This is a genomic window from Streptomyces marinisediminis, from assembly GCF_026262575.1.
Lineage (GTDB): Bacteria > Actinomycetota > Actinomycetes > Streptomycetales > Streptomycetaceae > Streptomyces > Streptomyces marinisediminis.
Genome location: NZ_JAPKFL010000001.1, coordinates 56644 through 171370, shown reverse-complemented (window position 1 = coordinate 171370; position 114727 = coordinate 56644). Strand labels below are relative to the sequence as shown.

General features: G+C 74.1%; 95 protein-coding genes, 1 pseudogene and 1 riboswitch (1 of these 97 cut by a window edge). Of the genes and pseudogenes, 45 read left to right on the top strand and 51 right to left on the bottom strand.

Annotation, left to right across the window (positions count from 1 at the left end; all coding sequences use genetic code 11):
* Positions 1 to 292 carry the 5' end (the start) of a thioesterase family protein gene (locus tag OSB71_RS00745; protein ID WP_265942976.1) on the bottom strand. The gene continues 572 nt to the left of window position 1, outside the view, so 292 of the gene's 864 nt are visible here — the first part of the coding sequence; the start codon lies at positions 290 to 292; its stop codon lies off the left edge, out of view.
* A gap of 61 nt (positions 293 to 353) precedes the next feature.
* Between OSB71_RS00745 and OSB71_RS00740 the strand changes: the two genes are divergently transcribed.
* On the top strand, positions 354 to 977 hold the full coding sequence (locus tag OSB71_RS00740; RefSeq protein WP_265942974.1) for a trimeric intracellular cation channel family protein: 624 nt from the start codon (positions 354 to 356) through the stop codon (positions 975 to 977).
* Positions 978 to 999: 22 nt separating this feature from the next.
* Here OSB71_RS00740 and OSB71_RS00735 read toward each other — a convergent pair whose 3' ends face one another.
* The 7 genes from OSB71_RS00735 to OSB71_RS00705 form a co-directional block, all read right to left on the bottom strand.
* Positions 1000 to 2040, bottom strand: coding sequence for an ABC transporter ATP-binding protein (locus OSB71_RS00735; protein WP_265942971.1), 1041 nt, complete (start codon positions 2038 to 2040; stop codon positions 1000 to 1002).
* Complete coding sequence (locus tag OSB71_RS00730; protein ID WP_265942969.1) at positions 2037 to 3050, bottom strand: ABC transporter ATP-binding protein; 1014 nt, start codon at positions 3048 to 3050, stop codon at positions 2037 to 2039. The genes OSB71_RS00735 and OSB71_RS00730 overlap by 4 nt, the downstream gene beginning before the upstream one ends.
* A gap of 4 nt (positions 3051 to 3054) precedes the next feature.
* Positions 3055 to 4008 (bottom strand): ABC transporter permease, encoded by a 954-nt coding sequence (locus tag OSB71_RS00725; RefSeq protein WP_265942967.1) that lies wholly within the window; start codon positions 4006 to 4008, stop codon positions 3055 to 3057.
* Positions 4008 to 5012, bottom strand: coding sequence for an ABC transporter permease (locus OSB71_RS00720; RefSeq protein WP_265942965.1), 1005 nt, complete (start codon positions 5010 to 5012; stop codon positions 4008 to 4010). The genes OSB71_RS00725 and OSB71_RS00720 overlap by 1 nt, the downstream gene beginning before the upstream one ends.
* 102 nt (positions 5013 to 5114) lie before the next feature.
* A complete protein-coding gene (locus OSB71_RS00715) occupies positions 5115 to 6776 on the bottom strand; it encodes an ABC transporter substrate-binding protein (RefSeq protein WP_265942963.1) in 1662 nt (553 codons plus the stop codon).
* 536 nt (positions 6777 to 7312) lie between these two features.
* The gene (locus OSB71_RS00710; RefSeq protein ID WP_265942961.1) at positions 7313 to 8101 is read right to left on the bottom strand and encodes an enhanced serine sensitivity protein SseB C-terminal domain-containing protein; all 789 of its coding nucleotides are present in this window, start codon (positions 8099 to 8101) and stop codon (positions 7313 to 7315) included.
* 150 nt (positions 8102 to 8251) lie between these two features.
* Positions 8252 to 9040: an enhanced serine sensitivity protein SseB gene (locus OSB71_RS00705; RefSeq protein WP_265942959.1), complete on the bottom strand. Its 789-nt coding sequence runs from the start codon at positions 9038 to 9040 to the stop codon at positions 8252 to 8254.
* A 162-nt stretch (positions 9041 to 9202) separates the two neighbouring features.
* On the opposite strand from OSB71_RS00705, the gene OSB71_RS00700 reads away from it, so the two are divergent.
* Positions 9203 to 10072: a hypothetical protein gene (locus tag OSB71_RS00700; RefSeq protein ID WP_265942957.1), complete on the top strand. Its 870-nt coding sequence runs from the start codon at positions 9203 to 9205 to the stop codon at positions 10070 to 10072.
* Between the two features lie 6 nt (positions 10073 to 10078).
* Here the strand turns inward: OSB71_RS00700 and OSB71_RS00695 are convergent, their stop codons facing one another.
* Positions 10079 to 10735, bottom strand: a complete 657-nt coding sequence (locus OSB71_RS00695; RefSeq protein WP_265942954.1) for an AAA family ATPase — start codon at positions 10733 to 10735, stop codon at positions 10079 to 10081.
* 639 nt (positions 10736 to 11374) lie between these two features.
* A riboswitch (glycine riboswitch) is annotated at positions 11375 to 11482 on the top strand.
* A gap of 143 nt (positions 11483 to 11625) precedes the next feature.
* Between OSB71_RS00695 and gcvT the strand changes: the two genes are divergently transcribed.
* The 5 genes from gcvT (at position 11626) to OSB71_RS00670 (ending at position 16559) form a co-directional block, all read left to right on the top strand.
* Positions 11626 to 12789, top strand: coding sequence for a glycine cleavage system aminomethyltransferase GcvT (gene gcvT, locus OSB71_RS00690; RefSeq protein ID WP_265942952.1), 1164 nt, complete (start codon positions 11626 to 11628; stop codon positions 12787 to 12789).
* 64 nt (positions 12790 to 12853) lie between these two features.
* A complete protein-coding gene (gene gcvH, locus OSB71_RS00685) occupies positions 12854 to 13231 on the top strand; it encodes a glycine cleavage system protein GcvH (protein WP_265942949.1) in 378 nt (125 codons plus the stop codon).
* Between the two features lie 44 nt (positions 13232 to 13275).
* Positions 13276 to 14550 (top strand): serine hydroxymethyltransferase, encoded by a 1275-nt coding sequence (glyA, locus tag OSB71_RS00680; RefSeq protein WP_265942947.1) that lies wholly within the window; start codon positions 13276 to 13278, stop codon positions 14548 to 14550.
* A 118-nt stretch (positions 14551 to 14668) separates the two neighbouring features.
* On the top strand, positions 14669 to 16051 hold the full coding sequence (locus OSB71_RS00675; protein WP_265942946.1) for an L-serine ammonia-lyase: 1383 nt from the start codon (positions 14669 to 14671) through the stop codon (positions 16049 to 16051).
* A 121-nt stretch (positions 16052 to 16172) separates the two neighbouring features.
* Complete coding sequence (locus tag OSB71_RS00670; protein WP_265942944.1) at positions 16173 to 16559, top strand: hypothetical protein; 387 nt, start codon at positions 16173 to 16175, stop codon at positions 16557 to 16559.
* Positions 16560 to 16667: 108 nt separating this feature from the next.
* Here OSB71_RS00670 and OSB71_RS00665 read toward each other — a convergent pair whose 3' ends face one another.
* From OSB71_RS00665 to OSB71_RS00650, 4 genes are all read right to left on the bottom strand, one after another.
* Entirely contained in the window at positions 16668 to 17063 is a 396-nt protein-coding gene (locus OSB71_RS00665; RefSeq protein WP_265942942.1) for an Imm50 family immunity protein, read from the bottom strand.
* A gap of 10 nt (positions 17064 to 17073) precedes the next feature.
* A complete protein-coding gene (locus tag OSB71_RS00660; protein WP_265942940.1) occupies positions 17074 to 21732 on the bottom strand; it encodes an HNH/endonuclease VII fold putative polymorphic toxin in 4659 nt (1552 codons plus the stop codon).
* A gap of 346 nt (positions 21733 to 22078) precedes the next feature.
* Positions 22079 to 23605 carry a glycerol-3-phosphate dehydrogenase/oxidase gene (locus OSB71_RS00655; RefSeq protein WP_265942938.1) on the bottom strand — a complete coding sequence of 509 codons (1527 nt, stop codon included), beginning with the start codon at positions 23603 to 23605 and terminating at the stop codon, positions 22079 to 22081.
* Positions 23602 to 24249 (bottom strand): TetR/AcrR family transcriptional regulator, encoded by a 648-nt coding sequence (locus OSB71_RS00650; RefSeq protein ID WP_265942936.1) that lies wholly within the window; start codon positions 24247 to 24249, stop codon positions 23602 to 23604. Before OSB71_RS00650 ends, OSB71_RS00655 begins: the two co-directional genes overlap by 4 nt.
* 17 nt (positions 24250 to 24266) lie before the next feature.
* Here OSB71_RS00650 and OSB71_RS00645 point away from each other — a divergent pair, with 17 nt between their 5' ends.
* The 5 genes from OSB71_RS00645 to OSB71_RS00625 are packed head-to-tail and all read left to right on the top strand — an operon-like array spanning position 24267 to position 28697.
* The gene (locus tag OSB71_RS00645) at positions 24267 to 25880 is read left to right on the top strand and encodes an FAD-binding oxidoreductase (RefSeq protein WP_416237167.1); all 1614 of its coding nucleotides are present in this window, start codon (positions 24267 to 24269) and stop codon (positions 25878 to 25880) included.
* Positions 25877 to 26824 carry a diacylglycerol kinase gene (locus tag OSB71_RS00640; RefSeq protein WP_265942934.1) on the top strand — a complete coding sequence of 316 codons (948 nt, stop codon included), beginning with the start codon at positions 25877 to 25879 and terminating at the stop codon, positions 26822 to 26824. The genes OSB71_RS00645 and OSB71_RS00640 overlap by 4 nt, the downstream gene beginning before the upstream one ends.
* A gap of 10 nt (positions 26825 to 26834) precedes the next feature.
* The gene (locus OSB71_RS00635; RefSeq protein ID WP_265942932.1) at positions 26835 to 27146 is read left to right on the top strand and encodes a hypothetical protein; all 312 of its coding nucleotides are present in this window, start codon (positions 26835 to 26837) and stop codon (positions 27144 to 27146) included.
* A 13-nt stretch (positions 27147 to 27159) separates the two neighbouring features.
* Positions 27160 to 27399 carry a hypothetical protein gene (locus tag OSB71_RS00630; RefSeq protein WP_265942930.1) on the top strand — a complete coding sequence of 80 codons (240 nt, stop codon included), beginning with the start codon at positions 27160 to 27162 and terminating at the stop codon, positions 27397 to 27399.
* Positions 27396 to 28697: an MFS transporter gene (locus tag OSB71_RS00625; RefSeq protein WP_265942928.1), complete on the top strand. Its 1302-nt coding sequence runs from the start codon at positions 27396 to 27398 to the stop codon at positions 28695 to 28697. The genes OSB71_RS00630 and OSB71_RS00625 overlap by 4 nt, the downstream gene beginning before the upstream one ends.
* A 359-nt stretch (positions 28698 to 29056) precedes the next feature.
* Here OSB71_RS00625 and OSB71_RS00620 read toward each other — a convergent pair whose 3' ends face one another.
* The 6 genes from OSB71_RS00620 to OSB71_RS00595 form a co-directional block, all read right to left on the bottom strand.
* Positions 29057 to 29968, bottom strand: coding sequence for a glutaminase (locus OSB71_RS00620; protein ID WP_416237166.1), 912 nt, complete (start codon positions 29966 to 29968; stop codon positions 29057 to 29059).
* A 182-nt stretch (positions 29969 to 30150) separates the two neighbouring features.
* Positions 30151 to 30636 (bottom strand): ATP-binding protein, encoded by a 486-nt coding sequence (locus OSB71_RS00615; protein WP_416237165.1) that lies wholly within the window; start codon positions 30634 to 30636, stop codon positions 30151 to 30153.
* Between the two features lie 68 nt (positions 30637 to 30704).
* A complete protein-coding gene (locus OSB71_RS00610; protein ID WP_265942925.1) occupies positions 30705 to 31370 on the bottom strand; it encodes an HhH-GDP family DNA glycosylase in 666 nt (221 codons plus the stop codon).
* A gap of 16 nt (positions 31371 to 31386) precedes the next feature.
* A complete protein-coding gene (locus OSB71_RS00605) occupies positions 31387 to 31743 on the bottom strand; it encodes a DUF3140 domain-containing protein (RefSeq protein ID WP_265942923.1) in 357 nt (118 codons plus the stop codon).
* 140 nt (positions 31744 to 31883) lie between these two features.
* Positions 31884 to 32510 carry an NADPH-dependent F420 reductase gene (locus OSB71_RS00600; RefSeq protein WP_265942921.1) on the bottom strand — a complete coding sequence of 209 codons (627 nt, stop codon included), beginning with the start codon at positions 32508 to 32510 and terminating at the stop codon, positions 31884 to 31886.
* 203 nt (positions 32511 to 32713) lie between these two features.
* Complete coding sequence (locus tag OSB71_RS00595; protein ID WP_265942919.1) at positions 32714 to 33481, bottom strand: enoyl-CoA hydratase/isomerase family protein; 768 nt, start codon at positions 33479 to 33481, stop codon at positions 32714 to 32716.
* A gap of 411 nt (positions 33482 to 33892) precedes the next feature.
* Between OSB71_RS00595 and glgX the strand changes: the two genes are divergently transcribed.
* The 3 genes from glgX (at position 33893) to OSB71_RS00580 (ending at position 39981) form a co-directional block, all read left to right on the top strand.
* Positions 33893 to 36067, top strand: coding sequence for a glycogen debranching protein GlgX (gene glgX, locus OSB71_RS00590; protein ID WP_265943337.1), 2175 nt, complete (start codon positions 33893 to 33895; stop codon positions 36065 to 36067).
* Between the two features lie 213 nt (positions 36068 to 36280).
* The gene (locus tag OSB71_RS00585) at positions 36281 to 38119 is read left to right on the top strand and encodes an ABC transporter ATP-binding protein (RefSeq protein ID WP_265942917.1); all 1839 of its coding nucleotides are present in this window, start codon (positions 36281 to 36283) and stop codon (positions 38117 to 38119) included.
* Positions 38116 to 39981, top strand: coding sequence for an ABC transporter ATP-binding protein (locus tag OSB71_RS00580; RefSeq protein WP_416237164.1), 1866 nt, complete (start codon positions 38116 to 38118; stop codon positions 39979 to 39981). The genes OSB71_RS00585 and OSB71_RS00580 overlap by 4 nt, the downstream gene beginning before the upstream one ends.
* Positions 39982 to 39997: 16 nt before the next feature.
* On the opposite strand, the gene glgP is transcribed toward OSB71_RS00580, so the two are convergent.
* Positions 39998 to 42550 (bottom strand): alpha-glucan family phosphorylase, encoded by a 2553-nt coding sequence (gene glgP, locus OSB71_RS00575; RefSeq protein ID WP_265942915.1) that lies wholly within the window; start codon positions 42548 to 42550, stop codon positions 39998 to 40000.
* 591 nt (positions 42551 to 43141) lie between these two features.
* Here glgP and OSB71_RS00570 point away from each other — a divergent pair.
* From OSB71_RS00570 to OSB71_RS00550, 5 genes and pseudogenes are all read left to right on the top strand, one after another.
* On the top strand, positions 43142 to 45187 hold the full coding sequence (locus OSB71_RS00570; protein WP_265942913.1) for an alpha-1,4-glucan--maltose-1-phosphate maltosyltransferase: 2046 nt from the start codon (positions 43142 to 43144) through the stop codon (positions 45185 to 45187).
* Positions 45174 to 46886: pseudogene (treS, locus tag OSB71_RS00565) on the top strand (maltose alpha-D-glucosyltransferase); the annotation flags it as partial. The gene OSB71_RS00570 and the pseudogene treS, both read left to right, overlap by 14 nt.
* 407 nt (positions 46887 to 47293) lie before the next feature.
* Positions 47294 to 48745 carry a maltokinase N-terminal cap-like domain-containing protein gene (locus OSB71_RS00560; protein ID WP_265942911.1) on the top strand — a complete coding sequence of 484 codons (1452 nt, stop codon included), beginning with the start codon at positions 47294 to 47296 and terminating at the stop codon, positions 48743 to 48745.
* Positions 48670 to 51114 (top strand): 1,4-alpha-glucan branching enzyme, encoded by a 2445-nt coding sequence (gene glgB / locus OSB71_RS00555; protein ID WP_416237174.1) that lies wholly within the window; start codon positions 48670 to 48672, stop codon positions 51112 to 51114. The genes OSB71_RS00560 and glgB overlap by 76 nt, the downstream gene beginning before the upstream one ends.
* A gap of 68 nt (positions 51115 to 51182) precedes the next feature.
* Complete coding sequence (locus OSB71_RS00550; RefSeq protein ID WP_265942907.1) at positions 51183 to 51401, top strand: dodecin; 219 nt, start codon at positions 51183 to 51185, stop codon at positions 51399 to 51401.
* A gap of 64 nt (positions 51402 to 51465) precedes the next feature.
* Here the strand turns inward: OSB71_RS00550 and OSB71_RS00545 are convergent, their stop codons facing one another.
* The 3 genes from OSB71_RS00545 to OSB71_RS00535 are packed head-to-tail and all read right to left on the bottom strand — an operon-like array spanning position 51466 to position 54375.
* Positions 51466 to 53148, bottom strand: coding sequence for an MDR family MFS transporter (locus OSB71_RS00545; protein WP_265943333.1), 1683 nt, complete (start codon positions 53146 to 53148; stop codon positions 51466 to 51468).
* 38 nt (positions 53149 to 53186) lie between these two features.
* Complete coding sequence (locus tag OSB71_RS00540; RefSeq protein WP_265943331.1) at positions 53187 to 53906, bottom strand: TetR/AcrR family transcriptional regulator; 720 nt, start codon at positions 53904 to 53906, stop codon at positions 53187 to 53189.
* A gap of 28 nt (positions 53907 to 53934) precedes the next feature.
* The gene (locus tag OSB71_RS00535; RefSeq protein WP_265942905.1) at positions 53935 to 54375 is read right to left on the bottom strand and encodes a hypothetical protein; all 441 of its coding nucleotides are present in this window, start codon (positions 54373 to 54375) and stop codon (positions 53935 to 53937) included.
* A gap of 120 nt (positions 54376 to 54495) precedes the next feature.
* Here OSB71_RS00535 and OSB71_RS00530 point away from each other — a divergent pair, with 120 nt between their 5' ends.
* The 4 genes from OSB71_RS00530 to OSB71_RS24450 all read left to right on the top strand — a co-directional run bounded on the left by OSB71_RS00530 (position 54496) and on the right by OSB71_RS24450 (position 57353).
* Complete coding sequence (locus OSB71_RS00530) at positions 54496 to 55335, top strand: helix-turn-helix domain-containing protein (protein WP_265942903.1); 840 nt, start codon at positions 54496 to 54498, stop codon at positions 55333 to 55335.
* Positions 55332 to 55535: a DUF397 domain-containing protein gene (locus OSB71_RS00525; protein WP_265942901.1), complete on the top strand. Its 204-nt coding sequence runs from the start codon at positions 55332 to 55334 to the stop codon at positions 55533 to 55535. Before OSB71_RS00530 ends, OSB71_RS00525 begins: the two co-directional genes overlap by 4 nt.
* Before the next feature lie 505 nt (positions 55536 to 56040).
* Positions 56041 to 56424, top strand: a complete 384-nt coding sequence (locus OSB71_RS00520; RefSeq protein WP_265942899.1) for an ArsR/SmtB family transcription factor — start codon at positions 56041 to 56043, stop codon at positions 56422 to 56424.
* Positions 56421 to 57353, top strand: a complete 933-nt coding sequence (locus OSB71_RS24450) for an SRPBCC domain-containing protein (protein WP_323055240.1) — start codon at positions 56421 to 56423, stop codon at positions 57351 to 57353. The genes OSB71_RS00520 and OSB71_RS24450 overlap by 4 nt, the downstream gene beginning before the upstream one ends.
* Here OSB71_RS24450 and OSB71_RS00505 read toward each other — a convergent pair.
* From OSB71_RS00505 to OSB71_RS00490, 4 genes are read right to left on the bottom strand one after another with little or no spacing between them, the layout of a single operon-like run.
* Positions 57299 to 58861 carry a glycosyltransferase family 39 protein gene (locus tag OSB71_RS00505; RefSeq protein WP_265942897.1) on the bottom strand — a complete coding sequence of 521 codons (1563 nt, stop codon included), beginning with the start codon at positions 58859 to 58861 and terminating at the stop codon, positions 57299 to 57301. The two genes, OSB71_RS24450 and OSB71_RS00505, sit on opposite strands and share 55 nt — an antisense overlap.
* Positions 58858 to 59907, bottom strand: a complete 1050-nt coding sequence (locus OSB71_RS00500; RefSeq protein WP_265942895.1) for a hypothetical protein — start codon at positions 59905 to 59907, stop codon at positions 58858 to 58860. The genes OSB71_RS00505 and OSB71_RS00500 overlap by 4 nt, the downstream gene beginning before the upstream one ends.
* Before the next feature lie 9 nt (positions 59908 to 59916).
* Positions 59917 to 62148, bottom strand: coding sequence for a hypothetical protein (locus tag OSB71_RS00495; RefSeq protein WP_265942893.1), 2232 nt, complete (start codon positions 62146 to 62148; stop codon positions 59917 to 59919).
* Between the two features lie 9 nt (positions 62149 to 62157).
* Complete coding sequence (locus tag OSB71_RS00490) at positions 62158 to 62676, bottom strand: hypothetical protein (RefSeq protein ID WP_265942891.1); 519 nt, start codon at positions 62674 to 62676, stop codon at positions 62158 to 62160.
* A gap of 392 nt (positions 62677 to 63068) precedes the next feature.
* Between OSB71_RS00490 and OSB71_RS00485 the strand changes: the two genes are divergently transcribed.
* Positions 63069 to 63770, top strand: a complete 702-nt coding sequence (locus OSB71_RS00485; protein WP_265942890.1) for a helix-turn-helix domain-containing protein — start codon at positions 63069 to 63071, stop codon at positions 63768 to 63770.
* Positions 63771 to 63967: 197 nt separating this feature from the next.
* On the opposite strand, the gene OSB71_RS00480 is transcribed toward OSB71_RS00485, so the two are convergent.
* A complete protein-coding gene (locus OSB71_RS00480; RefSeq protein WP_265942888.1) occupies positions 63968 to 64993 on the bottom strand; it encodes an ATP-dependent 6-phosphofructokinase in 1026 nt (341 codons plus the stop codon).
* A gap of 320 nt (positions 64994 to 65313) precedes the next feature.
* Here OSB71_RS00480 and pta point away from each other — a divergent pair, with 320 nt between their 5' ends.
* The 3 genes from pta to pyk are packed head-to-tail and all read left to right on the top strand — an operon-like array spanning position 65314 to position 70301.
* On the top strand, positions 65314 to 67518 hold the full coding sequence (gene pta, locus OSB71_RS00475; protein WP_265942886.1) for a phosphate acetyltransferase: 2205 nt from the start codon (positions 65314 to 65316) through the stop codon (positions 67516 to 67518).
* The gene (locus OSB71_RS00470) at positions 67518 to 68822 is read left to right on the top strand and encodes an acetate kinase (RefSeq protein ID WP_265942884.1); all 1305 of its coding nucleotides are present in this window, start codon (positions 67518 to 67520) and stop codon (positions 68820 to 68822) included. The genes pta and OSB71_RS00470 overlap by 1 nt, the downstream gene beginning before the upstream one ends.
* Positions 68823 to 68876: 54 nt before the next feature.
* On the top strand, positions 68877 to 70301 hold the full coding sequence (pyk, locus tag OSB71_RS00465) for a pyruvate kinase (protein WP_265942882.1): 1425 nt from the start codon (positions 68877 to 68879) through the stop codon (positions 70299 to 70301).
* Between the two features lie 592 nt (positions 70302 to 70893).
* On the opposite strand, the gene OSB71_RS00455 is transcribed toward pyk, so the two are convergent.
* Both OSB71_RS00455 and OSB71_RS00450 read right to left on the bottom strand, forming a co-directional pair.
* Positions 70894 to 71460 carry a GNAT family N-acetyltransferase gene (locus OSB71_RS00455; protein WP_265942880.1) on the bottom strand — a complete coding sequence of 189 codons (567 nt, stop codon included), beginning with the start codon at positions 71458 to 71460 and terminating at the stop codon, positions 70894 to 70896.
* On the bottom strand, positions 71457 to 72725 hold the full coding sequence (locus OSB71_RS00450; protein WP_265942878.1) for an NsdA family TPR-like regulatory protein: 1269 nt from the start codon (positions 72723 to 72725) through the stop codon (positions 71457 to 71459). The genes OSB71_RS00455 and OSB71_RS00450 overlap by 4 nt, the downstream gene beginning before the upstream one ends.
* 232 nt (positions 72726 to 72957) lie before the next feature.
* Between OSB71_RS00450 and OSB71_RS00445 the strand changes: the two genes are divergently transcribed.
* From OSB71_RS00445 to OSB71_RS00430, 4 genes are all read left to right on the top strand, one after another.
* Complete coding sequence (locus OSB71_RS00445) at positions 72958 to 73377, top strand: ATP-binding protein (RefSeq protein WP_265942876.1); 420 nt, start codon at positions 72958 to 72960, stop codon at positions 73375 to 73377.
* A gap of 55 nt (positions 73378 to 73432) precedes the next feature.
* Entirely contained in the window at positions 73433 to 74554 is a 1122-nt protein-coding gene (locus OSB71_RS00440; protein ID WP_265942874.1) for a radical SAM protein, read from the top strand.
* Positions 74551 to 74682, top strand: coding sequence for a hypothetical protein (locus OSB71_RS00435; RefSeq protein ID WP_265942872.1), 132 nt, complete (start codon positions 74551 to 74553; stop codon positions 74680 to 74682). The genes OSB71_RS00440 and OSB71_RS00435 overlap by 4 nt, the downstream gene beginning before the upstream one ends.
* Positions 74683 to 74766: 84 nt before the next feature.
* The gene (locus OSB71_RS00430) at positions 74767 to 75564 is read left to right on the top strand and encodes an aminoglycoside phosphotransferase (RefSeq protein WP_265942870.1); all 798 of its coding nucleotides are present in this window, start codon (positions 74767 to 74769) and stop codon (positions 75562 to 75564) included.
* 160 nt (positions 75565 to 75724) lie between these two features.
* Here the strand turns inward: OSB71_RS00430 and OSB71_RS00425 are convergent, their stop codons facing one another.
* The 4 genes from OSB71_RS00425 to OSB71_RS00410 all read right to left on the bottom strand — a co-directional run bounded on the left by OSB71_RS00425 (position 75725) and on the right by OSB71_RS00410 (position 80123).
* The gene (locus tag OSB71_RS00425) at positions 75725 to 77098 is read right to left on the bottom strand and encodes a hypothetical protein (protein WP_265942868.1); all 1374 of its coding nucleotides are present in this window, start codon (positions 77096 to 77098) and stop codon (positions 75725 to 75727) included.
* 70 nt (positions 77099 to 77168) lie between these two features.
* A complete protein-coding gene (locus tag OSB71_RS00420) occupies positions 77169 to 77762 on the bottom strand; it encodes a DUF6114 domain-containing protein (RefSeq protein ID WP_265942866.1) in 594 nt (197 codons plus the stop codon).
* A 95-nt stretch (positions 77763 to 77857) separates the two neighbouring features.
* The gene (locus OSB71_RS00415) at positions 77858 to 78499 is read right to left on the bottom strand and encodes a DUF6230 family protein (protein ID WP_265942864.1); all 642 of its coding nucleotides are present in this window, start codon (positions 78497 to 78499) and stop codon (positions 77858 to 77860) included.
* Positions 78500 to 79142: 643 nt separating this feature from the next.
* The gene (locus tag OSB71_RS00410) at positions 79143 to 80123 is read right to left on the bottom strand and encodes a tetratricopeptide repeat protein (RefSeq protein WP_265942863.1); all 981 of its coding nucleotides are present in this window, start codon (positions 80121 to 80123) and stop codon (positions 79143 to 79145) included.
* Positions 80124 to 80259: 136 nt separating this feature from the next.
* On the opposite strand from OSB71_RS00410, the gene OSB71_RS00405 reads away from it, so the two are divergent.
* The 3 genes from OSB71_RS00405 to OSB71_RS00395 all read left to right on the top strand — a co-directional run bounded on the left by OSB71_RS00405 (position 80260) and on the right by OSB71_RS00395 (position 83752).
* Positions 80260 to 80853, top strand: a complete 594-nt coding sequence (locus tag OSB71_RS00405; protein WP_265942860.1) for a TetR/AcrR family transcriptional regulator — start codon at positions 80260 to 80262, stop codon at positions 80851 to 80853.
* A 662-nt stretch (positions 80854 to 81515) separates the two neighbouring features.
* The gene (locus tag OSB71_RS00400; RefSeq protein ID WP_265942858.1) at positions 81516 to 82715 is read left to right on the top strand and encodes a S1 family peptidase; all 1200 of its coding nucleotides are present in this window, start codon (positions 81516 to 81518) and stop codon (positions 82713 to 82715) included.
* A gap of 95 nt (positions 82716 to 82810) precedes the next feature.
* Positions 82811 to 83752 carry an XRE family transcriptional regulator gene (locus OSB71_RS00395; protein WP_265942856.1) on the top strand — a complete coding sequence of 314 codons (942 nt, stop codon included), beginning with the start codon at positions 82811 to 82813 and terminating at the stop codon, positions 83750 to 83752.
* Positions 83753 to 83857: 105 nt separating this feature from the next.
* Here OSB71_RS00395 and icmA read toward each other — a convergent pair whose 3' ends face one another.
* The 7 genes from icmA to OSB71_RS00360 form a co-directional block, all read right to left on the bottom strand.
* Positions 83858 to 85558, bottom strand: coding sequence for a coenzyme B12-dependent isobutyryl-CoA mutase large subunit (gene icmA, locus OSB71_RS00390; protein ID WP_265942854.1), 1701 nt, complete (start codon positions 85556 to 85558; stop codon positions 83858 to 83860).
* A 148-nt stretch (positions 85559 to 85706) separates the two neighbouring features.
* Entirely contained in the window at positions 85707 to 86045 is a 339-nt protein-coding gene (locus OSB71_RS00385) for a DUF3817 domain-containing protein (RefSeq protein WP_265942852.1), read from the bottom strand.
* 150 nt (positions 86046 to 86195) lie between these two features.
* The gene (locus OSB71_RS00380) at positions 86196 to 86702 is read right to left on the bottom strand and encodes a MarR family winged helix-turn-helix transcriptional regulator (protein WP_265942850.1); all 507 of its coding nucleotides are present in this window, start codon (positions 86700 to 86702) and stop codon (positions 86196 to 86198) included.
* Between the two features lie 253 nt (positions 86703 to 86955).
* Positions 86956 to 88890 (bottom strand): radical copper oxidase GlxA, encoded by a 1935-nt coding sequence (gene glxA / locus OSB71_RS00375; protein WP_265942847.1) that lies wholly within the window; start codon positions 88888 to 88890, stop codon positions 86956 to 86958.
* Positions 88891 to 88892: 2 nt separating this feature from the next.
* Positions 88893 to 90635, bottom strand: coding sequence for a glycosyltransferase family 2 protein (locus OSB71_RS00370; protein WP_265942845.1), 1743 nt, complete (start codon positions 90633 to 90635; stop codon positions 88893 to 88895).
* A 163-nt stretch (positions 90636 to 90798) separates the two neighbouring features.
* A complete protein-coding gene (locus OSB71_RS00365) occupies positions 90799 to 91089 on the bottom strand; it encodes an MTH1187 family thiamine-binding protein (RefSeq protein WP_265942843.1) in 291 nt (96 codons plus the stop codon).
* Complete coding sequence (locus OSB71_RS00360; protein WP_265942841.1) at positions 91086 to 91436, bottom strand: DUF3817 domain-containing protein; 351 nt, start codon at positions 91434 to 91436, stop codon at positions 91086 to 91088. The genes OSB71_RS00365 and OSB71_RS00360 overlap by 4 nt, the downstream gene beginning before the upstream one ends.
* A 306-nt stretch (positions 91437 to 91742) precedes the next feature.
* On the opposite strand from OSB71_RS00360, the gene OSB71_RS00355 reads away from it, so the two are divergent.
* A complete protein-coding gene (locus tag OSB71_RS00355) occupies positions 91743 to 92219 on the top strand; it encodes a MarR family winged helix-turn-helix transcriptional regulator (RefSeq protein ID WP_265942839.1) in 477 nt (158 codons plus the stop codon).
* A gap of 36 nt (positions 92220 to 92255) precedes the next feature.
* On the opposite strand, the gene OSB71_RS00350 is transcribed toward OSB71_RS00355, so the two are convergent.
* Positions 92256 to 93812 carry a sensor histidine kinase gene (locus tag OSB71_RS00350; RefSeq protein ID WP_265943327.1) on the bottom strand — a complete coding sequence of 519 codons (1557 nt, stop codon included), beginning with the start codon at positions 93810 to 93812 and terminating at the stop codon, positions 92256 to 92258.
* A 28-nt stretch (positions 93813 to 93840) separates the two neighbouring features.
* Complete coding sequence (locus OSB71_RS00345) at positions 93841 to 94506, bottom strand: response regulator transcription factor (RefSeq protein ID WP_265942837.1); 666 nt, start codon at positions 94504 to 94506, stop codon at positions 93841 to 93843.
* 137 nt (positions 94507 to 94643) lie between these two features.
* On the opposite strand from OSB71_RS00345, the gene OSB71_RS00340 reads away from it, so the two are divergent.
* A complete protein-coding gene (locus OSB71_RS00340) occupies positions 94644 to 95396 on the top strand; it encodes a PepSY domain-containing protein (protein WP_265942835.1) in 753 nt (250 codons plus the stop codon).
* A gap of 325 nt (positions 95397 to 95721) precedes the next feature.
* On the opposite strand, the gene meaB is transcribed toward OSB71_RS00340, so the two are convergent.
* Together meaB and OSB71_RS00330 are read right to left on the bottom strand one after the other, a co-directional pair.
* Positions 95722 to 96684 carry a methylmalonyl Co-A mutase-associated GTPase MeaB gene (meaB, locus tag OSB71_RS00335; RefSeq protein ID WP_265942833.1) on the bottom strand — a complete coding sequence of 321 codons (963 nt, stop codon included), beginning with the start codon at positions 96682 to 96684 and terminating at the stop codon, positions 95722 to 95724.
* A gap of 48 nt (positions 96685 to 96732) precedes the next feature.
* On the bottom strand, positions 96733 to 97935 hold the full coding sequence (locus OSB71_RS00330) for an acetyl-CoA C-acetyltransferase (RefSeq protein ID WP_265942831.1): 1203 nt from the start codon (positions 97933 to 97935) through the stop codon (positions 96733 to 96735).
* A 136-nt stretch (positions 97936 to 98071) separates the two neighbouring features.
* On the opposite strand from OSB71_RS00330, the gene mce reads away from it, so the two are divergent.
* The 5 genes from mce to OSB71_RS00305 all read left to right on the top strand — a co-directional run bounded on the left by mce (position 98072) and on the right by OSB71_RS00305 (position 105162).
* Positions 98072 to 98500 (top strand): methylmalonyl-CoA epimerase, encoded by a 429-nt coding sequence (gene mce, locus OSB71_RS00325; protein WP_265942829.1) that lies wholly within the window; start codon positions 98072 to 98074, stop codon positions 98498 to 98500.
* Between the two features lie 251 nt (positions 98501 to 98751).
* Positions 98752 to 102222, top strand: coding sequence for a polarized growth protein Scy (gene scy / locus OSB71_RS00320; protein ID WP_265942827.1), 3471 nt, complete (start codon positions 98752 to 98754; stop codon positions 102220 to 102222).
* Between the two features lie 163 nt (positions 102223 to 102385).
* Positions 102386 to 103330: a coiled-coil domain-containing protein gene (locus OSB71_RS00315; protein WP_265942825.1), complete on the top strand. Its 945-nt coding sequence runs from the start codon at positions 102386 to 102388 to the stop codon at positions 103328 to 103330.
* A gap of 111 nt (positions 103331 to 103441) precedes the next feature.
* Positions 103442 to 104395 carry an ABC transporter ATP-binding protein gene (locus OSB71_RS00310; protein WP_265942824.1) on the top strand — a complete coding sequence of 318 codons (954 nt, stop codon included), beginning with the start codon at positions 103442 to 103444 and terminating at the stop codon, positions 104393 to 104395.
* A gap of 2 nt (positions 104396 to 104397) precedes the next feature.
* A complete protein-coding gene (locus tag OSB71_RS00305) occupies positions 104398 to 105162 on the top strand; it encodes an ABC-2 transporter permease family protein (protein WP_265942822.1) in 765 nt (254 codons plus the stop codon).
* Between the two features lie 143 nt (positions 105163 to 105305).
* On the opposite strand, the gene OSB71_RS24710 is transcribed toward OSB71_RS00305, so the two are convergent.
* Positions 105306 to 105632: an Rv1322 family protein gene (locus tag OSB71_RS24710; RefSeq protein ID WP_265943325.1), complete on the bottom strand. Its 327-nt coding sequence runs from the start codon at positions 105630 to 105632 to the stop codon at positions 105306 to 105308.
* A gap of 182 nt (positions 105633 to 105814) precedes the next feature.
* Between OSB71_RS24710 and OSB71_RS00295 the strand changes: the two genes are divergently transcribed.
* Positions 105815 to 106858, top strand: a complete 1044-nt coding sequence (locus OSB71_RS00295) for an LLM class flavin-dependent oxidoreductase (protein WP_265942820.1) — start codon at positions 105815 to 105817, stop codon at positions 106856 to 106858.
* Positions 106859 to 106877: 19 nt separating this feature from the next.
* Here the strand turns inward: OSB71_RS00295 and OSB71_RS00290 are convergent, their stop codons facing one another.
* Entirely contained in the window at positions 106878 to 107270 is a 393-nt protein-coding gene (locus OSB71_RS00290) for an SCO5389 family protein (protein ID WP_265942818.1), read from the bottom strand.
* Between the two features lie 218 nt (positions 107271 to 107488).
* Here OSB71_RS00290 and nucS point away from each other — a divergent pair, with 218 nt between their 5' ends.
* Positions 107489 to 108250 (top strand): endonuclease NucS, encoded by a 762-nt coding sequence (nucS, locus tag OSB71_RS00285; protein WP_265942816.1) that lies wholly within the window; start codon positions 107489 to 107491, stop codon positions 108248 to 108250.
* Between the two features lie 116 nt (positions 108251 to 108366).
* Here the strand turns inward: nucS and OSB71_RS00280 are convergent, their stop codons facing one another.
* The 3 genes from OSB71_RS00280 to OSB71_RS00270 form a co-directional block, all read right to left on the bottom strand.
* Positions 108367 to 111000 carry a proline dehydrogenase family protein gene (locus OSB71_RS00280; RefSeq protein WP_265942814.1) on the bottom strand — a complete coding sequence of 878 codons (2634 nt, stop codon included), beginning with the start codon at positions 110998 to 111000 and terminating at the stop codon, positions 108367 to 108369.
* 120 nt (positions 111001 to 111120) lie between these two features.
* A complete protein-coding gene (locus tag OSB71_RS00275; protein ID WP_265942812.1) occupies positions 111121 to 111432 on the bottom strand; it encodes an STAS domain-containing protein in 312 nt (103 codons plus the stop codon).
* 449 nt (positions 111433 to 111881) lie between these two features.
* Positions 111882 to 112736: a 3-hydroxyacyl-CoA dehydrogenase family protein gene (locus OSB71_RS00270; protein ID WP_265942810.1), complete on the bottom strand. Its 855-nt coding sequence runs from the start codon at positions 112734 to 112736 to the stop codon at positions 111882 to 111884.
* Between the two features lie 223 nt (positions 112737 to 112959).
* On the opposite strand from OSB71_RS00270, the gene OSB71_RS00265 reads away from it, so the two are divergent.
* Positions 112960 to 113532 (top strand): cob(I)yrinic acid a,c-diamide adenosyltransferase, encoded by a 573-nt coding sequence (locus tag OSB71_RS00265; protein ID WP_265942808.1) that lies wholly within the window; start codon positions 112960 to 112962, stop codon positions 113530 to 113532.
* Positions 113533 to 113604: 72 nt separating this feature from the next.
* On the opposite strand, the gene OSB71_RS00260 is transcribed toward OSB71_RS00265, so the two are convergent.
* Positions 113605 to 114645 (bottom strand): COG1470 family protein, encoded by a 1041-nt coding sequence (locus tag OSB71_RS00260; protein WP_265942806.1) that lies wholly within the window; start codon positions 114643 to 114645, stop codon positions 113605 to 113607.
* Between the last annotated feature and the right edge of the window lie 82 nt (positions 114646 to 114727).

Here is a 114727-nt window from a genome sequence, read left to right as displayed (position 1 = left end):
TCCGGCCGGGCGCGGCGGCCCGGGTGCGGATGACGGCGGGCCCGGGGCGGGTCGCGGTGAGGTAGTGCGCGGTGATGCTGAACGGGTCGGGGTGGGCGAGGGCGTCGCGCAGCGCGCGGGCGAGGACGGCGAGGAGGTAGCCGCCGTTGAGCGCGTCGCCGACGGCCGCCCACCCGGGGGGCAGCTCGGCGGTGTAGACACCGTCCGCCACGCGGTGGACCCCGGTGTCGCGGTCGAACTCGCTGTCTCCGATGCGCGCGCCGGCGTCCGCCCCGGGCTGTGCCTGAACCATGGCGGTACCGTACAGCTTTCTATTACCCACGGGTAGGTTCTGGTGGTGGGATCATCGGGTCATGCTCCACGTGCTCTACCTGGTGGGCGTCGCCGCCTTCGCCGCGAGCGGCGTGCTGGCCGCGCACCGCGCCAACATGGACCCCTTCGGCGGTCTCGTGCTGGCCTTCGCCGCGGGGGTGTCCGGCGGCACCCTGCGCGACCTCATCCTGGACCGCAACCCGCTGTACTGGACGCAGGACTGGGTGCTGCTGACCCTCATCGCCACCGTGGGCGTGGTCACCATGGTCTACCTGCGCTTCTGGAAGCTGCCGCACCGCGCGCTGCTGCTCGTCGACGCCGTCGGGCTCTCCGTCGTCACGGTCATCGGGGCCCGCGCGGCCATCGAGTCCGGCGTGACGCCGCTGGCCGTGCTGATCCTGGCCGTGCTGACCGGCGTCACCGGCGAGGTGGTGCGCGACGTGCTCTGCGGCGAGCTGCCGCCCCTGCTGCTGCGCGAGGAGGTGTACGCCACGGCCGCGTTCGCCGGCGCCCTGTGCTACCTGGCGCTGCACTGGCTGGACGTCGGCCCGGGCCCCGCGGCGGTGTCCTCGGCCGCGGTGGTCTTCGCCCTGCGCCTGGCCGCGATGTACTGGGGCGTGTCGCTGCCCCGCTCCCGCTCGCACGAGGCGCAGGAGGTTGGATAGGCCCCCCGCGCCTCGCGCGGACTCAGCCGGAGAGCTGGGCCGGTGCCTTCTCCCGCGCGGTCAGGGTGATGGTGCCGTCGGCGATCTCCTCGGCCCAGTGGCAGGCGACGCGGTGCCCGTCGGCCAGTTCCCGCAGCGCGGGGCGCTCGGTGGCGCACCGGGTCTCCTGCTTCCACGGGCACCGGGTGTGGAAGCGGCACCCGGGGGGCGGCGCCGCCGGGGAGGGCAGGTCGCCGGTGAGCAGGATGCGCTCGCGGGCGTCCTCCACCGCCGGGTCGGGCACCGGCACCGCGGACATCAGCGCCCGGGTGTAGGGGTGCCGGGGCTCGGCGTACAGCAGGTCGCTGGGCGCCTCCTCCACCAGCGAGCCGAGGTACATCACCCCGATGACGTCCGAGATGTGCCGCACGACGGCGAGGTCGTGGGCGATGACCAGGTAGGTCAGGCCCATCGACTCCTGGAGTTCCTCCAGCAGGTTGAGCACCTGGGCCTGGATGGAGACGTCCAGCGCGGAGACCGGCTCGTCGCAGATGACGAGGTCGGGCTCCAGCACCAGCGCCCGCGCGATGCCGATGCGCTGCCGCTGGCCGCCGGAGAACTCGTGCGGGTAGCGCGAGAGCGCGTTGGCCGGCAGGCCGACCCGGGCCAGGATCTGTGTGATCCGGGCGCGCCGCTCACCGGCGTCGGCGCCGATGCCGTGCGCGGCCATGCCTTCGGCGAGGATGGACTCGATGTTCTGCCGCGGGTTGAGGCTGCCCAGCGGGTCCTGGAAGACCATCTGGAGCCGCTGCCGGTGGCGGCGCATCTCCTCGTCGGGCAGCTTCGCCAGGTCGGTGCCGTCGAAGACCACCGCGCCCTCGGTGATGTCCACCAGGCGCAGGATGGCCCGCCCGAGCGTCGTCTTGCCGCAGCCGGACTCGCCGACCAGGCCGTAGGTCTGGCCCGCCCGCACCGACAGCGACACCCCGTCCACGGCGTAGACGTGGCCGACCGTGCGGTCGAAGACCAGGCCCTTCTTGACCGGGAAGTGGACCTTCACGTCGTCCAGTTCGAGCAGGCTCATCCGGTGGCCTCCGTCCTCTGCGGGCTGGTGGCGCCCTCGGGCAGCACCGGGTTGACGCACCGGGCCTGGTGCCCCGGGGTGTGCGGTTCGGTCAGGGCGGGGGTGCCGGTCAGGCACTCCATGGTGTAGCGGTCGCAGCGCGGGGCGAAGGCGCAGCCGTCGGCCCAGTCGATGCGGTCGTTGATGGAGCCGCGGATGGGCCGCAGCGCCTCGCCGCGCGGGGCGTCCAGGCGTGGGATGGAGCCCAGCAGGCCGTGCGCGTAGGGGTGGGTGGGCGCGTCGAACAGCGCGCGACGCCCGGCGGACTCGACCACCTTGCCCGCGTAGAGGACGTTGACCTGCTCGCACAGCCCGGCCACCACACCCAGGTCGTGGGTGATCATCAGCAGGGCGGTGCCCTCCTGGTCGACCAGTTCCTTGAGCAGCTCCAGGATCTGGGCCTGGATGGTGACGTCCAGCGCGGTGGTCGGCTCGTCGGCGATGAGCAGGCGCGGGGCGCAGGCCACCGCCATGGCGATCAGCGCGCGCTGGCGCATGCCGCCCGAGAGCTGGTGCGGGTACTCCTTCAGGCGCCGCGTGGGGTCGGGGATGCCGACCCGGTCCAGCAGGTGCGCGGCCTCCTTGCGGGCGGCCTCGCCCCGCATGCCCCGGTGCCGGGCCAGGATCTCGGTGACCTGGACGCCGATGGGGACGACCGGGTTCAACGAGGACAGCGGGTCCTGGAAGATCATCGCGAGCTGGGTGCCGCGCAGGTCGCGCATGCGGGCCGCGGGGAGCGTCAGCAGGTCGGTGCCGTCGAACTCGGCGCGGCCGCCCAGGCGCACCCCGCGGCCGGGCAGCAGGCCCATCAGGGCCAGCGAGGTGACGGACTTGCCGCAGCCCGACTCGCCGACCAGGCCCACCACCTGGCCCTGGTCGACGTCGAAGGACACCCCGTCCACGGCCCGCGCGTCGCGCTGGCCGCGCCCGGCGAAGGTGATGGTCAGTTCGTCCACGGAAAGCAACGGCATGTCATCAGCTCCGCAGTTTCGGGTCGAGGGCTTCGCGCATCGCCTCGCCCAGCAGGGTGAAGCCGAGGGCGGTGATGATGATGCCCAGCGCGGGGTAGACCGCGAGCATCGGCGCGGCGTCGAAGTACTTCTGCGCCTGCGCCAGCATGACGCCCCACTCGGGCTCGGCCGCGTCCGGGTTGCCCAGGCCCAGGTAGGACAGGGCGGCGGCCTCGATGATGGCGGTGGCCAGGCTCAGCGTCGCCTGCACGATCACCGGGCTCAGCGAGTTCGGCAGCACGTGGCCGAGCGCGACGCGCCGCTTGCGCACGCCGAGCGCCTGGGCGGCGACGACGTAGTCCTTGCCGCCCTGGGCGAGCATCGCGCCGCGCAGCAGCCGCGCGAAGATCGGGATCTGCACCACGCCCACGGCGACCATGACGGTCGTCAGCGACTGCCCCATGACGGCGGCGATGGTGACCGCCAGCAGCAGCGACGGCAGCGCGAGCATCATGTCGATCACGCGCATGACGACGGTGTCGTAGCGCTGCCCGAGCTTGCCGCCGAGGGTGAGCGCGGCGCCCGCCGAGCCGCCGACGAGCGCGCCGATCGTGAAGCCGAGCAGGGTGGCGACGATGCCGACGAGCAGCGTCTGCCGCGCGCCGACCAGCAGTCGCGAGAACTCGTCGCGGGCCAGGTGGTCCAGGCCGAACCAGTTCTCCGCGCGGGGGCCGACGAAGATGTTGCGGTTGGTGAAGACCTCGCCGCGCCAGAGCTGGGCCGTCGGGTCGTAGGGCGCGACCCACGGGCCGATGACCGCCAGGATCACGAAGGCGCCGATGACGACGGCGCCGATGATCGCCATCTTGCTCTGCTTCAGCCGCCGCCACGCCTCGACCCACAGGCTGCCGCCGGTGGCGGTCTCGGTGCTCGCCGTCAGCTCCGCGAGGCGGTCGATCTTGTCTGTCTTGGTGCTCATCAGTGCACCCGCACTCTCGGATCGATGAGGCCGTACGCCAGGTCGACCAGCAGGTTGATGACGACGTAGGCCAGCGCGATGAACATGATGAAGCCGACGAGCACCGGGTAGTCGCGGGCGTCGATGGCCTCCTTGATGAAGGAGCCGATGCCGCCGAAGGCGAAGACGGACTCGGTGAGCACCGCGCCGGACAGCAGCCCGCCGGTGAGCAGGCCGATCGCGGTGACCACCGGCAGCAGCGCGTTGCGCAGCACGTGCCGGCCGCGCACGGTGCTCTTGCGCAGCCCCTTGGACTCCGCGGTGCGCACGTAGTCCTCGCCGAGCACCTCCAGCACGCTCGCGCGCGTCATGCGCACGATGATGGCCAGCGGGATGGACGCCAGCGCCAGGGCGGGCAGCACCAGGTGGGTGACCGCGTCCCAGGCGGCGTCGAACTCGCCGGTGAGCAGGCCGTCGAGCACGTAGAACCCGGTGATCTCGGTGGCGTCGATGCCGGTGGTCTGGCGCCCGAAGCTGGGGAACCAGCCGAGCTGCACGGCGAAGAGGGCCTTGAGGATGAAGGCCAGGAAGAACACCGGGATGCAGATGCCCAGCAGGGAGCCGGAGACGGCGGTGACGTCCAGCCAGCCGCCGCGGCGCCGGGCGGCGAAGTAGCCCAGCGGGACGCCGACGACGACGGCGATGACCATGGCGCTGACGCCCAGTTCGACGGTGGCCGGGAAGGCCCGGGTGAACTCCTCCCACACCGGCTGGCCGGTCATGGTGGAGGTGCCCAGGTCCAGTCGTCCCAGGCGCTGGAGGAACCGCAGGTACTGCACCCACACGGGCTGGTCGAGCCCGAGTGCCTCCTCGATGGCGGCGACGTCGGCCGGGGTGGCCTTCTCGCCCAGGATGGCCGCGGCCGGCCCGCCGGGCAGCCGGTTGAGCCACGCGAAGAGCAGTACCGACAGGCCGAGCAGGGTGGGTATGAGCTGGAGCAGTCTGCGGACGACGAGTCGCAACACCCCGCGACGCCCCCTTTCTTGGGGTCTTACCGGGCTGGCTGATACAGGTCCGCCCGGCCACCAGGGTGTCGTGGCCGGGCGGACCTCACGCGCAGCGCGCGGTTACTTGAAGGTGACCTCGGCGAAGTTCTCCTGCGTCAGCGGGGAGACCTCGGGCGGGTTCACGTCGGCGGAGAACGCGATGGACGGGGGCGAGGAGGAGATCGGCACGCCCGGGACGTAGTCCATGATCAGCTCGTTCGCCTTCTGGTACAGGGCGGTGCGCTGGGCGACGTCCGGCTCGGACTCCGCCGCCTTCATGGCGTCGAAGATCTCGTCGTTGCGGAAGCCCCACTGCTCGTCGTAGCCGCTGAACCAGGTGCCGATGAAGTTGTAGCCGTCGTTGAAGTCACCGGTCCAGCCCAGCAGGTGCAGGTCGCAGGAGCCGCTCTCGGTGGCGTCCAGGTAGTCCGGCGCCCACTTCATCGGCTTGGGGGTGACCGTGACCCCGGCCCGCTCCAGGTCGGCCTTCATCAGCTCGAACATGTCGGCCGGGGCCGGCATGTAGGGGCGGGTGACCTCGGTCGGGTAGCAGAAGTCGACGGCGAGGTTCTCCTCACCGGCGTCGGCCAGCAGCGACGTGGCCTTGTCGGTGTCGTACGCGTAGGTGGCCACGTCCTTGGAGTAGCCGTCCACGGTGTCCGGCATGAACTGCGTGGCCGCGACCCCGCCCTCGGGGAGCTGGGTGTCGACGATGTTCTGCCGGTCGATGGCGTGGGTGAGGGCCTGGCGGACCTCCTTCTTCTCCAGGGCGGCGTTCGCCTCCTGCGAGAAGCCCAGGTAGAAGATGTTGAACACGCCGCGGACGGGGACCTGGAAGTTCTTGTCCTCCAGCGTCTTCACGTCGGAGGGCGCGACCAGGTCGTAGCCGTGGATGTCCCCGCCCTCCAGCGCCTGGCGCCGGGCGTTCTCCTCGGAGATCGTGCGGAAGACCAGCGTCTCCACGCCCGCCTTCTCACCCCAGTAGTCGTCGAAGCGCTTGAGGGTGACCTCGTCGTTGCCCTTGTCCCACTCGGTGATCTCGAACGGGCCCGTGCCGGCGACCGTCCCGGCCTCCTGGCTGTACTTCGGGTAGTTGATCGCGTCGCCCTCGCCGGTGGCCTCCTCCTGCTGGTAGGCCTCCAGGGACTTCGGCGAGTGGATGGCCAGCGCCTGGAGCGAGAAGCCGCCCGGCAGGTTGGCGGACGCCTCGTGGACCTCGATGACGGGGGTCAGCTCGTCCTTGGCGGTGCAGCCCTTGTAGTTGGGCTCCGCCGTGTTCTCGCTCTCGTTCTCCGCGAAACCGCCGAAGATGGTCTGCCAGTAGTAGGAGACCGCCTTCTGCTGGTAGGTGCCCTTCCAGTTGAACCAGTGGTCGTAGTTGGCGCAGACGGCCTCCGCGGTCAGCTTCTCGCCGTCGTGGAACGTGACCCCGTCGCGGAGGTGGAACGTCCACTGGGTGCCGTCCTCGCTGCTCTCCCACGACTCCGCGAGGCCGCCGACGAGTTCGGTGCCGCCCGGTTCGTGCTCGATGAGGGCCTCGAAGGCCTGCCGGGTGACGCGGAACGTCTCGCCGTCGCTGGCCAGGGCCGGGTCCAGGGAGCCCGGGTCGGCCGCGGCGCCGAAGATGAAGGTGTCGCCTCCGCCCGCCTCGCCGTCGCGCTCGCTGGCACAGCCGGCGGTGATGAGTCCGACCGCAAGGGTGGCCGATATCGCCTGGACGACCCTGGATCTGGTTCTACGCATGGTCCACCTCAGGGGTCATGGTGGTGCAACAGATTCTGGTCGCCCGCACATTACTGTGCATCCATAGAGGTGTGAACCGTCCGCATGCCGGTGATACCGAGCTGAGACCAGCCTTGATCGGCGCCCCGGACGGCGTACCGGGCGATAAGGCGCAACCGGACCGCGGCACGTCCGGCGTCCACCGCCTCCACCTTGGTGACGTGCGCCTTTTCCCCCGCGAGCGCGCGCCCCGGCCCGCCGCGGCCTCCGGGGCGGGCCGGGGCGGGCGGCGCCCGCCGGGCCGCTTCCGCCTCCCCGGCCCCCGGCGGCGACGGCACGCGAGCGGCACGGCGCGGGGAAGCGGCACGGCGCACGGAAGCCGCGCGACGCGGGGAAGCGCCACCGCGCGCGGAAGCGGCACCGCGCGGAAGCGGCACCGCGCGGAAGCGGCGCGACGCGCGGGCGGCGTCCGACCGCCGTGCCACGCGGTGTGCCGCCCCGGTGAGCGGCGCGGGAGGCGTGCCGCACGCGCGCGGGCGCGGCGGTGGGCGCCGGCGTCAGTACGCCCGGGGGTAGCCGTAGCCGTGCCGGGGCCCCGGGGCGGGGGCGGCGACGTGCGCGGTGGGCTGGACGTCGCGGTCGAAGAACGGGCGGCCGTGGGCGCGCAGCCACATCGCCACCGGGTCGTGCGGGTCGCCCAGGGGGACCACGGCCACCGGCAGCCCGTCGGGCACGGCGCTCGCGGCCTGCCGCACCATCGTGGTCGCGGCGTGCAGCGCGGGCCCGCCGGGCTCGTACAGGTCCACGCCCACGGCCAGGAACGCGGTGCCGTGCGCGGGCTGCACCCAGGCGCGGCGCAGGCTGCGCACCGCCGGGGTGTGCTGCGCCTGGTGGGTGAGCTGGGCGTAGAACTGCGGCGCCTGCACGACGGGGTCGCTCAGCCGCAGCGGCCCGGCCGGCAGGCGGTCCAGGCCCGCGAAGACCCGGCGCAGGTCCGGCCACGGCACACCCAGGCCCCCGCCCGGGCCGTGTGGGTTGAGCCACAGCCCGTGGTGGGCCGGGAAGAGGCCGCCGGCGGCCTCCCGCCCCTGGACCACCTCGTGCCCGCGCGTCCAGCCGGAGACGGCCAGCTCCCGGGCCGACGTCACGCACGGGACGTAGCCGTGCCCGGCCACCCCCAGGCCCGCGTACCGGGCCCGCGGGTCGCCGGGGTGGCCCTGCCACAGCAGGAGCCACAGCGGCGCGTCGGTGAGCGCCCGCAGCAGCGCCTCGTACGCGGCGAACCGGTCGCTCCGGCCCGGGGCCACCTGGCGCAGCAGCTCCTCGACGCTTCCACCCGCGCTCACGTCCGCCGCCCTTCTCCGCTTCGGTCCCGCTCCGGGCACGCCACGTGCTCCCCCGACATCCAACCAGCTTACGAACCCGCCCCGGCCGGAGTACCGCCGCGGCTGCTCAGCCACCGCCGTCACGGTACTCAGGCCAACCGGCCACTGTACTCAGTCCGGGCGCGTGTAGAAGGGGCGGACGCACTCCCGCAGCCAGCCCACCACCGGGTCCTGCGGCGCGGCGTCCATGAACACCAGTTGCACCGGCCAGCGCACCGAGCGGCCGGCCAGCGCCCGCGCGAGCGCGTCGTGGGCGGCCTGCCGGGCGTCCGGCTCCAGCAGGTCCAGCTCGACGCCGACGAAGAGCGCGGGCGGGTCGCCCTCGGCGCTGGCCAGGCCGCGCCGCGCCGTCCGCACCGGGGCCAGCCCGGCGAACTCCCCGGCGGCCGCGGTGAGGAAGTCCACCGGGTCCTCCTGCCAGTCCGGCTCGAACAGCCGCACCCGCGCGCCGCGCGGCACGCCGGGCCCGCCCTCCGGCTCCCGGGCCAGCTCCGCCACGGCCTGCGGGGGCAGCGGCACGGTGACGACGCCCTCCAGGTTCACCACGACGCCGACGTGCGGCGGCAGTCCGCGCGCGAACTCGCGCGCCGGGACGGCGGCGAACGGCATCGCCATCCGCACGCACCGCCGCAACTGCTCCGGCGAGCTGTAGACGGGCACGTATGCGGCGCCCTCCAGCTCCACCGTCGGCAGGTCGAGGTCCCGGCTGTCGGGGCCGCCGCCCTCCGGCAGCGGCACGTAGACGCTGCTGCGGCCCAGCGCCTCCATGATCCGCCCGCCCGCGCCGGGCACGTCCACCGACGCGGCCAGGGTCTGCTCCAGCTCGTTGCCGGGCCAGCCGTCGCCGCCGGGCGGGGGCTGCGGGTGCGGGGGGTGCGGGTGCTGCCGGGGCGCTGTCATGCCGGGCACGATAACGCCGGGCCCCGGGTGCGGACCGCGCGGGCGGCCCGGGCCCGTCCGCTCACCCGGATGAACACCTGTGGTGAGCGTACGGTTGCGTGCGGTAAGGGGCGGACGGAGGGTGGAGAGGTCGCATCGGACCGTCCGTCAGGAGCCGTAACCATGCTCAGCGCTCGCAAGGCCGCCTTCGGTGCGGCCTCCGCCGCACTCGCCGGAACCGTGACCCTCACCCTCGTCGGCGTCGCCGGTGCCGGCCCCGCCGACCGTCCCGCGGCCGCGCCCCTGCCCGGCACCGAGGCGCTGGCCGACCGGGCCCGGCAGCTCGACCACCTGGGCGAGCTGATGTCCTCCGTCTCCGAACTCGTCGACGACGTGCTGGAGGCGCCCCGCGGCCGGCTCTCCGCCGCCGAGATGACCGAGAACCGCCGCGACGTCGGCCGCGACCTGCGCCGGCTGCGGCGCACCCTGGACGCGGCCCCGGCGCGCGGCGACCGGGCCGAGGACGCGCCGGACGCGCGGGAGCGGCCGGAGCGGCAGAGCGTGGAGGTCGGCGGGCGGGAGGGCGTGCGGGTCGAGTGGGACGACGCCCGGGACCAGTGGCGGGTGGACTTCGACGAGTGGTCGGTGGGCTCGACCGAGCCCACCGGCCGCCCCTCGGCCGCCGCCCCCTTCCCGAGCTGCCTGCCCGTGCAGCTCCCGGACGTCGGCATCACCTACCCGACGCTGCCGTTCCCCCCGTGCGACCCGCCCACCACGCCCACCGGCACGCCGACGGCCGTCCCGACCGGCGTGCCCACCGGCCTGCCCACCGGCGCTCCGGTGACCGCGCAGGAGCCGGAGCGGCAGGCCCCCGCGGCCCCCACGTCGGCGCACGCCGCCCTGGACGAGCTGCGGGAGGCCGTCGACGCGCTGCTGGACGCGTCGGCCGCGCGCGAGGCGGAGCGGACCGGGCGGGCGGCCGACACCGTCCTGCGGCGCCTGGACGCGGTCATGACCGCCCTGGCCGACGGGGGCGCGCGGTCGGGCCGCTGACGCCGGTCACCGGGGCACGGGCGGCGGGGTCGGCCCGGTGGACGCGGTCGGCTCAGCGGGCCCGGTCGGCGCCGGCCGGGTGAGCAGGGTGGCCGTGTCGCAGTCCGCGGGCAGGCGCCCGGCCGCGAGGTCGCCCAGCAGCCGGGCCATGGCGCGCCGGTGCGCGGCGAACGCGGGGGCCGAGACGGCGCGCCCGCGCTCGGCCTGCCCGGCGAGCGCCACGGCGGCCGGGACGTCCAGCACCACCAGGTGCAGCATGCGGCCCCGGCGCCGGGCGTCACGGGCCAGCCAGCGCCTGACCCACGGCAGGTTCCCGCAGTCGTGGACGACGACGCTGGAGCCGGTGCGCAGCGCGCGCAGCAGGCGCCGGTAGTGGTCCACGCGCACCACGGGGCGGTAGACGCCGTACGGGAGCCAGCGCGGCAGCCGTCGCTCCCAGCGCTCGCGCACCTCCTGCGAGTCCGCCCGCAGCGCCTCGGCCGCCGTCTGGGCGGTGAGCGCGCGGATCAGCGTGGACTTGCCGCTGCCGGGCAGGCCGGAGACCACCACCCGGTCGCCCGGCGGGAAGGTGAGGGCCGGGGGGCCGGGCTCACCGCGCAGGTCGCGGATGCGCCCGCGGTCCGGGCCCGGCCGGTCGGCGGCCCCGCCGCGCGGCTCCGGCACCCCCGGCCGCGCCCCGGCGGCCGCCGGCGCGGCGGTCCGGGCACCGGGGAGCCCCGCCCGCCCACCGGGCACGGACCCGGCGGCACCCGGCGCGCACGGCACCTGCGCGCCCCGCGCCCCGGCGGGCGAGGGCTCGCCCGCCGCGGGCGAAGCCGCGTCCACGCCGGACGGGCCGGGCACGGGCGGAGTCGGCGCGGGCGTCCCCGGCTGCGCGGACGCGCCGCCGGGCAGCGCGGACCCGGTGCCGGGAGGCACGGACGCGGCGCCGGGAGGCGGGGCGTCTGACGGCGCCGGCGCCCCCGGCAGCGCAGGCGTGGCGGCGGGCGGCGGCGGGCCGGGCGGTGCGGCGGGCGGCGGGCCGGGCGGTGCGGACGCGGCCCCGGGCGGTGGGGGCGTGTCGGGCGCCGTGAGCGTGTCGGGGGCTGGCGGGACCTGGGTTCCGTGCCGCGTCATGCCGTGTCTCCCTCCCCGGGGCCGTCCACCGTACTGTGCGCGGCCACTCCTATGATGTCCGTTCGATACGCTCCGGTTCCCTCCCACTACCCTCCGGCCCCGGCGCGGCGAACCCCACGCGGTCCGGGGTGCCCCGGTGGCCGGTTCCCGTGCAATGATGAGCGCGCGAACTTCATACCGGCCGTTCGAGCCCGCACGGGAGAGTCCCAGCACCCCTGGTCGTCCAGGGCGCGGGGGCGCCGAAGGAGCAAGTCCTCCCTTGAATCTCTCAGGCCCCGATACCGTGCGCGCGAGGCAGATCTGAAAAGCGGACGGCCCCCGGCCGGGGGTCCGCCCCACCCAAGGTGCAAGCCGTGGCCCGTACGGGCCTGTGGCGAACCTCTCAGGTTCCGATGACAGATGGGGAGGACGTGTCCGCCCTGCCTGGGAGCCCCTGAATGTCTGACGCCCTGTCCGAGAACGCCCCGCCCCGCCGCACCGCGCTGGACGCCGTCCACCGCGCCCTCGGCGCGACGATGACCGACTTCGCCGGCTGGGACATGCCGCTGCGCTACGCCAGCGAGCGCGACGAGCACCAGGCCGTGCGCACCCGCGCCGGCCTCTTCGACCTCTCCCACATGGGCGAGATCGCCGTCACCGGCCCGCAGGCCGGCGAACTGCTGGACTACGCGCTGGTGGGCAACCTGGGCGCGCTCAAGCCCGGCCGCGCCCGCTACACCATGATCTGCGACGCCTCCGGCGGCATCCTGGACGACCTGATCGTCTACCGGCTCGCCGACCGGGAGCACGAGGGGCACCGGGAGTACATGGTCGTCGCCAACGCCTCCAACGCCCAGGTGGTGCTGGACGCGCTGACCGAGCGGAGCGCCGGGTTCGACGCCGCCGTGCGCGACGACCGCGACGCGTACGCGCTGCTGGCCGTGCAGGGCCCCGAGGCCGCCGGCATCCTTTCGGGCCTGACCGACGCGGACCTCGGCGGGCTGAAGTACTACGCCGGGCTGCCCGGCACCGTCGCCGGCGCGAAAGCGCTGATCGCCCGCACCGGCTACACCGGCGAGGACGGCTTCGAGCTGTTCGTCGACCCGTCCGACGCCGAGCGGCTCTGGCGGGCGCTGCTCGCCGCGGGCGCGGACGCCGGGCTGGTGCCGTGCGGCCTGTCCTGCCGCGACACCCTGCGCCTGGAGGCCGGGATGCCGCTGTACGGGCACGAGCTGACCCGGAACACGACGCCGTTCGACGCCGGGCTCGGCCGGGTGGTGAAGTTCGAGAAGACCGCGAACGAGGGCCGCTTCGTGGGCCGCGAGGCGCTGGCGGCCGCCGCCGAGCGCACCCGCGAGCAGGCGCCGCGCACGCGGGTGGGCCTGGTCGCCGAGGGCCGCCGGGTGCCGCGCGCCGGGTTCCCGGTGGTCGACGGCGAGGGCCGGACGATCGGTGAGGTGACCTCCGGTGCCCCCTCCCCCACCCTCGGCAAGCCGATCGCGATGGCCTACGTGGACGCCGCGCACGCCGCCCCCGGCACGCCGGGCGTGTCCGTCGACATCCGGGGCAAGCACGAGCCGTACGAGGTCGTGGCGCTGCCCTTCTACCGGCGCGAGAACTGAGCCGCACGCCCATCGGGCACCCCGTTCCCCACGTCACCACCCCTCATCCGGGAGAATCCGCACCATGAGCAACCCCCAGAACCTGCGTTACAGCAAGGAGCACGAGTGGCTGTCGGTCGCCGAGGACGGCGTCTCGACCATCGGCATCACCGAGCACGCCGCCAACGCGCTCGGTGACGTCGTCTACGTGGACCTGCCCGAAGTGGGCGCCACCGTGACCGCGGGCGAGACCTGCGGCGAGCTGGAGTCCACGAAGTCGGTCAGCGACCTGTACTCGCCCGTGAGCGGTGAGGTCACCGAGGCCAACCAGGACGTCGTGGACGACCCGGGCCTGGTCAACAGCGCCCCGTTCGAGGGCGGCTGGCTGTTCAAGGTGCGCGTCACCGAGGAGCCGGACGACCTGCTCGACGCGGCGGGCTACACCGAGTTCACCGGCGCCTGAGCCACCGCCTTCCGGATTCCCCGCGGACTCTCACCGAGGACACCATGTCGCTTCTGAACAGTTCCCTCCACGAGGTGGACCCGGACGTCGCCGCCGCCGTCGACGCCGAGCTCCACCGCCAGCAGTCCACCCTGGAGATGATCGCCTCCGAGAACTTCGCGCCGGTCGCGGCGCTGGAGGCCCAGGGGTCGGTGCTGACCAACAAGTACGCCGAGGGCTACCCCGGCCGCCGCTACTACGGCGGCTGCGAGCACGTCGACGTGATCGAGGACATCGCGCGCGAGCGGATCAAGGCGCTCTTCGGCGCCGAGGCCGCCAACGTGCAGCCGCACTCCGGCGCCTCCGCGAACGCCGCCGCGATGTTCGCGCTGCTCAAGCCGGGCGACACCATCATGGGTCTGGACCTGGCCCACGGCGGTCACCTCACCCACGGCATGCGGATCAACTTCTCCGGCAAGCTCTACAACGTCGTCGCCTACCACGTGGACGCCGAGACCGGGCTCGTCGACATGGCCGAGGTCGAGCGGCTGGCGCGCGAGCACCGGCCGAAGCTGATCATCGCGGGCTGGTCGGCCTACCCGCGTCAGCTCGACTTCGCCGCCTTCCGCCGCGTCGCGGACGCCGTGGACGCGCTGCTGATGGTGGACATGGCGCACTTCGCCGGCCTCGTCGCCGCCGGGCTGCACCCCAACCCGGTGCCGTACGCCGACGTCGTCACCACCACCACGCACAAGACGCTCGGTGGGCCGCGCGGCGGCGTCATCCTCTCCAGGGCCGAGCACGCCAAGAAGATCAACTCGGCGGTCTTCCCCGGCCAGCAGGGCGGGCCGCTGGAGCACGTCATCGCGGCGAAGGCGGTCTCGTTCAAGATCGCCGCCTCCGAGGAGTTCGCGGAGCGCCAGCAGCGCACCCTGACCGGGGCGCGGCTGCTCGCCGAACGGCTCACCCAGCCGGACGCGCGCGCCGCGGGCGTCTCGGTGCTCTCCGGGGGCACCGACGTCCACCTGGTCCTCGTCGACCTGCGCGAGAGCGCGCTGGACGGCCAGCAGGCCGAGGACCGGCTCCACGAGATCGGCATCACCGTCAACCGCAACGCGGTGCCGAACGACCCGCGTCCGCCGATGGTCACCTCCGGCCTGCGCGTCGGCACCCCGGCGCTGGCCACCCGCGGCTTCGGCGAGGACGACTTCCGCGAGGTCGCCGACATCATCGCCGAGGCACTGCTCCCCGGCTTCGACGAGGCCAGGGCCAAGGCGCTCGCCGGGCGGGTCACCGCGCTCGCCGAGAAGCACCCGCTCTACCCGGGCCTGACGAAGTAGTCCGACGGTGGCCGGGCCGCCCGCGCCCACCCCGCGCGAGCGGCCCGGCCCCCCACCACACACCCCCCGCACCGACCACCGACCGGCTCCACACCCGAGCTGACAGGGAGTCCGCACCGTGGCCATCTCCGTCTTCGACCTCTTCTCCATCGGCATCGGCCCGTCCAGTTCGCACACCGTCGGCCCCATGCGCGCCGCGCGCATGTTCGCCGTCCGCCTGAAGAACGACGGCGTCCTGGCCCAGACGGCCTCCGTGCGCGCCGAACTGTTCGGCTCCCTCGGCGCCACCGGGCACGGCCACGGCACGCCCAAGGCCGTCCTGCTGGGCCTTGAGGGCCACTCCCCGCGCAGCGTCGACGTCGCGCGGGCCGACGGCTGGGTCGAGCGCATCCGCACCGAGCGGCGCCTGAAGCTGCTCGCCACCGAGATCGGCGACGCCCACGAGATCGCCTTCGACGCCGACACCGACCTCATCCTGCACCGGCGCCGCTCCCTGCCCTACCACGCCAACGGCATGACCCTGTTCGCCTACGACGCGGACGGCCGCCCGCTGCTGGAGAAGACGTACTACTCCGTCGGCGGCGGCTTCGTCGTGGACGAGGACGCCGTCGGCGAGGACCGCATCAAGCTCGACGACACCCCGCTGCGCTACCCCTTCCGCACCGGCGACGAGCTGCTGCGGCTGACCCGGGAGACCGGGCTGTCGGTCTCCGCGCTGATGCTGGAGAACGAGAAGGCCTGGCGCACCGAGGAGGAGATCCGCGCCGGACTGCTGGAGATCTGGCAGGTCATGCAGGAGTGCGTGGCCCGCGGCAGCAGCCAGGAGGGCATCCTGCCCGGCGGGCTGAAAGTGCGCCGACGGGCGGCGAAGACCGCGCGCATGCTGCGCACCGAGGGCAACCCCGAGGCCCACGCGATGGAGTGGGTCACGCTCTACGCGATGGCCGTCAACGAGGAGAACGCCGCCGGCGGGCGCGTCGTCACCGCTCCCACCAACGGCGCCGCCGGCATCATCCCGGCCGTGCTGCACTACTACACGCGCTTCGTCCCCGGCGCCGACGAGGACGGGGTCGTCCGCTTCCTGCTGGCCGCCGGAGCCATCGGCATGCTGTTCAAGGAGAACGCCTCCATCTCCGGCGCCGAGGTCGGCTGCCAGGGCGAGGTCGGCTCCGCCTGCTCCATGGCCGCCGGCGCGCTGGCCGAGGTGCTGGGCGGCAGCGCCGAGCAGATGGAGAACGCCGCGGAGATCGGCATCGAACACAACCTGGGCCTGACCTGCGACCCGGTCGGCGGCCTCGTCCAGATCCCGTGCATCGAGCGCAACGGCATGGCGGCGGTCAAGGCGGTGACGGCGGCCAAGATGTCCCTGCGCGGCGACGGCCGCCACCACGTGTCGCTGGACAAGGCGATCAAGACGATGAAGGACACCGGCGCCGACATGAGCGTCAAGTACAAGGAAACCGCCCGCGGCGGCCTCGCGGTCAACATCATCGAGTGCTGACCCGACCCACCCGCACGCGAGGGTGCCGACGTGCCGGTGGGGTGGGGCCTGGGGGCGATCATCGTGGCGGTCCGTCCGCGCCGGCCCCCACCGGGCGCGGACGGACCGAGGGGAGGGTGGCATGAGCGACGTGGTCCGCTTGGTCACGTACACGGATCTGGACGGCGCTGCCTCTGACGCTCGCCAGATGTCGGTGTCGGCACGGCTTGAGGCCGTACTCGCGGACGGCCGCGGCCTGGTCGTGCTCGACGACCGTGGCTGGACCTCCTCGGGCCCGGTGGACCTCCGGGCGTCGACCACGGCGGAGGACGTCGAGGCGACGGCCCGGACGGTGGTCGGGCCGGACGAGCCGGGAGACGGCGAGACGCACGAGCAGGCGGCGGTCGGCCACTGGAACGCCCTGGCCGCCGTCATCAGGCGCCAGGGTGGACGGGTGGACGCGCAGGAGCTCCCGCGGCTGCCGCATGACGTCGTCCTCAGCGAACGCCTCCGGGCCTGGATCGCCTGAGAGGCGGCCGCCCGCCGCGGGCAAGGCACTCCCTCAGCGAATCCCCACCGCGGAACCAACCGCACCAGCCGAACGATCACCGCCGTACACGCCGAACCTGGTGCCGCATCAGGCGCAACCCATCGCATACGCAGAAACGCGCAGGATCGTCGCCGTCTCCGCCGTGCCCTGGAACTTCACCGAGTCGGATTCGCTGGAAAAGCTGACCAGTCCATCCTTCTGGATTTTCAGATCACAGACCGACTCCACGGAGAACTCATCAACCGAGATCGCACGCAGGCCCCCGAAGGCGAGCTCGACCTGTACTACGTCCAGACGGTCGCGCCGCCACTTCACAGGAGGATTGGCCGGGAATTCCGCGAGATCGAAGCGAAGGCGCAGCGTAGGACCATTCACGCTTAGGCAGAGTTCCTCGATGCGCACCTCGTCCAGGGTCGGCACCGTGTCCCCATAGACAGCCAGTACCGGCTGCGGATTACTGAGAGACGCGATCCAGTCCAACATCGGAACTCCTTTAGTACTCGTAATGCTGGGCCGTACCAGGAACCTTACCGGTCCTCGGGTTCTCGAATGGGCGAACATTCAGGTGAGGGCCTTGATCGCCCACGCCGCCTTCGCCATAGTAGTGGCCGGCCGAGTGGTCCTGGATGATCACTCGATCGCCCTCTTCACGCGTGAACACGTACTCTCTGGTCAACACGGGAGTTCCGTCTGGATTCATAATCTGCCGCCCCGATCTGTCGGTCATCGACGTCATCATCAACTCATCAGGTTGCCGACCGTTCGGGATTCCAAGGTCCCTCTTCGCCGACCTGAAGGCCGCATTCCGGCTCGGCAGCACCCGGGAGGCCGGCACCCGGTCGCCTCCGCACTCGGGTGCCAGGCCCAGGGGGTCGATCCACGTGTGGGGGTTGTGGACGTACGTGGCGGGGTTCGGGGCTGGGGTGAGGCCGAGGGGGTCGGGGGTGGTGTAGCGGGCGGTGTCGGGATCGTAATGGCGGAAGTGGTTGTAGTGAAGGCCGGTCTCGGGGTCGGCGTACTGGCCGGGGAAGCGGAGCGGGGTGTAAGCGGTGGCGTCCCGGTTCCAGGTGGTGGTGCCCCACAGGGTGGCGCGGGTGTGCCAGTGGACGTGGCCGCTTTCGTCGACAAGCTCGGTGGGGGCGCCGACGAGGTCGGTGACGATGGCGAAGAAGCGGGCGTCGATCTCTTCTCGGGTCGCCTGTTCGAGACGACGCTCGATCTGGGTGAGCGGTCGATGGCCCTCGTGCTCCCAGGTGAGCGCGGTGTTGGTGGTGGTGTCGAGTTGCTCAGCCAGGCGGGAGCCGTCCCAGGTGAACAGGACCTCTTCGGTGATGTCACCGCTGGGGGCGAGGCGTTGTTTGCCAGTGCGGCGACCGAGGGGGTCGTAGGTGTAGCGCCAGGTGGCGCCTTCGGGAGTGGTGCACGTGGTGAGGCGGTCTTCGGCGTCCCAGGTGTAGTGCCAGGTGGCGGGTTTGCGGGACGGCCGGGGCTTCTGGCGGAGGGTGGTGCGTCCGGCGGCGTCGTGTTCGTAGCGCACGGCTCCGGCGGTGGTGATGCGGGTGCCGACGTAGGTCCGTTCGCCGCGGGCTTCGCGGTGGGGGGCCTGGTCGGGCCAGTGCGCGTGCGTCTGGTTGCCGGCCTGGTCGTAGGCGTAGGTCTCGGACCAGTCGTCGGCGGTGACGCTCAGGGGGCGGCCGACGGGGTCGAGGGTGTAGTGCTCGGTGGTACCGGCCAGGTGGTCGGTGGTGGAGACGAGGTGGTGATCGGCGCGGTAGTCGTATCCGCGGGAGCGGACGACGCGGGCTGGGGAGGAAAGGGTGTGTTCGACGGGGCGACCGAGGAGGTCGAAGGCGGTGGTGAGGGTGACGGGTTGGTCGGTGGGGCCGAAGGTGCGGGCGAGTTCGCGGCCCCGGGGGTCGTGCTGGAAGGTGAGGAGGTGCCCGTGCACGTCGAGGCGGGTGCGATGGCCTGCCGGGCCGTGGTCGTAGCGCGTGGTGGCGCCGGTGGGGGTGGTGCGGGACGTACGGCGGCCGAGGAGGTCGTAGGTGTAGCGGATGGTGCGTCCGTCCACGCTCTCGGCCAGCAACCGACCCCGTACGTCGTGTTCGCGTAGCAGTGCGGAGGTGGGGGTCGTGGCACGGATGAGCCGGCCGGCGGTGTCGTAGGCGTACTCGGTGACGACACCGTCGACGTTCCGGGCGAGCAGACGGCCGAGACGGTCGTGGGTGTAGGTGTAACGCTGGCCCAGGGGCGTGACGAGGGTGGCCGGGCGTCCCGCGGGGTCACAGGTGTAGGTGTGGGTGCGGGAGTCGAAGTCGGTCTCCGAGGTGAGCCGACCGGTAGCGTCGTAGGCGTAGTCCCACGTCAGCCCGTTCGGGTTGACGACCTGGGTGAGACGCAGCTCGGTGTCGTACTGGAACTCGTAGCGGGCGCCGTCGGGGCCGGTGCGGGCGCGCAGCTTGTCGAAGTGCCCGTACTCCATGGAGGTCGTTCCGCCGGCGGGGTCGGTGTGGGAGGTGCAGTTGCCCTCGCCGTCCCAGGACCAGGTCTCGGTGGTGCCGTCGGGAGCGATGCGGCGGGCGGGCCTGCCCTCCACGGTCCACTCCGTGCGTGTGGCGGCGCCCAGGGGGTCGGTCACGGTCGCGGGGCGGCCGAAGGCGTCGCGGGTGATGGTGGTGGTGTGGCCGGCGGCGTCCGTGAGCGTCAGCGGCAGGCCCGCGGCGTTGTTCACCGCGTGCTGGGTGTGGCCTAGGGCGTCGGTGACGGTGGTCGGGGCGCCGGTGGGGTCGTGGGTGAAGTGGGTGGTGGCGCCGTCAGGGGCGGTGACGGAGGTGCGGTTGCGGTGCGCGTCGTAGGTGTGGCGCCACACCGTGCCGTCGGGGGCGGTGATCTCGACGGGGAGGTTGTCCGCGTTGTAGGCGGCGGTGGAGGTGGTGCCGTCGGCCCGCAGCACCGTCGTCAGGTTGCCCGCGTCGTCGTAGGTGAAGGTGGTGGTGTGGCCGAGGGGGTCGGTGCGGGACAGCAGGCGGTCGTAGCGGTCCCACTCCTGGTGGGTGGTGTGCCCTGCGGGATCGGTCTCGGTGGTGACCTGGCCGAGTCGGTTGAGGTGGTAGGTCGTGGTGTGCCCGAGTGAGTCGGTGTACGCGGTGGTGCGGGCCTCGGTGTCGTAGGTGAGGGTGGCCGAGAGGGAGCCGTCGGGGCCGACGGTCTCCACGACCCGGCCGGAGGCGTCGTAGACGTAGCGGAACGTGGAGTCGTTGCGGTCGGTCCAGGAGGTGACGCGGGAGTCGGCGTCGTAGGTGAAACGCAGCGGAAGACCGCTGGAGTTGGTCACTGTGGTGAGGTCGCCGTGGTCGTCGTAGCCGTAGGCCGTGACCGGGGTGGCGCCCTCGGGGGTGCGCAGGGCGATGCCGGTCACGCGCAGGGGGCCGTCGCCGTGGAGGGGCGCGGTGCCGATCTCGACGTGGTAGCCGCCGGAGTGCACGACCGCCGTGGGCGCTAGCCGGTCGTCGCGCACGATCTCGACCTCGTTGCCGTGGGCGTCGGTGAGGGAGAGCAGCCAGCACAGGGCCGGGGCGTCGAAGAGCGATTGCGGGAGGGGTGCGGCGGGCTCGGCGAAGGACCGGGTGATGCCGGTACGGGGATCGGTGACGGCGAAGGCGACGCCGGGGACGCCGGTGACGCGGCGCAGCGGCAGCCGGTGGCCCTCGACCGGCAGGAGGGGGTCGTCGCCTTCCTGCGGGGTGCGCGGGTAGAGGAGTGAGGAGGCGTCCTCCCGGGCCCAGACGACGGAGCCGTCGGGGTCGATGTGCAGGCGCTCGTCCAGGGTGGAGGCCCAGGAGCGGCCGAAGTGCCGCCCGTAGCGGTAGGTGCCGATGTGGGTGCGGTGCAGGGCGAGGGTGAGCACGCCGGGCAGCGTGATGTCGGTTTGCGTCAGCGTCATCGCACCGGTGGCGATGTCGATCGGATCGCCGCACTGGGCGGAGTCCTCCCGTGCCACGCCGTTGGTCCGCGCGTCCGTCTTGACCGTCCGCAGCGAGTCGGGACGGGTGGGTACCGGACGGTCGGCGCGCGGGGCGGGGCGAGGACCGGCGGGGTCGGTGCCTCGGCGGGTCCCGTCACCGTCGCGGCCCTCGTCGATCCGGAAGGCGTCGAAGCGGCGCTTGGTGTCACGCTCGTTGTTTCCGTGCAGGGTGTTGATGCTGCGCACACCGCGGGGCAGGGCGCCGCCGAAGTGGTCGCCGACGGTCTTGGTCGCCTTCTCCAGAGAGCTCATCCCTCGGTCGACGAACTCGTTGACGGCGTCGGCGAGTTCGTCCTTGCCTCGGGTCTTGCCCTGCTTGGTGCGGGCGTTGGTCAACTTTCCGGTGGTGCGCCCGTTGACGGAGGTGCTGACCCCGGTGAGGCTGGTGGCGGCCGTGTCGTGCTCGCCGTCATCGATCTTCAGCTTGCCGATGGCGCGGCCGAGGCTGGGTGGGGCACCGTCGGCGGAGGCCAGGTTCAGCGACTGGGCGCCCTCCTGGAAGCCGTCCCGCCCGGCCTGGGCGACCTCCCCGACGTCGATCTCGTCCTGCAGGCCCAGCCCCGTCGCGGCGATCTCCACCACCAGCTCGGTGGCCATACTCTCCAGGGCCTGCACCGCGGGTTCGGACAGCGCCGTGACCAGTTCCGCCACGGCCAGCTCCATGGCCTCCCGCAGCAGCCGCCGAACCACTTCCCGCGTCGCCGCGATCGCTCCGGCGCTGAACAGGGTCGACAGACCGGCGGTGAACGGGGCGGCGGCCAGACCGATCCCGATCGAGGCCGCCAGAGCGACCAGCTCCCCCACGGCCGCCGCCTTCCGCCCGGCGATGACGTCGGCCGCCCCGTCCAGGGCGGTGGCGAAGAGGCGGGCGGCCGAGGCGAGATCGGCCATGTGCCGGGTGTCGAGCTTGTCCCAGTACCCCTGCAACGCGGTGAGCGCCTCGGAGTCGCCGGAGGAGACCAGCCGTGTGATCGTCAAACGCGCCGCGTGCGCGTCGTCCTCCACGTCTTCGGCGAAGTCCCGCAGGTCGTTCGCCATGTCCCGGTAGTCGTCCTCGTCGACGTTCGGCCAGCCGACGCCGATGAGGTCCAGCATCGCGTCCGCGCCATCAGGTAAGACGTACCCCACGGCTCGACTCCTCTCCCCCAGGCGCGGCGCCTTCGGCGCCGGTCGGCACCGGTCGGCAGTTGTTTGTCTACACGGTGGCGCGGGGCTTCCGGGTTCCCGAACACGCGGACGGGCTGACGGGGCGGGGCGGGGCGGCGCGGCGTCTCGTGGGCGTGTGGCGCGCGGTCCACGGGGGGGGGCGCGTCGGCCTTCGCCTGCCTCCGCCGGTGCGCTGGGTGCCGGGGGTCGCGCTGCTCGTGGTGGCGCGCGGGGGGCGGCGGCTCGGTTCCGTCCGCACGGCCGGTTCCTCGCCTTCCCGTCCCGCGGCGCCCGCGCCCGCGCCGCGGCCCCCGGGGGTGTTCCGGCGTCAGCCCAGCAGGGCGGTGCGGGCGGCGGTGCGGAGGGTGGCGGCGTCCGCGGGGACGAGGCCGACGCGGGTGCGGCGGTGGAGGAGGTCGTCGTCGTCCAGGGCGCCCTCGTGCCGGACCGCCCAGCGCAGTTCGGCGCCGGTGACGCCGGTGACCAGCGGCGCGAGCAGGTCGGGGCGGCCGTCGGCTTCGGCGAGGACGGCCGGGGCCTCGGTGCCGTAGCGGGCGACCAGGCGGGCGGGGGCCGCGACGCGGGCCAGCTCGGCGCGGGGGGCGGCGCCCAGCAGCGGCAGGCGCTTGGTGCGGCAGGGGCCGACGCGCAGGCCGGCGCCCGCGGCGGCGGCGTCCACGGCGTCCTCGGCCATGCGCCGGTAGGTCGTCAGCTTGCCGCCCACAACGGTGAGGACGCCGTCGGGCGAGGTGAGCACGGCGTGGCGGCGCGAGAGGTCGGCGCTGCGCCCGCCGGGGGCGCCCGCGTCGAGCAGGGGGCGCAGGCCCGCGAAGGCGCCGACGACGTCCTCGCGGCGCGGCGGGACGGCGAGGACGCGGCCGACGACGTCCAGGAGGTGGGCGATGTCGCTCTCCGGGGCGGTGGGCACGTCGGGCGCGGGGCCGTCGAGCGGCTCGTCGGTGAGGCCGGCGTACACCCGGCCGTCGGGCTGGGGCAGGAGGAGGGCGAAGCGGGTGCGGTCGCCGGGCACCGGGATGGTCAGCGCGCTGCGCAGGCCGCCGAACAGGTGGCCGGGGAGCACCAGGTGGGTGCCCCGGCTGGGGCGCAGCCGCACGTCGGGCACGAGTCGGTCGGCCCAGACGCCGGTGGCGTTGACGACGGCCCGCGCGCGTATGGGGAGCCGTTCGCCGGTGAGTTCGTCGCGCAGCACGGCGCCGTCGCCGCGCAGTTCGGTGGCGCCGAGCCGGGTGAGAACCGTGGCGCCGTGGGCGGCGGCGGTGCGCGCGAGGGCGATCACCAGGCGGGCGTCGTCGACGAGTTGGCCGTCGTAGGCGAGCTGTCCGCCGCGCAGTCCGGTGGGGCGCAGCCCGGGGGCGAGGGCGAGCGCGCGGTGCCGGGAGACGCCGCGCGCGGCGGGCAGCAGGGTGCCGCGCGTCCCGGCGGACAGCCGCAGCGCGTCGCCGAGGAGGAAACCGGTCCGGGTGAGCGCGGCCTGGGCGTGGCTCACGTCGTCGTGCAGCGGCAGCAGCATCGGCAGGGGGCGGATCAGGTGCGGGGCGGTGCGGGCGAGCAGGATGTGCCGTTCGCGCGCGCTCTCGTGGGCGATGCCGAGCTGCCCGGTGGCCAGGTAGCGCAGGCCGCCGTGGACGAGTTTGGAGCTCCAGCGGCTGGTGCCGAAGGCGAGGTCGTGCTTCTCGGCCAGGACGACGGACAGCCCGCGGGTGGCGGCGTCCAGCGCGATGCCGGTGCCGGTGACGCCGCCGCCGACGACGAGCAGGTCCACGTCGGGCCGGTCGCCCAGGCGGGCCAGGTCGCGGGCGCGGCGGGCGGCGTTGAGTGAGGCGGCGGGGTTCACGGGGCCTCCTGTCCGGGCGTGGGGCGCAGGTAGGCGTCGAGCATGTGGCGCAGCTCGGCGGTGAGCCGGGGCAGCGGCAGCACGTCGTCGACCAGGCGCCAGGACTGGGCGGCCGTCTGGACCAGCAGCAGCACCATGCGGGCCAGCTCGGCGGGTTCGCCGGGGCGGACGGAGCCGTCGGCCTGCCCGGCGCGGATCTGCTCCTCGGTGAAGGCCAGGGCGTGGCGCTGGCTGGAGCCGAGCCGCTGGAAGGTGTAGGTGACCAGCGTCTCCGGCTCGGTGTCCAGGATGCGCGCCATGAGCGGGTGGGCGCGCAGGTCCGTCAGGACGCGGGCGGCCCCGGCGACGAGCCGGGTGCGGCCGTCGTGGCCTTCGGCGGCGGCCCGGGGCGCGGCCGCGAGCAGGACGGTGCGCAGTTCCCGGGTGAGCAGGTCGCCCAGGAGCGTGTCGATGTCGCGCCAGCGCCGGTAGATCGTCGGGCGGCTCACCCCGGCCCGGCGGGCGACGTCGGTGAGGGTGAGGCGGCGCAGGCCGAAGGTGGCGATGCACGCGTGGGCCGCGTCGAGGAGGTTCTGCGCGATCGGGTCGGTGGCGGACTCCTCCGGCGGAGTTCGGTCCTCACCCTCGTTACTGATTGACACCATATGCAAGACTGTAACGCATGACAGCTCCGCGCCGCCGCGCCGCCGACATGCCCTGGGACGCCTGGGGCGACGCCGCGCACGCCACCGCCCTGCCCGACTCCGTCCGCGACCTGCTCGCGCAGGTGCTCGGCGCGCCCCTGGCCGACGCGCCGCGCACGGCCGAGGAGGACCTGCGGCTGCCGCCCCCCGCGCTGCCGGACACCGCCCGGGCGGCGCTCGTCGACGCGGTGGGGCCGGGGCACGTGGTGGAGGAGGCCGCCGCGCGCCTGCGGCACACCGGCGGCAAGTCCACCCCGGACCTGCTGCGCCGCCGCGCCGGGGACGTGGCCGCCGCCCCGGACGCCGTGGTGCTGCCCGGCGGCCACGAGGAGGTGGCCGCCGTGCTGGCCGCCTGCGCGCGGCACCGGGTGGCCGTCGTCCCGTTCGGCGGCGGCACGAGTGTCGTCGGCGGGGTGGAGCCGCTGCGCGGGCCCTTCGCCGCCGTCGTCGCGCTCGACCTGCGGCGGCTGGACCGGCTCGTCTCCGTCGACGCCGTCGCCCGCACCGCGACGCTCCAGGCGGGCCTGCGCACCCCGCGGGCCGAGGAGCTGCTGGCCGCGCACGGGCTGACGCTCGGCCACCAGCCGCAGAGCTACGAGTACGCCACGATCGGCGGCTACGCGGCCACCCGTTCGGCCGGCCAGTCCTCCACCGGGCACGGGCGGTTCGACGGCATGGTGCTCGCCCTGCGCGTGGCCACCCCGCGCGGCACGCTGGAGCTGGGCCGCGCCCCGGGGTCGGCCGCCGGGCCCGACCTGCGCCAGCTCCTGCTCGGCTCGGAGGGCACGCTCGGCGTCATCACCGAGGTCACGCTGCGGGTGCGTCCGCTGCCCGCGGCCGACCGGGACGAGGCCTGGTCCTTCCCCGACTTCGCCACGGGTACGGCCGCGCTGCGGGCGCTCGCGCAGAGCGACGCGCGCCCCACCCTAGTGCGGTTGTCCGACGAGACGGAGACGTTCGTGAACGCCGCGCTCTCCGGCCGGGAGGCCACCCCCGGCTGCCTGGCCGTCGTCGCCCACGAGGGCACGGCCGCGCACGTGGCGGCCGTGCGGGAGCTGTCGGCACGCACGCTGCGGGAGGCGGGCGGCACCGAGCTGGGACCGGAGCCCGTCGCGCGGTGGCGGCACAGCAGGTACTCCGGGCCGTACCTGCGCGACGCCCTGCTGGACGCGGGCGTGCTGGCCGAGACCCTGGAGACGGCCACCACCTGGTCGGCGCTGCCCGCGCTGCGGCAGGCCGTGACCGACGCGCTCACCGGCGCCCTGGGCGGCGCCGGGGGCGGGCCGCCGGTGGTGCTGTGCCACGTCTCGCACGTCTACCCCGAGGGGGCGTCGCTGTACTTCACCGTCGTCGCCGCCGCCGGCGCGGACCCGCTGGCCCGCTGGCTGGCGGCCAAGCAGGCCGCGGGCGACGCCATCGCCGCCCGCGGGGGCACCATCACCCACCACCACGCCGTGGGCACCGACCACCGGCCGTGGATGGCCGCCGAGGTCGGCCCGCTGGGCGTGGAGGTGCTCCGCGCCGTCAAGGACGTGCTCGACCCGGTGGGCGTCCTCAACCCCGGCAAGCTCATCCCCGGGGACGGGGCGTGAGCGCACCGGGCGGCGCCGCGCCGCGCACGGTCGCGCTGCTGGTGAACCCCGCGGCGGGCGGCCGCCGCGGCGCGGAGGTCGCCGCCCGCGCCGCGCGGCGGCTGCTGGCGGCGGGCGCCCGGGTGGACGTGGTGGCCGGGCGCGACGCCGGCGAGGCGCGGGAGGGGGCGCGCGCCTGCGTGGCCGCGGGCACGGACGTGCTCGCGGTCGCGGGCGGCGACGGCATGGTGCACCTCGCGCTCCAGGAGGTCGCCGGGACGGACACGGCGCTGGCCGTGCTGCCCACCGGCACCGGCAACGACTTCGCCCGCGTCCTGGGCGTGCCCACCCGGGACCCGGCCGCCGCGGCCGACGTCGTGCTGGGCGGCGTCCGCCGCACCCTGGACCTCGGGCGCGCCACGTCCCTGGCCGCGGGCGGCCGCGGCCACTGGTTCGGCACCGTGCTCACCAGCGGCCTGGACTCGCTGGTCACCGACCGCGCCAACCGGATGCGGTGGCCGCGCGGCCGCGCGCGCTACAACCTGGCGACGCTGCTGGAGCTGGCCGTGCTGCGCCCGCTGCCGTTCACCCTGGAGGTCGACGGCGGCGCGCCCGAGGAGTTCGAGGCCGTCCTCGTCGCCGTCGGCAACACCACCACCTACGGCGGCGGCATGCGCGTCTGCCCGCACGCCGCGCCGGACGACGGGCGGCTGTCGGTCACCGTCGTCGGCCCGGCCGGGCGCGGGCGCCTCGTGCGCGCCTTCCCTCGCCTGTACCGGGGCACCCACGCCACCCACCCCCTGGTACGGACCTTCCACGCGCGCAGCGTGCTCGTGCACACCCCGCGCATGCGGGCCTACGCCGACGGCGAGCCGCTGGGCGCGCTCCCCGTGCGCGCCGAGGCGGTGCCGGGCGCCGTGCGGGTGCTGGTGCCCGCGCCGGGCGCTGTCGGCGGCGGAGGCTAGCCTTCGGGGCATGAGCTACGCAGAGGTCCGTGAGCTGCAGAACGCCCTGAGCACGGCGTCCGACATCGCCTTCGGCTTCGAGAGCGCCCCGCCGGCGGACCAGCTCGCCGAGGTGGCCGACGCGCTCCAGCGCGCCCTGGGCGCGGTGCGCTTCCTGGAGGCGGCGCACGGCGGCACCACCGGCTGCCGCGAGCACCCGATGGGCGCGGTGGACCCGCTCCACGGCGACAAGGAGGACCCCCTGCCGCCCGGCTGGGGCAAGTGCCTGCTGTGCAACGACCGCCGCCGCCGCGCCACCACCCGCCGCGGCGCCGCCCGCTGACACCGTGCTCGCCGTGGGCGGGCCGGGGGCGGCGGAGGCGCGGTGGCGCGCTGCCCACGCGGCGGTCGCCGAGCCGGACGGCGAGGTCCCGCACGCGATGACCGCCGTCGCCGAGGAGGTGCGGCGGGCGCTGGAGCACCGGTCGGCGCGGCAGCGGGCCCTCCACCACCTGGTCGGGCTGGTCGGGCAGGCCGGGCCCGTCGGGCTCGTCGGGCTCGTCGGGCTCGTCGGGCTCGTCGGGCCACCGCGATGAGGGCGCAGGTCCGTGTCCGGTTCCTCGACGCCCGCCCGCTGCGTGGCAGTCGGTCGTTCCGGGACCTGTGGATCGGTACCTCGGTCTCTCAGTTCGGCGGGCAGATGGCCAACGTGGCGGTGCTGGCCCAGGTCTGGGACCTCACCGGCAGTCCGGTGGGCACCGGCGCCATCGGGCTCGCCACCGGCCTGCCGATGATCCTGTTCGGGCTGCTCGGCGGCACGTTGGCCGATGCCGTCGACCGCCGTGCGGTGGTGCGGGCCACCACCGCGGGCCACCTGCTGGCCGCCGCGGGGCTGTGCGCCCAGGCCCTGGCGGGCAACCGCAACGTGCTGTTGCTGCTCGCCCTGGTGGCCGTGGGGACGAGCTGCGGCGCTCTGGGAGCTCCGGCCCGGCGGACCTTCCCGGTCCGGCTGCTGCCGGGCGACCAGGTCGCGGCCGGTCTCGCGCTGACCAACGTCTCCTTCCAGGCGGCCATGCTGGCCGGTCCCGCGGTGGCCGGGCTGGTCATCGCCCACTGGGGCTTTTCCGCCGCGTACGCGACCCAGGCCGTGGCCACGGCGGTCGCGCTGCTCGCGGTGGTCCGCCTGCCTGCCATGCGCCCCGAAGGCACCGGCGCGGCCGGCGGCAGGCGCCGGCTCAAGCGCGGCGGCTGGGGGATCGTCCTGCGCCGCCCGACGCTGTGGGGCTCGATGGCCACCGACCTGTCCGCGACGCTGCTCGCCATGCCCATCGCCCTCTTCCCGCTGGTCAACGAGGCCCGCTTCGGGGGGAGCCCGCAGACCCTCGGCCTGTTCCTCTCGGCCGTCGCGGTCGGGGGGATCACGGCCGGTCTGCTCTCCGGCACGGTGACGCGCCGGCGCCGTGCCGGCCTGGTACAGCTCTCCGCGGCCGGTGTCTGGGGCCTGGCGCTGGCCTGCTTCGGCCTGGCGGGGCCGCTGTGGCTGGCGCTCGCCTGCCTGGCCGTGGCGGGCGCCGCCGACACCGTGTCCGTCGTCACCCGCGGTGCCCTGGTCCAACGGGAGACCCCGGACGCCTACCGGGGGCGGGTCTCCTCGGTGGAACACGTCATCGGTGTCGCGGGCCCCGAGCTCGGGAACCTCCGTGGTGGCCTGCTGGCGTCGGCCACCTCCGCCTCCTTCTCCCTGGTCTTCGGCGGGCTGTCCGCCGTCCTGGCGATCGCCGCCGTGTCCGCGGTCAACGCCCCCCTCCGCGCCTACCGCACCCCGCCCGCTTCCGCGAAGCCGCCCGCCCCCGCGGTCGCCGACGCGGCGGCGGCCACTGGTCCGGGCGGCTGACCGGAGTCGCGGCGGCGGCCCCCGTGCGGCGCCCCCGCCGCGAGCACCCGCCGCGTTGCGTGCCGGTGTCCCCGTGCCCGCGAGACGCGTCGGCCGGGCGCCCGCGGAGCGCCGTGCGAGGGGCCACGGCACACCCCGTCCGCGCCTTCGAGGAGCGCGCCGGAATGTGCTGGGCTCCGGCCGGGGGCGGTGCACGACCACCGGCTCGCGTCGCTACGGGGCCCCCTCCCCTTGGCCGACGTCTGCGCCGTTCGGGGTCGTCGGCGCCGGGCGTGCGGTGGCATGGGGCCGGTCCGGGCGGGCGACGGCCCCGGCTCCCGTGGGCGGCGGCGCGACAGGGCCCGCGCACGCGGGCCGGGTCAGAACACCGACCAGTCGGAGCGTTCGGTGAAGTCCTCCAGGGCGGCCATCGCGCCGACCGAGTTGCCGGTCGCGTCCAGGCCGGGGCTCCACGCGCACACCGCCCCGCGGCCGGGGACGATGGCCAGGATGCCGCCGCCCACCCCGCTCTTGCCCGGCAGCCCGACGCGGTAGGCGAACTCCCCGGCGGCGTCGTAGGTGCCGCAGGTCAGCAGGACGGCGTTGACGCGCTTGGCGTCGCTGCGGCTGAGCAGCCGGGTGCCGTCCGCCCGCAGGCCGTGCCGGGCCAGGAAGCCGCCCGCGAGCGCCAGGTCACGGCAGTCGGCGGTCACCGAGCAGTGCGCGAAGTAGTGTTCGAGCACCTCGTCGACCGGGTTGCGCAGGTTGCCGAAGGACGCCATGAAGTGCGCGAGCGCGGCGTTGCGGTGGCCGTGTCCGGCCTCCGAGGCCGCCACGGCCGGGTCGATGGCGATACCCGGGTTGCCGGACTCGTCGCGCAGGAAGTCCACCACCGCCCCGCGCGCGTCCCCGGTGAGGCTGAGCAGGGCGTCGGTGACGACCAGTGCGCCGGCGTTGATGAACGGGTTGCGGGGGATGCCCTGCTCGGACTCCAGTTGGATCAGCGAGTTGAACGGGTTGCCCGACGGCTCCCGGCCCACCCGCCGCCACAGCGCCGTCCCGCCGTGCGCGAGCGCCAGGGCGAGGGCGAAGAGCTTGGACACGCTCTGTACGGAGAACGGCTTGCGCCACTCCCCCACACCGTGCACCTCCCCGTCCACGGTGGCCAGCGCCATGCCGAAGTCCCGTGGGTCGGCGCAGGCCAGCGCGGGGATGTAGTCGGCCGGTGCCGCGCGGTCGAGCACGGGTCGGGCCGCCGCCATGGCGTGCCCCAGCAACGCTTCGTAGTCCACCCGCCCATTGTGTACGCGCCTCCCCCTGCCCGGGCGACCGGCTCACGCCCCGCCCGTGGCGGCACGACGACGCCGGGGACGCGCCCCGCGCGGGGCCGGGCCGGGCCTCCGGACGCGGCAGGCGGCGCGCACCGGGGCGATGGCTCGACGGCGGCCGTGGCGGCGGGACGCGGCGGGCGGCGTCAGCGGTCGGTGAGGCGGAACTCGAACCAGGTGGTCTTCCCGCGCGGCAGCAGGTCCACGCCCCAGCGGTCGGCGAGCTCGTCCACGTGCCGCAGGCCGCGCCCGGTGGTGTCGAGACCCCGGGTCGGCATGAGGCACGGCAGCCCGCGCGAGGGGTCGCGCACCTCGATCCGGACCCAGCTTCCCCGCCGGAACATGCGCAGACCGAAGTGGGTGGCACCGGTGTGCCGGACGGCGTTGCCGACGAGTTCGGAGACGAGCAGCACGCCGTCGTCGACGACGGTGCCCGGCAGCCGCCAGCTCCCGCGCAGCACGTCGGCGGTCAGCCGCCTGGCCAGGCCGGCGGACTCCGGCCGGTTGCGGAACCGGACCTCGGCCTGCGAGGGATCACCGAGGAGTTCGAGTGCGCCGCCCTCGGCCATGTCCTCGCCGGACGGCACCCGCGGGAGCGCCGTCTCCTCCAGTCCCGCCATGGCCCCCATCATGGCGGGAATTCGCGCTTCGCGTGGGCCAAGTCGGGGAATTGCCGGGCTGACGGGCACTCAGAATCTGATCAGCCGTCGGCTCCGGCCCGGGCGCGCACGTCCTCGGCCACGGAAGCGTCCAGCGCGGCGCGCACGAGGGCGGCGGCGAGCCGCGCGGCGTCCTCCCGGGGCGCCAGCGCGGCCAGCGCTCCGGCGTCGTCGGGCAGGCCGAGCCGACGCGCGCCGTCGAGCGCCTTCGCGTCCAGGTACGGCCGCAGGTGCGGCCAGACGGCCTGGACTTCGCGCAGGAAGATGTCCGCGCCCGCGGGGCCGATGCCGGGCAGCCGCCGCACCGCCGCGCGCAGCGCCTCCACGTCGTCGCCCGCGGCGTCGCGCATGCGGCGCGGGTCGCCGCCGTACTCGTCGCGCAGCAGCGCGGCGGACTCGCCCAACTGGGTGGCGGTGCGCTCGTCGTAGCGCCGGTAGCCCCCTTCGCCGAGCGCGTCGACCCGCTGCTGCCAGGTGGCCTCGGCCATGCGGCGCGCGTCGCGCAAACCCGCGTCGAACAGCGCGCGGGCGGCGGCGACCGCGACGGGGGCCTGGATGCGCGCGCTGAGCAGGTCCGTCAGCACCAGGAGCTGGTACAGCGGCTGCGGGGTGTCCTTCAGCCGGATGCCGGCCTCCTCGGCGTACGTCCGCCCGTGCGCGTCCAGCAGGGCCCGCACCGTGTCGCGGGCCGCGTCGTCCTTGCTCATGGCGGGCTCCCGTCTCTCACGGGGCCGGCGGCTTGAGCGGGTCGTGGCCCAGGCGCATCAGGCGGAAGCGCCAGTGGTCCTCGCCCGCGACGGGCTCCAGGTCCTCGCGGCGCTCGGCCTCGACCGTGTCCACGACCTTGCGCATGACCCGCAGGTCGTCGCCGGTCAGGTCCACCTGGCGCTTGCGCAGGATGGCCAGCACGTGCTGGCCCTTGACCGTGCCCGCCTGGTCGGGCAGCTCCTCGCCCTCCTCCCGCGCGGAGTCGGTGCGCAGCCAGTCGCTGAGCTCCTGCGACGTCATGTTGACCACGCGGTGGAACTCGCCCCACAGCGCTTCCCGCTCGATCGGGTCGATGTCCGAGGCGTCCGTCACCGTTGTGCCTCCTGGTTTTCGTGGGCGTTGTCGTGGGCGTTCTCGTGGGTCTGGTTGTTGGGTGATCCCGTGGGCGTTCTCGTGTGCGATCCCGGGGGCGTCGTCGGGGACGGGTCCCGGGGGTGGCCGGCGGGCGGGTCTCAGTGGGCCCGCAGCAGCGCGCTCGTCTCGTCGGCCGGCAGCAGGGCGCCGTAGACGCTGGTGCCCGGCTGGTGCCGGCGCCCGCCGCCGCCGAGGTCCCCGGCGATCACGGGGGCGAAGCCGATCTCGTTGATCACCCCGGAGACGACGGCCTTCGCCTGGGAGTCGCTGCCGGACAGCGGGATCGCCACCCGCTCCGGATCGCCGGGGGGACGGGCGCGGTCGCGCAGGGCCTCCCAGTGGATGGCGTTGAACGCCTTCACCAGATTGCTGCCCGTGTACGCCTGGATCTTCTCGCTGGACGTCGTGCGGTCCGCGTCCAGGTCGGGGTCGTGGCCGTCGCGCTCGGGGTAGTAGTTGCAGGTGTCGATGACGACCTTGTCCCGCAGCTCCTCGGCGGGCAGTTCGCGGTACGCGCCGTAGGGGACGGCGACGACGACCGGCTCGCCGAACTCCGCCGCCTCCCGCGCCGTCACCGCGCGGACGGAGCCGCCCAGTTCCGCGACGAGGCCGGAGAGCGTCTCCGGGCCCCGGGAGTTGCTGATGACCACCTCGTGCCCGATGCGGTCGAGGTGTCCGGCCAACGTGGAGCCGATGCGCCCGGCTCCGATGATCCCGATACGCATGCGCCCCGGGTGCCCCACCCCTCCCCCGGCGAAACGCCCGCCCCCGCCCCGGCGGGGCACCCGTGCCACCGACGCGCGCTGGCCCCGCCCCGGCGCGCGGGGCACGCCGGACCCCGGCGCCGGTGAGCCGCGCGCCGACGGCCCCGGCGCGCACGGCGCCCCGGCCGCCCGGGCCCCGGGTGCGGGCCTGCCGGGGCGCGGGGTCAGCGGAAGACGGCCTTGCCCGGACCGTCCTCCATGAAGCTGCGCATGCCGGTCTCGCGGTCCTCGGTGGCGAAGAGCCCGGCGAACCAGTTGCGCTCGATGGCGAGCCCGGTGTCGAGGTCGGCCTCCAGGCCGAGGTCGACGGCCTCCTTGGCCGCGCGCAGCGCGATCGCCGGGCCCCGGGCGAGCCGGGCGGCCCACGCGTGCGCGGCCTGGTAGACCTCGGCGGCCGGGACGACCCGGTCGACGAGCCCGATGGCCAGCGCCTCCTCGGCCTTCACCTGCCGTCCGGTGAAGATGAGGTCCTTCGCCCGGGACGGGCCCACCAGGCGGGACAGCCGCTGGGTGCCGCCCGCGCCGGGGATGAGGCCGAGCAGGATCTCGGGCTGCCCGAGCTTGGCGTCCCCGGCGGCGATGCGCACGTCGGCGCAGAGGGCCAGCTCGCAGCCGCCGCCGAGGGCGTAGCCGGTGACGGCGGCGACCACGGGCTTGGGGATGCGGGCGACGGCGGTGAACGCCGCCTGGAGATCGCCCGCGCGGGCGACCATCGCGGCGTGGTCCATGTCCCGCATCTCCTTGATGTCCGCGCCCGCCGCGAACACCTTCTCGCCGCCGTAGACGACCACGGCCCGCACGTCGTCCCGCCGCGTCACCTCCGCGGCCAGCTCGCGCAGCCGGTCCTGGGTGGCGATGTCGAGGGCGTTCATCGGCGGGCGGTCCAGCCGGAGGGTGCCGACGCCGTCGGCCACTTCGAGGTTCACAGTCATGGCGGCAGGGTAACGCCCGTTAACGCGGGTGGGCCCACCGGTTGGCGGAATCGAACGGGCCCCGGGGTGAACGGAGCGCTCCGGCCGGGAAGACTTCCGGCAGGAGGCGGGAGCGCGAGCGCGCGGCACGGGACGCCGGGCGCACCGGTGGCCACTGCGCCCGCGGCACCGTGGCCCGCGCGCGGTCCCGCCCGCGTGAGCCGCAGGAGGCCGCCCGTGCGCCGCCCGCCCGCCGCCCTCGACGAGCGCGACCCCGACCGGGACCACCAGGCCGCCACCTCCCCGACGACCACCTCACCGGCGTCCACCACACCGGCGTCCACCCCGCCGACCGCCGCTCCGGCACCCGCCGCACCCACCGCCGCCGCCCCGGCGGACGGCCACCGCGCCCGGCCGGGCCCCGGGCACGCGGTGTGGCCGGGCAGCCCCCAGCCGCTGGGCGCCCGCTACCACCGCGGCCCGGGCGGCACGCCGGGCACCAACTTCGCCCTGTGGGCGGGCGGCGCCGAGCGCGTGGAGGTGTGCCTCTTCGACGACGCGGGGCGCGAGACGCGGTGCGCGCTCACCGAGCTGACGCATGAGGTGTGGCACGGCTTCGTGCCGGGCGTCCACCCCGGCCAGCGGTACGGCTACCGGGTGCACGGGCGCTGGGACCCGTGGTCCGGCGCCCGCTGGAACCCGGCCAAGCTGCTGCTGGACCCCTACGCCCGCGCGGTGGACGGCGACTTCGCGCTGCCCCCGGAGGTCTACGGCCACGTGCGCGACTGGCCGCAGCAGCACCTGGCCGACACCGTGCGCGACGAGCGCGACTCGGCGCCGTTCGTCCCCAAGGGCGTCGTCGTGCACGACGGGGCCCCCGCCGGCCCGCCCGGGGGCCCGCCGGACGACGACTGGCGCGACGACCGCCGCCCGAAGACGCCGTGGGCCGACACCGTGCTGTACGAGCTGCACGTGCGCGGGTTCACCATGCGCCACCCGGGCGTGCCCGAGCGGCTGCGCGGCACGTACGCGGGGCTGGCGCACCCCGCCGCCGTCGAGCACCTCACCCGGCTGGGGGTGACGGCCGTCGAGCTGCTGCCCGTGCACCAGTTCGCGCACGAGGACCACCTGCTGCGCCGGGGCCTGCGCAACTACTGGGGGTACAACTCGATCGGCTACTTCGCCCCGCACGCCGCGTACGCCGCCTCCGGCACGCGCGGGCAGCAGGTGGGCGAGTTCAAGCGCATGGTGCGGGCGCTGCACGCGGCGGGCATCGAGGTGATCCTCGACGTCGTCTACAACCACACCGCCGAGGCGGGTGAGCTGGGCCCCACGCTGAGCCTGCGCGGCATCGACAACCGCGGCTACTACCGGCTGGCCGCCGACCCGCGCCGCTACGCCGACTACACCGGCTGCGGCAACACCCTGCACGTCGTCCAGCCGCAGGTGCTGCGGCTGATCACCGACTCGCTGCGGTACTGGGTCCAGGAGATGGGCGTGGACGGTTTCCGCTTCGACCTGGCGGCCGCGCTCGCCCGCTCGCTGCACGACGTCGACATGCTCTCGCCCTTCCTCGCGGTCATCGCCCAGGACCCGGTGCTGCGCCGCGTCAAGCTCATCGCCGAGCCCTGGGACGTGGGCGCGGGCGGCTACCAGGTCGGGGCGTTCCCACCGCTGTGGACGGAGTGGAACGACCGCTACCGGGACGCCGTGCGCGACTTCTGGCGCGGCGCGCTGCCCGACGTCCGCGACCTGGGCTACCGCCTGTCCGGCTCCAGCGACCTGTACGCCTGGGGCGGCCGCCGCCCGTACGCGTCCGTCAACTACGTCACCGCCCACGACGGCTTCACCCTGCGCGACCTGGTGAGCTACCACCACAAGCGCAACGGCGCCAACGGCGAGGACGACCGGGACGGCACGGACGACAACCGCTCCTGGAACTGCGGCGCCGAGGGGGAGACGGAGGACGCGCGGGTCACCGCCCTGCGCCGCCGCCAACTGCGCAACCTGCTGACGACGCTGCTGCTGTCCGCCGGGGTGCCGATGCTCGTCGCCGGGGACGAGTTCGGCCGCACCCAGCGGGGCAACAACAACGCCTACTGCCAGGACAACGAGACCGGCTGGGTCGACTGGAGCCTGCTGGACGACCCGGCCTGGCGCTCCCTGTGCGCGCTCACCGCCCGCCTGGTGCACCTGCGCCGCGAGCACCCGGTGCTGCGCCGCCGCGCCTTCTTCACCGGCCGCCCGCACGGCCCCGACGGGCTGCGCGACCTCGCGTGGTTCTCCGCCCGCGGCACCGAGATGAGCGAGGCCGACTGGTACGCCCCGGGGCAGACCCTCGCCCTCTACCTCTCCGGTGACGACCTCCCCGGCCGCGACGGGACCGGGGAGCCGGTCACCGACGACAGCTTCCTCGCCGTCCTGCACGCGGCGCCCGACCCGGTGGCGTTCCGCCTCCCCGGTCCGCCGTGGGCCGGGGCGTACGAGCTGCTGGTGGACACCGCCGCCGAGGACCCCGGCGCGCCGGGCGTGCGCCACCCGGCGGGCGGCCGCGTGCCGGTCCCGGCCCGCTCCGTCCGCCTCTACCGCGCCCTGCGCGAGCCGTGACCCTCCCGGCCGCACCCCCGCGCACCACGGGGGCCGCGCGGAGGCCGCACCGCCGGGGCGCCGCGCGGAGGCCGCGCCGCCGACGCCGCGCGGAGGGCCGCGCCCCAGGCCCTACGCCGGAGGGGGGCCGCGCGGCCTACGTCCGGGGTCCGAGGCGCCCGGGGTCGGAAATACCGATGCGGCTGTCAGCAGTCATCTCTACTCTCGGTCCTGATGAGTCTCCTGGATGAAACCGCTCCCGCCCCGGCGCGGGAGGCACCGCGGTCGGCGGTGCGGTCGTTGCTGAGGTTGTGGCCGTACCTGCGGCCGGTGCGCGCGCGGTGGGGAACCGCCGCCGTGGTGGGGACGGTCGCCTCCGTGGTGGGCCTGGCCATCCCGCTGGTGCTCAAGTGGATCATCGACGGCCCGGTGGCCGCCGGTGACACCACGGGGGTGTGGTGGGGCGGCGTCCTGCTGCTGGCCGTGGGCGTGGCCGAGGCGGCGCTGTTCGGGCTGCGCCGGTGGCTCGTGGCGCGCCCGCTGGCCGGGGTGGAGGCCGCCATGCGGGCGGACCTGTACGGGCACCTCCAGCGGTTGCCGGTGGCCTTCCACGACCGCTGGGCCAGCGGCCAGCTCCTGTCGCGCGGCACCACCGACCTGCAACTGCTGCGCATGTTCCTGGTCTTCCCGCTGACGTTCCTGCTGGTCAACGGCGTCACCATCGTCGTCGGCTGCATCGTGCTGCTCGCCCAGGAGTGGACGCTGGGGCTGGTGCTGCTCGCGCCGGTGCTGCCGCTGGTGGTGCTGTGCTCGATGTTCGAGGCGCGCTACTCGGTGGCCGCCCGCAGGGCGCAGGACCAGGTCGGTGACCTCGCGACCGTCGTCGAGGAGGCCGTGCTGGGCATCCGGATCATCAAGGGGTTCGGGCGGCACCGCAGCCAGGCCCGCGCCTTCCGGGCGCTGAACGAGCGGCTGAAGGGCACCGAGCTGCACAAGGCGCGGCTGCTGGCGACGATCTGGGGGCTCATCCTCACCCTGCCCGAGCTGGCGCTCGGCGCGGCGCTGGTGCTGGGCACGATGCGGGTGGCCGACGGGGACATGTCGGCGGGCACGCTGGTGGCGTTCCTGTCCACGGCGCTGGCGCTGCGCTGGCCGGTGGAGTCGCTCGGCTTCCTGCTGGCGATGAGCAACGAGGCCGCCACGGCCGCCGACCGCTACTTCGAGGTCGTCGACACCCCGCTCCCGAAGGACCCGGCCGAGCCGGGGACCTCCGCGGGCGCAACCTCCGCGGGCGCGACCTCCGCGGGCGCCGCTCCAGCGGGCGACGGCTCCGGCCTGCGCCTGTCGGGCGTGACGTTCCGCTTCCCCGACGCCGACCCCGGCGCGCCGCCCGTCCTGGACGGCGTCGACCTGCACGTGCGCTCCGGCGAGACGGTCGCCCTGGTGGGCACGACCGGCTCCGGCAAGACCACCCTCACCGCGCTCGTGCCCCGGCTGCACGAGCTGACCGGCGGCCGCATCACCCTGGACGGCGTCGACATCCAGCGGGTGCCGCGCCACCGGCTGCGCGGCATGGTCGCCGTCGCCTTCGAGGAGCCGACGCTGTTCTCCGCGAGCGTCGCGGAGAACGTGCGCATGGGCGCCCCGGACGCGGACGACGAGGAGCTGTGGCGGGCGCTGGAGGTGGCGCAGGCGGCCGGGTTCGTGCGGGCGCTGCCGCAGGGGGAGCGCACGCAGGTCGGCGAGCAGGGCCTGAGCCTGTCGGGCGGCCAGCGCCAGCGCCTGGCCCTGGCCCGCGCCGTCATCGGCCGCCCGCCCTTCCTGGTGCTGGACGACCCGCTCTCGGCGCTGGACGTGCACACCGAGGCGAAGGTGGAGGCCGCGCTGCGCGAGGTGCTGGCGTCCACGACGGCGCTGGTCGTCGCGCACCGCCCGTCCACCGTGCTGCTGGCCGACCGCGCTGCGCTGCTGTCCGGCGGGCGGATCACCGCCGTCGGCACGCACCAGGAGCTGCTGCGCGACAGCGCCGAGTACCGCCACCTGATGTCCGGCGACCGCGAGGGAGAACGGTGACCACGATCTCGACGGCGACACCGGCCACGCCCGGACCGCCGGAACCCGGCGCGCACACCGCCCAGGCCCCCGTCGACCCGTTCGACCGGGACGTGCTGCCCGCCCCGCCCGACGCCGCCCGCCGCCTGCTGGGCTCGCTGCTGCGCCCGCACCGGCTGCGGGTGTCCGTCGCCGTCCTGCTCCTGCTCGGCCAGCAGGCGGCCGTGCAGGGCGGCCCGCTGCTGGTGGCGTTCGCCATCGACCACGTGGTGCCCGCGCTGCGCGAGGGCCGGTACCCGCCGCTGTTCTGGCTCGCCGTCGGCTACGCGGTGTGCGCGGGCGCCTCGGGCGGGCTGCAGTACGCCTTCACCCGGGCCGCCGCGCGCGTCAACCAGAGCGTGCTGGTGGAGCTGCGCGGGCGCATCTACCGGCACGCGCAGGCGCTGAGCGTCGACTTCCACGACCGCTACACCTCCGGGCGGCTCATCTCCCGCTCCACCACGGACGTCGAGTCGCTGCGCGAGCTGCTGGACGAGGGCCTCCAGGAGCTGCTGGGCGTCGTCGTCTCGGTCGCCTACATCGCCGCGCTGCTGCTCTACCTGGACCTCGGCCTGGGCGGCGCGGCGCTGGCCTCGTTCGTGCCGCTGGGGCTGCTGGTGCGCGACTTCCAGCGGCGCTCGATGCGGGTGTACCGCAAGCGGTCGACGGCGATCGCCTCGGTGATCGTGAAGTTCGCCGAGACGCTGAACGGCATCCGCCCGGTGCAGTCCTTCCGGCAGGAGCGGGCGAACGACGAGCGGTTCCGGGCGCTGAACGCCGACCACTGGAAGGTCAACGGCGACTCCATCCTGGAGATGGCCCGCTACGTCGTCGCCTCCCGGCTGACGGCCAACGTCGCCGTCGCCGCGATCGTGCTGTGGGGCGCCTACCGCGTCGCCGACGGCACGCTGGCGCTGGGCGCCCTGGCGGCGGCCGCGCTGTACGTGCGGCGCCTGTACGACCCGATCGACCGGCTGGGGATGTTCCTCAACTCCTACCAGTCGGCCGCCGCCTCGCTGGAGAAGATCGCCGGGCTGCTGGCCCAGGTGCCCGGCGTCCCCGAGCCGCGGCGGCCGCGCGAGCTGCCGCCCGTGCGGGACGGCCGCCCGGGCCGCGCGGTGCGGTTCGAGGGCGTCAGCTTCGGCTACCGCACCGGCGGCGAGGTGCTGCCGCGCTTCGACCTGGCCATTCCCGCCGGGCAGACGGTGGCGGTGGTCGGCGCGACGGGCGCGGGCAAGTCGACCCTGGCCAAGCTGCTGGCCCGCTTCTACGACGCCTCGCACGGCCGCGTGCTGCTCGACGGCGTCGACCTGCGGGAGCTGTCGACGCCGGAGCTGCGGCGCGGTGTGGTGATGGTGACGCAGGAGGCGTTCCTGTTCTCCGGCACGGTGGCCGAGAACATCGCCATCGGCCGGCCGGACGCCACCCGGGCGGAGGTGGAGGAGGCGGCCAGGGCCATCGGGGCGCACGACTTCATCACCGCCCTGCCCGACGGCTACGACACCGACGTGCGCAAGCGCGGTGGCCGCATCTCCGCCGGTCAGCGGCAGCTCGTGGCCTTCGCCCGGGCCCTGCTGGCCGACCCGGCCGTGCTGATCCTGGACGAAGCGACGTCCTCGCTGGACGTGCCCGGCGAGCAGGCGGTGCAACGGGCCATGCACACCGTGCTCGGCGACCGCACGGCGGTCGTCATCGCGCACCGCCTGTCCACGGTGGAGATCGCCGACCGCGTGCTGGTCATGGCCGACGGCCGTCTCGTCGAGGACGGCCCGCCCGGCGAACTCCTCGCCGGGACGGGCCGCTTCGCCCAGCTCCACCGGGCCTGGCAGGACAGCCTGACCTAACGCGCCGCCGCGGGCGTCACCGCAGGAGGACGCCCGCGGGCTCGCCGCCGACCGCGCCCTCCCCGGGCACCGCGAGCAGGCCCAGCTCGGCCGGGTCGGCCAGCAGCGGGTGCGCGGGCAGGACGCGGATGGTGTACCCGAACGGGCCCGTGCGGTCGAGTGCGAGCTCGCCCTCGTACAGCCGGCGGCCCGTCAGGTCCGGGCGTCCGGCCGGTTTGAGCACCACCGTCTCCGGGTCGACGAGGGTGTCGGTGCGGTCCACCCGGCCCGCGACGGCCTGCACCTCCACCTCGCCGGGCTCCAGCGCGCCCAGCGTCACCCGCACCCGCAGGCGCAGCGAGCCGCCCAGCTCCAGGGTCTCGGAGGCCGGGCCCGCGGCCTCCACGTGGTCGACGGCGACGTGCGGCCACTGTGCGCGCACCCGGGCCTTCCAGGCGGCCAGTTCGCCCGCCGCGCGGTGCCCGTCGGCGCCGTCCAGCGCGCGGTGGGCGAGCGCGGCGGGCGCGTACAGGCGCCGCACGTAGTCGCGGACCATGCGGTCGGCCGGCACCTTGGGGCCGAGCCGGGTCAGCGTCTGGCGGACCATCTCCAGCCAGCGCTCGGGGCGGTCGTAGAAGCAGGGGGCGACCTGGTCCTCCAGCACCGCGTACAGCGCCGCGGCCTCGATCGCGTCCCGCCGCTCGGGGTCGGCGCCGGGGCCGTCGGCGGTGGGGATGGCCCAGCCGAAGTCGGGCTCGTACCACTCGTCCCACCAGCCGTCGAGCACCGAGAGGTTGAGCCCGCCGTTGAGCGCCGACTTCATGCCGCTGGTGCCGCACGCCTCCAGCGGGCGCAGCGGGTTGTTCAGCCACACGTCGCAGCCGGGGTAGAGCCTCTGCGCCATGCCCATGCCGTAGTCGGGCAGGAAGACGATGCGGTGGCGCACCCGCGGGTCGTCGGCGAAGCGCACCAGCTCCTGCACCAGCCGCTTGCCCCCGTCGTCGGCCGGGTGCGCCTTGCCCGCGACGACGAGCTGCACCGGCCGCTCGGGGTGGAGCAGCAGCGCGCGCAGCCGGTCCCGGTCGTGCAGCATGAGCGTGAGCCGCTTGTAGGACGGCACGCGGCGGGCGAAGCCGACGGTCAGCACGTCCGGGTCGAGCACGTGGTCGATCCAGCCCAGTTCCGCGTGGGCCGCGCCGCGCTCGCGCCAGGCGTCGTACAGCCGCTGCCGCACCTCCTGCACGAGCCGCTCGCGCAGGGCGCGGCGCAGCTCCCACAGCTCCTGGTCGGGCAGCCGGGGGGCGCGCTCGGTGATCTCGGGCGCGACCCACGTCGGCGCGTGGACGCCGTTGGTGACGGAGGCGATCGGCACCTCGTCGGCGTCGAACCCGGGCCACAGGTCGCGGAACATCTCCCGGCTCACGTCCCCGTGGAGTGTGGAGACGCCGTTGGCCCGCTGGGCCAGCCGCAGGCCCATCACCGCCATGTTGAACAGCCCCGGCTCGCCGTCGCGCGGCGTCTCCATCCCGAGCGCGAGGACCCGCTCGGCGTCGACGCCGGGCAGCTCGCCGTCGTCGCCGAAGTAGCGGGCGACCAGCTCCCGGTCGAAGCGGTCGATCCCGGCCGGGACCGGGGTGTGGGTGGTGAACACCGTGCCGGCCCGCACGGCCTCCAGCGCCGCGTCGAACTGAGCGCCCCGGGCGCTCAGTTCGCGGATGCGCTCCAGGCCGAGGAAGCCGGCGTGCCCCTCGTTGGTGTGGAACACCTCCGGCTCGGGGTGGCCGGTGAGCGCGCAGTACGCGCGCACCGCGCGCACGCCGCCGATGCCCAGCAGCATCTCCTGGAGCAGCCGCTGCTCGCGTCCGCCGCCGTAGAGCCGGTCGGTGACGTCGCGCTCGCGGGGCGCGTTCTCCTCCACGTCGGAGTCGAGCAGCAGCAGCGGCACCCGGCCGACGCGGGCCCGCCACACGTAGGCGTGCAGCGTGCGTCCGCCCGGCAGCGCCAGTGAGACGGTGACGGGCGCGCCCTCGCCGCCGCGCAGCAGCTCCAGGGGCAGCTCGTCCGGGTCGAGCACCGGGTAGCTCTCCTGCTGCCAGCCGTCCCGGGACAGCGACTGGCGGAAGTAGCCGTGCCGGTAGAGCAGGCCGACGCCGATCAGGGGCACGCCCAGGTCGCTGGCGGCCTTCAGGTGGTCGCCGGCGAGGATGCCCAGGCCGCCGGAGTACTGCGGCAGCGCGGCGGTGATGCCGAACTCCGGGGAGAAGTAGGCGATCGCGGCGGGCAGGTCGTCGGCGGCGTGCTGGTACCAGCGCGGCTCGGTCAGGTAGTCGTTCAGGTCGCCTGCGCCCAGTTTCAGCCGTCGCTGGAAGCGCCGGTCCTGCGCCAGCTCCGCCAGCCGGGCCGCCGGGACGGCCCCCAGGAGCCGCAGCGGGTCCCCGCCGGTGGCCCGCCACCCCTCCGGGTCGGCGTACCGGAAGAGCTCGCGGGTGTCGGTGTGCCAGGACCAGCGCAGGTTGCGCGCCAGGTCGCCGAGCGGTCGAAGGGAGTCGGGAAGGACGGGACGTACGGAGAAACGACGGATGGCCTTCACGGTGCGACCGTAGCGGCGGCGCCCCGCCGCCCGCCGTGGTTTGCGGTGCTTTCGGGTGCGGATTACACCCCTGCGGGTTGCGCCCGGCGCGTCCCGCCCACGCCCCGCCCCCGCCCCGTCCCGGCGCGCCCCACGCGCCGCCCGGGGCCGCCGTGCGGCCCGGACGCGCCCGGGGCCGGTGACGCGGCGGCCGGGCGCGCCGCACCCCCGCGCGCACGCCCCCTGCCGGTACGGACCCCCGCCCACGCCCCCGGAGGCACGCCCCGCGCCGGGGCCCGCAGGCGCACGCCCGGCGCGCGAACGGGGCGGCGGCGCCGGGCGGGTCCGCCCGGCGGCACCCACGCCGCACACCTGGCCGAAACCCGACGGTCCGCCGCGCCCGCGCCGGGTACACGCGGTGAGCGACTACCTACCGGTAGTTCACTTCACCGGCGCATCGCGCGGCGGGCCCGTGGGCAGAAAGATCCCCTGCGCGGTGAGGCCCCCAGCCGAGTGAACGCGGACGGGAGCGGTCATGCCCGCACGGCCTCCCGCCCTCGTGAAGCGGATACAAAGTACGAAACACCCATTATCGACCCCAGGTGGAACCCCATGATCGGTCGCATCCCCGTCCTGGACGTCCAGCCGCTCGTCGACTGCGGGCGCCGGCCCGCCAAGGCGGTGGTGGGCGAGTCGTTCCAGGTGTCCGCCACCGTGTTCCGCGAGGGGCACGACGCGGTGGCCGCCAACGTCGTCCTGCGCGACCCGGCCGGGCACGCGGGGCCCTGGACGCCGATGCGCGAGGCCGCCCCCGGCACCGACCGGTGGGAGGCGCTGGTGACACCGGACGCGGCGGGGCGCTGGACGTTCGTCGTCGAGGCGTGGAGCGACCCGGTGTCCACCTGGCGGCACCACGCCGCGCTGAAGGTCCCCGCGGGCGTGGACGTGGAGCTGACGTTCGCCGAGGGGGCGCAGCTCCTGGAGCGGGCCGCGGCCGAGGTGCCCAAGGACGCGGGCCGGGCCGTCGTGCTGGAGGCGGTGGACGCGCTGCGCAACACCGCGCTGGACGAACGGGACCGGCTCGCCGCCGCGCTCGGGGCCGAGCTGACGGAGGCCCTGACGCGGCATCCGCTGCGCGAGCTGGTCACCCCCTCCCGGTCCCTGCCGGTGCAGGTGGAGCGCCGGCGCGCGCTGTTCGGCTCCTGGTACGAGCTGTTCCCGCGCAGCGAGGGCGCCGTCGTCCCGGCGGACGGCGGGGCGCCGGTGCCGGGCACGCTGCGCACCGCGGCCGAGCGCCTGCCCGCCGTCGCCGCGGCCGGGTTCGACGTCGTCTACCTGCCGCCGATCCACCCCATCGGCACCGCCTTCCGCAAGGGCCGCGACAACGCCCTGGAGGCGGGCCCGCACGACGTCGGCGTCCCGTGGGCCATCGGTTCGGCCGACGGCGGGCACGACGCCATCCACCCGGACCTGGGCACCTTCGCGGACTTCGCGCACTTCGTGGACACCGCCCGCGACCTGCGCATGGAGGTCGCCCTGGACTTCGCGCTCCAGTGCTCCCCGGACCACCCCTGGGTCACCGAGCACCCCGAGTGGTTCCGCAGGCGGGCCGACGGGTCGATCGCGTTCGCGGAGAACCCGCCGAAGAAGTACCAGGACATCTACCCCCTCCACTTCGACAACGGCCTCACGGCGTACCGGGGGCTGGTGGGCGAGACGCTGCGGGTGCTGCGCTTCTGGATGGAGCAGGGCGTGCGCATCTTCCGGGTGGACAACCCGCACACCAAGCCCGTCCGCTTCTGGGAGAAGGTGATCACCGAGATCAACCGCACGGACCCGGACGTGATCTTCCTGGCCGAAGCGTTCACCCGCCCGGCGATGATGCGCGCGCTCGCGCAGGTGGGCTTCCAGCAGTCCTACACCTACTTCACCTGGCGCAACGGCAAGCAGGAGCTGACGGAGTACCTGACCGAGCTGTCGGGGGAGGCGGCCGCGTACATGCGGCCCAACTTCTTCGTCAACACCCCCGACATCCTGCACGCCTACCTCCAGCACGGCGGGCGCCCGGCGTTCGAGATCCGCGCGGTGCTGGCCGCCACGCTCTCCCCCACCTGGGGGATGTACGCGGGCTTCGAGCTGTGCGAGGGCACGGCGGTGCGCGAGGGCAGCGAGGAGTACCTGCACTCGGAGAAGTACGAGCTGCGACCACGGGACTGGGCGGCCGCCGAGCGCGAGGGCCGCACGATCACCCCGCTGATCACCACGCTGAACCGGCTGCGGCGCCGCCACCCGGCGCTCCAGACGCTGCGCTCCCTGCACTTCCACCACACGGACAACGACCAGATCATCGCCTACTCCAAGCGCAGCAGCGAGCCCTACGCCGACTCAGTGCTGGTGGTGGTGAACCTCGATCCGTACCACACCCAGGAAGCGACCGTGTCGTTGGACAGGGAGAAGCTCGGCCTGACACCGGCTCAGGAAAGCGGTGCCGAGCTCTTCCCGGTGCGCGACGAGCTCACCGGCGAGACCTACCACTGGGGCAGGGACAACTATGTGCGACTGGAGCCGGGGCGACCCGGTTCGCCGGCCCCGGCGCACATCCTGACCCTGCGACCGTCCTCACCGACCGGAGGGTCACCCAACGATGAGCGTCAATGAGCCAGTCCCCGACACGTTCGAGGACACACCCGCCAAGGACCGCGATCCGCAGTGGTTCAAGCGTGCCGTCTTCTACGAGGTCCTGGTGCGCTCGTTCCAGGACAGCAACGGCGACGGCGTCGGCGACCTGAAGGGCCTGACCGCCAAGCTCGACTACCTGCAATGGCTGGGCGTCGACTGCCTGTGGCTGCCGCCCTTCTTCAAGTCGCCCCTGCGGGACGGCGGATACGACGTCTCGGACTACACCTCCGTCCTTCCCGAGTTCGGCGATCTCGCCGACTTCGTGGAGTTCGTCGACGCCGCCCACCAGCGCGGCATCCGCGTCATCATCGACATGGTGATGAACCACACCAGCGACCAGCACGAGTGGTTCCAGCAGTCCCGCAAGGACCCCGACGGCCCCTACGGCGACTACTACGTCTGGGCCGACGACGACAGCGGGTACGCCGACGCCCGCATCATCTTCGTCGACACCGAGCAGTCCAACTGGACGTTCGACCCGGTGCGCAAGCAGTACTACTTCCACCGGTTCTTCTCCCACCAGCCGGACCTCAACTACGAGAACCCGATGGTGCAGGAGGAGATGATCTCCGCCCTGCGGTTCTGGCTGGACCTGGGCATCGACGGCTTCCGCCTGGACGCCGTGCCCTACCTGTACGCCCAGGAGGGCACCAACTGCGAGAACCTGCCGGCCTCGCACGCCTTCCTCAAACGGGTGCGGGCGGAGATCGACGCGCACTACCCGGACACGGTGCTGCTGGCCGAGGCCAACCAGTGGCCGGAGGACGTCGTCGACTACTTCGGCGACTACGCCAAGGGCGGGGACGAGTGCCACATGGCGTTCCACTTCCCCGTCATGCCGCGCATCTTCATGGCCGTGCGGCGCGAGTCGCGCTACCCGGTCTCGGAGGTCCTCGCCAAGACCCCGGCGATCCCCTCCGGCTGCCAGTGGGGCGTCTTCCTGCGCAACCACGACGAGCTGACCCTCGAAATGGTGACGGACGAAGAGCGCGACTACATGTACGCCGAGTACGCCAAGGACCCGCGCATGCGGGCCAACATCGGCATCCGGCGCCGCCTGGCGCCCCTGCTGGACAACGACCGCAACCAGATCGAGCTGTTCACCGCGCTGCTGCTGTCGCTGCCCGGCTCGCCCATCCTGTACTACGGCGACGAGATCGGGATGGGCGACAACATCTGGCTCGGCGACCGCGACGCGGTGCGCACCCCGATGCAGTGGACGCCGGACCGCAACGCCGGGTTCTCCTCCTGCGACCCGGGGCGGCTCTTCCTCCCGGCGATCATGGACCCGGTCTACGGCTACCAGGTGACCAACGTCGAGGCGTCCATGAGCTCGCCCTCGTCGCTGCTGCACTGGACCCGGCGCATGGTGGAGATCCGCAAGCAGAACCCGGCGTTCGGACTGGGCGCGTACACCGAGCTGTCGTCCAGCAACCCGGCGGTGCTGGCGTTCCTGCGCGAAGTGCGGCTGCCCAGCGGCGAGGACGACCTCGTCATGTGCGTCAACAACTTCTCCCGGTTCCCGCAGCCGACGGAGCTGGAGCTGGGCACGTGGAAGGGGCTGCACCCGGTCGAGCTGATCGGCGGCGTCCGCTTCCCGGCCATCGGTGACCTGCCCTACCTGCTGACGCTGGCCGGGCACGGGTTCTACTGGTTCCGCCTGCGCAAGCAGCCCGCGGCGGCCACCCAGGCGGTGCCCGCCGCGCAGGGCCCGCTCTCGCCCGCCGCGCCCGTGCCGCCGGGCGAACCGGTCTCCCCCGAACCGCCGATCCGCCCGACACCCCCCGGGCCGTAGCGGACGCGCGGCCGGGGCCCGGAGGCCACCGCCTCCGGGCCCCGGCCGCCTCCGGACCCCGCGCGCGTCCGGCCGCCGGGCGCGTCCGGCGGGTGCACGCCTCGGGTGGGGCGGTCGGTTAGGACGCGCGGAGCGAGGGCACACGTAGTAACCGGAGAACCACCCGTGTGGCCCAGTGCGCAAGCCGCCGCACGGTCGATTACCCCGAAACACGTCCCGCACAGCCGGACAGCCAATGCCGCATTCCGGGACACTTCGCGTACATCTCGTGTGCCCGGGGGAAGGACGCCATGACCGCCAAGCCGGACAGCTCCTCGCCCCGTCTCGCCCCGCACGCCTCCGGCGGCCCGGCCGCCGCCGAGCTGCTGCGGTCGCTGCGGCCGATGCTGACCCAGTGGCTGCCCAGACAGCGGTGGTTCGCCGGGAAGGGCCGCGCGCTGGACGGCCTGACCCTCTCCGCCGCCACCGAGCTGCTGCCCCGCCCGGGCACCGGAGCCGCACCGGGCCTGCCGGGGCTGCTGCACCTGCTGCTGGGAGCGCACCAGGGCGACCACGCCGACTGCTACCAACTGCTGCTCGGCGTCCGTCCCGTGCTGCCGCCCGCGCTCGCGCCCGCGCTCATCGGGCGGCCCGCGTGGGGCCCGCTGAAGGGGCTCGCCGTCTACGACGCCGTCCCCGACCAGCGGCTCACCGGCGTCCTGCTGGAGCGGCTGCGCACCCCCGGCCGCGTCGGCGCGCTGCGGTTCGCCCGGGAGGCGGGCGCTCACCTGCCGCCGGGGCTGCCGGCCCGGCCGCTGCGGGCGGAGCAGTCCAACTCCTCGATCGTCTACGGGGACACGTACATCCTGAAGCTGTTCCGCCGGGTGAGCCGGGGCGTCAACCCGGACCTGGAGCTGCCGCTCGCGCTGGCCCGCACCGGGTGTGCGCGGGTCCCCGCCCCGGTCGCCTGGTTCGAGGCGGACGCCGCGGACCCGGTCACCCTCGGCGTGCTCCAGCCATACCTGCCCGGCTCCAGCGACGGCTGGCGGCTCGCCCTGCACGCCCTGCACCGCGAGGCGGACTTCACCGGTGCGGCCCGCTCGCTGGGCCGGGCCACCGCCGAGGTGCACACGGCGCTGGCCGCGGCGCTGCCCACCGCCGTGCTGCGCGGCCCGTCGCTGGCCGCCGTGGCCGAGGAGATGACCGCGCGGCTGAAGGCCGCCTGCGACGCCGTGCCCCAGTTGCGCCCCTACCGCGTCGGACTGCGCGAGGCGTTCGCGGCCGTGCGCGAGCTGGCGGAGGCCGGGCAGGGCTGCCTGGTCCAGCGCGTCCACGGCGACCTGCATCTGGGCCAGGTGCTGCGCACGGCCGCCCGCGACGGCGCGGACGGCGGCTGGTCGGTCATCGACTTCGAGGGCGAGCCGGCCAAGGAGCTGGCCGAGCGGCGGCGCCCGCGGCCGGTGCTCCAGGACGTCGCCGGAATGCTGCGCTCGTTCGACTACGCGGCCTGCCAGCGCGGCGCGTCGGAGTTCTCCCGCCGCTGGGCCGAGGCCACCCGCGACGCCTACTGCGCGGGCTACGCCGAGGCGGGCGGCACCGACCCGCGCGAGCACGCCGCGCTGCTGCGCGCCTACGAGACGGACAAGGCCGTCTACGAGGTGCTCTACGAAGCCCACCACCGCCCCGACTGGCTGCCCATCCCGCTTGCCGCGATCCGCCGTCTCGCGCAGGCCCCGCCATCCCCCAGGAGGACTTCCCCGTGACTCCCCGCCCCGAGGTGCCCGAAACCTTCCGCGCGGCTCCCCCGGCCGCGACGCCCGCCCCGCGCCGCCCGGCCGCGCACCCCGCCGCGGCGGACCCCGCCCCGCCGTCCCCGCAGGCCCCGTCCGCCGAAGCGCCGTCCGGCGAACCCCCGTCCGCCGACGTGCCGACGGCCGCGCCCGCCCCGCCGCTGGACGCCGCCGAGCGGGAGCGGCTGCTGGCCGGGGCGCACCACGACCCGCACGCCGTGCTGGGCGCGCACCCGCGCGAGGGCGGCGTCCTCGTCCGCGCGCTGCGCCCGTTCGCCCGCTCGGTGAGCGTGCTGACGCCGCGCGGGCGGGTGGCGCTGCACAGCGAGGGCGGCGGCCTCTTCGCCGGCGTCCTGCCCGGGCCCGCCGAGGTGCCGGACTACCGGCTGCGCGTCGCCTACGACGGCGACACGGTGATCGAGACCGCCGACCCCTACCGCTTCCTGCCCACCCTGGGCGAGCTCGACCTGCACCTGATCGCCGAGGGCCGGCACGAGGAGCTGTGGACGGCGCTCGGCGCCCACCCCATGACCGTCGACGGCGTGGCGGGCACGCGCTTCACCGTGTGGGCGCCCAACGCGCGGGGCGTGCGGGTGGCGACCGACGCCACCTACTGGGACGGCACCGCCCAGCCGATGCGCTCGCTGGGCTCCAGCGGCGTGTGGGAGCTGTTCCTGCCCGGCGTCGGCGAGGGCACCCGCTACAAGTTCGACGTCTGCCGCCCCGACGGCTCCCACGGGCTGCGCGCGGACCCGATGGCGCGCCGCACCGAGTGCCCGCCGGACACCGCGTCCGTCGTGACGGCGTCCGCCTACCGCTGGGGCGACGCCCAGTGGCTGGCGCGGCGCGCGGAGCGGCCGGTGCACCAGGCGCCGTTCTCCGTCTACGAGGTGCACCTGCCCTCCTGGCGCCCGGGGTCGGGCTACCGCGAGCTGGCCGAGCACCTCCCGGCGTACGTGAAGGACCTCGGCTTCACGCACGTGGAGCTGATGCCGGTGTGCGAGCACCCGTTCGGCGGCTCGTGGGGCTACCAGGTCACCGGCTACTACGCGCCGACGGCCCGGCTGGGCACCCCGGACGACTTCCGGCACCTGGTGGACGCGCTGCACCAGGCGGGCATCGGCGTGCTGATGGACTGGGTGCCCGCCCACTTCCCCAAGGACGACTGGGCGCTGGCGCGCTTCGACGGCACCGCGCTCTACGAGCACCCCGACCCCCAGCGCGCCGAGCACCCGGACTGGGGCACGCTGGAGTTCGACTACGGCCGCGCCGAGGTGCGCAACTTCCTCGTCGCCAACGCCGTGTACTGGTGCGAGGAGTTCCACATCGACGGGCTGCGGGTGGACGCCGTGGCCTCGATGCTCTACCTGGACTACTCGCGCGAGTACGGCCAGTGGTCGCCCAACGAGTTCGGCGGCCGGGAGAACCTGGACGCGGTGCGCTTCCTCCAGGAGATGAACGCCACCGTCTACCGGCGCTGCCCGGGCGTGGTGACGGTCGCGGAGGAGTCCACCGCCTGGGACGGCGTCACCCGGCCCACCCACCAGGCGGGGCCGCAGGGCCGGGGCGGGCTCGGCTTCGGTCTGAAGTGGAACATGGGCTGGATGCACGACTCGCTGGAGTACGTCGCCAAGGAGCCGGTGCACCGCAGGTACCACCACCACGAGATGACGTTCTCGATGGTGTACGCCTACAGCGAGAACTACGTGCTGCCCATCTCGCACGACGAGGTGGTGCACGGCAAGGGCTCGCTGGTGTCGAAGATGCCGGGCGACTGGTGGCAGCGGCGCGCCAACCACCGCGCCTACCTGGGCTACATGTGGGCCCACCCGGGCAAGCAACTGCTGTTCATGGGACAGGAGTTCGCCCAGGGCGCGGAGTGGTCCGAGGGGCACGGCCCGGACTGGTGGCTGCTGGACCCGGCCTACCCCGCCCACGGCGACCACGCCGGCGTCCGCGACCTGGTGCGCGACCTGAACGCCCGGTACGCCGAGACGCCCGCGCTGTGGGAGCGGGACACCGACCCGGCCGGCTTCGCCTGGGTGGAGGCCGACGCCGCCGAGGACAACGTCTTCGCCTTCCTGCGCCTGGCGGCCGACGGCTCGCCGCTGCTGTCGGTCACCAACTTCTCCCCCGTCGTGCGGCACGACTACCGGATCGGGGTGCCCGAGGGCGTCGCGGCGTGGCGGACCGTGCTGAACACCGACGCCACCCGGTACGGCGGCTCGGGGGTGACGCCGCCCGACCCGGTGCGGCCGTGGCCCGTCCCCGCGCAGGGCCGCCCCGCCAGCCTCGCGCTGACCCTGCCGCCGCTGGCCACCCTCTGGCTCCGCCCGGCCTGACGCGCTCAGCTCGCGGGCCGTCCCGCGCTGGGGCACGGTGGGAGGAGCCCCACGCAGGAGGACGGCCCATGAGCGAGCACACCTACCGGGTGACCGAGATCGTCGGCACCTCGCACGAAGGACTGGACGCGGCCATCCGCAACGGCATCGGCCGCGCCGCGCGGACGCTGCACGGCCTGGACTGGTTCGAGGTCACCCAGGTGCGCGGCCACATCGAGGACGGCCGGGTGGCGCACTACCAGGTCGGCCTGAAGGTCGGCTTCCGGCTGGACGACACCGCCGGGTGACCCCGGCGACCGCGCGCCGACCGGCCCGCGCCCCGGACGGTCGGCCGCGCGCCCGCCCCACGCCTCAGCCGACCGGCTCCGGGGCCGCCCGGCCGCCGGCGTCCGGCGCGTCGTCGGCGCCCGAGGCGGCACCCGTCTCCGGCGCGGCGCCCGTGTCCGGCGCGGCACCCGCGTCCGGAGTACCGGCCCGGGCCGGGGCGCCGCGGTCGTGCGGGGCGTCCGGGGCCGCGGTCTCTTCGGCCAGGCGCTGCATGCCGCTCGTCGTCTTCAGCGGCTTCTCCTTCAGCAGCAGCACCGCGACGAACGCCAGGGCGGCGAAGGGGGCCGCGACGAGGAACAGGTCGGCGGTACCGGCCGCGTAGGCCCGCTCCACGACCTCCCGCACCGGCGCGGGCAGCGCGCCCACGTCCGGCACCGCGCCGTGCGCCCCGCCGCCCTCGGGGGCCGCGACGCCCGCCTGTCCGAGCCCGCTGCGCATCTCGTCCGCGACCCGGTGCGCGAGCACCGCGCCCAGCACGCTGGTGCCGATGGTGCCGCCCATGCTGCGGAAGAACGACAGCACGGAGGTGGCCGCGCCCAGGTCGGCCGCCGGAACGTCGTTCTGCGCGGCGAGCACGAGGTTCTGCATCAGCATGCCGACGCCGACGCCCAGCAGCGCCATGTACAGGCTCAGCACGCCGAACCCGGTGTCGGCGTCGATCGTGGAGAGCAGCCCGAGCCCGACCGTCATGATCACCGCGCCGGAGACCAGGTACACCTTCCACCGGCCGGTGGCGCTGATGACCTGCCCGGCCACGGTGGACGACACCAGCAGGCCGCCGATCATCGGCAGGCTCATCAGGCCCGCGACCGTCGGTGACTTGCCGAGCGCCAGTTGGAAGTACTGCGAGAGGAACACCGTGCCGCCGAACATCGCCACGCCGACGAGCAGGCTGGCCACGGTCGTCAGCGTCACGGTGCGGTTGCGGAAGAGGGCGAGCGGGATGATCGGCTCGGGCACCCGCGTCTCGACCCACACCGCGAGCGCCAGCAGCAGCACGCCGCCACCGGTCAGCGCCGCCGTCTGCCAGGAGGCCCAGGCGAACCGGCTGCCCGCCAGCGTCGTCCAGACCAGCAGCGCGCAGACGCCCCCGACGAGCAGGAACGCGCCCAGGTAGTCCACCTTCGCCGCCCGCCGCACGGTGGGCAGGGACAGCGTGCGCTGGAGCAGCACGATCGCCAGGAGCGCGAAGGGGACGCCGATGAAGAAGCACCAGCGCCAGCCGAGCCACGAGGTGTCCACCAGCACGCCGCCGACCAGCGGCCCGATCACCGTGCCCACGGCGAAGACGGCGCCGAAGACGCCCGCGTACCTGCCCAGCCTGCGGGGCGGGATGATCGCGGCCATCACCACCTGCGCGAGCGCGGTCAGGCCGCCGGCGCCCACGCCCTGCACGACGCGGCTGAAGATCAGCAGGCCGGCCTCCTGGGAGAACCCGGCCAGCAGCGACCCCGCCACGAACACGCCCAGCGAGAGCTGGAGCAGCAGCTTCTTGTTGTAGAGGTCGGAGAGCTTGCCCCACAGCGGGACGGTGGCGGTCATCGCCAGCAGCTCGGCGGTGACGACCCAGGTGTAGGCGGACTGGCTGGCGCCCAGGTCCGCGATGATGCGCGGCAGCGCGTTGGCCACGACCGTGCCGGCCAGGATGGCGACGAACATCCCGGCCATGAGGCCGGACATGGCCTGGAGTATCTGGCGGTTGGTCATGTCGGTGGGCGCCCGGTCCACCGGGGTGTCGACTGCGGTCACGGGTCCTGCTTTCGGTGGGAGTCGGCGACGGGCTCGGTCAGGCCCGCGGCGAGCTGGTCGAAGACGCGCCGGAACACCTCGGAGAACGCCCGTTCCGGACGGCGACGGGCGCACCAGTGCTGCACGGCGACGCGCACGGCGGTGGCCGACATGGCCGCCAGCAGCCTCGGGTACAGCTCCAGCGCCGCGGCGTCCCGGGGCGCGGCGTCCCGGGGCTCGGCGCCCTGGGAGGCGGCGCCCTGGGGCTCGGCGTCCCGGGGCGCGTTCCCCATGCGCTGGGCGACGGCCAGGGCCAGGCCCTCCTCGTCCGCCATGTGGGCGCCCAGGCTGCGGGCGAGCAGGTGCGGCGAGCGCTGGAGCACCTGCGCGCGCAGCTCCCACACCTCGTGCCGCTGCTCGACGTCGACCAGCTCGGCGGCGAGCGCGTCCCGTACGGCGACGAGCGGCGGGTGGTCCTCGGGCGCGTCCAGCACGGCCCGCCGGACGCGCGCCCCCACCTCGGCGTCGAGCATGACGAAGGCGTCGTCGTGGCTGTCGAAGTAGTTGAAGAACGTGCGCGGAGAGACCCCGGCGGCCTGGCTGATCGCCTCCACGGTGACGTTCTCCGCCCCGTGCTCGACCGCCAGCCGCACCGCGGCCTCCGCCAGCGCCGCGCGCGTCGCCCGCTTCTTGCGCTCGCGCAGCCCGAGCGCCTCTCTCTCCGTCACGCTTTGCAGGGTATGCAAAAATGCAGTCGGTGCAAAATCAGCACCGGGCCACCCACGGCGACCGCTGGCCCGCCATCGCGCACAGCACCGCGTGCAGCAGCGCGGTGTGCACCAGCCGACCGTCCGGCGCCGGCCTGCTGTACCAGCTCAGCGGCCACGTGTCCCCGCCGAGCGCGGGCACGCCGACGTAGCAGCGCCGGTTCTGCCCGGCCTGCCCCGTGAGCAGTTCCACACCCCTCGGCCAGCGCCGGTTGCCCGTGCTGCCGGGCGCCACGAGGAAGTACGCCGCCCGTCGGCCGTCCCGCTCCAGGACCACCGGACCCGGGTCCCCGCCGGTCAGCTCCCCGAACTGCTCCGCGACGTCCCGCCCGTGCGGCCCGGCCACCCGCACGGCGTCGAAGTACACCCCGGCCACCCGCAGGTGGCACCCGAGCAACGGCACCCAGGGGATGCGCGGATCACGACTTTCACTGTTCATGGGTCGAGTGTCGGACGCGCGGCCTACCGTATGTAATGCCGTGGACTCGATAGGTGACCGAGTCGCGCGTTGATCGAACGCGAGTTGCGGCATGTCGAGCCATGTCGAGAGGGGAAGCTCGTGGCAGAGGAAGAGAACCGCCGAATGGCGTCCGCGACCCGTCAGGCAATCGCCGACCTCGCTCGCTCGGCGCGGGAGGAACGAGGTCTCTCCCAGGAGGAACTGGGACGGTTGATCAACTACTCAGGTGCCGCCGTCAGCAAACTGGAGACGTGCAAGGACGGCGTCACGATCAAGATGCTCTCCCTACTGGACCGCGAGTTGTTCGACGGCCGCAGGATTCTCACCAAACTGCTGCCATACGTGGACGTCGACCGCTTTCCGCCTCACTTCCGGGACTACGCGCTGCTCGAACGCGACGCGATCAGCGTCTGCGGCTACCAGACCATGGTCGTGGACGGTCCCTTCCAGACCGAGGCGTACGCCACGGCCGTGATCAAGGGCGCCTACCCCGCGGTGACAACGGACGCGGCCGAACAGTTCGTGCAGGCGCGAGTCGCCAGGCAGGCGCTCTTCGAGCGCACGCATCCCATGCCCCACTTGGAACTGGTGCAGGAAGAGTCCTCTTTGCTGCGTCAGTTCGGCACACCTGCGACCATGCGCGAGCAACTGTGGCACCTCGTGGAGCTTTCCAAGCGACCCAACATCACCGTGCAGGTACTGCCGTTGAACTGCGGTTCAAGAGGCGAGCACGCAGGCACGGAAGGCCCCATGAAACTGTTCGAGCGTCCTGACCACAGCCGTGTGGTGTACCTGGAAGCACAACGGCGCGGTCTGTTGATCACGCAACCGGAAGAAGTGTCCGAGCTGACGCAGCGATATGCCATGATCCGCGCACAGGCTCTGGGCCCTTACGAGTCGCGTGACCTGATCCTGCGGAAAGCCGAGGAGTTCACATGAGCGTTATGGAGAAGCAGTTCAACCTCCAGTGGCACAAGTCCACGTACAGCGATGGAAGCGGAGGCGACTGCGTGGAGGTGGCCGCGTGTGGGTGTGCGGAGTCGGTGGTGCACGTGCGGGACTCCAAGGACACCGCACGCGGCTCACTCGCCTTCACCCCCACCGCGTGGACGGCCTTCCTGGCCCACACCGCGCGCTGACGCAGCGGCCCGCCCCGGCCCCGTCGGCACGGCAGCGCGCGCGGGACACCGCCCACGCGGCTGACCGTGCCGGCGGAAGCGCCACCCCGGAGGCGTCCACGAGTGCGGCACCCGGGAGGCGTCCCCGAGAGCGCCACCCCGGGGCCCGCCAGGCGCACCGCGACGTGCGCGCCTGGCGGGGCCGGTTGTCCACACCGCGCACGGCCGCCGACGGCTCCCCGTCACGGACGGCCTGTTCCCGCCGTCGCGGCGGCCCCCTCTCCGCTCCGGCGGCCACGTCAAGCCCCGTCGGCCGATACGTCCGCCCAGCCCTCGGCCGGGTCGTCGCCCGCCGCGCGTGGACCGCGTCCGGAAGTCCCCGGCGAACCGGACGGCGAGAGGTGAGCGGGGGCGGCGCGACGCCGACCGGTGCGGCGCCGACGGCGTACGCACTCGCCCACACGCTTGACCCCGCAGCCCGCACGGCCCTACGTTTAAGTAGTTGCTTAATTAAGAAGGTGCCGAAGTGCAGGACGCGTCCACGACCCTCGACCTCGTCTTCGGCGCCCTGGCCGAGCCGAACCGGCGCGCGATGCTGGCACGGCTCAGCCGGGGCCCGGCCACCGCCGGGGAGCTGGCCCGGCCGCTGGAGATCAGCAAGCCGGCCGTCTCGCAGCACCTGAAGGTCCTGGAGGCGGCGGGGCTCGTGGTCCGCACCCGGCAGGCGCAGTGGCGTACCTGCACGCTGCGCACCGACCCGCTCGACGAGGCGTCCGCCTGGCTCGACCGGCAGCGCGCCGCGTGGCAGGAGAGCTTCGACGCGCTGGAGGACCGGCTCCGGGAGATGAAGCGCGAGCGGAACCCGGAAGCGGCCGGGGGCCACCACCAGGAAGGGACGAACGAACGATGACCGAGAACGCGAAGCCGATCGACATGTCGCAGGGCTTCACCATCACCAGGGTGCTCGACGCCCCGCGCGACCTCGTGTGGCGGGCGTGGACCGAGCCCGACGAGATGGCGCGGTGGCTCCACCCCCGGGGCGCCACCACGCCGCGCGAGGAGGTGCACGTCGATCTGCGGGTCGGCGGCCGCTACGGCTACGTGATGGTCTCGGACGAGACCGGCGAACGCGTCTCGACCGGCGGGGCCTACCTGGAGATCACCGAGCCCGAGCGCCTGGTCTTCACCTGGGGCTACCCGGACGCCGCGGTCGAGGACTCCCCCGTCGTCACACTGGCCTTCGCCGACCTCGGCGGCAGGACGGAGATGACCTTCCGCCTCCAGGGGGCTCCGGGGCACGCGGGCGACGGGTTCATGCACGACGGCTGGACCTCCACGCTCGACAGCCTCGCCGAGAACCTGGCCGAGCCCTCCCCGCCGAGGGCTCCCGGTGCCCCGCGCGGCGCGGTCCGCCGGATGGAGCACGTGGGCGTCGTCGTCGACGACCTGGAGTCCGCCACGGCGTTCTTCGTCGACCTGGGCCTCGAACTCCAGGGCCGGGCCCCGGTCGAGGGCCGCTGGGTGGACCGCGTCGTGGGGCTCGAAGGGGTCAGGGCGGAGGTCGCGGTCGTGCAGACGCCGGACGGCCACGGACGGCTGGAGCTGACGAAGTTCCACACCCCGGCGGACCACGGCGGCAGCCGCGACGGGGCGCCGAACGCCCTGGGCCTCCGCCACGTCGCGTTCGCCGTCGAGGACATCGACGCCGTCGTCTCCCGCCTGCGGGCCCGCGGCACGGAACTCGTCGGCGACCTGGAGCGCTACGAGGACAGCTACCGCCTGTGCTACGTCCGCGGCCCGGAAGGCATCATCGTCGAACTGGCCGAGCGGATCACCTGACCCCGCCCCGCCCCCCGGCCAGCCTCCGAGACCACCGGCCCCGCTCCGTTCCACCGGAACACCGCCACCCGCCGACCGCGGGTTTGCTCGTCGGCCACCACCGTGAAGTACTCGTCCAGGACGGACAGCTTCACCTTGTCCCGCTTGGTCGCGGCGGGCCTGGCCACCTCGGCCGCGTCTGTGACGAGGACTATCTCCCGCTCGGCGAGCATCCCGGCCTCTATCCGAGCCGGGCTCGCCTCCACCCCCTTGAGCGTCCCCGACGCCTCCGGACTCTCCGCCAGGGCGATGTCGCGCAGACCGGCGAAGGCGTCGGGAGAGACCAACCTGGTGTCGCGCCGCGCTGCCGGCACGAAGACCACCGCGCTCCCCGGCCCCTTGAGCCGCCGCACGTCCGCCGCCACCGCCAGAACGTCGTCCACCCGACTCGCCGGGGAGCGCTTGGCCAGCGACTGCGGCAGCAGGGCCAGCACCGCCACGGCGACCACCACGGGGACGGTCCACGCCGACGCCCTGGGAAACCGCGGCGTCACCGCCCGCGCCACAGCATCAAGCGTCGCCCCGATCAGCAAGGCCAGGCCCAGCAGGCTGAACAGGACGTACCGTTCCAAGAACATCGGCTTGACCAGGGACATACCGATCAGGGATATCTGCGGCACCGCCAGCAGGGGCAACCCGACGGCCGCCACCGACAGCCGGCCCACCCGCGGCCGGTCCACCAGGGCCCCGACACCGCCGATGGCCAAGAGGACCGCTGGGCCGATCATCATGTGCCAGGACAGCGGCGGTATCCAGGATATCTGTTGCGCCTGCCCCCGAGTGAACAGGATCAGCGGCATGGCACACGCTGTGGCGCATGCGGAGGCCGCCGCCCAGCGCGTCCACATCCCGCGCCGGGGCCGCGTCCACAGCAAGGTCGCCAGGTGGGCGGGCAGCATCAGCAGCGACAACCAGTTCAACCACCCGCACAGCAGCGTCACGCCACCGTACGCCGCCCAAAGCAGCGGCTGACGACGCCGTCCTCTGAGCGCGGTCACCAACAGCAGTGTCGAGACCGCGGCTCCGGCCGTGACGATCGCATACGGTCGGCCTTCTTGCAGGTGGAACTGCACGGCCGGAAGTAACCCGAACGCCAGCCCTCCCCCCAGGCCCGCCCGGACGCCGCCCAGGTGGCGGCCGATGACCGTCACACACGACGCCGCCACCGCCATGGCCAGGACGGAGGGCAGCCGCAACGTCGTGGTACCGGCTCCGAAGCACTCGAAGAGGCCGTGCATCAGCAGGTAGTAGAGCCCGTGAACAGCGTCGACCTGCTCCAGCATGTGCCAGATCTCGCCGGTCGACCGCGCGGCCACCTGCCAGGTCGCCGCCTCGTCCCGCCAGACGCTGTGCCGCCGGGACAGCCCCCACACCCCGAGGGCGAGGGTCCACAGGAACGGAATCAACCAAACGGGCGGACGACGCCGCAGAATATCCATGCAGGTGTGCACGAGGCGCGCAAGACTCATGGAGCCGACGTCACGGTGCAGTTCTTGCGCTCGGCCGCGTCGGCCGCCAGGGCCGTGAGAAGCGCCTCCTGAAGCTCCGGGCCCGCCTCACCGCTCTCGGCCTCCAGCGTGGCCAGGACGTGCAGGCCCTCATGACCAGACCGGCACTCGGAACTCTTCCACCGCAGACCGTCGTCCGATCCCTCGGGTTGCGACCGCTGTAGCCCGCCGACGCGGTAGGTGTCCGTGAAGGCACCGAAGAAGGAAGAGAACCGCAGAACCTTCTCCCCCGACTCGTTCAGCAGGAAGCAGTCCTCCACGGGCGTGTCCGGACTGGTCGGCGCTTCGAGGACCCGGCGAAGACCCGCCTGCGCCGCGACCTCGGCCACGGCCCCCGCCCCGGAGCACGTACCCGAAGCCGCGGCGAGACCGACCGGATCGGCGTAGTTCGCACTGGGCACCCACTCCGCGGGCGGAGTGCCCGCCGGCACGTCACAGCCCCACTTCCGCCCCGCCTCCTTGGCGGCGGCGGTGACGATGCGCGACAGAGCCAGGCGCCTGTCCTCCTCACGGAACCCCGGAGACATGACCGCGTAACCCTCGCCCTGCACCCACAGGTACTCCGCACGGCCGTCGCCGCAGGAAAGCGCGAGGGTGACGTGGGTGAGCAGGTCCCCTCCCTCCGTCACGACGCCCGGCCAGCCTTCACCGATAGGCGCCGAAGAAGCGGAACTGGCTTGCAGCAGATAGTGCCGGATCTCCCTCAAGATCCACAGGTTTCTTTCCCCCTTGCTCACCCGGAGCCTGAATCCGGGAAAGCGGTCCGCCGACCTGACGCGACAGTTCGTCAACGTCTCGGACGGAACGTCCCCCTCCAAGGGCAGTTGACGAGCCCTGACCCCCCGCTCCCCCAGCAGGGTCCGCGCACTCGCCAGGGAGACGATGCCGTCGCACGCGTCATCCAGAGAACGCTTCGCCTGCCACTCATCCACCGTACCCGTGGCATACAACCCGCCCCCGGCGACCAGGAGAACACCACACACCAAGGCAGCGATCTTCTTCTTCATCTGCCTCTCCTAGTCACTTCCGAGATATGTACTGGCAGCCGTTCGCCCATTTTCTGCGTACAGCAGCGCCTCAGCTTGCAAAAGGTCCACAGCACTGCCGTCACGGTCCATGCCCCGCTCTTCGGCCCAGTCGCCAATGCCAAGAGTTACCACTTTCTCTGTAGTGAGGTACTCCTTGGCAATCTCTGCGTTCTTCTCTCCTGTGGCATCAGCCTCGACCTCACCCGCCCAGACGCTAGCCAATGTGTCGATAATGCGTTGCGCCCCGTCGCCACCGGGGAATGGAGTCACCATTCCACCTAGGACGTGATAGGCAACTTTCGAACTCCACTGAGCCTCAGATACACGCTTATCAGTGAGATCAGCAGCGATGTCCTGCCGGATACCGTCAAACACCCCCATGGCCTTCGCCCCCAAGACCGCTTCGTTCCGCACCTCATCGTCCTGCGCAGTTCTGTCTTCGGAAAATTCCGCCATCGCTTCCCTGAACCGCATACGCTCCATCTCGTGTAGGACGCTGTAAGCTTCGGGATCCTCCGAAAGTCCACGCATGACGCGAACGAGTTTATCAACTTCCGGAGCAATGCGCCAATCCCCAGAATCATCACGCCACGTCGAGTTATCCACCAAACGTTCGTCATCCACACTGCCCAGGACAATGTGGGTATCCTGGCCATACTCAGCAAGGGCGTTGGCGACGGGCCGGCGAATATTCTCCGGGAACTCGAAACTACTGGGAATCGATTTTTCCGTGGCGGGGTCCAGGAGCGTCACCGTCTCCTGCATGACTCGGGCCTGGGCCTCCGTGTGGGGGGCGTTGAGGCGGGGTGGCTCGTTCTCGCCCAGTGGGGGTGCTCCGGTGGCGGCGGCTTCGAGTACCTTGCCCAGTCCGGTGTGGCTGTCGGAGAACCGGGCGTCAGGCCCGGTGTGCTGGGCGTTCGAACCCATCTCGACGGTGTCCCGGAAGTTCCAGTCCCGCTCGTCGAGCAGGTACGTGAGCGTGTCGTTGTCCTTCGCCGGGTCGAGGTAGTTCGTCGCGGTGTCCGGACTCCTGCTCATGAGACCCAGGGTCGCGTCCAGCGGGTCCCTGGCGAACGAGTCGCCGTCCTCGCCGGAGAACGAGGTGTCCAGGTCCCAGAGATCGGGGTCGCCGCCCTGTGCCGGGTCCTCCGCCGCCCGTATGTCGTCGGCCAGGCCGTGCAGGACCTCCTCGTCGTAGCCGCTGCCGTGCTGCATGAGGGTGAGCAGGCTCTGATAGCCCCGGGCTCGCTGCCCCGCGTCCTCGTTGTGCTCGCCCACCTGGACGCCGTACTCCGCCACCCCGGCTTCGCGCATGCCGTCACGCCAGGCGCGCAGGAAGTCCTTGTCCGCCGCGGTGCCCTTGCCGTCGACCGTGGTGGCCGTGGCGATGGTGTTCGCCAGCCCTTCCTGGACCGAGAGGTACTGCCGCTTCTCGGCGGCGTCCGCGGAGTAGGTGCGGGCGTGCAGCTCGTTGGCCGCGCCGATGGTGCCTTCGGCGTCGAGGGCGTTCAGCAGGGTGCGGCTGAACTCGGTGTCCCCCTCGTTCTGCCGCACGAGGAACTCCAGCTCGGCGAGCTCCTCCGCGGTGAGCTGCTCGCCGCTTTCGAGCTTCGCGTACAGTTCGCTGGCGCGTCCGGCGTTCACCGCACCGACGTCGCCGTGCAGGGAGGCGTCGAAGCCGTCCACCAGGCCCGTGCCGTCCGAGGGGTTGGCCATGAGGGCGAGCTTGATGTTCTCGTCGGCCTGCTGGACGGCTACGACCGCGTCGCTGATCTTCCCCGTCCACGAGTCCTCCAGCTCCTGGCGGGCCATCTGGTTGCGCCGGTAGATCTCCGCCTCGTCCTCGTCGAGCCTGCTCAGGTCGAGCGAACACCGCCCGTAGGGGTTGACCTCCATACCGGCCTGCTCGGCGTCGTCCCTGGCACCGGTCACCCTGTTCCTGAGCCGGGTGAGCGTGCCGTGGGCCTCGTCCAGCAGGTCGGCCACCGCCCACGCCTCGTCGCGCGCGGCGGCGTACTCCTCCTGCGTCATCTGGGCCTGGCTCTTGAAGGCGCTGACCGACTGCCCCAGCCAGTTCTCCGACTCGGCGGCGGCCCTGACGTGGTCGCCGTAGTCGCCGTGCAGGGTGTCGAACCGGTCCCCCATGCGCCGCCAGGCGGAGGCCGCGGTGCTCAGGCCGGAGAGGTCGGCGCTGATGATGGTCGCGTAGTCGACGGCCACGGTGGTTCCTCAGAGCTCCGTTATCGGGCTGGGCGCGGAGGACGGCCGGTACGGCGACGCGTACGGGGGGTGCGGACCGCCCGGCGCCAGGTCGGCGATCGGGCTGACGAACTGGTGATTGATGCCGGTGAACGTGGCGCCGGTGTCCAGCTCCGTGCCCTGGAAGAGCACGTTCGTCCGCCGCAGGCCGTTGAGTTCGCCTTCGAGCCGGGCGGTGAGCCGTTTGCAGTTGCGGTGCCACTCCTCCAGCCGGCCGTCGAGCCCGGTCCGTACCTCCCAGCCCCGCAGGGAGCCCGCGCTGACCGTGCTGGGGGCGGTCCTGCTGCCGACCACGGCCGTGGTGTCCCCGTCCGCGAGGGCTCCGGCCTTGTGCGTGTCCGGGCCCAGGTGCTCCTCGATGTACCGCGCGGCCTTCTTCTTCTCGGCCTCGGAGTGCGCCATGTCCGAGCCGGGTGGCGGTCCGAAGATGCCCGGTTCGGGTGCGGTGCCGTTCCGCGTCGTCGTCGGCCGGTCGTCGTCCAGGGCCATGGGTTCCCCTCCCCTTGTCCTTACCCCCGGGCTCGGCGCTGGCGTGCGGGCGGGCGGGTGCCGGTGGCGGCGCGCGCCCGCTACGTCGTGCGTGCCGAGCCCGCACTGATCGTAACGGGAGGGGTGTGCGGGGCCGGTGGGGCCATCCGGCCGCGCTCGACCGCCGACTCCTCGCCTGCCGGGGGGCGTTCGCGGGCCGGTGCGGCGCCCGCCGTGGCGCCGGGAGCGGGGCCTGGGGGGCCGCTGGTCCAGGCCAAGGGCTACCGTCAGGTAGGAACAGGGGTTACGCTGGTCCGCACGGTGTCGCGGGGGGCGCTGGAGCAATCTACAGTTTGTTGATTCGGGTGAACGCACGGTGGGTCCCGGCACGTCGTCGCCTCTAGCGTTGCCTGATGCACGCACGACCGCCCTTCGACGCCGCCGCGGCCCGTCGCCTGCGGGAGTCGCTCGGTATGACCCCCGCCCACGTCGCCTACGGCATGTGGGCCGCCTTCGGGCTCCGCGTCACCCCCGAGACGATCGCCGCCTGGGAGCTCTCGGAGGACTCCCCCGACGAGAAGCAGCTCGCCGCGCTGGCCGGTGCGCTGTGGTGCTCGCCCGGTGACCTGCTGGGGCGGCCGCGCACCCTGCACGAGTACCGGCTGGTGCGCGGTACGGCGCTCACCGACGTGGCGCTGCGGATCGGCATGCCGGCGGCCCAGTACGCCGAGGTGGAGCGGACCGGGCGGTGGACGGGGACGGACCAGCAGGCCGCCACCCTCGCGGCGGTGCTGGGCCTGTCGACGCGGACGCACGTCGAACTGGTCGGCAGGGACGGCAAGCTGGCCGACCAGCTCCGCAGCGCGGCCGGCTCGCGCTGGCAGGCGTACGTCAAGCCGGTGTGCAGGCTGCTGCCGCAGGTGGAGACGGCCACGGTCGAACGCGTCCTGGAGCGCCTGCACGACGAGTTCCACCAGCGCAGCTTCTCCTCGCTGAGCTGGATCGACACCGGCACCGAGACCGGCAGCAGCTCCGTGGACGCCGGGCGGCGGTACCTGGACCGGGTGACCGAGCACTTCTGGGCCCACCTGGAGGCCGTCCGGCACGACGGCTGAGACCGGACGACCCGGCGCGGGGGACGCCCGGGCCGGTGCGGGGCGCCCGGCCCGGTGCGGGGCGCCCGACCCGGTGCGGGGCGCCCGACCCGGCGCGGGGCGCCCGACCCGGCGCGGGGCGCCCGACCCGGCGCGGGGCGCCCGACCCGGCGCGGGGCGCCCGACCCGGCGCGGGGCGCCCGACCCGGCGCGGGGCGTCAGAAGACCGCTTCCGTCTCGTCCATGCGCTCCTGCGGCACCGTCTTCAGCTCGCGCGTCGCGTCGGCCAGCGGGGCCATGACGATGTCCGTGCCGCGCAGCGCCGTCATCATGCCGAAGTCCCCCCGGTGCGCGGCCTCGACCGCGTGCCAGCCGAACCGGGTGGCCAGCACGCGGTCGTACGCCGTCGGGGTGCCGCCGCGCTGGACGTGGCCGAGGATGACCGGGCGGGCCTCGGTGCCCAGGCGGCCCTCCAGCTCGCGCGCGAGGCGGTTGCCGATCCCGGTGAAGCGCTCGTGCCCGTACTGGTCGATGACGCCCTTCTCGTAGGACATCGTCCCCTCGGCCGGACGGGCGCCCTCGGCGACGCAGATGACGGCGAACTTCTTGCCGCGCGCGAACCGCTCCTGGACCATCTTCGTCAGCGCGTCGACCTGGAAGGGCCGCTCGGGCAGGCAGATGCCGTGGGCGCCGCCGGCCATGCCCGCCTCGAGCGCGATCCACCCCGCGTGCCGCCCCATGACCTCGACGACCATGACGCGCTGGTGGGACTCGGCGGTGGTCTTCAGCCGGTCCATCGCCTCGGTGGCCACGCCGACGGCGGTGTCGAAGCCGAACGTGCGGTCGGTGGCGGAGATGTCGTTGTCGATGGTCTTCGGCACGCCGACGACGGGCAGACCGGCGTCGGAGAGCATGCTGGCGGCGGTCAGCGTGCCCTCGCCGCCGATGGGGACCAGCGCGTCGATGCCCAGGCGGGCGAGCAGCTCCTCGCCGTTCGCGCACGCTTCCGTCAGGCGGTCGCGCTCCAGCCGGGCCGACCCCAGGATCGTCCCGCCGCGGGCGAGGATGCCGCCCACGGAGTTGAGGTCCAGCTCCCGGTAGCGGCCGTCGAGCAGGCCCTTGTAGCCGTCCTCGAAGCCGATAACCTCGTCCCCCCGGTCGGCCACGGCCCGGTGCACGACGGACCGGATGACGGCGTTCAGGCCGGGACAGTCGCCGCCGGCGGTGAGGACTCCGATACGCATGCTTTCGCTCTTCCTGATCGGGGACGGTCCGATGGGGCGGTGGGATTGTTTCACGTCTTGAACGCACGACGCCGTGCCTGTCCGCATGCCGATCCCCGCCCGGACCGGCCCGCACTCCCACGCCCCGCCCACCCTCTCCCACCGGCCCCCGGCTCCTCAATGGCGCCCGGCCCGGGGCGGGGCGGCGGAGCCGTCGGGACCGGCCGCGGGGAGCCCGCCCGGCCCCGGCGCGGGGGCGAGCGCGCCGGTAGGGTCGGGAGCATAGCCGGGTCAAACCGGGTACTTCGTGACGCGACCCGACGACCGAGGAGAGGCACCGCGTGACGCGCAGCGTGTACGTATCCGGCATCGGCCGCAGCGACGGCCGCCAGGTGGTCGACCTGGGGGTCATGGAGCTGCTCACCCGGCAGGTCGGCAAGGTGGGCGTGTTCCGCCCGCTGGCCCACGACGGCCCCGACCCGCTGCTCGACCTGCTCCGCAGCCGCTACCGGCTGTCCCAGCCGCAGGGCACGATGACCGGCCTCGGCTACGACGAGGCCGCCGCGCTCCAGGCCGAGCAGGGCACCGACGCACTGATATCCCGCCTGGTGGACCGCTACCACGAGATCGCCCGCGGCTTCGAGGCGGTGCTCGTGCTCGGCACCGACTACGCCGACACCAACCTGCCCGCCGAGCTGTCCCTGAACGCGCGGCTGGCCAACGAGCTGGGCGCCGGGGTGCTGGTCGTCGTCGCGGGGCTGGACCGCGGCGCGGACTCCGTGGCCGCCGAGGTGCGCAACGCCCACCACGCGTTCACCTCCCTCGGCTGCGAGGTGCTGGCCATGATCGCCAACCGGGTGCGGGACGGGCACGCCGCCGAGGCCGCCCGCTGGCTGGGGCGCCACCTGCCCGAGCCCGTCTACGTCATCCCGGAGGAGCCCGCGCTGTCCGCGCCGACCGTGGGGCAGGTCGTGGCCGCCCTCGACGCGAAGGTGCTGCTGGGCGATCCGGCGGGGCTGGCCCGCGACTGCCGGGACTTCGTCTTCGGCGGCGCGATGCTGCCGGCGTTCCTGCCCGCGCTCACCGACGGGTGCATGGTGATCACCCCCGGCGACCGGGCGGACCTGCTCGTCGGCGCGCTCGCCGCGCACTCGGCCGGGGCCCCGCCGATCGCCGGAGTCCTGCTCACCCTGGACCAGCACCCGGGCGAGGAGACGCTCGCGCTGGCCGAGCGCCTGGCGCCGGGAACGCCGGTGCTGGCGGTGGCCGAGGGCTCCTTCCCCACCGCCACCGAGCTGGCCACGCTGGAGGGACGGCTGAACGCGGCGTCCCCACGCAAGGTGGAGGTCGCGCTCGGCCTGTTCGAGAGCCACGTGGACACCCGGGAGCTGACCGAGCGGCTGTCGATGGCCCGCAGCGACCGCGTCACGCCGATGATGTTCGAGCACGAGCTCATCGAGCGCTCCCGCACCGCCCGCCGCCACGTGGTGCTGCCGGAGGGCACCGAGGAGCGGGTGCTGCGCGCCGCCGAGGTGCTGCTGCGCCGCAACATCTGCGACCTGACGCTGCTGGGTGAGGAGGCGGCCGTGCGCAGGCGCGCCGCCGAGCTGGGGGTGGAGCTGCGCTTCCTCGGCGCGGACGAGGCCGAGTGGGGCGGCGAGGGCGCTTCGGCCACCGCCCGCGTCGTCGACCCGGCCACCTCCCCGCTGCGCGAGCGGTTCGCCGAGGTGTACGCCGCGCTGCGCGCCCACCGCGGCGTGAGTTACGAGCTGGCCTACGACGTGGTGGCCGACGTCTCCTACTTCGGCACGCTGATGGTGCGCGAGGGCCTGGTCGACGGGATGGTGTCGGGCGCGGCGCACTCCACCGCGGCCACCATCCGGCCCGCGTTCGAGATCATCAAGACCACGCCGGACGCCTCGATCGTCTCCTCGGTGTTCTTCATGTGCCTGGCCGACCGGGTGCTCGTCTACGGCGACTGCGCCGTCAACCCGGACCCGGGCGCCGAGCAGCTCGCGGACATCGCCATCCAGTCGGCGGCCACCGCCGCCCAATTCGGGGTCGAGCCGCGCGTGGCGATGCTGTCGTACTCCACCGGCTCCTCCGGCTCGGGCGCGGACGTGGACAAGGTGCGGCGGGCCACCGAGCTGGTGCGCCGGCGCCGTCCCGACCTGCTGGTGGAGGGGCCGATCCAGTACGACGCCGCGGTGGAGCCCTCCGTCGCGGCGACGAAGCTGCCGGGCTCGGAGGTGGCCGGGCAGGCGACGGTGCTGATCTTCCCCGACCTGAACACCGGCAACAACACCTACAAGGCGGTGCAGCGCTCGGCCGGCGCGGTCGCGGTGGGCCCGGTGCTCCAGGGGCTGCGCAAGCCGGTGAACGACCTCTCGCGCGGCGCCCTGGTGAGCGACATCGTCAACACGGTGGCCATCACCGCCGTCCAGGCGCAGGCCGTGCGCGGCACGCCGACGCCCGCCGCGCCGCCCCAGGAACCCACGTCGACCACGTCCGTGCCGTCACCCGCCGAGGAAGGGAACCACTCCTGATGTGCGCTGCGCGCGCCGCCGACCCCGACGACGCCGAACACACCGGCTACACCGGCGCCACCCCAGCCACCGATGCCCCCGACGGCCCCGCCGCCGCCCCCGGCGCGTCCCGCGTGCTCGTGCTGAACTGCGGTTCGTCCTCGGTGAAGTACCAGCTCCTGGACATGGCCGACCGCTCCCGGCTCGCGCGCGGCCTGGTGGAGCGGATCGGGGAGCGCACCTCCCGCCTGGCGCACACCCCGCACGACGGCCCCGAGCGCGAGCGCACCGATCCGGTGCCGGACCACGACGCGGCGCTCAACGCGTTCGCCGAGGAGCTGGCGGCCGACGGGTACGGGCTGCGCGACCCCGGCCTGGCCGCCGTCGGCCACCGGGTGGTGCACGGCGGGCGGGAGTTCACCGAGCCGACGGTGGTGGACGACGCGGTGCTGGCCGAGATCGAGCGCCTGGTGCCGGTGGCGCCGCTGCACAACCCGGCCAACATCACCGGCATCCGCACCGCGCGGGCGCTCAACCCCCGGGTGCCGCACGTCGCGGTGTTCGACACCGCGTTCCACACCACCATGCCCGAACACGCCGCCCGGTACGCCATCGACACCGCCACCGCCGACGCGCACCGCATCCGCCGCTACGGCTTCCACGGCACCTCGCACGCCTACGTCTCGCGGCGCGCGGCGCGGCTGCTGGGCCGGGCCCCGCAGGACGTCAACGTCATCGTGCTGCACCTGGGCAACGGAGCCTCCGCCTCGGCCGTCGCCGGTGGCCGCTGCGTGGAGACCTCGATGGGGCTGACGCCGCTGGAGGGCCTGGTCATGGGCACCCGCTCGGGCGACGTCGACCCGGCGGTGATCTTCCATCTGGCCCGGGTGGCGGGGCTGTCGGTGGACGAGACCGACGAGCTGCTGAACCGGCGCAGCGGCCTGCTCGGGCTGTGCGGCGACAACGACATGCGCGAGATCGTGCGCCGCCGGGACGCCGGCGACCCCCGGGCCCGGCTGGCGTTCGACGTCTACGTGCACCGGCTGAAGAAGTACATCGGCGCCTACACCGCGGTGCTGGGCCGGGTGGACGCGGTGGTGTTCACCGCGGGGGTCGGGGAGAACTCGGCGCCGGTGCGGCGGGCGGCCGTCGAGGGCCTGGCGGGGCTGGGGCTGGCGGTCGACGAGGCCCGCAACACCGACCCCTCGCGGGCGCCGCGCGTCATCTCGCCGCCGGACGCGCCGGTGGCCGTCGCCGTGGTCCCCACGGACGAGGAGCTGGAGATCGCCACCCAGGCGTACGCCCTGGTCACCGCGGACGGGTGAGCCAGATCACCCCCACTACGTTTGGCGTCTAAACAAAACGATAGGATCGCTCCCATGCGCCGTTCCAAAATCGTCTGCACCCTGGGTCCCGCCGTCGACTCCTTCGACCAGCTCAAGACGCTGATCGAGGCCGGCATGAACGTGGCCCGCTTCAACATGAGCCACGGCAGCCAGCGCGAGCACGAAGAGCGGTACGCCCGGCTGCGCCAGGCCAGCGAGGAGACCGGGCGCGCCATCGGCGTGCTCGCCGACCTCCAGGGCCCCAAGATCCGGCTCGGCACGTTCGCCGAGGGCCCCGTCGAGCTGGTGCGCGGTGAGGAGTTCACCATCACCGTCGAGGACGTGCCCGGCGACAAGACCATCTGCGGCACGACGTACAAGGGGCTGGCCGGGGACGTCTCCAAGGGCGACCCGATCCTCGTCAACGACGGCAACGTGGCCCTCCAGGTGACCGAGGTCGACGGGCCGCGCGTCCACACCATCGTCATCGAGGGCGGCGTCGTCTCCGACCACAAGGGCATCAACCTGCCCGGCGCGGCCGTCAACGTGCCCGCGCTGAGCGAGAAGGACGTCGACGACCTGCGGTTCGCACTGCGCATGGGCGCCGACATGGTCGCGCTGTCCTTCGTCCGCGACGCCAAGGACGTGCGCGACGTGCACCGGGTGATGGACGAGGTCGGCCGCCGCGTGCCGGTCATCGCCAAGGTGGAGAAGCCGCAGGCCGTGGAGAACATGGAGGAGGTCGTCCTCGCGTTCGACGGCGTGATGGTGGCCCGCGGCGACCTCGCGGTGGAGTACCCGCTGGAGAAGGTCCCGATGGTGCAGAAGCGCCTGGTGGAGCTGTGCCGCCGCAACGCCAAGCCCGTCATCGTGGCCACCCAGATGATGGAGTCCATGATCACCAACTCGCGGCCGACGCGCGCGGAGGCGTCCGACGTCGCCAACGCGATCCTGGACGGCGCCGACGCGGTGATGCTGTCGGCGGAGTCCTCGGTGGGCCAGTACCCGATCGAGACGGTCAAGACCATGTCGAAGATCGTCATCGCGGCGGAGCGGGAGCTGCTCTCCAAGGGGCTGCAACCGCTGGTGCCCGGCAAGAAGCCGCGCACGCAGGGCGGTTCGGTGGCCCGCGCGGCCGCCGAGATGGCCGACTTCCTCGGCGCGAAGGCGCTGGTGGCCTTCACCAAGTCCGGCGACACCGCGCGCCGCCTGTCGCGCTACCGCGCCGAGCAGCCGATCCTGGCCTTCACCGAGGACCCCTACACCCGCAACCAGCTCACGCTGAGCTGGGGCGTGGAGACGTTCGTCGTGCCGCACGCGGAGAACACCGACGCGATGGTCGGACTCGTCGACGGCGAGCTGCTCAAGCTCAAGCGGTACAACGAGGGCGACGTCATGATCATGACCGCTGGCTCCCCGCCCGGCGTCCCCGGCACCACCAACATGGTGCGCGTCCTCCACCTGGGCGCGGACAGCTAGACGGACTCGTCCACAGGTGCGGGCGGACCACGGGAAGACGCCCGCGACGTGCAGTCCTGCCAGGTGGCCGGGGGTACCTCTCCCAGCGGGTGGCGAAGCCGTGCTCACCGGCCGGGGCCCCTCGGGGCGGGCCCCGGCCGGTGGCCGACGAGCCGAGCACGTGCGTGGCGTCCGCCGAAACAGCCCGGTCCAGGTCCTCGTCGGCGCCCGCTCGGGCCACGGGCGCGGTGCACGCCCGCCCCCGGGCGCCGCCGACGGCCCACGTGCGAAGCCGGCTGCGGACGCTCTCCCGGTCACGTGTACCGCTCGGTCGGCTGAACCCACCGCGATCCAGCCCGGGCCTTCCAGGCGCCCGCGTCGATCACCTCGCGGTGGTCCCACCACCGGCCACCGTCCTTCGACGTCCGGCCCGGAAGCAACGGCCCGATCCGCCTCCCCCGCGCCTCAGCCGACGACCCACCCGAACCCACGAGCACCGATGACCCGATGACCGGAACGCAGCAGCCCGGGTGTTGCGGCTTCGCCTGTCAGGTCGGCGCCTACGCACCGGGCCGCTGCGGCGGCCTCGTCCGGCCGGGTGGGCGCCGTGGTACTACTCCGCCGAGCCTGGCGCGGACGCAGGCTCTCGGATGGCGCGCAGCATGGCGGTGAGAACGGGACCGTCCGCCGAAGGCTGCTGCGCGCTGACCTCCCGGTAGCCCCAGCGTTCGTACAGGGCTTTGACCTTGCCGTCCCCGTTCTGCGCGTTCACCAGGAGGGAAACCTGCTCCTCCGGCCGGTGGGCAAGGAGTTCGTCATGAATGCGACGGGCGGCGCCAGTACCGCGCCACGGCACCCGGAGCATGATCTCTTTCAGCGCGACGGTGGCCCGCACGGTGGTGCCTTCGGGCAGTGGCCTGGTCATCCGGCGCCACCAGCGGTCATCGGGCTCGACGGTGTTGACGTAGGCGTAGCCCACCGGTTCGTCCCCGTCGTAGCCGATGACGGTCTCCCAGCCGGGTTCGGCGCCGTGGCGCGCCAGGCGTTCCCCGTACCGCTCCACCGAATAGTGCGGCTGGTGGAGCTGGTCCGCGCGTACCTCCGCGTACACCTCGATCAGCGTGTTCCACACGGTGTCGAGGTCGGTGGCGTGGCGCAGCTCAATGCGTCCGCTCGTCACAGCGCGTTCCTCCGGGTGTCGTGGGTGAACTCTTCCCAGGTGTGGGTGTGGGGGCTGGACGCGGCGGTCAGGCGCAGAGTGCTGCCGAAGTCGTGCAGCATGCCGGTCACGCGGGGGTGCTGGCCGGTGGGCTCGGCGGGGATGGACATGGCGGTGGCCACGGCGGGCTCCAGGTCGCCCTGGCCTAGCTGTGCCTGTGCCATGCGGGCGGTGGTGATGGCGCGCGTGCGCTGCATCTCGGGACGGAGCAGGGCCAGGCTGCGGTGCGCGTACGCCTCGGCGCTCTCGTAATCGCCCAGGGAGAGGCACGCGGCCAGCGCCAGGTTCTCCAACTCGGCCTGGTCGTAGAAGGCGGTCATCCACAGCGGGCGCTGTGCGCCGGGGTCGGCCTGGTGCATGGCGTCCTGGGCGTGGCCGATGGCCTGGCGGACCGCTCGCGCGTCCCCGGTCAGGCCGTGGATGGCCGCGTGTCTGGCGTGGCCGAGGGAGGCGAACAGCGGGTCGCGGCGGGCGATGGGGAGCCGTCGTGCCACGTCGTTGGCGGCCAGGGCGTCCGCCGGGCGGGCCATGTGGCGGTACAGGCTTCCGGCGTGGGACCAGATGCGGAACTGGATCGTTGTGTCACCGGACATGGCCGCGAGGCTGGATGCCCGGTCGAAGTGGCGTTGCGCGGCGTCGAAGCGGCGGCCGTCGATGGCGGCCCACATCGCGCTGGAGGTGAACGAGGCCGCGCAGCCGTACAGGGCGCCGCGTACACGCTGGCTCGCGGTCCCTCGGGCTTGGAGCGCCATGGCCTCTCCGGCGAGGCCGGAGGCTTGGGTCTCGATGGTGAGCTTCCCGCCGTACCGGTGGTCGCTGGCGATGACGAGCGCGAACTTGGCCAGGAGCCGCTGGACGTCGCTGGCGCCGACGCGTGGCTGTGCCCCGTACGCGGGGGCGGTGGCGGTCAGCGCTACTCCGGCGGAGGCGCTGACGAAGCGGCGGCGGTGCACTGGGTCCTCCGGTGGTGCCGTGCGTGAGGAGTTTCCCCCTCGGGGTGCGAAGCCCAGTTCGGTCACCGGGCACTTGAATACTGCCTCTAATGCGGCCCGCTGCCGGTGGTGAGGCCAGCAGGTTTTTCCGGTCAGCCAGTTGCGCACAGTCCGGTCGCTGACGGTCCCTTCGTACCCGGCGGCCCGCAGGTCGGCGTTCACCGCCTCCGCCAATTCAGCCTGCGTGAAGCTCAATTCCGCCATGCGCGCCTTGAGGATCTGGTTGCCCTCCACCTGGCCAAGGTAGCCACGCGACCGGACAGGGAAGAACCGCGTGCCCCGGAAATTTCCGGTTGTGGCCGTTGCACGCGCCGCTGTTTTTTCCTCACGTCCTGTGCCCGCCAGTCGTTGACTGGACACGGCCGCCGTACCCCGGACAGCTTCGGCGGTCAGAAGGAGGACGCCCGCCCCCGGCCCTCGACGGGGGCGGGCTACACCCCGCCGGTTCCACCACGCAGAGGTCCTGATGACCGTGAGCGCAACAGCCCGACCCACCGGCCACCCCGGCTACTCCGAGACGCTGCCCTGTGCAGCAGAGAGCGCCGAGACCGCCCGCCGCCTGGTACGGACGGCACTGGCCGCATGGGGCCTGGAGCACGTAGCAGAGGACGGCGCCTTGGTCGTCACCGAGCTGGTAGCCAACGCCGTCAACCACACCGGGGGCGCCTGCATCCGCGTCATAGTCGCGCGGGCCGGTGATGACCTGGTGCGCGTCGGCGTGGCGGACAAGTCCCGTTCTATGCCCCGGCTCCAGCACCCAACCGACACCGAGGTGCACGGGCGCGGGCTGACCCTCGTGGACGCCCTGACCACCCGGTGGGGGACCGATCTGAAGCGCTGGGGCAAATGCGTCTGGGCCGAACTGAAAGCCGGAAGCAGCACGTGACCCCGGGGAACCGGGCTGGCCGTCTGTTCTCCACCGACCCCAGGGAGGCACACCCATGCACGACCTGATCGCCACACCGTTCCAAGGCCAGCACCTCATCCTCCGACCAGGCAGCCCGCGTGCGGTCAAGATCGGCAGCGCGAGGTTCGCCGACCTCACCAGCGCCGTGTCCACCGGCCAGCCCGTACCGGCATGGCTCGGGGACGTGGCGCGCCGCGCCTGGGGCGTGGACACCTCCGATCGCCCGGCCAACGCCGCCGTACTCGTCCGTGAGCCCGGCCCCTACGAGTTCAGCCGCGCCACATGGGAGATCAACCTGGGCTGCGACTTCGACTGTGAGCACTGCTACCTGGGCGAAAAGCGGTTCGAGGGCCTGGACTGGAATGGGAAGGAGCGTCTGCTGACGGTGATGCGGGACGCCGGGGTGGTGTGGCTCCAGATCACCGGCGGGGAACCGCTGATCGACCCGCAGTTCCCCGCCGCCTACCAGCTCGCCCACGAACTGGGCATGCAGGTGGAACTGCTGTCCAACGGCTCCCAGCTCGCCAAGCCCCGGCTCATCGAACTGCTGACCGCACTGCCGCCCACCAAGATGTCCCTGAGCGTGTACGGGGCGAGCGACAAGACGTACGACGGGCTCACCAGGCGGCGCGGTGCCTTCAAGCGGTTCGCCCGGGGTCTGGACGCCGCCGTGGCCGCCGGGCTGAACATCGACCTCAGCCTGATCATCACCAACCGCAACGCCCACGAGGCCGACGCCATGCGCGCCTGGGCGGGCCGGCTGGGCCTGCCGCACCGGGAGTACGCCAACATCTCCCCGACCATCCACGGCGGCGCCGAGTCCCTGCCCTCCCAGTCACCCGAGCACCTGACCCACCGGGCACCGTTCACCGGCTGCCCGGCCGGTCACACGTTCTTCCACGCCGATCCCTTCGGACGGGCCTCCATCTGCAAGGTGGGCCGCGAACCGAACATCGACCTTCCCACCGAGGGCGTGGCCGGGCTGGCCCGGCTGGGCTCCATCGCGGATTCCCTCATGCTTCGCACCGGAGGATGCAGCGGCTGCCAGCTCTCCGGCACCTGCCGGGTCTGTCGGCCGATGGCCAAGGTCTTCCAGGAGGCGAAGGCACCACTGCACAGCTACTGCCAACACGGAACGAAGGAGGCCGCGTCATGACGGTCATGATCGAACTGGCACCCACCCGCACCACCGAGGACCCCGACGAGGTGAGCGTCATCGAGGACGTGGAGGCGCACACCGCCGCATCCCAGCCGGGGTGCAACGACGACAACCCGTACCGCTGACCGAACACCCGTACCAGGTGACGAGCAAGGCCGGGGCCGTGGCGCACGCCACGGCCCCGCGCCGTTCCATGGGAGGCTCCCGCCATGCCGACTGACCGCCTGACCGACGTACCCGCCGAGGTGCTGGCCGCCATCGCGGAAGCCACCGGCCCCGTGGTGCAGGCCGAGCCGCTGGGCTCCGGATTCAACAGCGAGATCGCCGCCCGCGTCCACACCGACACCGCAACGGTCTTCGTCAAGGGCCTGCGCACCGACCACCCCCGCGTATGGACCCAGCAGCGGGAAGCGGAGATCAACCCCTACGTCCAGGGCGTCGCTCCGCGCATGCTGTGGCGCCTTGAGACGGCCGGGTGGGACCTGCTGGGGTTCGAGGCCGTGGACGGCCACCACGCCGACTACGCGCCCGACTCCTCGGACGTGCCCCTGGTGGCCGCCGCGTTGCGCCGCCTCGGCGGGGTGCCGTGCCCGGACGTACCGCTCAAGGGCATGCCGGACCGTATGGCCGCCTACACCGACACCCCGGAGCTGTTCGCCGGCGACCGGCTGCTGCACACCGACTGGAACAACACCAACGTCCTCGTCCACGACGGCCGCGCGCTGCTGGTGGACTGGGCATGGGCGTCCCGGGGCGCCGGGTGGATCGACCCGGCCCTGTGGGTGATCTGGCTCATCGCCGGGGGGCACACCGCCGACCAGGCCGAACTCTGGGCTGGCGCACTCCCGGCCTGGGAGGACGCTCCCCGTGCGGCCGTGAACGCCTTCGCGCGGGCGAGCGCGCGCCTGTGGCGGGAGATCGCGGGCGCGGACCCGGACCCATGGACCCAGCGCGTGGAAGCAGCGGCCGGGACGTGGGCCAGGCACCGCGGCGGTACCGCTCGGTAGCGGGCGGCAGAGCGGAGCGGAGTCGTACCGCACAGGCCAGCCGTCCCCCGGGCGGGCCGTGCGCCGGGCCGGGCGCCGGCGGGGCGGGGGTCTGTGGCCAGCGCCGCCCCGCGGCCCGGCGCTCCGTGGGGCGGGGCGCCGGGGCGCGGGGCGGCGGGGCTCACTCCGTTTCGCTGGACAGGCTCATGCCCGGGATCGTCAGCGTGCCGCCGAACTGCGCGGCCTGGACGACGCTGACCTCGGTGAAGAACGCGAACGGCACGTTGAGCGGCGGCGGCGTCCGGGGGCTGAAGGTGATGGGGATCAGGCCGAAGAGGTTGCCCTTCAGCTCCTCGGTGTAGAGCGTCGTGCCGCCGGTGATGACCGAGGTCGACCCGGGGGTGGACCGCACGTGGGTGGTGGGTCCGCCGGGCTCGCGCACGATCTGGTGCAGGTCCTTGATGTCCAGCCGGTCCGAGGTGAACTTCAGCACCTTCTTGACCTTGCCGCCGGCCGTCCTGACCTCCACGATGCCGTGGTAGTCCAGCCCCGTCAGCGTCAGCCGGGTGGCCTCCAGCCGCCAGGGCTCGTCGGCCAGCAGGGGCAGGCCCGGCTCCAGTTCGGCGGCGGCCAGCGCCTCCGGGTCGGGCGTGGGGCAGGGGTAGGGCTGCCTGCCGTCCGGCGCGGGCGACTCGACGGCGTCCCCGGCCGCGCCGTCCTCCTCCGCACCGCCGTCCCCCGCGCCGCCGCCTCCGGCCGCGTCCCCGGCCGCGTCGGCGTCCGGCCGGGCGGCGTCCTCGGGGGCGTCGCCGCTCCCGTCCCCGGCCGTGTCCCGGGTCGCCTCGTCGAGCTCCTCGACCTCGGCGCCGACCTCCTTGGCCACCTCCCGGATGGCGCGCTCGGTGTCCCGGGCCGCCTCCCGCGCGGGGTCGTCCGCCGGCTCTCCGGCGGCGGGGGCCCGCGGCTCCCCGGACGGGCTCGTCGCGGGCCCCGGGTCGGCCGACCCGGACGCCCGTCGCCGCTCCTCGCTCGCGCGCTCGCCCGGGCCGTCGAGCAGGTCCCGCAGCGCGTCGCCGAGGCCCAGCGGGTCCCACAGGTCGCGCTCCTCCTCGGCGGGCCGCTCCGGTTCCGGCTCGGGCCTGGGGTCGGCCGGGGCCTCCGGCTCCTCGGGGTCGCCGCCGGGCCGCTCGGGCTCGGGGCGCGGGTCCGTGCCGCCGCCGTCGGCCGGGGGCGTCGGGCCGGGCGCCGGGGGCTCGCCCGGGCCGGTCTCCGGCTCGGGTCCGCCGGTCTTCCCCGGCGGCTCCGGCGCGTCGGTCGCCTCCTCCGGCGCACCGCCGGCCTTCTCCCCGGGCTCCCCGGGCTCCCCGGTCTCCCCGGACTCCCCGGACTCCGCGCGCTCCTCCTCGGACTCCTCGGGCTGCGTCACGCAGGGGCCGGGGGCGAAGGGGATGGCGGGGTCGTCGGCCTGGGCCGGGTTGGGGGTCAGGCCCATGCCGACGAGCAGGGCGCTGGGCATCGCGGCGAGCGCGATCGCCCGCCCGGCGGGGAGGTGCACCCGCGCGATCAGGGGCTTCCTCGGGGCGGCGTGGCGCGGTCCCGCGGCCCCACCCCGGCCGCACGCGTCCTCAGACGGCACTGGTCGTCCCCCCGCTCGCTTCGAGGGCGGTGGCCCGGGGCCCGCCGGGCGCGTCCGGGTCCCGCGGCGCGGGGGCGTCGGCGGGGGCGCCGGCGCCGCCGGGGAGGTCGGCGGGCAGGGGGCCGGGGGTCTCCTGCGGGGCGGCGTCCAGCGGCCCGGCGTCGGCCTCGACGTCCACGGCCTCGCCCGGTCGCCCGGGCGCCCACGCTATGGACAGCGCACCGCCGACGAGGGCGCACACGAAGCCCAGGAAGAAGCCGCCGAGGTTGGACACCGGCAGGGAGATCAGCGCCAGCAGGATGGCGGCGACGCCCGCGAAGACGCGCACGACCGGCTGGAACCACATCGTCAGCCCCAGGGTGACCAGCAGCACGCCGATGATGAGCGAGCCCGCGCCGGCCGTGGTGGCCATGGTCAGCGTCAGGTGCCCCAGCTTGAGGTTGGCGTAGGGGAAGTAGGCGATGGGCAGTCCGCCCATGAGGGTCAGCAGACCCGCCCAGAACGGCCGGCTACGCCGCCAGCCGCGGAAGCGCAGCCGCCCGTGTGCGAATCGGCCGCGGGGGCCCGGAGACTCGGCGCTCATGGAAAACAGCTCCCTGGAACCGGCAGTGCCGTGCGGAAAGTGGATCGAGGGGAGGGGCGGACGGGGCCGCGGGGCCCCGTCCGCCCGGGGCGTGCTTAGTAGCACTCCTTGTCGGTGCCCCGGTGCAGGCGCAGGCTCAGGTCGCTGAGCGTGAACGTGCCCGCGGTCGTGGCCCAGGCGCGCTGCTCCACGTTGGTCAGCACGGCCGTGTCGGCCTGCTGCGCGAAGCCGAACGGGTTGGCCTTGCCTTCGGTGCCCGGCTGCATGCCCGGGCCCTTGCCGGCGTCCTTGGCGGCGACGCCGATGTCGATGTTCTTGAACGTGGCGTCGGCGTCGAGGTCGGCGACGTCCAGGTAGAGGTTCTTGGCCTTCACCGGGTCGTCGCCGGTGCCCGCCGTCAGCCGCATGGTGACGGTGCCGACGAGCGGAACGTCCGGCGTGACGACGGACTGGCACATGTTCTCGATCGTGGCGGACTTGAAGCCCGAGACCGCCACCGGGTGGGCCGTTTCCCTGCCCTCCATGGTGTATCCGTCGGCGTAGGCTCCGTACTGGACGAAACCGTTACCCTCCAGCCGTTCGGCCTTCACCTTGAACGACTGGCCGGAGACGCTGAAGGACGCGGCGAGGGCGCCTTGTGCCAGGCCGAGGCCGACCGCGGCCGTCGCGGCCAGGCTCGGCACCATGACCACCGCGAACCGCTTCCATCTGGTCCCGCCCTGAACGTGGGACTCCATGCAATTCCTCCTTCTCGGACGTACATCTCCGCCGGCCCACGGCCGGGCGGGGATGGGAGAAGTGCTACGTCCTCGGGAAGAAGCGCCGGTCCGCGCGGCGCGGAGAACCGCGCCGCCCGGCGGCGTTCACCCCCGAGCGACAACCACCGGCCGCACGCAGGCGCACAGCCGCGGGACAGGCTCCGTCACCGGACGGAGACCCCCCTGTCCACACTTCACCGGGGCGTTGGGGACTCCCCGGCTGCTCGGTGGGGACTTCGCACCCGCCGGGGACCCGGATGGCTGCCGGGCTGCGGAGACGAACCGAGCGTGGCCGATCGTGGTGCATGGGTGGCCTACGGCACAAGGGGCTCGTTACTTACGAGTAACGGCTACGTGACGGCCGCGCCCCCGGCGGGTACCGGCGGTGACGTACCGCACTCGGCGATTCGCGGTGCTTCGGGGGGATTTGCCGGGCGGGTTCCGAACGATCGGCGTTGATCGATTTACCGCAAGTAACAGCGGCCGCGATTGCCAAGTTTTGGCAAAGCGCGGCCGCTGTTTGTCGCTATGTCAATAGGTAGTGTCGTTCCGGCCAGATCGGCGGGTTCCGGCCGCCGGGGCGGCGCGGAACCGCGCGGGAGCGGTCAGCCGACGGGAGCCGTCAGAACAGGACCCGGGCCAGGGCACCGCGGGCGGCGATCACCCGCGGGTCCTCCACCCCGATCACCTCGAACAGCTCCAGCAGGCGGACGCGGGCGGCCTCGCGGTCGTCCCCGGCGGTGCGGCGCACCGTCTCCACCAGGCGCCCGAACGCGTCCTCGACGTGGCCGCCGACCAGGTCGAGGTCGGCGGCGCGCAACTGCGCCGGGACGTCGTCCGGGCGGTCCGCGGCGTCCCGGCGCACCTCGGTGGCGTCCAGCCCCTGCACGCGGCCGAGGAGTTCGGCCTGGGCCAGCCCCAGCTTCGCCTCCGCGTTCCCCGGGTTGTCGGAGAGCACGTTCTTGTACGCCTGCACCGCGCCGCCCAGGTCGCCCGCGTCCAGGGCGGAGTGGGCGGCGGCCAGCGCCGGGTCGACCGGGGGCTCGGGCGCGGGGCGCTCCTCGACCGCCTCGCCCTCGGCACCGGGGTCCACGGGTGCGCCCTCGATGCCGAACTGCTGCTTGGCCGCGTCGACGAGCTGGTCCATCACCTGGCGGACCTGCGCCTCCGGCGCCGCACCCTGGAACAGCGGCAGCGCCTGCCCCGCGATCACCGCGAAGACCGCCGGAACGCCCTGCACGCCGAACTGCTGGGCGAGCGCCTGGTTCTGGTCGACGTCGATCTTGGCGAACACGAACCGGCCCGCGAACTCCCGGGCCAGCTTCTCCAGGACGGGGATGAGCTGCTTGCACGGGCCGCACCACTCGGCCCAGAACTGGATCACCACCGGGGCCTCAGCGGAACGCTGGAGCACCTCGGTCTCGAAGGTGGCCTCGTCGACGTCGACGATCACCTGTCCCGTGCCGGCGGGCGCGCCCCCCGGCTGACCTGCGGACGCCGCCCGCTGGGCGCGGGCCTCCTCCGCCTTCTGCTTGGCCTCACCGGCCGACTTCACCGCGGCGAGGTCGACCACACCGCTCATGGACATGTTGCGTGGCTGCATGAGAACAGTCTCCCCCTTTCCCGCGGTGTTGTGTGCCGGGTCCCCACCCGGCGTGTGGTTGTCGCGCGGAGCGTGATCCGCCTCCGGATTACGCTACGGCTCGTAGCGTAACTCGGGACGGCGGTAGGGTCACGCCATGGCCCGCCCCCGCAGCACCGCCGCCGACGCGGCGATCCTCCTCGCCACCCGCGCCGCGCTGGTGGAGACGGGCTGGTCGGGGCTGACGATGGCCGAGGTCGCGGCCCGCGCCGGTGTGGCGAAGACCACGCTGTACCGGCGCTGGGGCAGCAAGAGCGACCTGGTCGTGGACGCCGTCGCCGTGCTCTTCGACGAGCTGGAGCTGCCGGACCGCGGCAGCCTCGCCGCCGACGTCGAGGGCGTCGTGCTCTCCTTCGCCGCCCTGCTGGCCCGGCCGGAGACGAAGACCTCGCTCATGGCGCTCGTCGCCGAGTCCACCACCGACCCCCGGCTGCGCGACCGCGTCCGCGGGGCGATCGTCGACCGGCAGAAGCGCCTGGTGCGGGAGGGCCGGGCCCGGGCACAGGCGCGCGGAGAACTGCCGCCCGACGGCCTCGACGCGGCCGAGAGCGCCCGCGTCGTCGACCTCGCCTTCGACGTCATCGCCGGCGCCGTGCTCCACCGCAGCCTGGTGAGCGCCGAACCGGTGGACCCCGCCTGGGCCGCCCGCTTCACCACCCTCCTCCTGCGCGGCCTGCCCGACCTCGCGTAGCCGCGCCGCGCGTCACCGGGCGCCCGCCCCGCCCGCCCCGCCCGCACGCGACCGCCGCCCCACGCGGCCCCCGCGCCCGCCCCGCACACGGTCCGGCGGCGGGCGCCCGGGCAGGCGTCCGGGCACGCGGCGGTCCCGCGCGGCCCCCGCCCCGCCCCGAGCCCGGCGCCGAACGGCCGCGCCGGCCGCCCGGAGCCGGAGCGAAAGGCCGTGCAATGGCGAACACCGGGGCGCGCGGGGGCCGGCGGGCGGAGGCGGGACGGGCCCGCGGGGCCGGTGGGCCCCGGCGGCCGCGGGCGTCGTCCGTGCCCCACCGACGGCGCCGCTCCACCACAAGCCTTCCGGCGAACCCACCCGGAGGAGAAGGTTCCGCGCGTGCTGAGAGCACGTCAGCGGACGATGTCCCGCCGGGCCCTGCGGCCGGTCGCCGCTCCCGCGTCCCCCCGCGCTGCCCTCGGACGTCAACAGGTTGCCGGTTCTTTGTAAAAAACCGGAGCGTGCCGGAACCTCGCGGCGCGAATGTGCGAACGAGCAGAGTCTCAGCCGCGGAAGCCATTCGCACTGGTTTCCGCCAGACCGTGGCCAACCCCCGCATGCCCCCCTCTTTCAGCATGCGTTCAACCCCCCAGAGGGCCCCGGTCTGCCACCTGAAGGAGTATGCGTTGAGACTCTCCAAGAAGCATGTCCTCGCCTGCGTCGCGGCGGCAGCGGTGCTGTCGGTGACCGGTCCGGTCACGGCCCAGGCCACGCCGTCCGCCGAGACCCCGCGCTACCAGCCGGAGATGGTCACGGCCCTCGCGACGTCGCTCGACGTCGAGGAGAAGGACGCCATCGCCCTGCTGGACGACCAGGCACAGCAGCAGGACACGCTGGCGACGCTGGAGAAGAAGGGTCTGGACACCGCGGGCGCCTTCTTCGACGAGCAGGGCGACCTGGTCGTCAACGTGGCCGACGCGGCCGCGAAGGCGCAGGTCGAGAAGGCCGGGCTCGACGGCCAGATACCCGAGCACGGCGACGACGTGCTCGAACGTGTCATGAACACGCTAAACAAGGCGGCGACCGACCGGGTGCCCTCGGGCGTCACCTCCTTCGGCGTGGACCTCGCCCACGACGCCGTCACCGTCGAGGTCCGCGACACCAGCGACCCGGCCACCCAGGCGTTCTTGAAGAAGGCCGAGAAGTTCGGCGACGCCGTGCGCACCGTGCGGACCGACGAGCAGCTCGCCCCGCAGACGACGGTCTACCCGGGCAGCAAGATGAACCCGAACAACAACCCCGGCTACTGCTCGGTGGGCTTCGGCGCCCGCGACCGCAGCGGCAACCAGTACCTGGTCAGCGCCGGGCACTGCATCGACCCGGGCACCGGGCTGTACTTCGACGGCAGCCGGTTCGCCGTCGGTGACCACACCCGCTTCAGGCTCGGCACCCGCAGCGTGGACATGGGCGTGGCGCGCGTGGACCGCGGCGACTCCATCGCCACCGCGGTCGGCACCTGGGGCAACAGCCAGCCCGTCGCGGTGCGCGGCGGCCAGCGCGCGAGCGTGGGCTCGACCGTCTGCAAGTCCGGCGCCACCACCGGCTGGACCTGCGGCAAGATCAGCTCCTACAACAAGACCGTCACCTACGTCGACCGCTCGGGCGGCCCCGACACCGTGGTGACCGGGCTCGGCTCCTCCTCGGTGTGCACCGAGGGCGGGGACAGCGGCGGTGCCTACATCTCCGGCAACCAGGCCCAGGGCATGACCTCGGGCGGCCCCCTCAACCAGCGGTGCAGCGGTAGCGTCTACGCTTCTGGCTCCTCGTACTTCCAGCCGCTGGACGACACCCTGCGGTACTACGGCCTCACCCTCAACACCAACTGATCAACACCTCCGGCGACAAGGGGGCGGTCCGCGCACGGCGCGGGCCGCCCCCCGCGGCGCGTTCCGCGGCCGGACCGCACGTCACGGAGGAGCCCATGACGTCCGAGCCCCACGACCGACAGGGGGACGCCCCCCGTCCGACGACGTTCGCGGACGCCTTCCGCGGCGCGCTGCGGGGGCGCGGCCTGACCCTGGAGCGGGTCTGCGACCACCTGGCGCTGCGCGGCATCAGCGTCAGCCCGGCGACGCTCAGCCACTGGCAGCGCGGCCGCAGCCTGCCCGAGCGGCCCCAGTCGCTGCGGGCGCTGCGGGAGCTGGAGGGCATACTCGGGCAGCCCGCCGGCGCGCTGACCTCCCTGGTGGGGGCCCAGCGCCCGCGCGTACGGGCCCCCGGCACCACCCAGGACCTGCGCGCCTCCCGGCGGCTGTACGGTGCCGACTCCCCGGTCGAGCAGTTGCTCGGCGACGCCTTCCAGCGCTTCAACGCGGACCTGCACGCGCTGTTCATCCACGACAGCATCCACCTCGACGCCCACCGCAGGCTGTGCCGGACGAGCGTGACGCAGGTGGTGCGCGCGGTGCGCGACGGGGCCGACCGGCTGACCGTGGCGCACTCCGTCGGGCAGAGCGTGCCGCCCGCGCTCCACGTGAGCTGCGGCGAACTCGGCGACGTCCGGTTCGACGGCGAGCGGCAGTACCTGATCGCCGAGATCCGCTTCGGCCGCCCGCTGGTCCGCAACGAGACGGCGATCGTCTCCTACACGCTGGACGGCGGCGAGGACGCCGGGGTCGAGCACTGCTACGAGCGCGGCACCCGGGTCAACCTGCGCGAGTACCTGCTGCACGTGCACTTCGACCCCGCGGCGCTGCCCGCGCGCAGCTACCGCTCCTACCGCGAGAACTTCCACACCGACACGCGGGAGACCCGACCCGTCCCGCTGGACGCCTCGCACTGCGCGCACCTGCTGCCGGCCAAGTGCCACATCGGCGTGCACGGCATCCTCTGGGAGTGGCCGGACCTGCCCCCGGCGTGGTGAGCCCCGCGGCCCGTGCACGCGGCCCCCACACGCGGCCCGCGCACGCGGCGGCGGCCGCGACGGTGCCCGTCGCGGCCGCCGGCGCCCGGTGTGCTCCCGCGCGGCTCAGAAGCCCGCGGGCTCGGTGTAGACGCCCCACTCGTCGCGCAGGGCGTCGCAGATCTCGCCGAGCGTGGCCTCGGCGCGCACCGCCTCCAGCATCGGCTCGATCATGTTGGCGTCGGAGCGGGCGGCGGCCAGCATGGCGTCCAGCGACGCGCGCACCCGGGCGTCGTCGCGCCCGGCCTTGCGGTCGGCCAGCACCCGCACCTGGTCGCGCTCCACCTCGTGGCTGACCCGCAGGATCTCCAGGTCACCGGTGACCGACCCGGTGTGACAGTTGACGCCGACGACCTTCTTGTCGTCCTTCTCCAGCGCGCGCTGGTACTGGAAGGCGGCCTCGGCGATCTCGCCGGTGAACCAGCCGTCCTCGATGCCGCGCAGGATGCCGGAGGTCATCGGGCCGATGGGGTGCTGCCCGTCGGGGTGGGCGCGCAGGCCGCGCTCCTTGATCTGGTCGAAGATCTTCTCGGCGTCCGCCTCGATGCGGTCGGTGAGCTGCTCGACGTACCAGGAGCCGCCGAGCGGGTCCGCGACGTTGGTGACCCCGGTCTCCTCCATGATCACCTGCTGCGTGCGCAGGGCGATCTCCGCGGCCTGCTCCGAGGGCAGCGCGAGCGTCTCGTCCAGCGCGTTCGTGTGCAGCGAGTTCGTGCCGCCGAGCACCGCGGACAGGGCCTCCAGCGCCGTGCGCACGACGTTGTTGTACGGCTGCTGGGCGGTCAGCGAGACGCCGGCCGTCTGCGTGTGGAAGCGCAGCCACTGCGCCTTCTCGCTGGTGGCCCCGTACACGTCCCGCATCCAGCGCGCCCAGATGCGGCGGGCCGCGCGGAACTTGGCGATCTCCTCGAAGAAGTCCAGGTGCGCGTCGAAGAAGAAGGACAGGCCGGGTGCGAACCGGTTGACGTCCAGCCCCCGGGAGAGGCCGAGCTCGACGTAGCCGAAGCCGTCGGCGAGGGTGTAGGCCAGCTCCTGGGCGGCCGTCGACCCGGCCTCGCGGATGTGGTAGCCGGAGACCGACAGCGGCTTGTAGGCCGGGATGCCCTGCGCGCAGTGCTCCATCAGGTCACCGATGAGGCGCAGGTGCGGCTCCGGCGGGAACAGCCACTCCTTCTGGGCGATGTACTCCTTGAAGATGTCCGTCTGGAGCGTGCCGTTGAGCACCGCCGGGTCCACGCCCTGGCGCTCCGCGGCGACCAGGTACATGCAGAAGACGGGCACGGCCGGACCGCTGATGGTCATGGACGTCGTCACGTCGCCCAGCGGGATGCCCCCGAAGAGGACCTCCATGTCGGCCGCCGAGTCGATCGCCACGCCGCAGTGGCCGACCTCGCCGAGCGAGCGCGGGTCGTCGGAGTCGCGGCCCATGAGCGTGGGCATGTCGAAGGCCACGGAGAGGCCGCCGCCGCCCGCCTCCAGGATCATCTTGTAGCGCTCGTTCGTCTGCTGGGCGTTGCCGAAGCCGGCGAACTGGCGGATCGTCCAGGTGCGGCCCCGGTAGCCGGTGGGGTGCAGCCCCCGGGTGTAGGGGTACTCCCCCGGCCAGCCGATGCGCTCGAACCCCTCGTAGGAGTCGCCCGGGCGGGGGCCGTAGACGGGATCGACCTCGTCTCCGCTGAGCGTGGTGAAGTCCGCGTCGCGCTTGCGAGCGGCGTCGTACCGGGCCTGCCACCGAAGGCGGCCCTCTGCGATGGCGTCAGCGTCCATACCCACGAATTTACTAGGACGTCCTACTATTTGGCCAGTGCTGGACGCCCCGAACTGGCACCGGTTCCCCGCGGCGCAGGTCAGCGGGCGGGTGACCCGGGAGCCGCGCGGCGCGGCGCGGCCCCCGTCCGGCTCCGGCAGGGCCGGTTCAGGCGTCGACCGGGGCCCGGGGCTCGTCGCTGTCCTCGGGCTCCACCAGCGGGGCGACCTCGCGGGCGACCTGCCGCTCGACGAAGAACGCGGCGAACGGGACGCACCCGGCCACCAGCACCCACAGCAGCTTGCCGAAGGGCCAGCGCGCCTTGGACCCCAGGTCGAAGGCGAAGATCACGTAGACGATGAAGAGCACGCCGTGGATCTGGGAGACCAGCATCGTGTCGCCGGTGTCGAAGCCGTACTTGGCGACGATGAAACCGGTGAACACCAGCAGCCACACCGCGGTGACGTAGGCCGTCACCCGGTAGCGGGTCAGCACCTTCTGCTTCACGGGGCCATTCCTCGAATCGGGGCATCGGGCAGCCCGCCGGCCGGGGTGCGGGGGTGGCCCCGGGCGGACTGCGGCGTCGTCCATCGAGCGTAACCGGAGCAGGGGCGGTGCCCGACGGTGCCCCTCCGCGCCGGGCGCGCCGCCGCCGGACTACTCCCGGAAGTCCCGCGCGGCCAGCCGCAGCGGACGCAGGAGGGCGAAGATCTCGGTGCACTCCTCGGCGTCGTAGGCGCTCAGGCCGAAGTCCATGGCCATCAGGTCGCGGGTGGCGGCGTCGCAGGTCTCGCGGCCCTTGTCGGTGATGGAGGCGAGGGTGCCGCGCCCGTCGTTGGGGTTGGGTCGGCGGGCGACGAGTCCGGCGCGCTGGAGCCGGTCGATGGTGTTGGTGACGGACGTGGGGTGCACCATGAGCCGCTCGCCGATCTTCGACATCGGCAGCTCGCCGCGCTGCGAGAAGGTCAGCAGCACCAGGGCCTCGTACCGGGCGAAGGTCAGCCCGTAGGGCTTGACGACCGCGTCCACCTCGGCGAGCAGGATCTGGTGCGCGCGCATGATCGAGGTGATCGCGGCCATCGCGGGTACCGAGCCCCAGCGCTGCTTCCACAGCTCGTCTGCTCGGGCGATCGGGTCGAAGGACAGGCTCAGCGGCTTGGACACGCCGTCGACCCTACCCGGCAGTCACATGCTGGTCAGCCACGTCTCACGAACCGGTCCGTCCCCGCCCGGGCGCACCGGCGGACGGCCGCCCGGTGTGCCGGATTCGCCGGGTGTGTGCCCCCGGGCTCGCCGGGCGCGCGCCACCGGGTGTGTGCCCCCGGGCCGGGCGGCCGGGCCCCGCGGCGCGCGCCGGCGGCGGCCCGGCGCACGGGCCGGGCCGGGCCGCGACGGCGCGCGCCGCGGGGCCGGGGCGTCAGGGCAGGTGCACCCACTTCGCGACCGACGGCGTGCCCTCCTCGTCGGTGACGAACAGCATGTACCAGCCCGGCGGGGTCAGGGAGCGGTCCTCCGGCACGGACAGCGTCACCTCGCCCGACCCGCGCTCCACGCCCAGCGCCACCGAGCGCTGCTCGACGTCGGTGACGTGCGTGACCGCGCTGGGCCGCATCAGCCGCGCCGTGGCGATGCGCGAGGCGTCCGGGGTGCGGAAGGTGGCCGCCGCGCCGCGCTCCAGGCGCTGTGGCCCCTCGCCGACCTCCGGCCGGTTCTCCGCGCGGCCGCCGTGCAGGTAGGGGGGCGTGTAGACCTCGATGCGCTTTTCGAAGACGCCGAGCTGGGTGTTGTCCTTGTCGGCGAACAGGGGGTCGGAGCCGAAGGTGGCCACCCGGCCGTCGGGCAGGAGCAGCGCCTCGGCGTGGTAGTTGCGGCCCACCTCGGGCGCGGCGGCCTCGGTGAACTCCTCGGCGGCCGGGTCGTAGATCTGGGCCGCGAGGATGTCGCTGTCGCCGCGGCCGCGGTAGTCGCGCGAGCCGCCGGTGGTGAAGACGGTGTCGTCGGGGAGGATGACGCTGTTGAGGTAGCGCGTCGGCTCGGGCAGGTCGGGGCCGTCGCGGTAGGCCGGGTTGTCCTCGGTGAGATCGACGATCGCGGTGCGCGCGGTGGACTTCGCGGACTCCCCCACGCCGCCGCCGCCGAGCACCATGACCTCCTGGTCCTGCGCGGGCGGCAGCAGCAGCGAGCTGGAGGTCTCCAGTTGGTCGGGGTCCTTGATGCCGCCGACCTCCTGGAAGGTGTTGGCGGACAGGTCCCAGATGCCGGGCACGCGCCCCTCGTCGGCCGGTCCGTAGCCGGCGTTGGAGCCGGAGTAGAACAGCTTGCCGCCCTGGAGGAGGAAGAGGGCGGGGTAGGTGGGGAAGTAGCGGTGGGGCGCGGTGGACCAGGACTTCGCCTCCGGGTCGTAGACCTCGTTGTCGCCCGGGAGTATCTCGCCCACCTCGTCCAGCCCGGAGACCGACAGCACGCGGCCGTCCGGGAGCGTCACCAGGGTCGGGTACCAGCGGGCCTCCGCCATGGGGTCGACGCGGACGTACTTCTCCGCGACCGGGTCGAACTCGAAGGAGTCGCGGATGCCCTGGAAGTCCTGCTTGTCGAGGTTGATCTTCTCGGCGAGCCCGTAGACGTTGTCGGCGTCCTTGCCCTTCAGGCCGACGACCCGGTACTGGGCGGGCTTGTCGGTGACGTACTCCGGGCCCTCGCGCTCGGCCTCCACGAACACCTGGGCCTCGCTGGCGGTGACGGTGACCTCGCCCGTCTCCGGGTCCTCGGTCTTCTGCGCGCGCGGGACGAGCACGGCGGCGGTGGAGCGGTACTCCTGGCCGTCCGGGGAGCGGAAGCGGGTGCCCTCGGGCAGCGTGCGCGGCCGGTCCGGGTCCTCGTTCCTGACCCGCATGGCGCCGCCGGCCTTCGTGACGTCCCCGTCCAGCACCTCGTAGCGGCCGGTGCCGCCGGCCACCAGCAGCCTTCCGTCGGCGAGCTGGGCGTGGCCGGCGCAGAAGAGGTCCTCGGGGGTGGGCACGCGCTGGAAGGTGTTGTCGGCCGGGTCCCACAGGATGGTGCTGAACGTCCCGGCGTCGAACTGCTCCTGCTTGTTGCCCGAGCCGGCGATCAGCAGCACCTTGCCGGTGCGCAGCAGCGCGGCGTGGATGGCGTTGGTCTGGAACTGGGAGGGGACGTCCATGATCTCCCAGGAGCCGTGGCGGGCCATGTAGGCCGGCCGGGACGTGCGGTAGTCGTGCAGCCGGTCCTGGGCGAAGGTGAGGGCGGCCGGGGCGTTGAGGCCGGCGAGCACGCAGGTCACGCCGGTGCCTATCAGGGTCTTCTTGAACTGCTTGCTGGGACGGTAGGGCATGGTCAGCTCCCACTGGCGCTGGACGTGGCGACGAGCGCGGGTTCACGCTCCTCGCGCGGTTTCGGACGCGGGCGCTTGGTGCGGTACTCGGACAGGCTCCACATCGCCACCGGCGCGAGCGCGATCAGCAGCGCCAGCACCGTCCAGGTGCGCATGGCGACGTGGGTGTGGCCCAGGGCGAAGGAGGCCAGGAACCCGCTGCCCAGCACCCCGCACCACAGGAGGTGGACGCGGAAGGTGCTGAGCCGGTCGGGGCTCGCGGTGGCGCCCTTGGGGGTGACGACGAAGCCGCAGCCGCGGCGCAGGACGGCGGCGACCACCGAGCGGGCGTAGATCGGGGCGCAGATGGCCGACATCGCCATGCCCGCCAGGCCACCGGAGCCCTCGGGCTCGTGCGGGGAGACGTTGTGCCGCCGGTTCCACAGGTACAGGCCGATCTGGAGCGCGGCGACGTCGCTGTAGAGCATCATCCACACCGCGGCGCTCACCTGCGTGCCGGAGGCGCCGAGCCACAGGAAGAGAGTGCAGCTCAGCGCGCCGAGCAGCCAGGTGACGGCGCTCATCGGGTAGTAGGCGAGCATGAGCGAGTAGTTGAGGAGCTTGCCCGGCGAGAAGCGGTGCGGGCCGCGCCAGTACTGCCGCAGGATCGTCTCGTACGTGCCGCGGGACCAGCGCGTCTGCTGGCTGAAGAAGTCCGTCCAGCACTCCGGGCCCTCCCCCACCGCGAGCACGTCGGGGGTGTAGACCGAGCGCCACAGCCGCCCGGTGCCGGGGTTGCGGGTGCGGTGCAGCTCGAACCCGGTGGCCATGTCCTCGGTGATGGAGTCGCGCAGGCCGCCGATCTGCAGCACGGCGCTGACCCGCACCGCGTTGTTGGTGCCCACGAACATGGGCCCGCCGTAGCGGTTCCCGGCGCGCTGGATGAGGGCGTGGAAGAGGAACTGCTGGCTCTCGGCGAACTTGGTGACGGTCTTGCGGTAGTTGCCGTACACCTGCGGCCCGACGACGAAGGCGACGTCGGGGTCGCGGAAGAAGCCCAGCATGCGCTCCAGGTAGTTCGGCAGCGGCACGTGGTCGGTGTCCACGGAGGCGAAGACGTCGTAGTCGCGCCCGTGCCGGGCCAGCCAGGCGTTGTAGTTGCCGTGCTTGGTCCGGGCGCGGTGGACGCCGGTGTCCCGGTTCCACTGGGGGACGCCGTGGCGGGTGAAGTGGCGCACCCCCAGCTCGGCGCAGAGCGCGCGGGCCGCGGCGTCGTCGCCCTCGTCCAGCAGCCACACGTCCAGCGGGCCGTCGTGGCGCAGCGCCACCGCGGCCCGGAGCGTGGCGCGGACCATCTCCAGCGGTTCCTTGCCCGGCACGTACGTGGTCAGGAAGGCGACGCGGGTGCCGGGTTCGGGCCGCACCGGCACGGGGTCGCGCGCGACCATCGTCGCGTGCGCGACGGAGAGGACGTTGACGAGCCGGAACAGCTCGATCAGCGCGATGCAGCCGAGCATCGCCCAGTCGGCGGCCACCAGGTAGCCGGGGGCGCCGGTGCGCTCGGTCCAGTGCGTGGGCCACACCAGCCACAGCAGCAGCACCGCCGAGAGGGCGGGCGCCGCCGTCATCAGCAACAGGGCGCGCACGCGGTGCGGTTCGGTCGACAGCAGGCTCCGGTAGCGCACCCGGTAGGGGCCCTGCTCCGGCTCGGTGAGCGGTCCGGCCAGACGGCTGTAGGCCTCGTAGTCATAGCCCTGCGGCCGCACGGGTCCCTCCACTGCACGTTCGACGGCACCGACATGTCCCAGCAGAAGGGACACCCGGTGCCGTGTCGAACGGGGCGGAGAGGGTGCGGCCGCGAGGTTTGGCGCGCGGGGCGGGTCCTCCGGGGCCGCGGACAGCGGCTTTGCGACCGCCGCCCGGGGCCGGTCAGCTCAGGTGGCGCTCGACGCTTTCCACCTTCCGGGCTAGTCCATCCGTGACCCCCTCACGGATGTCGGCCTTCAGGACGAGCGAGACCCGCGGCGCCCGCGCCTCCACGGCGGCCACGGCGCGGCGCACGACGTCCATGCACTCCTCCCACTCGCCCTCGATGGAGGTGAACATGGCGTCGGTGCGGTGGGGCAGGCCCGAGGCGCGCACCACCCGTACGGCGTCGGCGACGTACTCCCCCACCTCCTCGCCGACGCCGAGGGGGGTGACGGAGAAGGCCACGATCACGCGCTGACCTCACCTTCGCGCCGGGCGTCGGGGGCGGTCGCGCGCTCGCGCTCCTCGCGCCTGAGCACCCGCTCGCCGTAGAGGCCGCCGAAGGGCAGCACCGCGAGGACGAAGAAGAAGGCGACGCGCCCCACCGGCCACTTCGCCCGGTTCCACACGTCGAGCAGGAACACGGCGTAGAGCACGAACAGCACACCGTGCAGCATGCCGAGCGGCATCATCAGGAAGTCGACGTCGGAGATCCGGCTCAGCAGCGAGCCGAAGATCAGCAGCGCGGGGAAGGACAGGGCTTCGGGCAGGGACACCAGGCGCAGCCGGTGCATGGCCTGGGCGGTCTTGGCATCCACGGGTCGGGACCTCTTCCGGGAGACGGGGAGCTTGTGAAGCGATGCACAAGCGAGGTCCATTGTGGCACTCCCCCGCCCCGCCGCGGCCCCGGGGTGGGTCCGGCACGCGGCGCCACCCCCAAACGCCCCGGCCGGGCGGGCCCCGGCCGTCCCGTGCGCCGGGGCGCCGCGCGCTCCCCACCGGCCGCCGGGCAGCGCGCTGAGCGGTGCCGCGCGGGCCGGGACGACACCGCGACCGGCCGGGTGGCGGCCGGAATGCCGGGAGTGCCCGGAAGCGGGCCGGAGGGGCTCGGTAAAGTCGCTGCCATGGACACCGACAACGGTCCGCAGTGGCTCACCGAGGAGGAGCAGCGGGCCTGGCGCACTCACCTCGACGTCAGCCGGCTCCTGACGCACCGGCTGGAGCGGGACCTCCAGCCGTTCGGGCTGACGATCAACGACTACGAGATCCTCGTCAACCTCTCGGAGTCGGCGGACCGGCGCATGCGCATGAGCGACCTCGCCGGGGCGACGCTGCAGTCCAAGAGCAGGCTCTCGCACCAGATCACCCGGATGGAGAGCGCGGGCCTGGTGCGGCGCGAGCACTGCGACACGGACAAGCGCGGCCTGTACGCGGTGCTCACCGACCACGGCTGGCGCACCATGCTCGACGTCGCCCCGCACCACGTCGAGTCCGTGCGGCGGCACTTCATCGACCTGCTGGGGCCCGAGGCGCTCGCCGCGCTCCAGCGCGCGCTCGACCCCGTCGCGGCCCACCTCCGCTCCCGGCACGGGCGCCCGTAGGCCGCCCCGCGCGGCGCGCTCCCGGACGCCCGGGGCTCAGCCGTCGCGGGCGTCGTCGCGGGCGTCGTCGCGGGCGGCCTCGCGGGCGGCCTCGCGGGCGGCGGGCAGGCGGCAGACGAACGCCGCGCCGCCGAGGTCCGCCTCGGTGACGGTGAGCGTGCCGCCGTGGCGGGCGGCCACCTCGCGGGCGATGGCCAGCCCCAGCCCCGCCCCGCCCTCGTCGCGGGTGCGCGCGTCGTCCAGGCGCACGAACCGCTCGAAGACCCGCTCGCGCTGGTCCGGCGGCACCCCGGCGCCGTCGTCGGCGACCTCCAGCTCAACGAGGCCCGCCGCGTCGCCCACCGTGCGCACCGACACCCGCACCACGCGGGACGCGTGCCGCTGGGCGTTGTCGAGCAGGTTGCCCAGCACCCGCCCGAGCTGGCCCCGCGAGCCGGTGACCTCCACGTCCGCCAGCTCCCCGCGGGTGACGGGCACCCGGCCCGCGGGACGGCGCGCCAGCTCCTCGTGCACCAGCGCGGGCAGCGCGACGCGCGTGCGCTGGGGGTGCTCCCCGGCGTCGAGGCGGGCGAGGAGCAGCAGGTCGGCGGCGAGCGCCTGGAGGCGGACGGTGTCCTGCACGGCGCCGGCGACGTCCAGCAGCTCCGGGTGCGCCTCGCCGACCTCCAACTGGGTGCGCAGCGAGGCGATCGGGCTGCGCAGCTCGTGGGAGGCGTCGGCCACGAACCGGCGCTGCCGCTCCACCGCGCTCTCCAGCGCGGCCAGCGTCCCGTTCGTCGTACGGGCCAGGCGGCCGACCTCGTCCAGCACCGGCGGCTCGGGCACCCGGCGGCTCAGGTCGGCGGAGCGGGTGATCTCGTCCATGCCCCGCCGGATGCCCTCCACCGGGCGCAGGGCCCGCGCGGTGACGCCCGAGGTCGTCGCGGCGACGACGAGCAGCAGCAGCGGCGCGCCGATCAGCAGCGCGGTGCGCACGGTGGCCACCGCCTCCTGTTCGAGCGCCAGGGGCGCGCCCGCGTAGACGGTGAGCGGTTCGCCGCGCGGCGTCTCGACCTCGGCCACGGCGAAGCGGTAGTCACCCGTCTGGCCGTCCACCGTCGCGGTGCCCCCGGTGAACTCGACCTCGCCGTCCACCTGGCCGGGGCCCAGCGAGTTCCCGTCGCCGTCCCCGTCGCCCGCGTCGTCGTCCGCGTCGTCGTCGGCGTCGTCGTCGCCGTCGTCGTCGCTGTCGTCGCCGTCGTCGCCCGTCGTGGGCGGGGGGCGCGTCGGCTCGGTCCGGGGCGGCGGGACGGCGACGGGGTCGACGGACGCGCTGGGCGTGCCGCCGACCGCCTCCAGGCCCTCGCTCACCGCCCGCACCCGATCCTCCCCGTCCAGCACCTGCACCGGGCCGTCGGAGGACTCCACGTCCTTTGGCGAGACCCCGGTGGCGAGCTGCCCCGCGACGTCCAGGGCGTGCACCTCGGCCCGCAGCTCGACCTCGCCGATCAGGTTGTCCTCCAGCAGCCACAGCACGGCCGCGCCCGCCACGGCGAGGGCCAGGGCGACGACGGCGGTCGCGCCCAGGGTCGCCTTCGCCCGCACGGAGGCCAGCAGGCGGCGCGGCGCCGCGGCCCGGGCGTCACGCCCCACCGGGCACCAGCCGGTATCCGGCACCGCGCACGGTGGTGATGAGCCCGGGGCCGAGCTTGCGGCGCAGCGCGCTCACGTACACCTCCACGATGTTCGGGTCGCCGTCGTAGGCGAAGTCCCACACGTGCTCCAGGATCTCCGCCTTGGACGCGACCTCCCCGGCGCGCACCGCCAGGTGCTCCAGCACGGCGTACTCCTTCGCCGTCAGCGCGACCTCCGCACCGCCGCGCGCCACCCGGCGCGCGGCCCGGTCCACGGTGAGGTCACCCAGCCGGAGCACCGGGGCGGCGCCGGTGCCCCGGCGGCGCAGCAGGGCGCGGATGCGGGCGAGCAGGACGACGTAGGAGAACGGCTTGGTGAGGTAGTCGTCGGCGCCGGTGTCCAGACCCTCCGCCTCGTCGTACTCGCCGTCCTTCGCGGTGAGCATGAGGATCGGCGTCTCGTGCCCGGCGGCGCGCAGGGCCGCGCAGACGCGGTAGCCGTTCATACCGGGCAGCATGATGTCCAGCACCAGCAGGTCGTAGCCGCGCTCGGTGGCCAGGTGCAGCCCCTCGCGGCCGTCGTGCGCCACGTCGACGGCGAAGCCCTCGGCCGTCAGGCCCCGGGCGAGTGAGCGGGCGAGCCGACGCTCGTCCTCCACGATCAGCACGCGCATGCGGCAAGCCTGGCAGATGCTTCCTGAAGAGGTTTTCAGGTTCCTTCAGCGCGGCTTCAGCATGACCGGGGCACTGTCGTGGTCGTCGGGCCGGGGAGACGGTACCGCGGCCGGCGACCACGACAGGGGAGGACTCCATGAAGCGCAACCAGATCATCGCGACCCTCGCGGCGGCCGGGGTCGTCGCGGGCGGCGTCGTCACGGGCACGGCCCTGGCCGACGACGACCGGGACGGTTCCCGCCCGCTGCGGAGCGCCGCCGGCCAGGCACCGGCCGAGGGCGGAGCCCCGGCGGCCGCCCAGGGCGATACCGACGCCCGGCAGGCCGTCGAACGGGCCCTGGGCGAGGCACCGGGCCTGGCCACCGGCCTGGAGCTGGAGGAGGACGACCGGGTGTGGCAGGTCCGCGTCCTCGGGGCGGACGAGGACACCTGGCACGAGGTCGACGTGGCCCGCGCCGACGGCCGCGTCCTCGGTGTCGACCGGGACGACGACCGCGACGACGACGGCGACGGCCGCGACCCCGCAGAGGTGCGGCAGGCCCTGCGCGGCGCGGAGGTCGACCTCGCGAGCGCGGCCCGCATCGCGGCCGAGCTGGACCGGGGCCCGATCGAGGAGATCGAGCTGGCGGGCGCCTTCTGGTCGGTCGACCTCGACGGCGACGACGACGGCGGCGACGGCGACGGCGATATCCGCATCGACCGAACCGACGGCACGGTCTCCCCCGACCACACCGACGACCGCGACGACGCGGACGACCGCGACGACGACGCGGACCGGGACGACGAGGGGGCCCGGGACGACGACGCGGACGACGACCGGCGCGACGACGCGGACGACGACCACGACGACTCCACGGACGACGACCGGGACGACCGCGACGACGACTGATCGCACACCCGCCCCGGCCCGCGGCGGCACACCCGGCCCGGCGTCACCCCCGAGCGGGGCCGCCCGGGCCGGCGCCGGCTCCCGGGGCAGCCGCCCCGCGCCCGGACCGGTGCCCGTGCCGCAGCCGGTGCCGGGAGCGGTCGCCCGGTGCACGCCCCCACCGGCGTCGACACCCGCGACCGGAGCGCCGGAAACGGGCCGCCCAGCACAGGCCCCCGGAACCAGCGACACCAGGTGCCCTCGAAGGCACGCCCCGCGCCGGGGACGCCCGGGCACCCCGCCCGGAGCGGCGGGAACGCCCGGCGCCGTCCCGGGCCGGGGCCGCTCAGGCGCCCTCGGTGACCCCGGTGACCAGCTCGTCGGCGGCGGCGTAGGGGTCGAGGGAGCCGGTGACGATGCGCTCGGCCAGCGCGCCGAGCCGCCGGTCACCGCGCAGGTCGGCGATCCGCTCCCGCAGGGCGGTCACGGCGATGGTCTCGACCTCCCGGGCCGCCCTGCGGCGCCGCCGCTCCGCGAGCACGCCGCGCTCCTCCATCCAGGCGCGGTGCTTCTCCAGGGCCTCGACGACCTCGTCCACGCCCTCGCCCCGGGCCGCGACGGTCCGGACGATCGGCGGGCGCCAGTCCCCGGGGCCGCGCGCTTCGCCCAGGCCCAGCATGTGGTTGAGCTCCCGCGCGGTGGCGTCGGCCCCGTCCCGGTCGGCCTTGTTGACGACGTAGAGGTCGCCGATCTCCAGGATGCCGGCCTTGGCCGCCTGGATGCCGTCGCCCATGCCGGGAGCCAGCAGCACCACGGAGGTGTCGGCCTGCCCGGCGATGTCCACCTCGGACTGCCCGACGCCGACCGTCTCGACCAGGATGACCTCGCACCCGGCCGCGTCCAGGACGCGGATGGCCTGCGGTGCGGCCCACGCCAGCCCGCCGAGGTGGCCGCGGGTGGCCATGGAGCGGATGTAGACGCCCGGGTCGGAGGCGTGGTCGGACATCCGCACCCGGTCGCCGAGCAGCGCGCCGCCGGAGAAGGGCGAGGACGGGTCGACGGCCAGGACGCCGACCCGCTTGCCCGTCTTGCGGTAGGCGCTGACCAGCGCCGAGGTGGAGGTGGACTTGCCCACGCCGGGCGCGCCGGTGAGCCCGACGACGTAGGCGCCGCCGGTGAGCGGTGCGAGCGCGGCCATCACCTCGCGAAGCTGCGGGGACGCCCCCTCCACCAGTGAGATCAACCGGGCCACCGCCCGTGGCCGGCCCGCGCGGGCCTGCTCCACGAGCTGGGGGACGTCCACCGCCATGCGCCTCGCGCTCCTCGCTCCGTCGGCCGGTCGTTTCCTACCGTCCGGTTACTTGCCCGGCACCTTGATGATCAGCGCGTCGCCCTGCCCGCCGCCGCCGCACAGGGCCGCGGCGCCGGTGCCGCCACCGCGCCGCTTCAGCTCCAGGGCCAGGTGCAGCACGATACGGGCCCCGGACATGCCGATGGGGTGGCCCAGCGCGATGGCGCCGCCGTTGACGTTGACCTTCTCCGGGCCGACCTGGAGGTCCTTCATCGACTGGTGGGCGACGGCGGCGAAGGCCTCGTTGATCTCGATGAGGTCCAGGTCGGCGACGTCCAGGCCCTGCTTGCCCAGCGCGTGCGTGATCGCGTTGGCGGGCTGGGACTGCAGGGAGTTGTCGGGGCCCGCCACGTTGCCGTGGGCGCCGATCTCCGCGATCCACTCCAGGCCCAGCTCCTCGGCCTTGGCCTTGGACATCACCACGACGGCCGCCGCGCCGTCGGAGATCTGGGAGGCGGAGCCCGCGGTGATCGTCCCGTCCTTGGCGAACGCCGGACGCAGCTTGCCCAGCGACTCGGCCGTGGTCTCGCCGCGGATGCCCTCGTCCTGGCTGAAGACCACGGGCTCGCCCTTGCGCTGCGGGATCTCCACCGGGGTGATCTCGGCCTCGAAGAGACCGTTCTTCTGGGCGGCGGCGGCCCGCTGGTGCGAGGCGGCCGCGATCTCGTCCTGCACCGCGCGGTCGATGCCCAGCCGGGTGTTGTGCTTCTCGGTGGACTCGCCCATGGCGACGTTCTCGAAGGAGTCGGTCAGGCCGTCGTGGGCCATGGCGTCCAGCATCTCCACGGCCCCGTACTTGTAGCCCTCGCGGGACTTGGGCAGCAGGTGCGGCGCGTTGGTCATCGACTCCTGGCCGCCGGCCACGACGACGTCGAACTCGCCGGCGCGCACGAGCTGGTCGGCCAGTGCGATGGCGTCCAGGCCGGAGAGGCAGACCTTGTTGATCGTCAGCGCCGGGACGTTCATCGGGACGCCGGCCTTGACGGCGGCCTGCCGGGCCGGGATCTGGCCGGCGCCCGCCTGGAGCACCTGGCCCATGATCACGTACTGGACCTGGTCGCCGCCGATCCCCGCACGGTCGAGGGCCGCCTTGATCGCGAAGCCGCCCAGGTCGGCCCCGGAGAAGGACTTCAGCGAGCCGAGCAGGCGTCCCATGGGCGTACGGGCGCCCGCGACGATCACTGAGGTGGTGCCGGTCGTGCCAGTCATGCTGCGGCCCCTTCGGAGAAGGAAGTGAACGAGGGTTAATCGACAATGTACTGAGCGGTATGCGGCCGGGTCACCGGTCCGTCGGTGTGACCGTGCGCACGTTGCGTAACCACCTGCGAGGCGGTGTCCTGTTTCCATGCTGACGCGTATCGACCACATCGGGATCGCCTGCTTCGACCTGGACAAGACGGTGGAGTTCTACCGGGCCACGTACGGCTTCGAGGTCTTCCACACGGAGGTCAACGAGGAGCAGGGCGTCCGCGAGGCCATGCTGAGGATCAACGGGACGGACGACGGCGGGTCGTCCTACCTCCAGCTCCTGGAGCCGACCCGGGAGGACTCCGCGGTCGGCAAGTGGCTGGCGAAGAACGGCCAGGGGGTCCACCACATCGCCTTCGGCACCGCCGACGTCGACGGCGACGCGGCCGCCATCCGGGACAAGGGCGTGCGCGTCCTGTACGACGAGCCCCGCACCGGCTCCATGGGCTCGCGCATCACCTTCCTACACCCCAAGGACTGCCACGGCGTGCTCACCGAGCTGGTGACCTCCGCGGCCGCCCGGTAGCCGCACCGCCGGCCCCGCGCGCCGTGAGCCGGACCGCCCCGCACGCCCCCGCCCGCGGACCGGCCCGGTCACGGCGCGCGGGGCCACGCCGTGCGAGCGCTCGCGGGACGGCGCCGGAGAACCGGCGCGAGTCGGTAGAGTGGCGGGCGGCCCGTTCCGCGTCCCCCGGATGATCTGACACCATTTCTTCGGAGGTTCCCTACGGAACAGCCAGCTCACCTTACCGACCAGGGGACGGATGGGACCGCGCAGTGCGGGGCTACGACCGCTACGACGAGCCTGAGGACCACCTGTCGCGTTTCGAGGCCGAGATGGAACGGCTGCGGAAGGAACGGGACAAGGCGGTCGACCACGCCGACGACCTCGGCTACCAGGTCGAAGTGCTGCGCGCCAAGCTCCACGAGGCGCGCCGCACCCTCGCCACGCGCCCGGCCGGATACGACAACCTCGCCGGGCAGGCGGAGCAGCTCCTGCGCAACGCCCAGCTCCAGGCCGAGCAGTTGCGCGCGGACGCGGACCGGGAGCTGCGGGAGGCGCGGGCCCAGGCGCAGCGGTTGCACCAGGAGCAGGCGGAGGCCCAGTCCCGGCTGGAGGCCGACCTGCACGCGGAGGCGGTGCGGCGCCGCCAGCAGCTCGACCAGGAGCTGGCCGAGCGCCGGGCCACCGTCGAGTCGCACGTCAACGAGAACGTGGCGTGGGCGGAGCAACTGCGGGCCCGCAGCGAGGCGCAGGCGCGGCGGCTGGCCGAGGAGAGCCGCGCGGAGGCCGAGCAGACGCTGAACGCCGCCCGCGCGGAGGCGCAGCGGCTGGCCGAGCAGTCCCGGCACCGGCTCACGGAGGAGGCCCAGAGCGCCCGCGCCGAGGCGGAGGCGCTCGTGCGCCGCGCCCGGGCGGACGCCGAGCGGCTGCTGTCGGCGGCCTCCGCCCAGGCGGAGGAGGCCACCGAGCACGCCGACCGGCTGCGCAGCGCCACGGCCGCCGAGAGCGAGGCCGCGCGCCGGGAGGCGGCGGAGGCGGCGCGCCGGGCGCAGGAGCGCGTGCGGGAGGCCGACGAGGCCCTGCGCAGCGCCCGCGCCGAGGCGGACAAGCTGCTGGAGGGCGCCCGGGAGCAGGCGGCCAGGCAGCTCACGGACGCCGAGGCGCAGAACGAGCAGCGCACCCGGACGGCGAAGGCGCAGATCGCCCGGCTGGTGAGTGAGGCCACCGCGGAGGCGGAGGCGGTCAAGGCGGAGGCCGAGCAGCTCCGCGAGGACGCGCGGGCGGAGGCCGAACGCGCGCTGGCGGAGGCGAAGGAGACGGCGCGGGCGTCGGCCGCCGAGGAGTCGGCCGCGCAGCTCGCGGAGGCGGCGCGCAGCGCCGAGGAGATTCTCGGCAAGGCCTCGGCGGAGGCGCAGTCGACCACGAAGGCGGCGGCCGAGGAGGCCGACCGGCTGCGCCGGCAGGCCGAGGAGGAGGCCGACCGGCTGCGCGCGGAGGCGCACGACACCGCCGAGCAGTTGAAGGGCTCCGCGCAGGCCGACACCAAGGAGTACCGGGCCAAGACGGTCGAACTCCAGGAGGAGGCGCGGCGGCTGCGCGACGAGGCGGAGCACCTGCGCGCCGAGGCCGTCGAGGAGGGCGAGCGGCTGCGCGCCGAGGCCCGCAAGGACGCCGTCCAGCAGATCGAGCAGGCGGCGTCCAAGGTGGAGGAGCTGCTCAGCCAGGCGAAGTCGGACGCGGAGGAGACGCGCGGCGCGGCGGTGGCCGAGGGCGAGCGGGTCCGCACCGAGGCCATCGAGCGGGCCACCGCCCTGCGCCGGCAGGCCGACGAGCTGCTGGAGCGCGCCCGCGCCGACGCCGAGGAGCTGCGCGCGCACGCCGAGGAGCAGGCCGGGCAGACGCGCGCGGAGGCGGAGCGGGCCGGGCGCCGGGTGCGCGAGGAGGCCGAGGAGCAGGCGGCGCAGCAGACGGCCGAAGCGGCCGAGGAGGCGCGTCGGCGCACGGCGGAGGCCGAGGAGAAGCTGGCCGCCGCCGAGGAGGAGTTGACCCGGGCGCGCGCCGAGGCGGCGGAGTCGCGCGAGGAGGCCCGCGCGGAGGCGGAGCGGCTGCGCGCCGAGGCCGCCGAACGCGCCCGCGCGCTCCGGCAGCAGGCCGAGGAGGAGGCCGAACGACTCCGCGCGGAGGCGGCGTCCGACGCCGCGCGCTCCCGCGTCGAGGCCGAGGAGCTGGCGGTGCGGCTGCGCAGCGAGGCCGCGGCGGAGGCCGAGCGCCTGAGCGCGGAGGCGCGGGAGAAGGCCGACCGGGTGCGCGCGGACGCCGACGCGGCGGCCGAGCGGCTGGGCGCGGAGGCGGCCGAGGCGCTGGCCGCCGCGCGGGACGAGGCCACGCGGCGCCGCCGGGAGGCCGAGGAGCTGCTGGCGGACGCGCGCGAGGAGGCGCACCGCGAGCGGACCCAGGCGCGCGAGCAGGGCGAGGAGTTGCTCGCCTCCGCGCGACGCCGGGCGGAGGAGGCGGACGCCGAGGCCGAGCGCCTGGTGACGGAGGCCGAGCAGCGCGCCGGCGAACTCGTGGCGGCGGCCGAGGAGAAGGCCCGGCAGGTGCGCGAGACCGTCGCGGGGCTGCGGGAGCGGGCCGAGGAGGAGATCGCGGGACTGCGGTCGGCGGCCGAGCACGCCGCGCGCACGGTGCGCGAGGAGGCCGACGAGGAGGCCGCCACGGTGCGCCGGGACGCCGCCCGGGACGCCGAGGCGGTGCGCCGCGACGCGCGCGAGGAGACGGACGCCGCCAAGGCGCTGGCCGAGCGGACCGTGGGCGACGCGATCGCGGAGGCCGACCGGCTGCGCACGTCGGCGCAGGCGGACTACGAGCAGGCCCGCGCGGACGCGGACCGGGTGCGCGACGAGGCCCGCCAGGAGTCCTCCCGCAAGCTGACGGAGGCGGCCGAGCAGGCCGACCAGTTGGTGGCCGAGGCGCGCCAGGAGTCCGTCCGCACGGCGGCGGAGGCCGAGGAGCAGGCCGACACGCTGGTCGGCGCCGCCCGCCGGGAGGCCGATCGGCTGGTCACCGAGGCCCGCGCGGAGAGCGGCGAGCTGGTGGAGCGGGCCCGGGCGGACTCCGACACCATGCTGGAGGAGGCGCGCCGGGACGCGGGGGCCATCCGCGAGCGCACCGAGGAGCTGCGCACCCGGGTGGAGAGCGAGGTCGAGGAGCTGCACGAGCGGGCGCGCCGGGAGGCGGCCGAGGCGATGAAGTCGGCGGGCGAGCGCACCGACAAGCTGGTGAAGGCGGCCGAGGAGCAGTTGGCCGAGGCCCGCGAGGAGGCCGCGAAGCTGGTCTCGGACGCGGAGTCCGAGGCGAGCAAGGTGCGCGTCTCCGCGGTGCGCAAGGCCGAGGGGCTGCTGAAGGAGGCCGAGCAGAAGAAGGCGTCGGCGGACCGGGAGGCCGAGCGGCTGCGCGCGGAGGCCCGGGCCGAGGCCGAGCGGATCGTGGCCGAGGGCCGGCGCGAGCTGCAGACGCTGGTGCGCCGTCAGGAGAACATCAACGCCGAGATCTCGCGCGTCCAGGACGTGCTGGAGGCGCTGGAGTCCTTCGAGTCACCCGGTGGCGCGGGCGGCAAGGGCGGCGGGAAGGACGGCGAGGCCAAGGGCAAGGGCGGCGGGAAGGACGCCGGCGGCCGGGCGGGGGTCAAGGCCGGGGCCGGGGCCGGAAGCACTCGTTCGGGCGGAAAGCCGTCCCGCGGCTAGCTTCCGCTTAGGCCGCGCGGCTTCCCCCGAAAGCCACCCGAAAGAGCGCACATTGTTCCCAGCAAATCGCATGATTAGCCCATCCGCTCGATGACACGCCGAGTTGACCCCTAGGATTCCGTCTGACACCTCACCTCAGACCGGTCTCTTCGACAGGAACCCCATGAGCGACACTTCCTCCCCCTTCGGCTTCGAGCTCGTGCGGCGCGGCTACGACCGCGGGCAGGTGGACGACCGCATCTCCAAGCTCGTCGCCGACCGTGACAGCGCGCTGGCCCGCATCACCTCGCTGGAAAAGCGGATCGAGGAACTGCACCTCGAAACGCAGCACGCCCAGGCCCAGGTCAACGACGCGGAGCCCTCCTACGCCGGTCTCGGCGCCCGCGTCGAGAAGATCCTCCGCCTTGCCGAAGAAGAGGCGAAGGACCTGCGGGAAGAGGCCCGGCGGGCGGCCGAGCAGCACCGGGAGCTGGCCGAGAGCGCGGCCCAGCAGGTGCGTGACGACGCCGAGGCGTTCGCGGCCGACCGCAAGTCCAAGGCGGAGGACGAGGGCGTCCGCATCGTCGACAAGGCCAAGGGTGAGGCCGCGCAGCTCCGCTCCGACGCCGAGCGGGACGCGCAGTCCAAGCGGGAAGAGGCGGACGCGCTCTTCGAGGACACCCGGGCCAAGGCCGCGCAGGCCGCCGCCGACTTCGAGACGAACCTCGCCAAGCGCCGCGAGCAGTCCGAGCGCGACCTCGCCTCGCGGCAGGCGAAGGCCGAGAAGCGGCTGGCCGAGATCGAGCACCGCGCCGAGCAGCTCCGGCTGGAGGCCGAGAAGCTGCGCACGGACGCCGAGCGCCGCGCGCGCCAGACGGTGGAGACGGCGCAGCGCCAGGCCGAGGACATCGTCGCCGACGCCAACGCCAAGGCGGACCGGGTGCGCAGCGAGTCCGAGCGCGAGCTGGCCGCCCTCACCAACCGCCGCGACAGCATCAACGCCCAGCTCACCAACGTGCGCGAGATGCTGGCCACGCTCACCGGCGCGGCCGTCGCCGCCTCCGGCGGTCAGGCCGCCGACGAGGACGAGGGCACGGGCAAGAACGTCCCGGCGCAGCAGTCCCGCTGAGCCCCGGCGCGGGTGGCCGGCCACGCCGTCGGCGGCCGGTCCCGTGGCGGCCGGACGGTCCGCGTACCCCCGGTGTGGCGGGGGGCACGCGGACCGTCTAGCGTCGTGCCCATGATTGAGCTTGACGGGCTCACGAAGCGCTACGGCAGCACGACGGCGGTGGACCGGCTCACCTGCACGGTCCAGCCCGGTGTTGTCACGGGCTTCCTGGGTCCCAACGGGGCAGGGAAATCCACCACCATGCGGATGATGCTCGGCCTGGACCGGCCGACGGCCGGTGACGTCCGCATCGACGGCAAGCACTACGAGGACCTGCGCTCCCCGCTGCACCACATCGGGGCGCTGCTGGAGGCCAAGTCGGTGCACGGCGGGCGGACGGCCCGCAACCACCTGCGCGTGCTGGCCCAGTCCAACGGCATCCCCGAACGCCGGGTGCCCGAGGTGCTCGACCTCGTGGGGCTGGGCTCGGTCGCGAACAAGCGGCCCAAGGGGTTCTCCCTCGGCATGGGCCAGCGGCTGGGCATCGCCGCCGCACTGCTGGGCGACCCCAAGATCCTCATGTTCGACGAGCCGGTCAACGGCCTCGACCCCGAGGGCATCCGCTGGATCCGCGACCTGATGAGGCACCTGGCCACCGAGGGCAAGACGGTGTTCGTCTCCAGCCACCTGATGAGCGAGATGGCGCTCACCGCCGACCACCTCATCGTCATCGGGCAGGGCAGACTGCTGGCCGACACCTCCATGGCGCAGTTCATTAGGGAGAACTCCCGCAGCTACGTGCGGGTTCGCACCCCCGAGCCGGAGCGCCTGCGCGACGCGCTCGGCGAAGCGGGCGTCACCGTCGCCCCGGGCGGTGACGGCACGCTGGAGGCGGACGACGTGGACGCCGCACGGGTCGGCGAACTGGCCGCGGCACACGGCGTCGTGCTGCACGAGCTGAGCCCGCAGCAGGCGTCCCTGGAAGAAGCGTTCATGCGCCTCACCGCCGGTGCGGTGCAGTACCAGTCCCACAACGCGCCGACCGGCGCCGCCGGGGGCCCCGAGCCGTCCCGGAAGGAGCAGTGACCATGGCCCACGCGACGCGGGTGCTCCGCTCGGAGTGGACGAAGGCCACCACCGTGCGTTCGACGGTGTGGACGCTGGGGCTCGCCCTGCTGATCACCGTCCTCGTCGGCATGGGGCTCAGCCTGCTGTTCAAGAGCACCTACGACGACCTGGCCCCCACCGACCAGGCCACCTTCGACCCGGTGTTCACCAGCTTCGCCGGAATGTCGCTCGGCCAGCTCGCGATGATCGCCTTCGGCGTGCTGCTGGTGTCCAACGAGTACAGCAGCGGCATGATCCGCGCCTCGCTCGCCGCGGTGCCGCAGCGCGGGCTGTTCATGGGCGCCAAACTGCTGGTGGGCACGGTGCTCGTCTTCGTCGTCGGCATGGCCACCAGCTTCCTGTCCTTCTTTCTCGGGCAGGCCGTGCTCGGCGACCTCGCGACGTCGATCGGCGAGCCCAACGTGCTGCGGGCCGTCGTCGGCGGGGGTCTGTACATGACCCTGATCGCGCTGTTCGCGATGGGCATCACCTGGATGCTGCGCAGCGCGATCCTCTCGTTCAGCATCCTGATCCCGCTGTTCTTCATGGTCACGCCCATCCTGGGCGCCATCCCCGCCACGCAGGACGCCGCCCAGTGGCTGCCCGACCAGGCCGGGACGATGATCATGACCGTCGTGGCGCCGGACCGCCCGTACGGCCCGTGGGGCGGCCTGCTGATCATGGTCGCCTGGGTCGTGGCCGCGCTGATCGCCGGCTACGCCACCCTGCGCACCCGCGACGCCTGACCCCGCCCGCCACCCCGCCGCCCCCGGGCCACGCCCGGCCTTCGGGACCCGGCCCCGGAGCCCCCGCCCCCGGCGGGGGCTCCGGGGTTTCTCCGCCCGCGCCCACGCGCACCACGCGTCCGCGAGCGGCGCCCGTGCGGCCCTCAGTAGCGGGGGGCGTCCCGGGAGCGCCGTGTGCGGGGGCTCCGGCGGTCGCGGGCGGCCCAGCACGGCGCGTGCCAGTGCCGCCGGTCGTCCACGTCGCCGTACCGGGGCCACGCCACGACGTGCGGCAGGCCCGGCGGGATCATCTGCTCGCAGCCGGGGCAGCGGTAGTGCTTGGCGGCCGCGCCGCCGCTGAGGCGGCGCACGACCCACTCCTCGCCGCGCCAGTCCTCCGTACTCTCCAGCCCGATGCCGCGCCCGGCATCGAAGGCCGCCGACCTGGCGGCTGCGGACCCGCCACGCGGACGATGACGACGCGGGGACACGAACACCTCACTCAACACGGGACCCGACACCCCTCAGCGTACGCACACCTCGCAGGACGTCCACCGTCACCCGATGGACTGATCATCGCACCGAGGAGTGGCACGGCCGTGCCCTTGGCACATGTCATGCGTTAGACGGCGTCGGGGGGACCCGCGTCGGCCGAACGAGGAGGCGAATGGCGATGCGTGTGGGGACTTTCGTACTGGCCGCCCAGTTCCCGGGGCAGGGGCCGGGCGAGGCACTGCACCGGGCGGTGCGGTCGGCCGAGGCCGCCGAGGAGGCCGGGCTCGACGCCGTGTGGCTGGGCGAGCACCACTTCGTGCCGTACGGCACCTGCCCGTCGGCGATCACGCTGGCGGCGCTGCTGCTGGGGCGGACGCGCCGGATCGGGGTGGGCACGGCGGTCAGCGTGCTGCCGACCACGCACCCGGTGGCGCTGGGCGAGCAGGCCGCGCTGCTGCACCTGACCACCGGCGGCCGGTTCACGCTCGGCGTGGGCCGGGGCGGCCCGTGGGTGGACCTGGAGGTCTTCGGCGCCGGTCTCGCGGCGTTCGAGGAGGGCTTCCCCGAGGCGCTGGACCTGCTGCTGCGCTGGCTGCGCGAGCCGCGCGTGGGCGCGGACGGACCCCGGTACCGGTTCCGCGAGGTGGCCGTCGTGCCGCGCCCCGCCGAGGCGCTCTCGGAGTCGGCCGGCCCGCCGGTGGTCGTCGCCTGCACCTCGGAGGGCTCCGTGCGCCTGGCGGCCCGGCGCGGCCTGCCGATGCTGCTCGGCATGCACTGCGGGGACGAGGAGAAGGCCCGGCTGACGGCGCTGTGGCGGCACGAGGCGCTGGCCGCCGGGCACGACGCGGACACCCTCGCCGAAGGCCACGTCTCGGCGGGCGTCGCGCAGGTCGCCGACACCCGGCGCGAGGCCGCCGAGACGCTGGCGAAGGCGATGCCCGGCTGGCTGCGGCAGGGCCTGGACGCCCACGTCACCGTCGACGGACGGCAGCGCGCCATGCGGGACCCGGCCGCCTACACCGAGCTGCTGTGCTCCCTGCACCCCGTCGGCCCGCCGGAGTTGTGCGCGCGGCGCCTGGCGACGACGGCCGAGCGCACCGGCATCCGGCGCTTCGCGCTGCTCACCGAGGGCTCCGGGGACCTGGCGGCGACCGAGGCGAACGTCCACCGCATCGGCGCCCAGGTGCTGCCGCTCCTCGACACCGAGGAGCGGCAGCGGTGACCCGGGAACGGACGGGCCGTCAGCAGTCCCGCAGCTCCGGCGACTGGTTGAGGAGCTGGGCCCGCACCGAGGTGAAGCGCTCCAGCCGCTCGTCCACCGCCGACTCGACGGGGAACACCGCGACCCGGTGGCAGTTCTGGAAGGCGAGCCGCACCCCGAAGTGCCGCTCCAGCGCGCCCCGGATGGCGTCGCTGGCCAGCGCGCGCAGCAGCTCACCGCGCGCGTGCTCGCTCGGCGGCGGCGTCTGGTTGTCGGCGAAGTCCCCGCCGTCGACCTGGAGTCGGGCGACGAGGGAGCTGACCATCTCCCAGGCGTAGGGAAGGGAGTTCTTGACGCAGTCGACGAAGGCGGCTTCGTCGACCTCGCCTCGCTCGGCCTGTGCCAGAAGGGCCGGTGAGACGTCGAGCGACATGGGGTTCTCCTCTCGCGGCCCCACGCGCGCGGGGCCCTACGGACGAAACAAGAGGCCCCGCCCGTGCCAGGAATTCCGTTCGGCGACGCCCCCCTCACCTACCGTAAGGGCTTGGCGACGGCCCGGCCATAGGGTGGCGCACACAACAGGCCACGCATGAACGGGGAGAAGCAGGGGCGAATCGCTACGGGCGTCCGGGGTCGAGTAGCGTGCCGCCCATGCGTCTCGTCATCGCCCGCTGCTCCGTGGACTACGCCGGCCGGCTCACCGCCCACCTGCCCATGGCACCCCGGCTGATCCTGGTGAAAGCCGACGGATCGGTGTCCATCCACGCCGACGACCGGGCCTACAAACCCCTCAACTGGATGTCGCCCCCGTGCACGCTCAAGGAGGCCGACGACGGGGTGTGGACGGTGGTCAACAAGGCGGGCGAGAAACTGATCATCACGATGGCAGAAATACTGCACGACTCCAGCCACGAACTGGGTACGGACCCGGGGCTGATCAAGGACGGCGTCGAGGCGCACCTCCAGGAGCTGCTGGCCGACCGCATGGAGACGCTGGGCGCGGGCTGGACGCTGGTCCGGCGCGAGTACCCCACGGCGATCGGGCCCGTGGACATCCTGGGCCGGGACGCGAACGGCGCGAGCGTGGCTGTCGGGGCTGTCGGGGCCGTCGGGGCCGGGCACGGAGAGGCCGACGAGGCCGGTCCCGCGGAGCCCGCCGCGGAGCCGGAGCGGCCCCGGCACTGGGCGGTGGAGATCAAGCGGCGCGCCACGATCGACGCCGTGGAGCAGCTCAGCCGCTACGTGGAACTGCTGAACCGCGACCCCCTGCTGGCCCCCGTGGGCGGCTGCCTCGCGGCGCAGAGCATCGCGCCCCAGGCCCGGACCCTCGCCGAAGACCGCGGCTTCCGCTGCGTCGTCGTCGACTACGACGAGCTGCGCGGCATCCCCGACGACAAGCTCAAGCTGTTCTGAAGGCGGGGCCCCCGGGGTAGGCGACGCGCGACGGGCCGCCCGCGGACCGCTGACGCCCGCGGGGCGCCGCCGTCCCGCCCGCTGGCCCACCGGGCCGGGGCGGGGCGGGTGCGGCGTCAGAGGAGCAGCGGGGCGGTGCCGGTCGGCGAGGCGGATGTGCCGTTGCTCCGGGAGGAGGAGGGCGCCGGGCCCGTCGCGGACGGCGAGCCGGTGGAGCCGCCGTCCGCACCGGAGTTGTCGCCGCCCTCGTCCGCGCCGCCGTCCGTGCCGCCGCCCTCGGACCCGCCGGTGGTCTCACCGCCTTCGGAGCCGCCGTCGGTGTCACCGCCCCCGGTGTTGGAACCACCCTGATCGGCGCCGGAGCTGCCGCCGCCTTCCGAGCCGCCCTGCCATCCGCCCTGGGCATCGCCGCCGCCGTCAGCGCCGTCGTCACCGCCACCGTCGTCGCCGCCCCCGTTGTCGCCCCCGCCGTCGGTGCCGCCCGCGTCCCCCGTGCCGCCGTCGGTGCCGGGGCCGCCGGTGGTGTCGTCGGGGCTGTCGCTGGGGCTCGGGTCGTTCGGCTCGCCGTCGTCGGTGGGGGACGGGTCGCCCGAGGACTCCTCGGGGGAGGCGGAACCGGAGGGCGTGCCGGCGGACTCCTCGGGGCTCTCCGGGGAGCCGGAGGGGCCCGGCCTGCCCGTGTCGTCGCCCTCCTCGTCGGAGGGGGACGGCGCGACCTCCTCGAAGCTGTCGTCCGTCTCCGGCTGGGTGGAGGAACGATCCGGCTGCACACGGTCACGGTCCTCCCCGCCGGAGGAGACGCTGCTGAGCGTCACCACCGTGCCGAGCAGGACGGCCAGCAGGGCGCCGGCGGCGGCGGCCACCAGGTTGCGGCGGGTCCCGGTGAGCAGGGGGCGGCGGTCCGTGCCGCCGGGGACGACCGGGCCGGGTCCGGGGAGGGGCGCGGTGTCCTGCGCCACGGCGCCCGGGGCGACCACGGGCTGGACGGTCGTCGCGGCCTCGGCGGCGGCGAGCTCCTCGTCGTCCAGGTCGGGCGCGAGCGGTTCCCCGGCGGCGTCGGCGACCAGGGCCAGGGCCCGGCGTCCGGCGAACTGGCCGCGCCGGTCGGCCAGTCGGCCGCGCAGCTCCATCGCCCGCTCCAGCTCGGCGCGGGCGTGCCCCAGGTCGCCCTCGCACAGCGCGTGGACCCCCAGCTCGTGGTGGAAGTAGGCCTCTTCGGCCACCTCCCCGGCCTGTTCGGCGGCCTGCCACCCCTCGGTCAGCACCCGCTCCCAGGCCGCCCAGCGCCCGGCGGCGGCGAAGACCGGCGCCGCGGTGCGGGCGAGCAGCACGGCCGCGCTGGTGGCCCCCGCGGCCCGGGCGGCGGTGACGGCGGCGAGCACGGCCTCGGACTCGGCGGCCACCCGCTTCGGCGTGACGGACGGGTGCCCGCCCCACCAGGCGTAGTGCTGGGCGGCGGTGCGCACGAGCGCCTCGGCGCCCTCGCCGTACCCCGCGTCCGCGAGCTGTTCGGTGACCCCGGCGGCCAGGCGGTAGTGGGGTCCGGCGGACGTGGCGAGCCCGGCGGAGGTCAGCTCGGCCAGCGCGGCGTCGGCGCGCTGGTCGTCCAGGAGCGCGGGCAGGTGCGCGGCCTGCGGCACCTCGCCGCCGAGCGCGACGGCGAACCGCAGCACCCGGCGGCCCGCCGCGGACAGCGTCTCGGCGAGCCGGACAGCGCTGACGGAGGCCACGGTCAGCGGCGGAAGCGTGCTCGGCCCCGTGCCGCCGTCACCGTCGGTGTCACCGTCACCGTCACCGTCGGTGTCGGCGGCTTCGGCCCCGGTGACGGCTTCGGCCCCGGCGCCGGGCTCGCTCCCGGCCCCGCCGTCGGGCTCGGCACCGTCGGACGCGCCGTCGGCGGCCGATGCCGCGTCGCGGTGCCGCAGCAGCGCGCCGGCCTGCACGAAGCGCAGCGGAAGCCCTTCGGACTCGAACCACAGGTCGCCCGCCCAGTCGGCCTCCTGCTCGCTCGGCGCGCGGCCACCGGCGCGTTCCAGCAGCTCCACGCACGCGGTCCGGCTGATGCCGGGCAGGGCGACCTCCTCCAGCTCCGCGTGGGCGGGCGGGGCGGGGGCCTGCGGCGTGGCGGTGAGCAGGAGCGCGCACTCGGGCGTGGCCGTCAGCAGCTCGTCCAGCGCGGCCCCGCCGAACTCCAGGTCGTCGACGAGGACGACCGCGCCGACGCCCGCGAGCGCGTCGAGCAGCTCGGCGCGCCCGGGGCGGTAGCGGGACGTCTCGAAGACGGTGGCGTACAGCTCCCAGAGCAGCTCCTCGACGCCGCGCCGGTAACCGCTGAGCCGGACCACGCCGTCCGGGGCGAGGCCGGCGCAGTCCTCCTCGACGGCGTCGAGCAGCGCGGTGCGGCCCGCGCCGGAGGGGCCGGTGAGCCGCACGGAGCGGCCGCGGGCCAGCAGCCGGGTCAGCCGCCGGCGCTCCTCCGCGCGCTCCAGCAGCGGCAGGTCCAGGGCCGCGTCGCCGACGGGCTGCGGCGGCGTCTCGGCGCGCCGCCGCTCGGCCCGGGCCGCCGCGGTGCGGCGCTCGGGCGAGGCGGGGCGGCGGTCGGGCGGGCAGGGCTCGATCTCGCTGCCGTCGACGGGGTTGACGGTCAGCAGGTACTCCCCCGCGACCACCTGGACGGTGCGGGCCAGCGCGCCACTGTCGTGGCTCTCGCGGCCGCCGCCGTCGTCAGGACCGCGGTGCGTCGGGTGCATGGGTGAAGCCCCCCATTGGCGGTGCGTTCGGTACTCCCTGGGCCCTTCCCGGCAGTGAAGGGAACCTTAGACGCCGGTCGGGGTGCGGCGAAGGCCGCTCGGGGCGCGGGGGCGTAATCGTCATGGCTTTGTGAGCGTCTCGCCCTCGATCGCCAGGATGCGGTGCAGCCGGGTGGCCACCAGGAGGCGCTGCATCTGCGGGGGCACGTCCCGCAGGACCAGGCGCCGGCCGCAGCGGCCGGCGCGCCGGTGCGCGCCCATGATGACGCCGAGGCCGGTGGCGTCCCAGGAGTCCAGGTGGGCCAGGCTCAGCACGAGGTCGCCGTCCCCGCCGTCCAGGGCGGTGTGCAGGGCTGTGCGGGCGTCCGCCGCGTTGCGCACGTCGAGGCGGCCCCCGACGGTCAGCTCGGCGTGGTCGCCCTTGATGTGCATAACGCGCTCCCGGTGCCCTGCGTGTCTGTGACGTGCCCTGCGTGTCCGACGTGCGGGTGGGCCGCCGCTGACACCGCCGCACCCGCGTATCCGAATGTCTCACCCCACCTGACCCTCGGGTGGGCAGTGAAGTAGCTGACCGTACCCGAACCGACACGGAATCCACCCGACCGGGTGAGGCCGGGCGCTCTCCGCGCCGATCCGCGCGCGGCCCGGGCCGCCGCCGGTGCCGGCGGCCGGTGCCGCTGTGCCGTGCTCGCGCCGCCGTGTGCGGCGCGCCTCGCGTGGGTGCCCGGCGCCCGCGGCGCACGCCGCGGACACCCCGGCGGCGGGCCGCCGCCGCGTCGCCGGGTCGGGCCCGCCCCACCGTGCCGTCCACCTCGGCGCGGCGGTCGCGGCCGGGGGTGGCGGACGGGCGGGGCCCGGTGCCGTGGTGGGCGTCTACCCGCTCAGTAGCGGTAGAAGCCCTCGCCGCTCTTGCGGCCGAGGTCGCCCGCGTCGACCATGCGCCGCATCCGCTCCGGCGCGGCGAACTTCTCGTCCTGCGACTCGGTGTAGATGTTGTTCGCCGCGTTGAGCAGGATGTCGATGCCGGTGAGGTCGGCGGTGGCCAGCGGGCCCATCGCGTGGCCGAAGCCGAGCTTGCAGGCGGTGTCGATGTCCTCGGCCGTCGCGACGCCGGACTCCTCCAGCCGGGCCGCCTCCACCACCAGCGCGGTGATCAGCCGGGTGGTGACGAACCCGGCGACGTCGCGGTTGACGACGACGCAGGTCTTGCCCACGCCCTCGGCGAACTCCCGGGCGGTGGCGAGCGTCGCGTCGCTGGTCTTCAGGCCGCGCACCAGCTCGCACAGCTTCATCATGGGCACCGGCGAGAAGAAGTGGGTGCCCACCACGCGCTCGGGGCGCTCGGTGGCGGCGGCGATCTTGGTGATCGGGATGGCGGAGGTGTTGGACGCGAGCACCGCCTCGTCCTTCACCAGCTTGTCCAGGGTGCGGAAGATCTCCTGCTTGACGTCGAGCTTCTCGAAGACGGCCTCGACCACGAGGTCGGAGTCGGCGGCGGCGTCCAGGTCGGTCGTGGTGGTGATGCGGGCGAGCGCGGCCTCGGCGTCCTCGGCGGCCAGCTTGCCCTTCTCCACGAACTTCGCGTACGACTTCTCGATGCCGCCGCGGCCCCGGGCCAGCGCCTCGTCGGTGACGTCCCGGAGCACCACGTCCCAGCCGGCCTGGGCGGAGACCTGGGCGATGCCGGACCCCATCAGTCCGGCTCCGACGACGGTGAGCTTCCTGGCGGCATTCAACGTGCTGATCCCCTCATACCGATCACCGATGTGTGCTCTGCTCTCAGGGCGGACCTTAGCGTCCACGGCCGACCCGTGGGTGGCGAAGAGATGCGCGTCACGTCTCATCAGATGGACATCACATCGGATCGTTATCCGGCCGACGCCGGGGCCGAGTTGGCCCGTGCCACCCCGGGCGGGCGCGGCCGGGACCGGCGGGCGCGGGGCGGGCTACGCTCGCCCCATGGTCAACCTGACGCGCATCTACACCCGCACCGGTGACGACGGCACGACGGCGCTGGGCGACATGAGCCGCACCCCGAAGACGGACACCCGCATCGCCGCGTATGCCGACGCGAACGAGGCGAACGCGGCCATCGGCGTCGCCGTCGCGCTCGGCGGCCTGCCCGACGAGGTGGTCGCCGTCCTCACCCGCGTGCAGAACGACCTCTTCGACGTGGGCGCCGACCTGTCCACGCCCGTCGTCGAGCACCCGAAGTTCCCGCCGCTGCGCGTCGAGCAGGTCTACGTCGACCGGCTGGAGGCCGACTGCGACCGCTTCCTGGCCGAGCTGGAGAAGCTGCGCAGCTTCATCCTGCCCGGCGGCACGCCGGGTGCCGCGCTGCTGCACCAGGCGTGCACGGTAGTGCGCCGCGCCGAGCGGTCCACCTGGGCCGCGCTCGGCGAGCACGGGGACACGATGAACCCGCTGACCGCGACCTACCTCAACCGCCTGTCCGACCTGCTGTTCATCCTCGCCCGCTCGGCGAACAAGGAGCGGGGCGACGTGCTGTGGGTGCCGGGCGAGAACCGCTGAGCGCCGCCGCGGACCCCGGCGCACGGCCCGCCCGGCCGCCGCGCGGCGCGGACCCCGCGCGAGCGGGCGCGGCTACGCGGGGTGCGCGGCGCGGGCGGCGCGGCGGCGGCGCACCAGGTGGGCGGCGAGGGCGGCCAGCGCCAGGGCGAAGACGGCCAGCAGGAGCCACGGCACCAGCAGGAACGGCGCGGACCCGGTGGCGTGCACACCGGTGCGCGGGTCGGTGACCTCGACGCGCACGTCGCCCCGGTCCAGGACGGGCGGCCCCGCCCACTCCTCGCTCAGCGCGACGCGCTCCCCCGGCAGCAGCTCGGCCGGGGCCCGCCGCGTCCCGTGCGCCACCGGGGCGTCGCCGAACAGGCCGTCGGCGGTGAGCGCCACGCGGGGGCTGAGCGTCACGTTGCCGTCGTTGACGAGGGTGTACTCGATGGTGGCGGGCCGCTCGCCGATGCCGGGCACCAGCGGCGCGTCGTAGACCCAGCGCACGTCCTCGACCCGGAGGGAGGGCGCGCGCTCGCCGGTGACCTCCAGGTACACCCGGGCGCCGACCGCCTGCCGCACTCCCATGCCCACCCGGCCCCGCGCCTCCAGCACCCGCTGGTCGAGGGCGACGACGGCGCCGGGGTGGTCGCCGGGTTCGGCGTTGCGCGGGATCGTCAGGGTGAACGGGACGGTGACCCGCTCGCCCGCCGGGACGGTCACCTCCTCGCGGTCGAGCCGCAGCCACGCGCCGACGGCCCGCTGCTCCTCGTCGGCGGCGCGCACGGCGAACCCGCCGTCGCGCGGGGTGTTGTAGGCGTCGGCGCCGTGGAGCGCGAAGGTGCGCTCGGTGTCGGCGAGGTTGGCGATGGTGACCCGGTCGCGCACGGTGGTGCCGGCCTCGGCGGTGTGCTCGAAGTGCGCCCGGGCGGGGGCGTCCTCCCCGGTGGCGGGGAAGACGGACCACTGCCCGTTGTCGGCGGCGTGCGCGACGGGCGGCGCCAGGAGCCCGGTGGCCGCGCACACGGCGGCCAGGAAGGCCAGGAGGGCCAGGAGGAGGGCGGCGCCGGGCCGGCGGCGCACGGCGGCGTCGCCGCGCGGGCTGGTGCTGGTGCTGCTGCTGCTGCTGCGCATGGGTGGCACCCCCGGGGGCGTGGGACGGTGGGCCGGCCGCCGCCGCGGTCGGCCCACCGGTCGGGGAGGAACCTGAGCCGTC

Excerpts from the sequence above, each read along its gene's own strand:
- OSB71_RS24450 (WP_323055240.1), top strand. The coding sequence starts at position 56,421 with ATGACCGAGAACGCGAAGCCGATCGACATGTCGCAGGGCTTCACCATC.
- OSB71_RS00440 (WP_265942874.1), top strand. The coding sequence starts at position 73,433 with ATGCACGACCTGATCGCCACACCGTTCCAAGGCCAGCACCTCATCCTC.
- OSB71_RS00560 (WP_265942911.1), top strand. The coding sequence starts at position 47,294 with ATGACCGCCAAGCCGGACAGCTCCTCGCCCCGTCTCGCCCCGCACGCC.
- OSB71_RS00295 (WP_265942820.1), top strand. The coding sequence starts at position 105,815 with ATGCGTGTGGGGACTTTCGTACTGGCCGCCCAGTTCCCGGGGCAGGGG.
- mce (WP_265942829.1), top strand. The coding sequence starts at position 98,072 with ATGCTGACGCGTATCGACCACATCGGGATCGCCTGCTTCGACCTGGAC.
- OSB71_RS00405 (WP_265942860.1), top strand. The coding sequence starts at position 80,260 with ATGGCCCGCCCCCGCAGCACCGCCGCCGACGCGGCGATCCTCCTCGCC.
- OSB71_RS00665 (WP_265942942.1), bottom strand. The coding sequence starts at position 17,063 with ATGTTGGACTGGATCGCGTCTCTCAGTAATCCGCAGCCGGTACTGGCT.
- OSB71_RS00740 (WP_265942974.1), top strand. The coding sequence starts at position 354 with ATGCTCCACGTGCTCTACCTGGTGGGCGTCGCCGCCTTCGCCGCGAGC.
- OSB71_RS00615 (WP_416237165.1), bottom strand. The coding sequence starts at position 30,636 with ATGATGGGGGCCATGGCGGGACTGGAGGAGACGGCGCTCCCGCGGGTG.
- OSB71_RS00275 (WP_265942812.1), bottom strand. The coding sequence starts at position 111,432 with ATGCACATCAAGGGCGACCACGCCGAGCTGACCGTCGGGGGCCGCCTC.
- OSB71_RS00500 (WP_265942895.1), bottom strand. The coding sequence starts at position 59,907 with ATGAAGAAGAAGATCGCTGCCTTGGTGTGTGGTGTTCTCCTGGTCGCC.
- OSB71_RS00545 (WP_265943333.1), bottom strand. The coding sequence starts at position 53,148 with ATGACCAACCGCCAGATACTCCAGGCCATGTCCGGCCTCATGGCCGGG.
- OSB71_RS00345 (WP_265942837.1), bottom strand. The coding sequence starts at position 94,506 with ATGCGCGTGCTGATCGTGGAGGACGAGCGTCGGCTCGCCCGCTCACTC.
- OSB71_RS00550 (WP_265942907.1), top strand. The coding sequence starts at position 51,183 with ATGAGCGAGCACACCTACCGGGTGACCGAGATCGTCGGCACCTCGCAC.
- OSB71_RS00570 (WP_265942913.1), top strand. The coding sequence starts at position 43,142 with ATGATCGGTCGCATCCCCGTCCTGGACGTCCAGCCGCTCGTCGACTGC.
- meaB (WP_265942833.1), bottom strand. The coding sequence starts at position 96,684 with ATGGCGGTGGACGTCCCCCAGCTCGTGGAGCAGGCCCGCGCGGGCCGG.
- OSB71_RS00650 (WP_265942936.1), bottom strand. The coding sequence starts at position 24,249 with ATGGTGTCAATCAGTAACGAGGGTGAGGACCGAACTCCGCCGGAGGAG.
- OSB71_RS00585 (WP_265942917.1), top strand. The coding sequence starts at position 36,281 with ATGAGTCTCCTGGATGAAACCGCTCCCGCCCCGGCGCGGGAGGCACCG.
- OSB71_RS00310 (WP_265942824.1), top strand. The coding sequence starts at position 103,442 with ATGATTGAGCTTGACGGGCTCACGAAGCGCTACGGCAGCACGACGGCG.
- OSB71_RS00610 (WP_265942925.1), bottom strand. The coding sequence starts at position 31,370 with ATGAGCAAGGACGACGCGGCCCGCGACACGGTGCGGGCCCTGCTGGAC.
- OSB71_RS00420 (WP_265942866.1), bottom strand. The coding sequence starts at position 77,762 with ATGAGCGCCGAGTCTCCGGGCCCCCGCGGCCGATTCGCACACGGGCGG.
- OSB71_RS00340 (WP_265942835.1), top strand. The coding sequence starts at position 94,644 with ATGAAGCGCAACCAGATCATCGCGACCCTCGCGGCGGCCGGGGTCGTC.
- OSB71_RS00490 (WP_265942891.1), bottom strand. The coding sequence starts at position 62,676 with ATGGCCCTGGACGACGACCGGCCGACGACGACGCGGAACGGCACCGCA.
- OSB71_RS00435 (WP_265942872.1), top strand. The coding sequence starts at position 74,551 with ATGACGGTCATGATCGAACTGGCACCCACCCGCACCACCGAGGACCCC.
- glyA (WP_265942947.1), top strand. The coding sequence starts at position 13,276 with ATGTCGCTTCTGAACAGTTCCCTCCACGAGGTGGACCCGGACGTCGCC.
- gcvT (WP_265942952.1), top strand. The coding sequence starts at position 11,626 with ATGTCTGACGCCCTGTCCGAGAACGCCCCGCCCCGCCGCACCGCGCTG.
- gcvH (WP_265942949.1), top strand. The coding sequence starts at position 12,854 with ATGAGCAACCCCCAGAACCTGCGTTACAGCAAGGAGCACGAGTGGCTG.
- OSB71_RS00535 (WP_265942905.1), bottom strand. The coding sequence starts at position 54,375 with ATGAACAGTGAAAGTCGTGATCCGCGCATCCCCTGGGTGCCGTTGCTC.
- OSB71_RS00735 (WP_265942971.1), bottom strand. The coding sequence starts at position 2,040 with ATGAGCCTGCTCGAACTGGACGACGTGAAGGTCCACTTCCCGGTCAAG.
- OSB71_RS00715 (WP_265942963.1), bottom strand. The coding sequence starts at position 6,776 with ATGCGTAGAACCAGATCCAGGGTCGTCCAGGCGATATCGGCCACCCTT.
- OSB71_RS00595 (WP_265942919.1), bottom strand. The coding sequence starts at position 33,481 with ATGACTGTGAACCTCGAAGTGGCCGACGGCGTCGGCACCCTCCGGCTG.
- OSB71_RS00635 (WP_265942932.1), top strand. The coding sequence starts at position 26,835 with ATGAGCTACGCAGAGGTCCGTGAGCTGCAGAACGCCCTGAGCACGGCG.
- OSB71_RS00525 (WP_265942901.1), top strand. The coding sequence starts at position 55,332 with ATGAGCGTTATGGAGAAGCAGTTCAACCTCCAGTGGCACAAGTCCACG.
- pyk (WP_265942882.1), top strand. The coding sequence starts at position 68,877 with ATGCGCCGTTCCAAAATCGTCTGCACCCTGGGTCCCGCCGTCGACTCC.
- OSB71_RS00355 (WP_265942839.1), top strand. The coding sequence starts at position 91,743 with ATGGACACCGACAACGGTCCGCAGTGGCTCACCGAGGAGGAGCAGCGG.
- OSB71_RS00700 (WP_265942957.1), top strand. The coding sequence starts at position 9,203 with ATGCTCAGCGCTCGCAAGGCCGCCTTCGGTGCGGCCTCCGCCGCACTC.
- OSB71_RS00260 (WP_265942806.1), bottom strand. The coding sequence starts at position 114,645 with ATGCGCAGCAGCAGCAGCAGCACCAGCACCAGCCCGCGCGGCGACGCC.
- OSB71_RS00305 (WP_265942822.1), top strand. The coding sequence starts at position 104,398 with ATGGCCCACGCGACGCGGGTGCTCCGCTCGGAGTGGACGAAGGCCACC.
- OSB71_RS00415 (WP_265942864.1), bottom strand. The coding sequence starts at position 78,499 with ATGGAGTCCCACGTTCAGGGCGGGACCAGATGGAAGCGGTTCGCGGTG.
- OSB71_RS00315 (WP_265942825.1), top strand. The coding sequence starts at position 102,386 with ATGAGCGACACTTCCTCCCCCTTCGGCTTCGAGCTCGTGCGGCGCGGC.
- OSB71_RS00600 (WP_265942921.1), bottom strand. The coding sequence starts at position 32,510 with ATGCGTATCGGGATCATCGGAGCCGGGCGCATCGGCTCCACGTTGGCC.
- OSB71_RS00645 (WP_416237167.1), top strand. The coding sequence starts at position 24,267 with ATGACAGCTCCGCGCCGCCGCGCCGCCGACATGCCCTGGGACGCCTGG.
- OSB71_RS00395 (WP_265942856.1), top strand. The coding sequence starts at position 82,811 with ATGACGTCCGAGCCCCACGACCGACAGGGGGACGCCCCCCGTCCGACG.
- OSB71_RS00470 (WP_265942884.1), top strand. The coding sequence starts at position 67,518 with ATGTGCGCTGCGCGCGCCGCCGACCCCGACGACGCCGAACACACCGGC.
- OSB71_RS00485 (WP_265942890.1), top strand. The coding sequence starts at position 63,069 with ATGCACGCACGACCGCCCTTCGACGCCGCCGCGGCCCGTCGCCTGCGG.
- OSB71_RS00290 (WP_265942818.1), bottom strand. The coding sequence starts at position 107,270 with ATGTCGCTCGACGTCTCACCGGCCCTTCTGGCACAGGCCGAGCGAGGC.
- OSB71_RS00330 (WP_265942831.1), bottom strand. The coding sequence starts at position 97,935 with ATGACTGGCACGACCGGCACCACCTCAGTGATCGTCGCGGGCGCCCGT.
- OSB71_RS00505 (WP_265942897.1), bottom strand. The coding sequence starts at position 58,861 with ATGAGTCTTGCGCGCCTCGTGCACACCTGCATGGATATTCTGCGGCGT.
- OSB71_RS00480 (WP_265942888.1), bottom strand. The coding sequence starts at position 64,993 with ATGCGTATCGGAGTCCTCACCGCCGGCGGCGACTGTCCCGGCCTGAAC.
- OSB71_RS00430 (WP_265942870.1), top strand. The coding sequence starts at position 74,767 with ATGCCGACTGACCGCCTGACCGACGTACCCGCCGAGGTGCTGGCCGCC.
- OSB71_RS00705 (WP_265942959.1), bottom strand. The coding sequence starts at position 9,040 with ATGACAGCGCCCCGGCAGCACCCGCACCCCCCGCACCCGCAGCCCCCG.
- nucS (WP_265942816.1), top strand. The coding sequence starts at position 107,489 with ATGCGTCTCGTCATCGCCCGCTGCTCCGTGGACTACGCCGGCCGGCTC.
- icmA (WP_265942854.1), bottom strand. The coding sequence starts at position 85,558 with ATGGACGCTGACGCCATCGCAGAGGGCCGCCTTCGGTGGCAGGCCCGG.
- OSB71_RS00445 (WP_265942876.1), top strand. The coding sequence starts at position 72,958 with ATGACCGTGAGCGCAACAGCCCGACCCACCGGCCACCCCGGCTACTCC.
- OSB71_RS00670 (WP_265942944.1), top strand. The coding sequence starts at position 16,173 with ATGAGCGACGTGGTCCGCTTGGTCACGTACACGGATCTGGACGGCGCT.
- OSB71_RS00410 (WP_265942863.1), bottom strand. The coding sequence starts at position 80,123 with ATGCAGCCACGCAACATGTCCATGAGCGGTGTGGTCGACCTCGCCGCG.
- glxA (WP_265942847.1), bottom strand. The coding sequence starts at position 88,890 with ATGCCCTACCGTCCCAGCAAGCAGTTCAAGAAGACCCTGATAGGCACC.
- OSB71_RS00725 (WP_265942967.1), bottom strand. The coding sequence starts at position 4,008 with ATGAGCACCAAGACAGACAAGATCGACCGCCTCGCGGAGCTGACGGCG.
- OSB71_RS00730 (WP_265942969.1), bottom strand. The coding sequence starts at position 3,050 with ATGCCGTTGCTTTCCGTGGACGAACTGACCATCACCTTCGCCGGGCGC.
- OSB71_RS00265 (WP_265942808.1), top strand. The coding sequence starts at position 112,960 with ATGGTCAACCTGACGCGCATCTACACCCGCACCGGTGACGACGGCACG.
- OSB71_RS00280 (WP_265942814.1), bottom strand. The coding sequence starts at position 111,000 with ATGCACCCGACGCACCGCGGTCCTGACGACGGCGGCGGCCGCGAGAGC.
- OSB71_RS00625 (WP_265942928.1), top strand. The coding sequence starts at position 27,396 with ATGAGGGCGCAGGTCCGTGTCCGGTTCCTCGACGCCCGCCCGCTGCGT.